Origin of the sequence: Kitasatospora fiedleri (assembly GCF_948472415.1) — a bacterium.
GTDB lineage: Bacteria > Actinomycetota > Actinomycetes > Streptomycetales > Streptomycetaceae > Kitasatospora > Kitasatospora fiedleri.
Genome location: NZ_OX419519.1, coordinates 1,992,212 through 2,105,515 on the forward strand (window position 1 = coordinate 1,992,212; position 113,304 = coordinate 2,105,515).

General features: G+C 74.1%; 95 protein-coding genes, 1 tRNA gene and 8 pseudogenes (2 of these 104 only partly in view). 36 read left to right on the forward strand and 68 right to left on the reverse strand.

Annotated elements, in window-relative coordinates; translation table 11 throughout:
* On the reverse strand, window positions 1-820 hold the 5' portion of the coding sequence (locus QMQ26_RS09405; RefSeq protein WP_282205403.1) for a transketolase family protein. 119 nt of this gene lie to the left of the window's left edge; 820 of the gene's 939 nt are visible here — the first part of the coding sequence; the start codon lies at window positions 818-820; its stop codon lies beyond the left edge, outside the window.
* A gap of 19 nt (window positions 821-839) precedes the next feature.
* Complete coding sequence (locus QMQ26_RS09410) at window positions 840-1,577, reverse strand: transketolase (RefSeq protein ID WP_404814164.1); 738 nt, start codon at window positions 1,575-1,577, stop codon at window positions 840-842.
* Between the two features lie 157 nt (window positions 1,578-1,734).
* Between QMQ26_RS09410 and soxR the strand changes: the two genes are divergently transcribed.
* From soxR to QMQ26_RS09425, 3 genes are all read left to right on the forward strand, one after another.
* Complete coding sequence (gene soxR / locus QMQ26_RS09415) at window positions 1,735-2,232, forward strand: redox-sensitive transcriptional activator SoxR (protein WP_100835707.1); 498 nt, start codon at window positions 1,735-1,737, stop codon at window positions 2,230-2,232.
* 88 nt (window positions 2,233-2,320) lie between these two features.
* Window positions 2,321-3,169: an SAM-dependent methyltransferase gene (locus QMQ26_RS09420; RefSeq protein ID WP_282205404.1), complete on the forward strand. Its 849-nt coding sequence runs from the start codon at window positions 2,321-2,323 to the stop codon at window positions 3,167-3,169.
* 71 nt (window positions 3,170-3,240) lie between these two features.
* Window positions 3,241-4,140: a sulfurtransferase gene (locus QMQ26_RS09425; protein ID WP_282205405.1), complete on the forward strand. Its 900-nt coding sequence runs from the start codon at window positions 3,241-3,243 to the stop codon at window positions 4,138-4,140.
* 49 nt (window positions 4,141-4,189) lie between these two features.
* Here the strand turns inward: QMQ26_RS09425 and QMQ26_RS09430 are convergent, their stop codons facing one another.
* Together QMQ26_RS09430 and QMQ26_RS09435 are read right to left on the reverse strand one after the other, a co-directional pair.
* Window positions 4,190-4,687: a toll/interleukin-1 receptor domain-containing protein gene (locus QMQ26_RS09430; protein WP_111553216.1), complete on the reverse strand. Its 498-nt coding sequence runs from the start codon at window positions 4,685-4,687 to the stop codon at window positions 4,190-4,192.
* Window positions 4,688-4,771: 84 nt separating this feature from the next.
* The gene (locus QMQ26_RS09435; protein WP_282205406.1) at window positions 4,772-6,130 is read right to left on the reverse strand and encodes a helix-turn-helix domain-containing protein; all 1,359 of its coding nucleotides are present in this window, start codon (window positions 6,128-6,130) and stop codon (window positions 4,772-4,774) included.
* 472 nt (window positions 6,131-6,602) lie between these two features.
* Here QMQ26_RS09435 and QMQ26_RS09440 point away from each other — a divergent pair, with 472 nt between their 5' ends.
* The gene (locus tag QMQ26_RS09440) at window positions 6,603-7,274 is read left to right on the forward strand and encodes a hypothetical protein (protein WP_282205407.1); all 672 of its coding nucleotides are present in this window, start codon (window positions 6,603-6,605) and stop codon (window positions 7,272-7,274) included.
* Window positions 7,275-7,281: 7 nt separating this feature from the next.
* Here QMQ26_RS09440 and coaE read toward each other — a convergent pair whose 3' ends face one another.
* The 5 genes from coaE to QMQ26_RS38250 form a co-directional block, all read right to left on the reverse strand.
* Window positions 7,282-7,878, reverse strand: coding sequence for a dephospho-CoA kinase (gene coaE, locus QMQ26_RS09445; RefSeq protein WP_282205408.1), 597 nt, complete (start codon window positions 7,876-7,878; stop codon window positions 7,282-7,284).
* Between the two features lie 159 nt (window positions 7,879-8,037).
* Entirely contained in the window at window positions 8,038-8,607 is a 570-nt protein-coding gene (locus QMQ26_RS09450) for an MBL fold metallo-hydrolase (protein ID WP_318552223.1), read from the reverse strand.
* A gap of 111 nt (window positions 8,608-8,718) precedes the next feature.
* Window positions 8,719-10,824: an MMPL family transporter gene (locus QMQ26_RS09455; RefSeq protein WP_282205409.1), complete on the reverse strand. Its 2,106-nt coding sequence runs from the start codon at window positions 10,822-10,824 to the stop codon at window positions 8,719-8,721.
* 262 nt (window positions 10,825-11,086) lie between these two features.
* Window positions 11,087-11,473: a hypothetical protein gene (locus QMQ26_RS09460; RefSeq protein ID WP_404814101.1), complete on the reverse strand. Its 387-nt coding sequence runs from the start codon at window positions 11,471-11,473 to the stop codon at window positions 11,087-11,089.
* On the reverse strand, window positions 11,419-11,751 hold the full coding sequence (locus QMQ26_RS38250; RefSeq protein ID WP_404814102.1) for a TetR/AcrR family transcriptional regulator: 333 nt from the start codon (window positions 11,749-11,751) through the stop codon (window positions 11,419-11,421). The genes QMQ26_RS09460 and QMQ26_RS38250 overlap by 55 nt, the downstream gene beginning before the upstream one ends.
* Before the next feature lie 53 nt (window positions 11,752-11,804).
* On the opposite strand from QMQ26_RS38250, the gene QMQ26_RS09465 reads away from it, so the two are divergent.
* The gene (locus tag QMQ26_RS09465) at window positions 11,805-12,584 is read left to right on the forward strand and encodes an MBL fold metallo-hydrolase (protein WP_282205411.1); all 780 of its coding nucleotides are present in this window, start codon (window positions 11,805-11,807) and stop codon (window positions 12,582-12,584) included.
* 188 nt (window positions 12,585-12,772) lie between these two features.
* Here QMQ26_RS09465 and rpsA read toward each other — a convergent pair whose 3' ends face one another.
* Window positions 12,773-14,266, reverse strand: a complete 1,494-nt coding sequence (gene rpsA, locus QMQ26_RS09470) for a 30S ribosomal protein S1 (protein WP_100835722.1) — start codon at window positions 14,264-14,266, stop codon at window positions 12,773-12,775.
* A 428-nt stretch (window positions 14,267-14,694) separates the two neighbouring features.
* Between rpsA and QMQ26_RS09475 the strand changes: the two genes are divergently transcribed.
* On the forward strand, window positions 14,695-15,633 hold the full coding sequence (locus QMQ26_RS09475; RefSeq protein ID WP_282205412.1) for a class I SAM-dependent methyltransferase: 939 nt from the start codon (window positions 14,695-14,697) through the stop codon (window positions 15,631-15,633).
* 5 nt (window positions 15,634-15,638) lie between these two features.
* Complete coding sequence (locus tag QMQ26_RS09480; protein ID WP_282205413.1) at window positions 15,639-18,272, forward strand: ATP-dependent RNA helicase; 2,634 nt, start codon at window positions 15,639-15,641, stop codon at window positions 18,270-18,272.
* A 295-nt stretch (window positions 18,273-18,567) separates the two neighbouring features.
* Here the strand turns inward: QMQ26_RS09480 and QMQ26_RS09485 are convergent.
* Window positions 18,568-18,957: pseudogene (locus QMQ26_RS09485) on the reverse strand (GNAT family N-acetyltransferase); the annotation flags it as partial.
* Between the two features lie 41 nt (window positions 18,958-18,998).
* Window positions 18,999-21,686 carry a DNA polymerase I gene (polA, locus tag QMQ26_RS09490; RefSeq protein WP_100838411.1) on the reverse strand — a complete coding sequence of 896 codons (2,688 nt, stop codon included), beginning with the start codon at window positions 21,684-21,686 and terminating at the stop codon, window positions 18,999-19,001.
* Between the two features lie 206 nt (window positions 21,687-21,892).
* On the opposite strand from polA, the gene QMQ26_RS09495 reads away from it, so the two are divergent.
* The 6 genes and pseudogenes from QMQ26_RS09495 (at window position 21,893) to QMQ26_RS09520 (ending at window position 29,174) form a co-directional block, all read left to right on the forward strand.
* Window positions 21,893-22,345 carry a PaaI family thioesterase gene (locus tag QMQ26_RS09495; protein WP_100835725.1) on the forward strand — a complete coding sequence of 151 codons (453 nt, stop codon included), beginning with the start codon at window positions 21,893-21,895 and terminating at the stop codon, window positions 22,343-22,345.
* Window positions 22,346-23,409: 1,064 nt separating this feature from the next.
* On the forward strand, window positions 23,410-24,645 hold the full coding sequence (locus tag QMQ26_RS09500) for a branched-chain amino acid ABC transporter substrate-binding protein (RefSeq protein ID WP_282205414.1): 1,236 nt from the start codon (window positions 23,410-23,412) through the stop codon (window positions 24,643-24,645).
* Window positions 24,646-24,729: 84 nt separating this feature from the next.
* Window positions 24,730-25,659, forward strand: a complete 930-nt coding sequence (locus QMQ26_RS09505) for a branched-chain amino acid ABC transporter permease (RefSeq protein ID WP_282205415.1) — start codon at window positions 24,730-24,732, stop codon at window positions 25,657-25,659.
* Window positions 25,660-25,664: 5 nt separating this feature from the next.
* A complete protein-coding gene (locus QMQ26_RS09510; protein ID WP_282205416.1) occupies window positions 25,665-27,614 on the forward strand; it encodes a branched-chain amino acid ABC transporter permease in 1,950 nt (649 codons plus the stop codon).
* Window positions 27,611-28,462, forward strand: a complete 852-nt coding sequence (locus QMQ26_RS09515) for an ABC transporter ATP-binding protein (protein WP_100835729.1) — start codon at window positions 27,611-27,613, stop codon at window positions 28,460-28,462. The genes QMQ26_RS09510 and QMQ26_RS09515 overlap by 4 nt, the downstream gene beginning before the upstream one ends.
* Window positions 28,459-29,174: pseudogene (locus QMQ26_RS09520) on the forward strand (ABC transporter ATP-binding protein). Before QMQ26_RS09515 ends, QMQ26_RS09520 begins: the two are co-directional and overlap by 4 nt.
* 88 nt (window positions 29,175-29,262) lie before the next feature.
* On the opposite strand, the gene QMQ26_RS09525 reads toward QMQ26_RS09520, so the two are convergent.
* Window positions 29,263-29,916: an ANTAR domain-containing response regulator gene (locus QMQ26_RS09525; protein ID WP_100835731.1), complete on the reverse strand. Its 654-nt coding sequence runs from the start codon at window positions 29,914-29,916 to the stop codon at window positions 29,263-29,265.
* Between the two features lie 98 nt (window positions 29,917-30,014).
* Here QMQ26_RS09525 and QMQ26_RS09530 point away from each other — a divergent pair.
* Window positions 30,015-30,088 (forward strand) — tRNA-Leu (locus QMQ26_RS09530).
* Window positions 30,089-30,181: 93 nt separating this feature from the next.
* Here QMQ26_RS09530 and QMQ26_RS09535 read toward each other — a convergent pair.
* Window positions 30,182-31,120 (reverse strand): hypothetical protein, encoded by a 939-nt coding sequence (locus QMQ26_RS09535; RefSeq protein WP_282205417.1) that lies wholly within the window; start codon window positions 31,118-31,120, stop codon window positions 30,182-30,184.
* A gap of 162 nt (window positions 31,121-31,282) precedes the next feature.
* Entirely contained in the window at window positions 31,283-32,710 is a 1,428-nt protein-coding gene (gene pyk, locus QMQ26_RS09540) for a pyruvate kinase (RefSeq protein ID WP_100835733.1), read from the reverse strand.
* 436 nt (window positions 32,711-33,146) lie between these two features.
* Here pyk and QMQ26_RS09545 point away from each other — a divergent pair, with 436 nt between their 5' ends.
* Entirely contained in the window at window positions 33,147-34,988 is a 1,842-nt protein-coding gene (locus QMQ26_RS09545; protein WP_282205418.1) for a bifunctional metallophosphatase/5'-nucleotidase, read from the forward strand.
* A gap of 97 nt (window positions 34,989-35,085) precedes the next feature.
* On the opposite strand, the gene QMQ26_RS09550 is transcribed toward QMQ26_RS09545, so the two are convergent.
* From QMQ26_RS09550 to QMQ26_RS09560, 3 genes are all read right to left on the reverse strand, one after another.
* A complete protein-coding gene (locus QMQ26_RS09550) occupies window positions 35,086-36,543 on the reverse strand; it encodes an aldehyde dehydrogenase family protein (protein WP_100835735.1) in 1,458 nt (485 codons plus the stop codon).
* 57 nt (window positions 36,544-36,600) lie between these two features.
* Window positions 36,601-37,470, reverse strand: coding sequence for a helix-turn-helix domain-containing protein (locus QMQ26_RS09555; protein WP_100835736.1), 870 nt, complete (start codon window positions 37,468-37,470; stop codon window positions 36,601-36,603).
* A gap of 224 nt (window positions 37,471-37,694) precedes the next feature.
* Window positions 37,695-40,352, reverse strand: coding sequence for an AAA family ATPase (locus QMQ26_RS09560; RefSeq protein WP_282205419.1), 2,658 nt, complete (start codon window positions 40,350-40,352; stop codon window positions 37,695-37,697).
* A 96-nt stretch (window positions 40,353-40,448) separates the two neighbouring features.
* Here QMQ26_RS09560 and QMQ26_RS09565 point away from each other — a divergent pair, with 96 nt between their 5' ends.
* A complete protein-coding gene (locus tag QMQ26_RS09565; RefSeq protein WP_282205420.1) occupies window positions 40,449-40,811 on the forward strand; it encodes a nuclear transport factor 2 family protein in 363 nt (120 codons plus the stop codon).
* 232 nt (window positions 40,812-41,043) lie between these two features.
* Here the strand turns inward: QMQ26_RS09565 and QMQ26_RS09570 are convergent, their stop codons facing one another.
* From QMQ26_RS09570 to QMQ26_RS09630, 15 genes and pseudogenes are all read right to left on the reverse strand, one after another.
* Window positions 41,044-42,504, reverse strand: coding sequence for a glutamate synthase subunit beta (locus QMQ26_RS09570; protein WP_100835739.1), 1,461 nt, complete (start codon window positions 42,502-42,504; stop codon window positions 41,044-41,046).
* Window positions 42,497-47,092 carry a glutamate synthase large subunit gene (gene gltB / locus QMQ26_RS09575; protein ID WP_404814103.1) on the reverse strand — a complete coding sequence of 1,532 codons (4,596 nt, stop codon included), beginning with the start codon at window positions 47,090-47,092 and terminating at the stop codon, window positions 42,497-42,499. The genes QMQ26_RS09570 and gltB overlap by 8 nt, the downstream gene beginning before the upstream one ends.
* 437 nt (window positions 47,093-47,529) lie before the next feature.
* Window positions 47,530-48,270: a VIT1/CCC1 transporter family protein gene (locus QMQ26_RS09580; RefSeq protein ID WP_100835741.1), complete on the reverse strand. Its 741-nt coding sequence runs from the start codon at window positions 48,268-48,270 to the stop codon at window positions 47,530-47,532.
* A 187-nt stretch (window positions 48,271-48,457) separates the two neighbouring features.
* The gene (gene lgt, locus QMQ26_RS09585; protein ID WP_282205421.1) at window positions 48,458-49,465 is read right to left on the reverse strand and encodes a prolipoprotein diacylglyceryl transferase; all 1,008 of its coding nucleotides are present in this window, start codon (window positions 49,463-49,465) and stop codon (window positions 48,458-48,460) included.
* Between the two features lie 122 nt (window positions 49,466-49,587).
* A complete protein-coding gene (locus QMQ26_RS09590; protein WP_100835743.1) occupies window positions 49,588-50,445 on the reverse strand; it encodes a DsbA family protein in 858 nt (285 codons plus the stop codon).
* 61 nt (window positions 50,446-50,506) lie between these two features.
* Window positions 50,507-51,019: a MauE/DoxX family redox-associated membrane protein gene (locus QMQ26_RS09595; RefSeq protein ID WP_199528051.1), complete on the reverse strand. Its 513-nt coding sequence runs from the start codon at window positions 51,017-51,019 to the stop codon at window positions 50,507-50,509.
* 147 nt (window positions 51,020-51,166) lie between these two features.
* Entirely contained in the window at window positions 51,167-51,337 is a 171-nt protein-coding gene (locus tag QMQ26_RS09600) for a hypothetical protein (protein WP_282205422.1), read from the reverse strand.
* Between the two features lie 263 nt (window positions 51,338-51,600).
* Window positions 51,601-52,410, reverse strand: a complete 810-nt coding sequence (gene trpA, locus QMQ26_RS09605) for a tryptophan synthase subunit alpha (RefSeq protein ID WP_100835744.1) — start codon at window positions 52,408-52,410, stop codon at window positions 51,601-51,603.
* A 2-nt stretch (window positions 52,411-52,412) separates the two neighbouring features.
* The gene (gene trpB, locus QMQ26_RS09610; RefSeq protein ID WP_100835745.1) at window positions 52,413-53,645 is read right to left on the reverse strand and encodes a tryptophan synthase subunit beta; all 1,233 of its coding nucleotides are present in this window, start codon (window positions 53,643-53,645) and stop codon (window positions 52,413-52,415) included.
* 91 nt (window positions 53,646-53,736) lie between these two features.
* Window positions 53,737-53,937: pseudogene (gene trpM / locus QMQ26_RS38255) on the reverse strand (tryptophan biosynthesis modulator TrpM); the annotation flags it as partial.
* The gene (gene trpC / locus QMQ26_RS09615) at window positions 53,894-54,706 is read right to left on the reverse strand and encodes an indole-3-glycerol phosphate synthase TrpC (RefSeq protein WP_100835746.1); all 813 of its coding nucleotides are present in this window, start codon (window positions 54,704-54,706) and stop codon (window positions 53,894-53,896) included. The pseudogene trpM and the gene trpC, both read right to left, overlap by 44 nt.
* Before the next feature lie 176 nt (window positions 54,707-54,882).
* On the reverse strand, window positions 54,883-55,059 hold the full coding sequence (locus tag QMQ26_RS09620; protein ID WP_282205423.1) for a hypothetical protein: 177 nt from the start codon (window positions 55,057-55,059) through the stop codon (window positions 54,883-54,885).
* A 38-nt stretch (window positions 55,060-55,097) separates the two neighbouring features.
* Window positions 55,098-55,328 (reverse strand): annotated as a pseudogene (locus QMQ26_RS38260) (DUF2752 domain-containing protein); the annotation flags it as partial.
* A gap of 95 nt (window positions 55,329-55,423) precedes the next feature.
* Window positions 55,424-55,671 (reverse strand): annotated as a pseudogene (locus QMQ26_RS09625) (HGxxPAAW family protein).
* A gap of 186 nt (window positions 55,672-55,857) precedes the next feature.
* Window positions 55,858-56,406, reverse strand: coding sequence for a TIGR02234 family membrane protein (locus QMQ26_RS09630; RefSeq protein WP_100838413.1), 549 nt, complete (start codon window positions 56,404-56,406; stop codon window positions 55,858-55,860).
* Window positions 56,407-56,578: 172 nt separating this feature from the next.
* On the opposite strand from QMQ26_RS09630, the gene QMQ26_RS09635 reads away from it, so the two are divergent.
* On the forward strand, window positions 56,579-57,607 hold the full coding sequence (locus tag QMQ26_RS09635; protein WP_282205425.1) for an SDR family oxidoreductase: 1,029 nt from the start codon (window positions 56,579-56,581) through the stop codon (window positions 57,605-57,607).
* A gap of 9 nt (window positions 57,608-57,616) precedes the next feature.
* The gene (locus QMQ26_RS09640; RefSeq protein WP_282205426.1) at window positions 57,617-58,432 is read left to right on the forward strand and encodes a helix-turn-helix domain-containing protein; all 816 of its coding nucleotides are present in this window, start codon (window positions 57,617-57,619) and stop codon (window positions 58,430-58,432) included.
* A 22-nt stretch (window positions 58,433-58,454) separates the two neighbouring features.
* Here QMQ26_RS09640 and QMQ26_RS09645 read toward each other — a convergent pair whose 3' ends face one another.
* The 4 genes from QMQ26_RS09645 to QMQ26_RS09660 form a co-directional block, all read right to left on the reverse strand.
* The gene (locus QMQ26_RS09645; RefSeq protein WP_100835750.1) at window positions 58,455-59,960 is read right to left on the reverse strand and encodes an anthranilate synthase component I; all 1,506 of its coding nucleotides are present in this window, start codon (window positions 59,958-59,960) and stop codon (window positions 58,455-58,457) included.
* A gap of 66 nt (window positions 59,961-60,026) precedes the next feature.
* Entirely contained in the window at window positions 60,027-60,401 is a 375-nt protein-coding gene (hisI, locus tag QMQ26_RS09650) for a phosphoribosyl-AMP cyclohydrolase (protein WP_100835751.1), read from the reverse strand.
* 107 nt (window positions 60,402-60,508) lie between these two features.
* A complete protein-coding gene (locus tag QMQ26_RS09655) occupies window positions 60,509-62,005 on the reverse strand; it encodes a WXG100 family type VII secretion target (protein ID WP_282205427.1) in 1,497 nt (498 codons plus the stop codon).
* A gap of 107 nt (window positions 62,006-62,112) precedes the next feature.
* Complete coding sequence (locus QMQ26_RS09660) at window positions 62,113-62,394, reverse strand: hypothetical protein (protein WP_282205428.1); 282 nt, start codon at window positions 62,392-62,394, stop codon at window positions 62,113-62,115.
* 213 nt (window positions 62,395-62,607) lie between these two features.
* On the opposite strand from QMQ26_RS09660, the gene QMQ26_RS09665 reads away from it, so the two are divergent.
* The 3 genes from QMQ26_RS09665 (at window position 62,608) to QMQ26_RS09675 (ending at window position 64,681) form a co-directional block, all read left to right on the forward strand.
* A complete protein-coding gene (locus QMQ26_RS09665) occupies window positions 62,608-63,093 on the forward strand; it encodes a septum formation family protein (RefSeq protein WP_282205429.1) in 486 nt (161 codons plus the stop codon).
* 25 nt (window positions 63,094-63,118) lie between these two features.
* Window positions 63,119-63,763, forward strand: a complete 645-nt coding sequence (locus tag QMQ26_RS09670) for a TIGR03085 family metal-binding protein (RefSeq protein ID WP_282205430.1) — start codon at window positions 63,119-63,121, stop codon at window positions 63,761-63,763.
* Between the two features lie 117 nt (window positions 63,764-63,880).
* A complete protein-coding gene (locus tag QMQ26_RS09675) occupies window positions 63,881-64,681 on the forward strand; it encodes a VOC family protein (protein WP_282205431.1) in 801 nt (266 codons plus the stop codon).
* Between the two features lie 45 nt (window positions 64,682-64,726).
* Here QMQ26_RS09675 and hisF read toward each other — a convergent pair whose 3' ends face one another.
* The 8 genes and pseudogenes from hisF to hisD all read right to left on the reverse strand — a co-directional run bounded on the left by hisF (window position 64,727) and on the right by hisD (window position 70,603).
* Window positions 64,727-65,497 (reverse strand): imidazole glycerol phosphate synthase subunit HisF, encoded by a 771-nt coding sequence (gene hisF / locus QMQ26_RS09680; RefSeq protein ID WP_100835757.1) that lies wholly within the window; start codon window positions 65,495-65,497, stop codon window positions 64,727-64,729.
* 137 nt (window positions 65,498-65,634) lie between these two features.
* Window positions 65,635-66,033 (reverse strand): annotated as a pseudogene (locus QMQ26_RS09685) (RidA family protein); the annotation flags it as partial.
* Window positions 66,030-66,758 (reverse strand): bifunctional 1-(5-phosphoribosyl)-5-((5-phosphoribosylamino)methylideneamino)imidazole-4-carboxamide isomerase/phosphoribosylanthranilate isomerase PriA, encoded by a 729-nt coding sequence (gene priA, locus QMQ26_RS09690; protein WP_100835759.1) that lies wholly within the window; start codon window positions 66,756-66,758, stop codon window positions 66,030-66,032. The pseudogene QMQ26_RS09685 and the gene priA, both read right to left, overlap by 4 nt.
* Before the next feature lie 22 nt (window positions 66,759-66,780).
* Complete coding sequence (gene hisH, locus QMQ26_RS09695; RefSeq protein ID WP_100835760.1) at window positions 66,781-67,416, reverse strand: imidazole glycerol phosphate synthase subunit HisH; 636 nt, start codon at window positions 67,414-67,416, stop codon at window positions 66,781-66,783.
* Window positions 67,417-67,428: 12 nt separating this feature from the next.
* Entirely contained in the window at window positions 67,429-67,572 is a 144-nt protein-coding gene (locus QMQ26_RS09700; protein ID WP_282205432.1) for a hypothetical protein, read from the reverse strand.
* On the reverse strand, window positions 67,572-68,165 hold the full coding sequence (gene hisB / locus QMQ26_RS09705; RefSeq protein WP_100835761.1) for an imidazoleglycerol-phosphate dehydratase HisB: 594 nt from the start codon (window positions 68,163-68,165) through the stop codon (window positions 67,572-67,574). Before hisB ends, QMQ26_RS09700 begins: the two co-directional genes overlap by 1 nt.
* A gap of 6 nt (window positions 68,166-68,171) precedes the next feature.
* Window positions 68,172-69,272 (reverse strand): histidinol-phosphate transaminase, encoded by a 1,101-nt coding sequence (locus tag QMQ26_RS09710; RefSeq protein WP_282205433.1) that lies wholly within the window; start codon window positions 69,270-69,272, stop codon window positions 68,172-68,174.
* On the reverse strand, window positions 69,269-70,603 hold the full coding sequence (gene hisD / locus QMQ26_RS09715) for a histidinol dehydrogenase (protein WP_282205434.1): 1,335 nt from the start codon (window positions 70,601-70,603) through the stop codon (window positions 69,269-69,271). Before hisD ends, QMQ26_RS09710 begins: the two co-directional genes overlap by 4 nt.
* A gap of 94 nt (window positions 70,604-70,697) precedes the next feature.
* Between hisD and QMQ26_RS09720 the strand changes: the two genes are divergently transcribed.
* From QMQ26_RS09720 to ybaK, 3 genes are all read left to right on the forward strand, one after another.
* On the forward strand, window positions 70,698-72,437 hold the full coding sequence (locus QMQ26_RS09720; RefSeq protein WP_282205435.1) for an oxidoreductase: 1,740 nt from the start codon (window positions 70,698-70,700) through the stop codon (window positions 72,435-72,437).
* 62 nt (window positions 72,438-72,499) lie between these two features.
* Window positions 72,500-73,228 carry an LON peptidase substrate-binding domain-containing protein gene (locus tag QMQ26_RS09725; protein ID WP_100835764.1) on the forward strand — a complete coding sequence of 243 codons (729 nt, stop codon included), beginning with the start codon at window positions 72,500-72,502 and terminating at the stop codon, window positions 73,226-73,228.
* 8 nt (window positions 73,229-73,236) lie between these two features.
* The gene (gene ybaK / locus QMQ26_RS09730; protein ID WP_100835765.1) at window positions 73,237-73,728 is read left to right on the forward strand and encodes a Cys-tRNA(Pro) deacylase; all 492 of its coding nucleotides are present in this window, start codon (window positions 73,237-73,239) and stop codon (window positions 73,726-73,728) included.
* Between the two features lie 33 nt (window positions 73,729-73,761).
* Here ybaK and QMQ26_RS09735 read toward each other — a convergent pair whose 3' ends face one another.
* From QMQ26_RS09735 to QMQ26_RS09755, 5 genes and pseudogenes are all read right to left on the reverse strand, one after another.
* A complete protein-coding gene (locus QMQ26_RS09735; RefSeq protein ID WP_282205436.1) occupies window positions 73,762-74,409 on the reverse strand; it encodes a DUF2567 domain-containing protein in 648 nt (215 codons plus the stop codon).
* Window positions 74,410-74,679: 270 nt separating this feature from the next.
* Window positions 74,680-75,474, reverse strand: a complete 795-nt coding sequence (locus QMQ26_RS09740; protein WP_100835766.1) for an ABC transporter permease — start codon at window positions 75,472-75,474, stop codon at window positions 74,680-74,682.
* Window positions 75,471-76,436, reverse strand: a complete 966-nt coding sequence (locus QMQ26_RS09745) for an ABC transporter ATP-binding protein (RefSeq protein WP_100835767.1) — start codon at window positions 76,434-76,436, stop codon at window positions 75,471-75,473. The genes QMQ26_RS09740 and QMQ26_RS09745 overlap by 4 nt, the downstream gene beginning before the upstream one ends.
* Window positions 76,437-76,502: 66 nt before the next feature.
* A complete protein-coding gene (locus QMQ26_RS09750; protein ID WP_282205437.1) occupies window positions 76,503-76,922 on the reverse strand; it encodes a hypothetical protein in 420 nt (139 codons plus the stop codon).
* Between the two features lie 328 nt (window positions 76,923-77,250).
* Window positions 77,251-77,685, reverse strand: a pseudogene (locus tag QMQ26_RS09755) (NYN domain-containing protein); the annotation flags it as partial.
* Window positions 77,686-77,828: 143 nt separating this feature from the next.
* Here QMQ26_RS09755 and QMQ26_RS09760 point away from each other — a divergent pair.
* Window positions 77,829-78,623, forward strand: a complete 795-nt coding sequence (locus tag QMQ26_RS09760) for a hypothetical protein (RefSeq protein ID WP_282205438.1) — start codon at window positions 77,829-77,831, stop codon at window positions 78,621-78,623.
* 101 nt (window positions 78,624-78,724) lie between these two features.
* Here the strand turns inward: QMQ26_RS09760 and QMQ26_RS09765 are convergent, their stop codons facing one another.
* Together QMQ26_RS09765 and QMQ26_RS09770 are read right to left on the reverse strand one after the other, a co-directional pair.
* Window positions 78,725-79,771, reverse strand: a complete 1,047-nt coding sequence (locus QMQ26_RS09765; protein WP_100835769.1) for an aspartate-semialdehyde dehydrogenase — start codon at window positions 79,769-79,771, stop codon at window positions 78,725-78,727.
* A 169-nt stretch (window positions 79,772-79,940) separates the two neighbouring features.
* A complete protein-coding gene (locus QMQ26_RS09770) occupies window positions 79,941-80,768 on the reverse strand; it encodes a dihydrodipicolinate synthase family protein (protein WP_282205439.1) in 828 nt (275 codons plus the stop codon).
* A 72-nt stretch (window positions 80,769-80,840) separates the two neighbouring features.
* On the opposite strand from QMQ26_RS09770, the gene QMQ26_RS09775 reads away from it, so the two are divergent.
* The 3 genes from QMQ26_RS09775 (at window position 80,841) to QMQ26_RS09785 (ending at window position 82,836) form a co-directional block, all read left to right on the forward strand.
* A complete protein-coding gene (locus tag QMQ26_RS09775; protein ID WP_282205440.1) occupies window positions 80,841-81,725 on the forward strand; it encodes a LysR family transcriptional regulator in 885 nt (294 codons plus the stop codon).
* A gap of 37 nt (window positions 81,726-81,762) precedes the next feature.
* The gene (locus tag QMQ26_RS09780) at window positions 81,763-82,212 is read left to right on the forward strand and encodes a type II toxin-antitoxin system PemK/MazF family toxin (RefSeq protein WP_282205441.1); all 450 of its coding nucleotides are present in this window, start codon (window positions 81,763-81,765) and stop codon (window positions 82,210-82,212) included.
* A gap of 90 nt (window positions 82,213-82,302) precedes the next feature.
* Complete coding sequence (locus QMQ26_RS09785; protein WP_282205442.1) at window positions 82,303-82,836, forward strand: RDD family protein; 534 nt, start codon at window positions 82,303-82,305, stop codon at window positions 82,834-82,836.
* Between the two features lie 66 nt (window positions 82,837-82,902).
* Here QMQ26_RS09785 and dnaE read toward each other — a convergent pair.
* Window positions 82,903-86,387: pseudogene (dnaE, locus tag QMQ26_RS09790) on the reverse strand (DNA polymerase III subunit alpha).
* Window positions 86,388-86,588: 201 nt separating this feature from the next.
* On the opposite strand from dnaE, the gene QMQ26_RS09795 reads away from it, so the two are divergent.
* Window positions 86,589-87,257, forward strand: a complete 669-nt coding sequence (locus QMQ26_RS09795; RefSeq protein ID WP_282205443.1) for a hypothetical protein — start codon at window positions 86,589-86,591, stop codon at window positions 87,255-87,257.
* An 18-nt stretch (window positions 87,258-87,275) separates the two neighbouring features.
* Here QMQ26_RS09795 and QMQ26_RS09800 read toward each other — a convergent pair whose 3' ends face one another.
* The 4 genes from QMQ26_RS09800 to QMQ26_RS09815 all read right to left on the reverse strand — a co-directional run bounded on the left by QMQ26_RS09800 (window position 87,276) and on the right by QMQ26_RS09815 (window position 91,212).
* Complete coding sequence (locus tag QMQ26_RS09800; protein ID WP_282205444.1) at window positions 87,276-87,863, reverse strand: dienelactone hydrolase family protein; 588 nt, start codon at window positions 87,861-87,863, stop codon at window positions 87,276-87,278.
* A 122-nt stretch (window positions 87,864-87,985) separates the two neighbouring features.
* Complete coding sequence (locus QMQ26_RS09805) at window positions 87,986-90,232, reverse strand: M9 family metallopeptidase (protein ID WP_449768977.1); 2,247 nt, start codon at window positions 90,230-90,232, stop codon at window positions 87,986-87,988.
* Window positions 90,233-90,418: 186 nt separating this feature from the next.
* Window positions 90,419-90,802 carry a DUF4180 domain-containing protein gene (locus QMQ26_RS09810; RefSeq protein WP_282205446.1) on the reverse strand — a complete coding sequence of 128 codons (384 nt, stop codon included), beginning with the start codon at window positions 90,800-90,802 and terminating at the stop codon, window positions 90,419-90,421.
* Window positions 90,799-91,212: a helix-turn-helix domain-containing protein gene (locus tag QMQ26_RS09815; RefSeq protein ID WP_100835779.1), complete on the reverse strand. Its 414-nt coding sequence runs from the start codon at window positions 91,210-91,212 to the stop codon at window positions 90,799-90,801. The genes QMQ26_RS09810 and QMQ26_RS09815 overlap by 4 nt, the downstream gene beginning before the upstream one ends.
* Window positions 91,213-91,595: 383 nt before the next feature.
* On the opposite strand from QMQ26_RS09815, the gene QMQ26_RS09820 reads away from it, so the two are divergent.
* The 4 genes from QMQ26_RS09820 (at window position 91,596) to QMQ26_RS09835 (ending at window position 95,438) form a co-directional block, all read left to right on the forward strand.
* Window positions 91,596-92,000 carry a hypothetical protein gene (locus QMQ26_RS09820; RefSeq protein ID WP_282205447.1) on the forward strand — a complete coding sequence of 135 codons (405 nt, stop codon included), beginning with the start codon at window positions 91,596-91,598 and terminating at the stop codon, window positions 91,998-92,000.
* Window positions 92,000-92,596, forward strand: coding sequence for an RIO1 family regulatory kinase/ATPase domain-containing protein (locus QMQ26_RS09825; RefSeq protein WP_282205448.1), 597 nt, complete (start codon window positions 92,000-92,002; stop codon window positions 92,594-92,596). The genes QMQ26_RS09820 and QMQ26_RS09825 overlap by 1 nt, the downstream gene beginning before the upstream one ends.
* A gap of 200 nt (window positions 92,597-92,796) precedes the next feature.
* Window positions 92,797-94,704, forward strand: a complete 1,908-nt coding sequence (locus QMQ26_RS09830; protein WP_282205449.1) for a serine/threonine-protein kinase — start codon at window positions 92,797-92,799, stop codon at window positions 94,702-94,704.
* Window positions 94,705-94,883: 179 nt separating this feature from the next.
* On the forward strand, window positions 94,884-95,438 hold the full coding sequence (locus QMQ26_RS09835) for a hypothetical protein (protein WP_282205450.1): 555 nt from the start codon (window positions 94,884-94,886) through the stop codon (window positions 95,436-95,438).
* An 88-nt stretch (window positions 95,439-95,526) separates the two neighbouring features.
* On the opposite strand, the gene QMQ26_RS09840 is transcribed toward QMQ26_RS09835, so the two are convergent.
* Window positions 95,527-96,402 carry an ABC transporter permease gene (locus QMQ26_RS09840; RefSeq protein ID WP_100835783.1) on the reverse strand — a complete coding sequence of 292 codons (876 nt, stop codon included), beginning with the start codon at window positions 96,400-96,402 and terminating at the stop codon, window positions 95,527-95,529.
* 79 nt (window positions 96,403-96,481) lie between these two features.
* A complete protein-coding gene (locus QMQ26_RS09845; RefSeq protein WP_282205451.1) occupies window positions 96,482-99,298 on the reverse strand; it encodes an alpha/beta fold hydrolase in 2,817 nt (938 codons plus the stop codon).
* 219 nt (window positions 99,299-99,517) lie between these two features.
* Here QMQ26_RS09845 and QMQ26_RS09850 point away from each other — a divergent pair, with 219 nt between their 5' ends.
* A complete protein-coding gene (locus QMQ26_RS09850) occupies window positions 99,518-100,555 on the forward strand; it encodes a mechanosensitive ion channel family protein (RefSeq protein ID WP_282205452.1) in 1,038 nt (345 codons plus the stop codon).
* Between the two features lie 35 nt (window positions 100,556-100,590).
* Here the strand turns inward: QMQ26_RS09850 and QMQ26_RS09855 are convergent, their stop codons facing one another.
* Window positions 100,591-101,052 carry a GNAT family N-acetyltransferase gene (locus QMQ26_RS09855; protein WP_100835786.1) on the reverse strand — a complete coding sequence of 154 codons (462 nt, stop codon included), beginning with the start codon at window positions 101,050-101,052 and terminating at the stop codon, window positions 100,591-100,593.
* A gap of 1 nt (window position 101,053) precedes the next feature.
* Window positions 101,054-101,992, reverse strand: coding sequence for an RluA family pseudouridine synthase (locus QMQ26_RS09860; protein ID WP_100835787.1), 939 nt, complete (start codon window positions 101,990-101,992; stop codon window positions 101,054-101,056).
* A gap of 159 nt (window positions 101,993-102,151) precedes the next feature.
* Between QMQ26_RS09860 and QMQ26_RS09865 the strand changes: the two genes are divergently transcribed.
* A complete protein-coding gene (locus QMQ26_RS09865; RefSeq protein WP_100835788.1) occupies window positions 102,152-103,666 on the forward strand; it encodes an FMN-binding glutamate synthase family protein in 1,515 nt (504 codons plus the stop codon).
* Between the two features lie 107 nt (window positions 103,667-103,773).
* Here QMQ26_RS09865 and QMQ26_RS09870 read toward each other — a convergent pair whose 3' ends face one another.
* The 3 genes from QMQ26_RS09870 to QMQ26_RS37425 all read right to left on the reverse strand — a co-directional run bounded on the left by QMQ26_RS09870 (window position 103,774) and on the right by QMQ26_RS37425 (window position 105,852).
* Complete coding sequence (locus QMQ26_RS09870) at window positions 103,774-104,643, reverse strand: DUF3592 domain-containing protein (RefSeq protein WP_282205453.1); 870 nt, start codon at window positions 104,641-104,643, stop codon at window positions 103,774-103,776.
* Window positions 104,644-104,762: 119 nt separating this feature from the next.
* Window positions 104,763-105,527 (reverse strand): signal peptidase II, encoded by a 765-nt coding sequence (gene lspA, locus QMQ26_RS09875; protein ID WP_404814104.1) that lies wholly within the window; start codon window positions 105,525-105,527, stop codon window positions 104,763-104,765.
* 67 nt (window positions 105,528-105,594) lie between these two features.
* Window positions 105,595-105,852 carry a TraR/DksA family transcriptional regulator gene (locus QMQ26_RS37425; protein WP_318552224.1) on the reverse strand — a complete coding sequence of 86 codons (258 nt, stop codon included), beginning with the start codon at window positions 105,850-105,852 and terminating at the stop codon, window positions 105,595-105,597.
* Between the two features lie 827 nt (window positions 105,853-106,679).
* Between QMQ26_RS37425 and ileS the strand changes: the two genes are divergently transcribed.
* Window positions 106,680-109,811 (forward strand): isoleucine--tRNA ligase, encoded by a 3,132-nt coding sequence (gene ileS, locus QMQ26_RS09885; RefSeq protein ID WP_282205455.1) that lies wholly within the window; start codon window positions 106,680-106,682, stop codon window positions 109,809-109,811.
* A gap of 172 nt (window positions 109,812-109,983) precedes the next feature.
* Here ileS and QMQ26_RS09890 read toward each other — a convergent pair whose 3' ends face one another.
* The 4 genes from QMQ26_RS09890 to QMQ26_RS09905 form a co-directional block, all read right to left on the reverse strand.
* Window positions 109,984-111,318: a DivIVA domain-containing protein gene (locus QMQ26_RS09890; RefSeq protein ID WP_282205456.1), complete on the reverse strand. Its 1,335-nt coding sequence runs from the start codon at window positions 111,316-111,318 to the stop codon at window positions 109,984-109,986.
* Window positions 111,319-111,364: 46 nt separating this feature from the next.
* Window positions 111,365-111,655: a YggT family protein gene (locus QMQ26_RS09895; protein ID WP_030463138.1), complete on the reverse strand. Its 291-nt coding sequence runs from the start codon at window positions 111,653-111,655 to the stop codon at window positions 111,365-111,367.
* Window positions 111,656-111,731: 76 nt separating this feature from the next.
* On the reverse strand, window positions 111,732-112,349 hold the full coding sequence (locus QMQ26_RS09900; protein ID WP_100835792.1) for a cell division protein SepF: 618 nt from the start codon (window positions 112,347-112,349) through the stop codon (window positions 111,732-111,734).
* Between the two features lie 195 nt (window positions 112,350-112,544).
* Window positions 112,545-113,304, reverse strand: partial view of a YggS family pyridoxal phosphate-dependent enzyme gene (locus tag QMQ26_RS09905; protein ID WP_282205457.1) — the 3' portion only. It continues 29 nt past the right edge of the window; the window shows 760 of its 789 coding nt (coding positions 30-789); the start codon falls outside the window, past its right edge — the gene reads right to left on this strand; the stop codon is at window positions 112,545-112,547.

Below are 113,304 nucleotides of genomic sequence, written 5' to 3' on the forward strand. Positions count from 1 at the left end.
GCACCCGGTGCGGCAGGTCGCCGAGCGCCAGGTGCGCGGCGCGCTCGGAGGTGCCCGCCAGGTAGGGCTCCACCAGGACCGCGTCGGCCCGCTCGCCGAGCGCGGCGCGCAGGCCCGCGGCGTCGAACGGGCGGACGGTGGCCGCGTACAGCACCGTCACGTCGAGCGTCTCGGTGGCTTCCAGCACGGCGTCCAGCATCGGGCCGACCGCCAGCACCGTGCCCGCGTGCCGGGAGCCCTGGCGGACGGTCAGGAAGCGTCCGGGGGCGACGGGCCGGGCCTCGGCGTTCTGGTGCGCGGAGAGCCGGACGTACTGGAGGGTGTCGCCCGCCGCGACGGCGTGCCGCAGCAGCAGGTCGGCCTCGGCGGGGTGGCCGGGGACGTGGACGTGCCAGTCGGGGAGGGTGTCGAGCAGCGCGACGTCGCCCGGGGACATGTGGGTGCGGCCGCCGGCCGGCCAGTCGTAGGAGCCGGCCGCGCTCACCAGGACCGCGCCGACGCCCTGGTGCACCAGGTCCAACTTCACCTGCTCGAAGGGCCGTTCGACCAGGAAGCTGGCGAAGGTGTGGGCGATCGGCCGCATTCCGGTCAGCGCCAGGCCGCCCGCCACGCCGATCAGCAGCTGCTCGCGGATGCCGACGTTGACCACCCGGTCGGGGTGGGCGCGGGCCGCCCCGGGGAACTGCGCGACCCCGATGTCGGCGAGCACCAGCGCGGTGCGCGGGTCCCGCTCCAGCAGTTCGGTGACGGTCGCGGCGAACTGCTCGCGCATGGTGGCCTCGTGGGTGGCCGGGAAGGTCGCCTCGTGGGTGCTCTGCATGGTCTCTTCTCCCCTGCGGTCAGCTGTGCTTGGGCTCGGTGCGGGCCACCACGACGTGCGGGCGGCCGGGGTGCGGGGCGGTGAACGCCCGGTACAGCTGCTCGTGGTCGCGGCCGTCCACGGTGGCCGTCGACCAGCCCTCGCCGGCGAACCGGGCCGCGATGCCGCCGCTCCAGCCGTGCGTGGCCGAGGAGTTGTCGATCACCAGGGTGTGCAGCCGCTCCAGCCCGTACGCCCCGGCGAAGGCCACCGCCTCGTGGTTGGAGCCCTCGTCGAACTCGGCGTCGCCGATCAGCACCCACACCGCCGGGCCGTCCAGGCCCTGCGCCCGCAGGCCCAGCGCCGTCCCGACCGCCAGCGGCAGGCCGTGCCCCAGCGAGCCGGAGCCGATCTCCGCGCCGGGCACCAGCAGCCGGTCCGGGTGGTGGCCCAGCGGCGAGTCGTAGGCCCCGAAGCTGGACAGCAGCTCGACCGGGAAGAAGCCCTTCGCGGCCAGCACCGCGTAGTACGCCATCGGGCCGTGGCCCTTGGACAGCAGGAACCGGTCGCGGTCCGGCGCGTCCGCGTTGCCCGGGTGCGCGTTCAGCACCCGGTCGTAGAGCACCCACAGCGCGTCCAGGGTGGAGGTCGCGGCCGGGGAGTGCTTCTCGTCGCCGGTCATCAGGGAGATCAGGTGCGGCAGTTCGGCGAAGCCGCCGCCGCGGGTGCGCGTCGCCGCGTCCGTCGTGTGGGCGTTCGCCGTGGGGGCGTTCGCCATGGGGGCGCCCGTCGTGGGGGCGTTCGTGGTGGGGGCGTTCGCCGTGGGGGCACCCGCCGCCGCTTCGTCCGTCGTGGAGTCGCTCGTCATGGGAGAAAGCCTCCGACTTCAAGCGCGCTTGAAGTCAAGCGGGCGCTTCCCGGTACGCTGCGGAGGCATGGCACCCACCCGGCACGACGTCCTCACCATCGGCCAGCTCGCCGAACGCAGCGGCCTGGCCGCCTCCGCGCTGCGCTACTACGAGAGCCTCGGGCTGATCCACTCCGCCCGCACCGCCGGGAACCAGCGCCGCTACCCCCGCACCGCGCTGCGCCGGATCGCCTTCGTCCGGGCCGCCCAGCAGGTCGGGCTCAGCCTGGAGGAGGCCCGCGCCGCCCTCGCCCGGCTGCCCGAGGACCGCGCCCCCAGCACCCGGGAGTGGAACGCCGTGGCCACCGCCTGGCAGCACCGGATCGACCGGCAGATCGCCGAACTCCAGCACATGCGCGCCAAGTTGACCGGCTGCATCGGCTGCGGCTGCCTCTCCCTGACCCGCTGCGGCCTCTACAACGCCGCCGACCGGGCCGGTGCCGCCGGGCCCGGTGCCCGCTACCTGTTCACCCGCGACCCGGACACCGGCCCCGAACCCGGGGCCGACCCCGCCCCGGCGGGCTGATCCGCCGGTTTCCGGACCCGCCGCCCGGCCCGCCGCCGGGCCGTCTATGCTGCCCCCGAAAGCGCGTTCCACCGACGGGGGGCCGGACATGACCGAACATCAGGAAATCGCCCTGGACTGGATGTCCGGCCAGCAGGAGCAGCCGCCCTCCGCCGAGCTGCGCCCCGAGGTGCCGCACCCGGCCCGGATGTACGACTACTACCTCGGCGGCAAGGACAACTTCCCCGCCGACCGGGCCGCCGCCGAACAGGTCCTCTCGATCAGCCCGCTGGTGCGGATCAGCGCCCAGGCCAACCGGGCCTTCCTGCAGCGGGCCGTGCGCACCCTCGCCGAGCAGGGCGTGCGCCAGTTCCTCGACATCGGCACCGGCATCCCCTCCGCCGGGAACACCCACGAGATCGCCCAGGCCGTCGCCCCGTCCGCCCGGGTGGTCTACCTCGACAACGACCCGATCGTGCTGGTGCACGGCCGGGCCCTGCTGGCCGGCGCCCAGCAGGGCAGCGTCAACGTCCTCCAGGCCGACCTGCGCAAGCCCGAGGCGATCCTCGCCGACCCGGCCGTCCGCGACCTGATCGACCTCGACCGGCCGGTCGCCCTCCAGCTGTTCGCCATCCTGCACTTCATCGACGACGCCGACGACCCGTACGCGATCGTCCGCACCCTGGTCGACGCCCTGCCCTCCGGCAGCTACCTGGCCCTCTCGCACGCCACCGGCGACTTCGCCGCCCCCGAGGACGCCGCCAAGGGGCCCGCCGTCTACAAGTCCGCCACCGCGCAGCTCAGCATGCGCACCCGCGAGCAGGTGCTGCGCTTCTTCGACGGCCTCGACCTGCTGGAGCCCGGCCTGGTCACCGCCCCGCTGTGGCGCCCCGACCAGGCCCCGCGGGACACCGACCAGCAGGTCGCCATCTGGGCGGGCGTGGCCCGCAAGCCCTGACCGCGGCCGGAGCCGCCCCGGCGGCGGTGCGATCATGGGCCCACCCGCACCCGTCCGAAGGAGCGCCCGCCGTGACCGCACCGCCGCCCGCCGGGCTCCCGTCCGCCGGAACCCCGGCCGCCGCGCCGCAGCCCGCCGTACCGGCGCTGGTCGACGCCGCCTGGCTGGCCGCCCGGCTCGGCCGCCCCGACCTGGTGGTCCTGGACGCGGGCGTCGGCGCGCACCGGCACCCGCCCGTCCGGATTCCCGGCGCCCGGGCCTTCGACCTCGACGGCGCGCTCTCCGACCACGGCTCCCCGCTGCCGCACACCCTGCCCGCCCCGGCCGACCTCCAGCGCGAGCTGCGCGCCCTGGGCGTCGACCAACGCTCGACCGTGGTGGTGTACGACGGCGCGGGCGTGTACTCCGCCCCGCGCGCCTGGTGGATGCTGCGCGCCGCCGGCCTCGACCGGGCCGCCGTCCTGGACGGCGGCCTGCCCGCCTGGCGGGCCGCCGGACACCCCGTCGACGCCGGGCCGCCCGCCTCCCCCGCCGACGGCCTCCCGGCCGGGGACGTCACCGTCCGGCCGCGCCCCGGCCCGTTCGCCGACCGGGACGCCGTGGCCGCCGCCCTCGCCGACCCCGGCACCGCCGTCCTGGACGCCCGGGCCCGCGACCGGTTCACCGGCGCCGCCCCCGAGCCCCGCCCCCACCTGCGCCGCGGCCACCTGCCCGGCTCCACCAGCCTCCCCTTCACCGAGCTGCTCACCGCCGACGGCCGCTACCTCCCGGTGCCCGAGCTGCGCGCCCGCCTCGCCGCCGCCACCGCCGGCCGCCCCCGCCTGATCGCCTCCTGCGGCTCCGGCGTCACCGCCTGCGTCCTGGCCTTCGCCGCCCACCTCACCGGCCACCCCTCCCCCGCCGTCTACGACGGCTCCTGGTCCGACTGGGGCCGCCCCGAGACCGGCCTGCCGGTCGCGACCGGCGGCTGAGCGCGGCAGGCCCCGGGCGGACGGGGCGCGCGCGGGCCCTCCCGACGGGTCAGCGGCCCTTCACCGCCGCGTCGGCCGCGGCCAGTTCCGGGACGAGGGCGGCGAGTTCGTCGGCGATCCGGGTCAGGTCGGCGTGCGAGCTGCGCAGGTCGAGGCGGCGGTGCTGGCAGTCGGCGAGGGCCGCGAGCGGTTCGGGGAGGCGTTCGGCCCGCAGTCTGGGGGTGTCGCCGACCAGGACGGGGATGACCAGGGCGCCGACGGCGAAGGCTTCGGCTATCTCGCGGCGCGGCCAGTCCTCCGGGTCCTCGACCGCGGGGCGGCCGTCGCGGCCCTGGACGTCGAACCAGCGGGGGCCGACCACGGCGAGCAGGACCGCGCAGTTGCGGACCGCGGCGATCAGCTCCTGCGGGTAGCGGCTGCCGGGGGCGATGGACTTGCTGGCCCGGAACACCTGGTCGCTGCCGAACCGGTAGGACAGTCCGTGGTCGAGCAGCGCGGCGACCGCCTCCTGGTCGCCGGTGCGGTAGTTCACGAAGATCGCGGGCATGGTGCGTCGACCTCTCTGTGCGGGGGTGTCCCGGCGGCGGTCCCGCGCGGGCGAGGGGAAACGGACGGTGGGGCCGACGGGCCGTCAGCAGCTGCCGGTGATCGCCCGGAGCAGGAGGGGCTGGAACTCGCGGACCGCCCGGTTGGCCCGGAACCGCCGCAGTTCGCGGTCGAGCCGGCGCAGGTCGGCGACGACCGTCGCGGAGGGCACGTCGGTGAGGGTGTCGAGCTGTTCGGCCGCGATGGCGCAGGCGTGCTCGGCCTCGCCGGCCCCGGCGTGGGCCAGGGCGCGGCGCAGCCCGTAGCGGACCCGGGCGCGGGCGGCGCGCAGCGGGATGCGGGCGCACTCGCGGTCGAGGACCTCGGCGGCGCGCCGGGCGTGGCCGAGGTCGAACAGGCACCAGCCGGTGGTCATCGCGGCGGGGTCGGCGATGTTGGCGCTGCCGATCACCGGGCCGTCGTCGCGGTCGGCGTCGGCGGTGTCGAGCAGCACCTCGGCCCGTTCCAGGCCGCGCAGGCAGCGGGTGCGGTCGCCGCCGAGGGCGTGGCCCTGGGCCTCGCGGAGCGCGGCGAGGCCGCGGATGCGGGGCGGCAGGCGGCGGTCCTGGGCGGCGGTGGCGAGCGCGACGGTGGTGGCGGCGTCCCCGGCGTAGAAGGTGATCAGGGCGCGGCGGACCAGCGCGTACCCGGCGAGGTGGCGGTTGCCGCCGGCCCGGGCGAGTTCGACGGCCCGCTCGGTGTGCGCGAGGGCGGCGTGCCGGTCGCCCGCCTCCTGCGCCATCCAGCCGCCGAACTCGATGAAGTGGGCGGCGATCAGCAGCAGTTCGGCGCGGGCCCGGCCGTCGCAGCGCAGCGCGATCCGGACGGCGGTCTCGCTCTGCATCTGGAGGGCGGGGACGAGCAGCACCGGGTCGAGGTGCTGGCCGAGCGCCCGGTACTGGGTGAGCTGTTCGCGCAGCAGGGCGGGGACGCCGGGGTCGAGCGCGGTGGGGCGCTGCGGGGGCAGGGCGGCCAGCGCCTCCGGGGCGGGGAGCGCGGGCACCGGCAGGCCCTCGGGCCCGCCGCGCCCGGCGCGCGGCTCGGCGTACCCGGCGCCCGCGTACCCGGCGTACCCGTAGCCGTACCCGTACCCGTACCCGTAGCTGTGGCCGGCCTCGGCCTCGGCGGCCTCGCGGGAGCGGAACCCGACGCCCGGCCCGGTGCGGTGGGCGGCGGCCCGGGCGGTGGGTTCGGGGCGGGTGGCGAGCTGCTGGAGGCGGCCCTCGGCGCCGAGCAGGGCGTCGCAGCGGCGGGCGAGTTCCTGGGACGCCTTGCGCTGGCCGCTCTCGACCTTGCTCAAGTAGCCCTTGCTGTAGCTGAGTTGCCGGGCGAGCCCGTCGAGCGAGAGGCCGTGCGCCTCGCGCAGCCGGCGCAGTTCGGCCCCGAAGCGATGAGACGAGAGCATGCCAAATCACCCCCTGGATGCGTCCCGGGCACACGCGGTGTGCGGGATGTTCGGTTCGGTCCGGGAGCGCTCCCCGGCGCTCCGAGGGAATCTTGGCATGCGACTGATCGCTTCCGGAGCGTTACGGAACGGTTTCCCGTTGCCAATTCCGCTGGCAGGCCGTGCGGCAGGGCGCGAATCGGCCCCTGCCGGGCGACCGGACCCCGATCGGCCCGGCCCCGGAGGCCACGCCCGGGGCGCCGACCGACCCCCGCCACCGACCCCCGCCACCGGCTCCCGCCGGCCGCCGAACCGGAGTCCGGGCGGCCCCGCGCGCTCCGTCCGCCGCCCTCGCGCCTCCCCCCGGGGCCCGCACCGGGCGGCGCGTGGGCCACGTTTGCACGCCCGGTCCGTACGGGGACGAATCACCTGGGACACCGCCCGCTGACCTGGGACGACCCGGGACTCCGCCGATCAGCACGAGGGGAATCCTTTGACCGCGCCGACGCCGCCCGAGGGGATGCCGCCGCACCCCGCCGCCCCACCACCGTCCCCCGCGGGGCCGGCCCCGCCCCGCCGGATCGACCTCCAGGGCTGGAGCGCCGTCATCACCGCCCTGGTCGGCGTCGCCACCCTGGGCGCCGGGTTCGCGGGCGGCTACCTGACCCAGTCGCAGTCCGTCCCCGGCCTCCGGCCGCAGCCGACGGTGACGGTGACCGCTCCCGGCCCGACCGCCCCGGCCCCGGTCGGCACCCTGCCCGCCGCCGTCCGGCCCGGCGTCCCGCCCGTGGTCAGCCCGCCCGTGCTCAGCCCGCCCGTCGACACGCTGCCCAGCGAGGCGCTCGGCAGCCCGGGGGCGAGCGGCACCCAGGTGCTGCTGGCCTCGCCGGACGCCGGGCGCGGCGGGACCAGGACGGTGCTCACCGGGCAGGGGTTCCCGCCCGGCGCGGTGGTGCGGGTCTCCTTCGTCGTCAAGAACGAGTCCGAGCTGGACCAGCGGCTGCGCGACCTGCGCGACACCGAGTCCGACGCCCGCGGCGCCTTCTCCGTCGAGGTGGTCATCCCCGCCGACCTGGGCGGCTACGCGGACATGAACGCCTACCTGCGGGCCCAGGCCGGCACCGGCGGGAAGCCCGTCGAGACGGTCTTCGACCTGCTGCCCTGACCGGCCGTCAGGCCCGGCGCTCCTCCAGCCGCCGCCACAGCTCCTCGACCCGGGCGGTCAACTCCTCCAGGCCGCCGCTGTTGTCGAGGACCAGGTCGGCGACCGCGAGGCGCTCCTCGCGGCCCGCCTGGGCGGCCATCCGGGAGCGGGCCTCGTCCTCGGCCATGCCGCGCAGCTCGACCAGTCGACGCAGCCGCTCCCCGTCCGGGACGTCGACCACCACGACCAGGTCGTACAGCGGGGCCAGGCCGTTCTCGGCGAGCAGCGGGACGTCGTGCACGACGATCGCGTCCGGCCCGGCCGCGGACTCCAGTTCGGCGGAGCGGACCCGCACCAGCGGGTGGACGATCGCGTTCAGCTCCGCCAGCCGGGCCGGCTCGGCGAAGACGATCCGGCCGAGCGCGGGGCGGTCCAGCGCGCCGTCCGGGAGCAGCACGCCGGGCCCGAACTCGGCGGCGACGGCGGCCAGTCCGGGCGTCCCGGGGGCGACCACCTCGCGGGCGATCACGTCCGAGTCGACGATCACCGCGCCGCGCGCGGCCAGTTGGCGGGAGACCTCGCTCTTGCCCGCGCCGATCCCGCCGGTCAGTCCGATCCTCAGCATGCCGCCAGGCTACCGGCCCCCGGCGCCGGCCCGCCGCGGCGGGCCGGGCCCACCGGCGCGCCCGCGGATGCGCGCGGGAGCCCGGCGGTGCCCGTTTCCTGATGCCACGTCAGTTCCGGAGCCTGACGCGCCGTCAGATGCCCTTTCGGGCAAGGGGGTTCAGTCGAGGTCGAGGGACTCCCCGGCCGCCAGCGTCCGGTACTCCACGCCGCCGGTGCCGGGGCCCTGCGGGCCGAGCAGCCGTCCGTGGACGGCCTGTCCGGCCTCGCTGAGCGTCGCCTCGTGGATCGCCACCGCCTGCCGGGGCTGGGTCTCGCGCAGGTAGTCGACCAGTTCGCCGGCCCGCAGCCAGGGCGCGCCGAGCGGCAGCAGCAGGGTGTCGACGGTGTCCGGCGGGAGGGTCAGCGCGTCGCCCGGGTGGAAGGCCCGGCCGCCGAGCAGGAAGCCGATGTTGGGGATGCGCGGGATGTCGGGGTGGATCTCGGCGTGCCACTCGCCGTGCACCGTCACCGGCAGGCCGTCCAGGTCGAACGCGTCGCCGTCGCCGACCACCGTCACCCGGGCGCCGATGCCCTCCAGCTGCCGGGCCACCGCCGAGTTGGTGTACACCCGCAGGCCCGGGTTGGCCTCGACGGCGGCCCGGACCTGCTGCTCGGTGAAGTGGTCGGCGTGCTCGTGGGTGATCAGCAGGGCGTTCACGTCCGCCACCACCTCCGTCCCGCTGAACATGCCGGGGTCGATCAGCGCCGCCCCCGCGCGCGTGCTCGATCCGGACGCAGGCGTGGCCGAACTTCGTCAGTCGCATGCGGCCAGCCTACGACCACGGCCCGGCGGGTCCGGCTACGGCGCACCCACCAGGCGGCGGCGCTCCGCCAGCCGCGGCGCGGGCAGCACCACCGGGCGCAGCGGCGGCAGCTCGACGTGCTCGTGCAGGCCGACGATCCGGTGCAGGCGGCGCAGCGGGGCGGGCGCCCACCAGTTGAGCCGGCCGAACAGCGTCATGGTGGCGGGCACCAGCAGGGTCCGCACCAGGGTGGCGTCCACCGCGACGGCCACCGCCAGCGCGATGCCCATCTGCTTGACCATGAGCATCTGTCCGGCGGCGAACCCGGCGAACACGATCACCATCAGCAGCCCGGCCGAGGTGATGATCCGACCGCTGCGCTGCAGGCCGAGCTGCACCGATCTCGCGCAGTCGTACCCCTGGTCGTGCAGTTCCTTGATCCGCGAGAGCAGGAACACCTCGTAGTCCATCGACAGCCCGAACGCGAAGGCGAACACCAGCACCGGGATCACCGTCTCCAGGCCGCCGGTCGGCGTGAACCCGAGCAGCGAGCTGAAGTACCCGTGCTGGAACACCAGGGTCAGCGCGCCCAGCGACGCCCCCAGCGAGAGCACGTTCATCAGCAGCGCCTTCACCGGCAGCACCACCGACCCGGTCATCAGGAACAGCAGCACCAGCGTCCCGGCCGCGACCAGGCCCAGCGCCCACGGCCCGCGCGAGCCGATCTCGTGCTGGAAGTCCACCAGCGACGCCGCGTCGCCCGTCACGTACGTCTCCAGGCCGCCGCGCTCGGAGCGCAGCTCGCCGACCACCCGCTTGGCCCCGGCGCCCTGCGGGTCGCCCTTGACCAGCACGTCCACGGTCTGCACGCCGTCCGAGACCGGCACCACCGAGCGGACGCCCGCCACGCCCGGCAGCTTCGCCACCACGTCGTCCGCGTACCGCTGGGCCTGCTGCGCCGTCCCCTCGACGACCACCTGCACCGGTGCCGGGACCTGCCCGGGGAAGCGCGCTTCGACCGTCTCGGCGACCTGCCGGGACGCGAAGCTCTTCGGCAGCACGTCCGCCCCCGAGTTGCGGAAGTGCGAGCCCAGGAACGGCGCCCCCGCCGCCAGCAGCAGCGCCACGCAGGCCAGCATCACCGGCACCGCCCGGCGCTGCACCCGGCGCACCGTCCGGGAGAAGAACCCCTCGTCCGGGACGGGCGCGGTCGGCGCCTTGATCCGCCGCCCCATGAAGCCCAGCAGCGCCGGCACCAGGGTCAGCGCCGCCGCCACCGCGATCACCACCACGCTCACGCCCGCCACCGCGACCGCCCGGAACACCGGGCTGGTGAAGACGAACAGGCCGCTCAGCGCGACCGCCACCGTCAGCCCCGAGAACGCCACCGTCCGGCCGGCCGTGGCCGCCGTGCGCTCCACCGCCTGCGCGGTGTCCGCGCCGTGGCCGCGCTCCTCCCGGAACCGGTTCACCATCAGCAGCGCGTAGTCGATCGACAGGCCCAGGCCCAGCACCGTCGCGATCGGCAGCACCGAGGTGTCGATGTCCATCAGCTTGCTGAACCCGAACATCGCCAGCAGCGCCCCGCCCACCGAGGCGATCGCCCCGATGCCCGGCAGCCCCGCCGCGGCCAGCCCGCCGAACACCAGCACCATCACCACCAGGGTGAGCGGCAGCGTCACGATCTCGCCGAACCTGGTGTCCTTCGCGGTCTGGTCCTTCACCTCCTGCTGGAGCACCAGGTCGCCGCCGACCACGGTGCGCGCGCCGTCCGCGTCGATCCGCTCCAGCCGGTCGGTCACCGCCGCCAGCTGCTTCGCCGTCGACCCGTCCGCCATCCGCACGCTCACCAGCGACGCCCGGCCGTCGCTCGCGGTCAGCTGCCCGCCCGTCCCGTACGTGTCCGCCACCGAGACCACGCCCGGCAGCTTCGCCACCTCCGCGCTCGCCCCCTCGACCGCGGCCCGCACCCCCGGGTCGCCCACCGCCGGCCCGTCCACCACCGCCGTCACCGTGCCCTGCACCGGGTCCGCCGCCTGCACGACCGCCGTTCCGGCGGCCGACTCCGACCCGCCGCTGCCGGTGGCCGCCACCGACCCCTCGAACACCCGCCCGCCGAACACCACCCCCACCGCGAGCACCAGCGCCCAGAACGCCAGCACCCAACGCCGGTGCCGGAAACACACTCGCCCCAGCGCGGCCAACCGACCGGAAACCTGGGAAACCTGGACCTCTGCTGCGGTGGAGCGGGAGCTGCGCATGCGGGGAGCCTTTCGGACAAGTCCCCTCAATGTATGGGTGACTACGCTTTCGTCCTATAGGCGGACGATGAGCCTCATCTCACAATCCCCTTCACATAAACGCCACTTAAGCTCCGCACCACCTCCCCGCCGCACCCCTCCCGGCTCGCCGGGCGGGGCGGGGTCAGGACGCGTCCAGGAGGGCGGCGGCGAGCAGGCCGGCCAGCCACTCCTGGTAGGCGTCGGCGGACCATCCGCGGCCCGCGGTGAGCTGGGTGAACAGCTGCGGCCCGGTCAGGGCCCAGCAGGCGTCGGCGAGGCGCGCGGTGTCGCTGCCGGGCGGCAGGACGCCGGCGCCGGCGAGGTGGCCGACGAAGGCGGTGACGCCCGTCAGCCGCTCCCGCTCGCTGAGCGCCAGCACCTCCGCGACCTCGGGCCCCGCCTGGACGAGCAGCCCGAACAGCGGGGCCAGCCGCTCGTGGACGCCCCGGACGAACCCGGCGTAGCGCCGGAGCTTCACGGCCGGGTCCCGGGCCTCCCACACCGCCCTGAGCTCGGGCCGCTCGGCCATCGCCACCGGCTCGTCGTCCCCGGCGAGCGTGGTGTCCCAGAGCGCCTTGACCAGCCCGGTCTTGCCGCCGAACGACTTGTAGACCGTCTCCGGGAGACCCCGGCCCGCTCGGCGACGGCGCGGACGGTCGCGGCCCGGTAGCCCTCCGCGAAGAGCAGCTCCCGGCACGCGGCCAGCACCGCGGCGCGGTTGCGCCGGGCGGCCTCCTGCCGGCGGCTGGCGTCGTAGGGCCTGCGCGGAGCGTCGGGCGCCACGGGACCCCTCCTCCCTGAATCCATTACAGTTAGCTGTATCGAAAGTTCGATCCGCCCCCGCGCCGCCGGAGGAACGCATGCCCCGCCCCGTCCCCCACGTCCAGCCCGGCATCGCTCCGGGCGTCGACCGCCTCGGCGACCACGTCGTCAACTTCTACCTCGTCCACCACCCGGACGGGCTGGTCCTGGTCGACGCGGGGCTGCCCGCCCACCTCGGACAGCTGCGCGAGCACCTGGCCCGACTGGGCCGGACCCCGGCCGACGTCCGCGCCGTGCTGCTCACCCACGCCCACCCCGACCACACCGGCCTGGCCCACCCGCTGCGGCGGGCCGGGGCCGACGTCCGAATCCACCAGCGGGACGCGGCCATCCTGCACGACGGCCCGCGCAGCGCCCTGCGCCACGCCGCACCCGAGCGCTCCATGCTGCCCTACCTGCTGCGCCGCCCCGCCGCGACCGGCACCGTGCTGCACCTCGCCCGCAAGGGCGCCTTCACCGCCCCCGCGGTGCCGGACGTCCGGACCTTCACCAACGACCAGCGGCTGGAGGACGTGCCCGGCGCGCCGCAGACCGTCGCGCTGCCCGGCCACACCCCGGGCAGCACCGCCTACCTGTTCCCCGACCGCGGCCTGCTGTTCACCGGCGACGCCCTGGTCACCCACGACGGTCTGACCGGACGCACCGGCCCCGGCCTGGTCTGCCGCGGCTTCACCCACGACGGCGCCGCGGCCCTGGCCGCCCTCGACCGCATCGCCGAACTGACCGCCGCCACCGTGCTCCTGCCCGGCCACGGCCGACCGACCACCGACGACGTCCGCACCGTCGCCCACCTGGCCCGACAGACCGGCCTGCACTGAACGGCCCCCTCCGCCGCACCACGGCACCTCCCCCGGTGCGCGCACGGGCGGACGGCGGACGGGCGGACGGGCGGACGGGCGGACGGGCGGACGGGCGGACGGCGGAGAAAACAGCAACCCCCGCCCAGGGAGACCCTGGACGGGGGTTGCCGTCAGTCAGCTACGCGCAGCAGCCGAAGCGGGGTGCTTCAGCTCTGGCCGCCGGCCAGCTTCTCGCGGAGCGCGGCCAGGGCCTCGTCCGAGGCGAGCGCGCCGGAGGTCTCGTCGCTGCTGGAGGAGTACGAGCCGCCACCACCGGAGACCGGGGCCTCCTCGCCCGACTCGGCCGCAGCGGCGGCGTCGGCCTCGCGGGACTTGATGACCTGGGCCTGGTGCTGCTCGAAGCGGGCCTGGGCCTCGGCGTACTGCCGCTCCCACTCCTCGCGCTGCTTCTCGAAGCCGGGCAGCCAGTCGTTCGCCTCGGGGTCGAAGCCCTCCGGGTAGATGTAGTTGCCCTGGTCGTCGTAGGACGCGGCCATGCCGTACAGGGTCGGGTCGAACTCGACCGACGCCGGGTCGGCACCGAGGGACTCGTTGGCCTGCTTCAGCGAGAGGCTGATGCGGCGGCGCTCGAGGTCGATGTCGATGACCTTGACGAAGATCTCGTCGCCGACCTGGACGACCTGCTCCGGGATCTCGACGTGGCGCTCGGCCAGCTCGGAGATGTGGACCAGGCCCTCGATGCCCTCGTCCACGCGGACGAACGCACCGAACGGAACCAGCTTGGTGACCTTACCCGGGACGACCTGCGAGATCTGGTGGGTCCGGGCGAACTGCTGCCACGGGTCCTCCTGGGTCGCCTTCAGCGACAGGGAGACGCGCTCGCGGTCCATGTCCACGTCGAGAACCTCGACGGTGACCTCCTGGCCGACCTCGACAACCTCGTTCGGGTGGTCGATGTGCTTCCAGGACAGCTCGGAGACGTGCACCAGACCGTCGACGCCGCCGAGGTCGACGAACGCACCGAAGTTGACGATCGAGGAGACGACGCCGGAGCGCACCTGGCCCTTCTGCAGGGTGGTGAGGAAGGTCTGGCGGACCTCGCTCTGGGTCTGCTCCAGCCAGGCGCGGCGGGACAGGACCACGTTGTTGCGGTTCTTGTCCAGCTCGATGATCTTCGCCTCGAGCTCCTTGCCCACGTAGGGCTGGAGGTCGCGGACGCGGCGCATCTCGACCAGCGAGGCCGGGAGGAAGCCGCGGAGGCCGATGTCGAGGATGAGACCACCCTTGACGACCTCGATGACGGTACCGGTGACGATGCCGTCCTCTTCCTTGATCTTCTCGATCGTGCCCCAGGCGCGCTCGTACTGCGCACGCTTCTTGGACAGGATCAGGCGACCCTCCTTGTCCTCCTTCTGGAGAACCAGGGCCTCGATGTTGTCGCCAACGGAGACAACCTCGTGGGGGTCGACGTCGTGCTTGATCGAGAGCTCGCGGGACGGGATGACACCCTCGGTCTTGTAACCGATGTCGAGGAGCACCTCGTCACGGTCGACCTTCACGATGACGCCCTCAACGATGTCGCCGTCGTTGAAGTACTTGATGGTCTCGTCGATCGCGGCGAGGAACGCGTCCGCGTCGCCGATGTCGTTGACCGCAACCTGCGGGGTGGTGCTGACAGAGGTGTCGGTGGGGCTCGTCATTAGGAAAAGGGCTCCGGTACGGACATGAAGTCGTAGGTAATGCCACGCGGGGGCCCTGATCGCTCCCACCGAAAGCCGTACAGGCCAGAGAACGGCCCACCGAAAGGACTCCCGCAGTAACAGGATTCCCGGCGTCCGTCTGACGACCGTGGGGTCTTCGACAGATGCGAGCGCGACCTGCTCCGTCCGAGGCGCGCAGGCCCGCAGCGCAACTTGTAGCATACGGGGACACCCCGGCACGGTCAACGCCGAAGCCGACGAGACCGGTAGAGCCCGGGACGGATCAGGCCATATCCTCCAACAGCGCTTCTCACCGCGCCTGGAACACCGGCCCTACCCCGGATGCCACCGCCCGATCCGGCCCCCGTACGGGGCCGGCTCCGCAGCAGCAGCGCTTCCGCAAGCCCACAGCCTACGTGACGGATTCCATGACCCACTCCACCGCCCCCGGCCCCGACGAGCCCCGCGACGACGAGCCCGGCGGGTACGACCCGTCCGCGTACGACGTGCCCTCCGCGCCCCGGGGGGAGGCGCGGGAGGACGGACCGGACGAGGAGGACGGCGACGAGGCGCTGCGGCGGGAGGCCGGGGAGCGCGAGTCGAGCCGGGCCAGCCGGCACTGGTGGGACCGGAACGCGGACGACTACCAGGACGAGCACGGCGAGTTCCTCGGGGACGACCGGTTCACCTGGTGCCCGGAGGGGGTGGACGAGGCCGAGGTGCGGCTGCTCGGCGAGCCCGCCGCGCTCGAGGGCGCGGACGTGCTGGAGATCGGCTCCGGCGCCGCGCAGTGCTCGCGCTGGCTGGCCGCCCGGGGGGCCCGGCCGGTCGCGCTGGACATCTCCTACCGGCAGTTGCAGCACTCCCGCCGGATCGACCTGGGCCGCGGGCTGGCGCCCGTCGCGGTGGTGCAGGCGGACGCGGCGGTGCTGCCGTTCGCGGACGGCTCGTTCGACCACGCGTGCTCGGCGTACGGCGCGGTGCCGTTCAGCGCGGACACCGCGCGGCTGATGCGCGAGGTGCACCGGGTGCTGCGGCCGGGCGGGCGGTGGGTGTTCTCGGTGACCCACCCGATCCGCTGGGCGTTCCCGGACGAGCCCGGGGTGGAGGGGCTGACCGCCACCTCCTCGTACTTCGACCGCACCCCGTACGTCGAGCAGGACGAGCAGGGCACCGCCACCTACGTCGAGCACCACCGGACGCTCGGCGACCGGGTCCGCGAGCTGGTCGCGGCCGGGTTCACCCTGCTGGACCTGGTCGAGCCGGAGTGGCCCGAGGAGTTGGCGCAGGAGTGGGGCGGCTGGAGCCCGCTGCGCGGCCGGCACATCCCCGGCACGGCGATCTTCGTCGCCCGGCGGAACGGCTGAGCGCGGTGCGCCCCGGGGGGCTCGAACTGCCGGTCCGCACCGCCCTGCCCGCCCTCGCCCGGGCCCTGGACGAGTCCGGCGCGGCCGTGCTGTCCGCGCCGCCCGGCACCGGCAAGACCACGCTGGTGCCGCTCGCCCTGGCCGGCCTGCTCGACCCGGACGGGCCGCCGCGCCGGGTGCTGGTCGCCGAACCGCGCCGGCTCGCGGTCCGGGCGGCGGCCCGGCGGATGGCCTGGCTGCTGGACGAACCGGTCGGCCGGACGGTCGGGTTCACCGTGCGCGGCGAGCGCCGGGTCGGACCCGGCACCCGGGTCGAGGTGGTCACCACCGGCGTCCTGCTGCAACGCCTCCAGCGCGACCCCGAACTGCCCGGCGTGGACGCGGTGGTGCTCGACGAGTGCCACGAACGCCACCTGGACGCCGACACCGCGCTCGCCTTCCTGCTGGACGTCCGGGCCGCGCTGCGCCCCGAACTGCGCCTGCTGCTGGCCTCCGCCACCGCCGACACCGACGCCTGGGCCGAACTGCTGGGCGGCGCCCCGGTGGTGGCCGCCGAGGGCGTCGCGCACCCGGTGGCGACGGTGTGGGCCCCGCCGCCGACCGCGGTCCGCCCGCCGCACGGGACGCGGGTCGACCCGGCGCTGCTGTTGCACGTCGCGGCGACGGTGCGCCGGGCGCTGGCCGAACGGGACGGCGACGTGCTGTGCTTCCTGCCGGGGGTCGGCGAGATCGCCCGGGTGGCCGGGCAGTTGGCCGCCGAGGACGTCGAGGTGCTGCCGCTGCACGGGCAGGCGCCGCAGGCCGTGCAGGACGCCGCGCTCGGCCCCGGCGGGCGGCGGCGGGTGGTGCTGGCCACCTCGGTCGCCGAGTCCTCGCTGACCGTGCCCGGCGTGCGGGTCGTGGTCGACTCCGGACTGACCCGGGAGCCGCGCACCGACCACGCCCGCGGCCTGTCCGGGCTGGTCACCGTCCGCACCTCGCTGGCCGCCGCCCGGCAGCGGGCCGGCCGCGCCGGCCGGGAGGCCCCGGGCACCGTGTACCGCTGCTGGGCGGAGGCCGAGGACGCCCGCGCCGCCCGCTTCCCCACCCCCGAGATCGCGCTCGCCGACCTCACCTCCTTCGCCCTCCAGGCCGCCTGCTGGGGCGACCCGGACGCCACCGGCCTCACCCTCCCCGACCCGCCGCCCGCCGGCGCGATGGCCGCCGCCCGCGACGTCCTGCGCGCCCTCGCCGCCGTCGACCCCGCCGGCCGCCCCACCGACCGCGGCCGCGCCATCGCCCGCACCGGCCTGCACCCCCGCCTCGCCCGCGCCCTGCTCGACGGCGCCCCCGCGGTCGGCCCGCGCCGCGCCGCCGAACTCGTCGCCCTCCTCTCCGAGGAACCCCCGCGCGCCCTCGGCGACGACCTCGCCGAGATCCACCGCACCGTCCGCCGCTCCACCGACCCGTACGCCCGCCGCTGGAAGGACGAGACCCGCCGCCTCGAACACGCCCTGACGGACCCGTCCGCGCAGCCCGCCGAGCGCGGGGCGGCGGGACGGCCGGGCCCGGACGGCACGACGGAACGACCGGTCGGGAAAGGCGCGACAGCCGCCGACAGCCCCGGGGTGCGCGCCGACCGGGGGGCCGCCGGCTCCGGGCTGTCGGACGGTGCCGCCGCCGGGCTGGTGGTCGGGCTGGCCTACCCGGAGCGGGTGGCGCGGGCCCGGGAGGGCGGGGAGGGGGCGTACCTGATGGCCTCCGGGACGGCCGCCCAACTACCCGCCGGGACGCGGCTGCCGGCCGGCGGCTGGCTGGCCGTCGCGGTCGCCGACCGGCCTGCCGGGTCGCCCTCCGCGCGGGTGCTGCGGGCCGTGGCGGTGGACGAGGCGACCGCCCGGCGGGCGGCCGGGCCGCTGTTGGCGGCCCGCGAGGAGGTGCGCTGGTCGGTCCGGCAGCGGGAGGTGGCGTCCCGCCGGGTGGAGTCCCTGGGCGCGATCGAGCTGGCCGCCGCACCGCTCACCGCGCCCGACCCGGCGCTGCTGCGGGCCGCGCTGCTGGACGGGCTCGAACGGGAGGGCGTCTCCGCGCTGCTGCGCTGGCCGCCCGCCGCGAGCGGGCTGCGCGAACGGCTCGCCTTCCTGCACCGGGCGATCGGCGACCCGTGGCCGGACGTCGCGGACGCCGCGCTGCTGGCCGCCGCCGAGCAGTGGCTGGAACCCGAGCTCTCCCGGGCCCGGCGCCGGGCCGACCTGGAGCGGATCGACACCGCCGCCGCGCTGTCACGCCTGCTGCCCTGGGCGGGCGGGCAGGCCGGACGGCTCGACGAGCTCGCCCCGGAGCGGATCACCGTGCCCACCGGCAGCCGGGTCCGGGTCGACTACGCGAGCGACCCCGAGCGGCCGGTGCTGGCCGTGAAGCTCCAGGAACTGTTCGGCTGGGCCGCCGCCCCGGCCCTGGCCGGCGGGCGCGTCCCGCTCACCGTCCACCTGCTCTCCCCCGCGGGCCGCCCGGCCGCCGTCACCGGCGACCTCGCCGCGTTCTGGCGCACCGGCTACCCCGCCGTCCGCGCCGACCTCCGCGGCCGCTACCCCCGCCACCCCTGGCCCGAGGACCCCACCACGGCGGAACCCACCCGCCGCGCCAACCCGCGCAAGTGACACCCCCGCGAACCCGACCCGCCCGCCCCGCCCGCCCCCGGTCCACCCTCGCGGGGCGCGCACGGGCGGACGGGTGAGCGGGTGGGTGAGCTGGCGGGGCGGGGAAACTACCCCCAGTCCTCCGCCAGGACCGCCATGTCGATGTCGTCGACCCACGCGTCGCCGTACCGCAGCACCTGCCGCCGCACCCCCTCGACCTTGAACCCGGCCTTCTCGTAGGCCCGTTGCCCCGGCCGTTGAAGGCGTAGACGGAGAGTGAGACGCGGTTGAGGCCGATCGCCCGGATCGCGTGGTCGGTGAGGAGGCGGACGGCCTCGGTGCCGAAGCCGCGGTCGCGGCCGTCGGGGCCGAGGGCGATGCGGAGGTTGCAGGCGCGGTTGGGTTCGTCCCACTCGTTGAGGACGATCTCGCCGACGCCGCGGCCGGTGGCGCGGTCGACCACGATCAGGTCGAGGCGGTCGGTCTGCTCGTTGCGGGTGGTGTACCAGTCGACGACGCGGCGCTCCCTCGCCTCGTCCCAGACCGGAGGTTCGGGCGTGTAGGAGTCGGAGGTGTAGCGGAGCACGTCCGGGTCGTTGATCACGGCGCGGAGCATGGGGAGGTCCTCCTCCGGCCGCACGGGCCGCAGGAGGACCTTCTCGCCCACCAGGGTGGGCTTGTCGGCGAAGGTGGTGGTGGCGGGCATCCGGCCAGTCTCGGCGGACCGGCCGGACGCCCGCAACGTGATTAGTGCGCGGCGGTCTCCCAGTTCGCACCGGCGCCGACCGAGACGTCGAGCGGGGCGCGCAGCGGGTACGCGCCGGCCATCTGCTCGCGGACCAGGGCCTCGACCTGCTCGCGCTCGCCGGGGGCGACCTCCAGGACGATCTCGTCGTGCACCTGGAGCAGCATCCGGGTGGCGAGGCCGGCCGCGCGCAGGGCCGCGTCGACCCGGAGCATGGCGATCTTGACGATGTCGGCGGCGGTGCCCTGGATGGGGGCGTTGAGGGCCATCCGCTCGGCCATCTCGCGGCGCTGCCGGTTGTCGCTGGTGAGGTCGGGCAGGTAGCGGCGGCGGCCGAGCAGCGTCTCGGTGTAGCCGACGGCGCGGGCCTCCTCGACCACGTCGTGCAGGTAGTCGCGGACGCCGCCGAAGCGCTCGAAGTAGGTGTCCATCAGGCCTTGGGCCTCGGCGGGCTTGATGCCGAGCTGCTGGGAGAGGCCGTACGCGGACAGGCCGTAGGCGAGGCCGTACGACATGGCCTTGATCTTGCGGCGCATCTCGGCGTCGACGCTCGCCGGGGGGACCGAGAAGACCTGGGAGGCGACGGTGGTGTGCAGGTCCTCGCCGGTGGTGAACGCCTCGATCAGGGCCTCGTCCTCGGAGAGGTGCGCCATGATGCGCAGTTCGATCTGCGAGTAGTCGGCGGTGAGCAGCGTCTCGTAGCCCTCGCCGACCACGAAGGCGCGGCGGATGGCGCGGCCCTCCTCGGTGCGGACCGGGATGTTCTGCAGGTTCGGGTCCTGCGAGGAGAGGCGGCCGGTGGCGGCGACCATCTGGTTGAAGGTGGTGTGGATGCGGCCCTGCGGGGAGACGGTCTTGAGCAGGCCCTCGACGGTGGTGCGGAGCTTGGCCTGGTCCCGGTGGCGGAGCAGGATGACCGGGAGTTCGTTGGTGGTCTGGGTGGCGAGCCAGGTGAGGGCGTCGGCGTCGGTGGTCCAGCCGGTCTTGATCTTCTTGGTCTTCGGCAGGCCGAGGTCGCCGAACAGGACCTCCTGGAGCTGCTTGGGCGAGCCGAGGTTGAACTCGCGGCCGGCGGCGGCGTGCGCCTCCTCGACGCAGCGCTGGATCTCGGCGGCGAACTGGGTCTCCAGGCCCTGGAGCCAGGCGCGGTCGGCGGCGATGCCGTGGCGTTCCATCCGGGCCAGGAGTTCGGCGATCGGCAGTTCCATGTCGTGGAACAGCTCGACCGCGCCGACCTCGGCGAGCCGGGTGTCGAACAGCTCGGCGAGGTCGTGGACGGCGCGGGCCCGGGTCATCAGGGACTGGGCGCCGGCCGTCGGGTCGGGCTCGTCGGCGTCGAAGCTGAGCTGGCCGGTCTCGGCCTGGGCGGCGGCGGGGGCGAGCGAGCGGCCCAGGTACTCCTCGGCGAGGACGTCGAGGGTGAAGGTGCGGCGGCCGGGCTTCTCCAGGTAGGCGGCGAGCGCGGTGTCGGCGGTGACGCCGGCGAACCGCCAGCCCTGCTCGGCGAAGGCCCGCATGACCTGCTTGGCGATGTGCAGGGCCTTGGGGCGCTCGGGGTCGGCGAGCCAGGCGGTGAAGGCGCGGTCGTCGTCCTCGCCGAGCGCGGCGGGGTCGAACCAGGCGGCGGCGGTGCCGGTGGCGAGGGCGATCTGCTCGACCCCGCCGGTGCCCAGCGCCCAGCTGTAGTCGGCGGCGAGGGCGGTGCGGGCGTCCGCGCCGGTGTGCTCCTCCAGCCAGGCGGCGAGCGCGCCGGGGACGGTCAGCAGGTCGCCGTCGACGGCGGGGCCGGCCGGGACCTCGACGGCGGCGGCGCTCTCGGCGCCGGCCGGGTCGATGCCGGCCACCCGGTCGCGGAAGTTGGGGTTGCGGAACTCCAGCGCCTCCATCAGCCGGGCGACCTCGTCCTTGTCGAACGGGGCGCGGGCCAGCTCGGGGACGCCGAGCGGCAGTTCGACGTCCCGCACCAGTTCGGTGAGGAAGCGGTTGCGCTTGACGGAGTCGAGGTGCTCGCGGAGCTTCTCGCCGATCTTGCCCTTGACCTCGTCGGCCCGGTTGACCAGTTCCTCGAAGGAGCCGAACTGGTTGACCCACTTTGCGGCGGTCTTCTCGCCGACGCCGGGGATGCCGGGCAGGTTGTCGGACGGGTCGCCGCGCAGGGCGGCCAGGTCCGGGTACTGGTCGGGGCGGACGCCGTACTTCTCGGCGACCTTCTCGGGGGTGTAGCGCGTCAACTCGGAGACGCCCTTGGTGGGGTACAGCACGGTGACGTGCTCGTTGACGAGCTGGAGGGAGTCCCGGTCGCCGGTGACGATCAGCACCTCGAAGCCCTCGGCCGCGGCGGCGGTGGCCAGGGTGGCGATGACGTCGTCGGCCTCGAAGCCCTCGGCGGTGACCCGGGGCACCCGCATGGCGTCGAGCAGTTCGCCGATCAGCGGGACCTGGCTGCGGAACTCGTCCGGCGTGGCCGCGCGGTTGGCCTTGTACTCGGGGAACTCGGCGGACCGGAAGGTCTGCCGGGACAGGTCGAAGGCCACCGCCAGGTGGGTGGGCCGCTCGTCGCGGACGGTGTTGGCCAGCATCGAGGCGAAGCCGTAGACGGCGTTGGTGTGCTGGCCGGTGGCGGTGGAGAAGTTCTCCACCGGCAGGGCGAAGAAGGCCCGGTAGGCCATCGAATGCCCGTCCAGCAGCATCAGCCGGGGCCGTTCGGCCGCCTTCTTGCCCGCACCCTGTGTCGCCACGTCACGTCCCGTCCTGCCGGTTGCACTGCCTCCCCGATCCTAGAGGTCGGTGCGGACATCTCCGGCGCGGCGCGGAGCACCTCCCTACCCACGGGTAGACAGTCGTACGATCCGTACGATCGACGCGCAACGAAGCGAACCCCGGAAGCAGGAGCACCATGACCGACGCGGCGCCCGTACTGAAAGTGCCCCAGGACGTGCTGGACCACTTCGCCAAGCTGGGGGTGAGCGCGGAGACCTTCTCCGGCGGGCACCTGGGCGAGAAGCTGGGCATCACCATCGTGGAGGCGTCCCCGGACCGGGTGGTCGGGACGATGCCGGTGGAGGGCAACCAGCAGCCGTACGGGCTGCTGCACGGCGGGGCGTCGGCGGCGCTGGCCGAGACGCTGGGCTCGATCGGCGCGATGCTGCACGCCGGCCCGGGCCGCTACGCGGTGGGCGTGGACCTGAACGCGACGCACCACCGGTCGGCGACCTCGGGCCTGGTGACGGGCGTGGCGACGGCGGTGTTCAAGGGCCGCACCGCCGCGACGTACGAGATCGCGGTGACGGACGACACCGGCCGCCGGATCACCTCCTGCCGGCTGACCTGCATGCTGCGCGACCTCTGACGGCACACCGCAGAGCACCGCCCCGCGCGCGCCCCCTCGGAGTTTGGCCGGTCCCCGCCAGGGGCAACCTCGGCTGGACGAGGGGGCGCCGCCATGTCCGGAGAGCGCGAACTGCCGAGCGGGCCAGGGGGGTTCCTCGGTCCGGTCGAGCCGGGCGAGGGCACCTGGACGCCGCTCGTGCTGCGCCCGGAGCCGCCGCCCGAGCGTCCGCCGCGCCTGCTGAGCAGACGTCAGAAGTGCGCGCTGGCAAGTTTGTTGCTGCTGTTGGCGCTGGGACTGACGATCCGGCACGCGGTGAACTACCCTGGGCGGGCGTCGGGTTCGCCCCCACCGGGGCAACTCCCGCCGTCCCCCTCCCAGTCGACCAGGTTCGAGTACGACGGTCCGGCCCCGGCCGGGTCGGACTCCTTCGCCCTGCGGCTGGCGGTGCGCAACACCGGGCCCGTCCCGGTGGACGTGCTGGGGGTGAGCCAGGGGTACCGGGGGCTGACCGTGCGGGTCTCGGGCTGGCTGCCGCGGACGGTACCGCCCGGGGGACGCTCTCGCTGCGGGTGGGGCTGGAGGTCGTGGACTGCTCGGGGGCGTCGGCGGACGCGAGCCTTCCTTTCCTGGATGTAACGCTGCGTAATACGCGCGCAATGGAGACCGTGCGTCAGATCCTGGGGACCCCCTACGCCGGGGACCTTTCCGCGGCGCTGCATTCCGCCTGCGACGTCACCGATTATCGGACGTCCGCGACCACCGCCCAATCTGCGGACAAACCTGTCCGATAATCGGTGAACCCAGGCGTGACCTGCGAGTTGAGGAAGGGGTCCATCCGCTACTCGGGACAGGTCCCGGAATTTCGGGCTCCACCTGGGGTTTTCGACCATGATGTGAGATCAGCCGACGCCGTGGTCATAACAAGAGAATCACAGCCTCACCCGCCCCACTGCCCGAGCAGCCAGCGGCGGTCTAGAGTCACGCCCAGTCACCGCACCGTCCGGTTACCGGGCGGCGCCGTCGCGATTCGGCACCGCCAGCCCTGTGCGCGTGTCCTCCAGATCCCGAAGGAGACCCTCCTCGTGCGAAAGAGCTCACTTCTCATCGTGACCATTGCCGTGTCCGGAGCGCTCACGCTCTCCGCGTGCGGCTCGCGCGGCGGAAAGTCCGACTCCGGCTCGGACAGCGCGAAGGGCGACACCAAGGTCGTCATCGGCGTGGACGCCCCGCTCACCGGCAAGCTGTCCGCCCTGGGCCAGGGCATCAAGAACTCCGTGGACCTGGCCGTCAACAAGGCCAACAAGGACAAGGTCGTCCCGGGCGTCACCTTCGCCATCGAGGCGCTGGACGACCAGGCCAACCCGACCTCGGGCCAGCAGAACGCCACCAAGCTGGTCGGCGAGAAGGACGTCGCCGGCGTGGTCGGCCCGCTGAACTCCAGCGTCTCGCTGACCATGCAGAAGGTCTTCAACGACGCCCACCTGGCCCAGATCTCCCCGGCCAACACCAACCCGCAGCTGAGCCTCGGCCCGGACTGGGGCAGCGGCAAGTTCGCCCGCCCGTACGCCTCGTTCTTCCGCACCGCCACCACCGACGTCGTGCAGGGCAAGTTCGCCGCCCAGTACCTGTTCAACGACGCGAAGAAGACCAAGGTCTATGTCATCGACGACAAGAAGACCTACGGCGCGGGCCTGGCCGCGATCTTCCAGGAGGAGTTCAAGAAGCTCGGCGGCACCGTGGTCGGCACCGACCACGTCAACCCCGACGACAAGGACTTCTCCGCGGTCGCCACCAAGGTCGCCGCCGCCGGCGCCGACTCGGTCTACTACGGCGGCGAGTACCCCGAGGCCGGCCCGCTCTCCGACCAGATCAAGAAGGCCGGCGCCGCCGTCCCGCTGTTCGGCGGCGACGGCATCTACGACGACGAGTACATCAAGCTGTCGAACGGCAACAGCAACGGCGACCTCGCCACCTCGGTGGGCGCCCCGGTCGAGGAGCTCGACTCCGCCAAGACCTTCATCAACGACTACAAGGCCGCCAACTACAAGGACGCGTACGCGGCCTACGGCGGCTACTCCTACGACGCCGCCTGGTCGCTGGTCGAGGCCGTGAAGGCGGTCGTCGCGGCCAACGGCGGCAAGGTGCCCTCCGACCTGCGCCAGAAGGTCATCGACGCGCTCGGCAAGGTCTCCTTCGACGGCGTCACCGGCAAGGTCTCCTTCGACGAGTACGGCGACACCACCAACAAGCAGCTGACCGTCTACACGGTCAAGGACGGCAAGTGGACCGCCGTCAAGAGCGGCACCTACAACGGCTGATCCCCCAGCACCACCCACAGCCGATCGGCGGGGGCGCCACGAGCGCCCCCCGCCTCTCCTTCCCCCCAACCACGGAGGCCTGCGGTGCACGAACTGCCGCAAAACCTGGCCAACGGCCTGATGCTCGGGCTGATGTACGGCCTGATCGCCGTCGGCTACACGATGGTCTACGGCATCGTCCAGCTCATCAACTTCGCCCACGGCGAGGTCTTCATGATCGGCGGCTTCGGCGCGCTGACCGCCTACGCGGCGCTGCCGCAGGGCACCTCGCTCTGGCTGGCCCTGCCGGTCATGATCGTCGGCGGTGTGATCGCCTCCGTGGTCACCGCCACCGCCGCCGAGCGGTTCGCCTACCGGCCGCTGCGCACCGCGCCCCGGCTGGCCCCGCTGATCACCGCGATCGGCCTGTCCATCGCGCTCCAGCAGGTGGTCTGGGCGTTCTACCCGGGCGCCAAGAAGGCCGTCTCCTTCCCGCACTTCAACGGCGCGGCGTTCGACCTCGGCCTCTTCCACATCCAGCGCAACGACCTGTTCCTGCTGATCGCCGCCCCGCTGTGCATGGTCTTCCTGGCCTCGTTCGTCCGGCTGACCCGCACCGGCCGCGCCATGCAGGCCACCGCGCAGGACCCGGACACCGCCAAGCTGATGGGCATCAACACCGACCGGATCATCGTGGTCGCCTTCGCGCTCGGCGCGGCGTTCGCGGCGATCGCCGCCGTGGCGCACGGCCTGCGCTACGGCAACATCGACTTCATGATGGGCTTCATGGCCGGCCTGAAGGCGTTCACCGCGGCCGTCCTCGGCGGCATCGGCAACATCTACGGCGCGATGCTCGGCGGCCTGGTCCTCGGCGTCGCCGAGTCGCTGGCCACCGCGTACATCGAGAACGTCCCCGGCCTGCACCAGCTCGGCGGCGCCGGCTGGGCCAACGTCTGGGCGTTCGTGCTGCTCATCGTCGTGCTGCTGGTCCGGCCCCAGGGCCTGCTCGGCGAGCGCGTCGCGGATCGGGTGTGAGGCAGATGACCACGTCCCACGAGACCACCCCCGTCCTGCCCCTGTCGACCGCCGCGGCCCGCGCCGCCGTGGTGGCGGGCGGCGTCCTGGCCGCGGCCTCCGCGCTGATGTCCTGGACCTGGACCGCCGACTTCCCCGGCGACCTGACCTACTACGGCTCCCCGGCCGGCCTGCAGTGGCTGGCCCTGGTCGGCGGCGTGCTGACCGTCCTGCTGGCGCTGGCCGCCGCGCGGGTGCCCGGGCTGCGCTGGCTGAGCCCCTCCGGCAGCAACAACGGCGTGCTGTTCGCCGCCGTCGGCACCCTCGCGGTGTGCTGGTACGCGGTCATCGCGATCGCGGCGGAGCTCGGCGGCCTGGCCAACCTCGACCCGGGCGGCTGGGTGGCCGGCGTCGGCTCGCTGCTGGCCGTGGCCGGCGCGCTGGGCCTGCCGCTGGACCGCCGCACCACCGTCCGGCGCCCCGCCGAGCGCTGGTGGGCGTACGCGGTGGCCGCCGTCGCCCTGCTGGTGTACTTCGGCCTGGACCAGGGCTGGCTGCTGCACGCGATCCCCGCCGGCGTGCAGCCGATCTTCACCGAGAACACCTGGTTCTTCCTCGCCCTGCCCGGCCTGCTGGCCGTGCTGCGGCTGTGGCTGCTGCTGGACGGCTGGACCCGGATCGGCCGGATCGAGCGCCGGCGGCCCGCCGCCCGCGCCCTGCCGTCCTGGGCGGAGATCCTGGTGATCACCGCGGTGTTCGCGGTGGGCCTGGCCGTCGCCGACTTCGGCATCTCGACCGAGTACGGCGAGCTGTTCATCGGCTTCCTGCTGCTGGTGGCCGCCGCCACCGCCGCGCTGAACGCCTCCGGCGCGGTCGGCCGGCTGGCCGAACTGACCGCCCGGCACCGCGCGGTGACCACCGGGGCGGCGTTCGCCGCGGCCGCCGCGTTCCCGTTCACCCAGGGCAGCGACACCTACGTCCTGATCGGCGTCAACATCCTGATCTTCGCCACCGTGGCGCTCGGCCTGAACGTGGTGGTCGGCCTGGCCGGTCTGCTCGACCTCGGCTACGTGGCCTTCCTCGGTGTCGGCGCGTACGCGGCGGCGCTGGTCTCCGGCTCGCCGTTCTCGGCCTTCCGCGGCGTGCACCTGCCGTTCCCGCTGGCCGCGCTGGTCGGCGCGCTGGCCGCGCTGGTGTTCGGCGTGGTGATCGGCGCCCCGACGCTGCGGCTGCGCGGCGACTACCTGGCGATCGTCACCCTCGGTTTCGGTGAGATCTTCCGGATCGCGATGAACAACCTGGACGGCAGCTCCGGCCCGAGCCTGACCAACGGCCCCAACGGCATCGCCGCGATCCCCGACGTCAACCTGTTCGGCTTCGACTTCGGCCAGCCGCACGACGTCCTCGGCCTGCACCTGGGCAAGTTCGGCAACTACCTGCTGCTGATGCTGGTGGCCACCGCGATCGTGGTGACGGTGTTCGGCCGGGTCGCCAACTCCCGGATCGGCCGGGCCTGGGTGGCGATCCGCGAGGACGAGACGGCGGCCGAGGCGATGGGCATCAACGGCTTCCGGGTGAAGCTGATCGCCTTCGCGCTGGGCGCGACGCTGGCCGGCCTGGCCGGCGCGGTGCAGGCGCACGTGGCGAGCGCCGTCTCGCCCGACCAGTACCAGTTCGCCGGGGCCGTCCCGCCCAACTCGGCGTTCCTGCTGGCCGCGGTGATCCTGGGCGGCATGGGCACCATCAGCGGCCCGCTGGTGGGCGCGGCCCTGCTGTTCCTGATCCCGGCGAAGCTGCAGTTCCTGCAGTCCTACCAGCTGCTGGCCTTCGGCGTGGCGCTGATCCTGCTGATGCGCTTCCGCCCGGAGGGCCTGATCGCCGGCCGCCGGCAGCAGCTGGAGTTCCACGAGGCGGACGCGGAACTGCCCGCGCAGGCCGCCCCGATCGACGACGTACCGACCAAGGCTGGGGCGTGAGCACCGTGACGACCACCGACACCGCTCCCGCCGCCCCGGCGCCCGAGCCGCTCGCCGAACCCGTGCTGGAGGCTTCCGGCGTGGTGATGCGCTTCGGCGGCCTCACCGCCGTGAACGACGTCGACCTGACGGTCCGCCAGGGCGAGATCGTCGGTCTGATCGGCCCGAACGGCGCCGGGAAGACCACCTTCTTCAACTGCCTGACCGGGCTGTACGTCCCGACCGAGGGCACGGTGAAGTACAAGGGCACGGTGCTGCCGCCGAAGCCGCACCTGGTGACCCAGGCGGGCATCGCCCGGACCTTCCAGAACATCCGGCTGTTCTCGAACATGACGGCGCTGGAGAACGTCCTGGTGGGCCGGCACACCCGCACCAAGGAGGGCCTGTTCTCGGCGATCCTGCGCGGCCCGGGCTACCGGCGGGCCGAGGCGGAGAGCCGCGAACGCGCCCGGGAGCTGCTGGAGTTCTGCGGCCTCGGCGCGAAGGCCGACCACCTGGCCCGCAACCTCCCCTACGGCGAGCAGCGCAAGCTGGAGATCGCCCGGGCGCTGGCGTCCGAGCCGGGCGTGCTGCTGCTGGACGAGCCGACGGCGGGCATGAACCCGCAGGAGACCCGGGCCGCCGAGGAACTGGTCTTCGCCATCCGGGACCTGGGCATCGCCGTGCTGGTGATCGAGCACGACATGAAGTTCATCTTCAACCTGTGCGACCGCACCGCCGTACTGGTGCAGGGCCGGAAGATCGTCGAGGGCGACCGGGAGACCGTCCAGAACGACGAGCGGGTCGTCACCGCGTACCTGGGCGCCCCGCTCGAAGGAACCACCGCAGCTCAGGAGGACGGCCAGTGACCGCTCTGCTGGAGGTCGAGGACCTCCGTGTCGCCTACGGCAAGATCGAGGCCGTCAAGGGCATCTCGTTCACGGTCGCGGAGGGCGAGGTCACCACCCTGATCGGCACCAACGGCGCCGGCAAGACCACCACCCTGCGCACCCTGTCCGGGCTGCTGCGGCCGACCTCGGGCAAGGTCCTGTTCCAGGGCGCGGCGATCGACACCGTGCCCGCGCACCGGATCGTCGCGCTCGGCCTGGCGCACTCCCCCGAGGGCCGGCACATCTTCCCCGGATGACCATCGAGGAGAACCTGCTGCTCGGCGCGTTCCTGCGCCGGGACGCGGCGGGCATCGCCGAGGACGTGGAGCGGGCCTGCACGCTCTTCCCGATCCTGGCCGAGCGCCGCAAGCAGGCCGCGGGCACCCTCTCCGGCGGCGAGCAGCAGATGCTGGCGATGGGGCGGGCGCTGATGTCCCGGCCCAAGCTGCTGATGCTGGACGAGCCGTCGATGGGCCTGTCGCCGCTGATGATGCAGAAGATCATGGCGACCATCGTGGAGCTGAAGGCCGCGGGCACCACCATCCTGCTGGTGGAGCAGAACGCGCAGGCCGCCCTCTCGCTCTCGGACCGGGCGTACGTGATGACCACCGGCCGGATCACCCTGTCGGGCACCGGCGCGGAGCTGCTGCACGACGAGTCGGTGCGCCGCCAGTACCTGGGCGAGGACTGACCCTCCGCACGCGCCGGTGCCCCCACCCCTCGACGGGGGCGGGGGCACCGGCGCGTGCGCGCGGGGGCGGGCTCGGCCCCCGGCGGCCTCAGCCCTCGGCGGCCTCGGTCTTCTTGCGGTCCTGGGCGGCGCCCTCCTCGATCACGGCCTCGGCGACGGCGGCCATGGTCATCCGGCGGTCCATCGAGGTCTTCTGGATCCAGCGGAACGCGGCGGGCTCGTTGAGGCCGAACTTGGTCTGCAGCACGCTCTTGGCGCGGTCGACCAGCTTGCGGGTCTCCAGCCGCTGCGAGAGGTCCGCGATCTCCTGCTCCAGGGTGCGCATCTCGGTGTAGCGGGAGACCGCCATCTCGATGGCCGGGACGAGGTCGCTCTTGCTGAACGGCTTGACGATGTACGCCATCGCGCCGGCGTCGCGGGCCCGGTCGACCAGCTCGCGCTGGGAGAACGCGGTGAGCATCAGCACCGGGGCCAGGTGCTGCTCGTGGATGCGCTCGGCGGCCGAGAGGCCGTCCAGGACGGGCATCTTCACGTCCAGGATGGCCAGGTCGGGCTTAAGCTCCTCGACCAGCCTGACCGCCGTCTCGCCGTCACCGGCCTCACCGACGACGGTGTAGCCCTCCTCCTCCAGCATCTCCTTGAGGTCGAGGCGGATCAGTGCCTCGTCCTCGGCGATGACGATTCGGGTGATCTGGGGCGAGTCGGTGTCAAGCGGCTGTGCCTGCTCGTCGGCGGTGCTCACGGGGCTCCTCGGTCCGGCGGGGTGCTGCATGCATGAGCCTACCCAGACGCGGTATGTTTGGTTCACCGCGGTGGGGGGTTGAACCTTCGATCCGCTGGGCCCCGATAGCCCAATCGGCAGAGGCAACGGTCTCAAACACCGTCCGGTGTGGGTTCGAATCCCACTCGGGGCACTTTCTCTTCGAATCCAAGGCGGCGACGGCCGCCGCTCCTCCCCGGCTCCCCGTCCCCGCGTCTCGGTACGCGAGACCGGTCCCGCCCGGCCGTCACCCGGCCGCGAGCGTGATCGACACCGGCCCGGCCGCGGCGCCCTCCGCCGAGCCGTCCGCCGCCTCCAGGGTGTAGGTGCCGGCGGTCTCCCCGTAGAAGTCGAACCAGGCCGCCAGGCTGACGGTGTCCGGCCGCCCGACGTAGGCGGTGGCGCCGATCGGCGCGCTGGGCGCGAGCCGGCGGCCGTCGGGCAGGGTCAGGTGCAGGTCCAGCCGGTCGGCGGCGGTGCCGGCCGGGGCGTCGAACAGGATCTCCGCGCTGTGCTGGCCGGGCTTCAGGGCGCGCAGCGCGCGGGGCACGAAGGGCGTGGTGCCGAGCGGCACCGCGGGGGCCGGGACGGGGCTGCCGGTGCAGTCCTCGCGCAGCCGGGCGGAGGCCAGCAGCAGCCGGTAGCGGCCGGTGCGCACCACGCCGGTGGAGGCGCGCAGCGGGGTCGGCCGGAGGTCGACCGGGTCCTGTCCGGCGCGGGCGCCGACCGGCAGCACCGCGCGGGCCGCGCCGGGGGCGGCCAGCACCAGGGCGAGGCGGTCCGGGTCCAGCGGCTGCCCGGGGGTGCCGACGTCCTGCACGGTGACGGTCAGCGAGGCGTAGCCGAACGGCGGCGGCCGGACCTCCAGCGGGCCGCTGACCGCGACGCCGTCGGACTCCAGCGCCACCCGGGGCAGGGCGGACGCGGCCGGCACCGGCGACTCGACGACGACGCCCAGGACGAGTTCGACCGCGGTGCGGCCGTCGGGCTGCCCGGTCGCGGTGACCTTGGTGAGCCGGTAGGAGCTGCCGCCCCACCACGCCGTCCGGTCGACGGCCACGCTCCGGGCCGCGGGGCCGGTGGGGCTCCCGGACGCCACCTCCCGCAGGGTGTCCGCGCCGTAGGGGGTGCAGCCGGTGGTGAGGACGGCCGCGGCGCAGAGCACGGCGGTGCGGCGGCGTATCAAGCGGTTCCTTCCCCCCGTTCCCGGCACGGCCCGGCCCCGGGACCCCCGGGGCATGCTACCGACAACGCGCCGGGGCGCGGGGGGCCGCTGACGGCCCGTCACGCGGCGGCCGGGCCCGCCCCGCGCGTCCGGTGCGCGGCGGGCGGGCCGGGCCGCGGGCCGTCAGTCGGCCGGTTGGCCGACGTGGTGCACCCGCACCAGGTTGGTGGAGCCGGCCAGGCCGGGCGGGGACCCGGCGGTGATGATCACGACGTCGCCGGGTGCGCAGCGGCCCAGGCTCAGCAGCGCGGAGTCGACCTGGGCGACCAGTTCGTCGGTGGTGGTGACGAACGGGCCGAGGAAGGTCTCCACGCCCCAGGTCAGCGCCAACTGGCTGCGCACGGCGGGCTCGTAGGTGAACGCCAGGACCGGGATCGGCGAGCGGTAGCGGGTCAGCCGGCGGGCGGTGTCGCCGCTCTGGGTGAACGCGACCAGGTACTTGGCGTCCAGGAAGTCGCCGATCTCGGCGGCGGCCCGGGCCACCGCGCCGCCCTGGGTGCGGGGCTTGCCGCTCGCGGTGAGCGGCGGCAGGCCCTCCGCCAGGACCTCCTCCTCGGCGGCCTCGACGATCCGGGCCATGGTCCGGACCGTCTCGACCGGGTACTTGCCGACCGAGGTCTCGCCGGAGAGCATCACCGCGTCGGTGCCGTCCAGCACCGCGTTGGCGACGTCGGACGCCTCGGCCCGGGTCGGCCGGGAGGCGTTGATCATCGAGTCCAGCATCTGGGTGGCGACGATCACCGGCTTGGCGTTGCGCCGGGCCAGCTTGACCGCGCGCTTCTGGACGATCGGCACCTGCTCCATGGGGAGTTCGACGCCCAGGTCGCCGCGGGCGACCATGATGCCGTCGAAGGCGTCCACGATGGATTCGAGGTTCTCCACCGCCTGCGGCTTTTCGATCTTGGCGATGACCGGGATGCGGCGGCCCTCCTCGGCCATGATCCGGTGCACCTCCTCGACGTCCTTCCCGCTGCGCACGAACGACAGCGCGACGATGTCGGCGCCGGTCCGCAGCGCCCAGCGCAGGTCTTCGACGTCCTTGTCGGAGAGCGCGGGCACCGAGACGGCGACACCGGGGAGGTTGAGGCCCTTGTGGTCGGAGACCAGTCCGCCCTCGACGACGGCGCAGCGCACCCGGGGGCCGTCGACGCGGGTGACCTCCAGGGTGACCCGGCCGTCGTCGACCAGGATGCGCTCGCCGGGCGAGACGTCCGCGGCCAGGCCCTTGTAGGTGGTGCCGCAGACCTCCCGGTCGCCGGGGACGTCGTCGACGGTGATGGTGAACTCGTCGCCGCGTTCCAGCAGGACCGGGCCGTCGGCGAAGGTGGCGAGGCGGATCTTCGGGCCCTGGAGGTCGGCCAGCACCCCGACGCTGCGGCCCGTCTCGTCCGAGGCCTTGCGGACCCGGTGGTAGCGGTCCTCGTGCTCCGCGTGGGAGCCGTGGCTGAGGTTCAGTCGGGCGATGTCCATGCCGGCGTCGACCAGGGCCTTGATCTGGTCGTACGAGTCTGCGGCAGGCCCGAGAGTACAAACGATTTTTGCTCGGCGCATACAGCAGAGCCTAGGCATTACCGGGTCGTAACAGCGCGGTTCCGGCCAGTCCCGCCATGGCAGTTGGCAGAAGATTCGGTGAACGGACCCGCACCGTGCGAACGGTGGCGCGCGGGGTGAGCGGCCGCCGCCCGGATTGACGCACGGGAGTTCGCCGGGGGACGGGCCGGCGGCCGCCGGACGGGCCCGCGACGGGCTCGCAATCGGCCCGCAGCCGGCCCGCGACGGACCCGCAGTCGGCCCGCGGCGGAGGGCCGCGTCGCCCGGGGGTCACCGGGATCTCACCCGTTGGACGGCGGAGGGGTCTGGCCCCGGAGGCCGGAAAGCGGCAGACTGCCAGTCGCGTTTTCTACGCGCGTCACCACGGGTGGCGGGGTGTCACCTGCCCCGCCCCGGACGCCGGCTGACCTCCCGTACCGCCGACTTGGAGTCCTCGATGTCCCTCAACCGCCGTGACTTCGTCACCCGCTCCGCCGCCACCGCGGCCGGCGCCGCCCTGGTCGGCGGCCTGTCCGCCGCCGCGGCCACCCCCGCCGCCGCCGCGGACCACGACCGGGACGAGTCCCACGGCAGGGGCCCCGTCCCGTTCAAGGGCGCCTTCACCGTGATGGGCACCACCGACCTGCACGGCCACGTCCTCAACTGGGAGTACTTCACCGACTCCGAGTACGACGACGCCGCGCACAACGACGTCGGCCTGGCCAAGATCTCCACCCTGGTCGAGCAGGTCCGCAAGGAGAAGGGCCGCGGCCGCACCCTGCTGATCGACGCCGGCGACACCATCCAGGGCACCCAACTCTCGTACTACTACGCCCGGATCGAGCCGATCACCGGCAAGCGCCCCCCGCGCCACCCGATGGCCGCCGCCATGAACGCCATGGGCTACGACGCCGCCGCGCTCGGCAACCACGAGTTCAACTACGGCATCCCGCTGCTGCGCGCCTACCAGCGGCAGCTGGACTTCCCGCTGCTCGGCGCCAACGCGGTCAACGTCAAGGACGAGAAGCCGGCCTTCCCGCCGTACGTCATCCGCGAGCTGCACCTCGGCCACGGCCGCCCGGTCCGGGTCGGCATCCTCGGCCTGACCAACCCCGGCATCGCCATCTGGGACAAGGCCAACGTGCAGGGCCAGCTGGCCTTCCCGGGCATCCCCGAGATCGCCGCCAAGTGGGTCCCCAAGGTCCGCGCGGCCGGCGCCGACGTGGTCGTGATCACCGCGCACACCGGCGTGGACGGCTCCTCCTCCTGGGGCGACCAGCTGCCGTACGCGGAGAACGCGGGCGCCCGGATCGCCGCGGACGTGCCCGGCGTCGACGCGATCCTGGTCGGCCACGCCCACAAGGAGGTCCCGCAGCGGATCGTGGTCAACACCGCGACCGGCAAGAACGTCGTCCTGTCCGAGCCCGCGCTCTGGGGCGAGCGGCTGACCTGCTTCGACTTCGAGGTCGAGTACGCCCGCGGCCGGTGGACCGTCACCGGCGTCAGCGCGCGGCTGCTGAACTCCAACACCGTCGCCGAGGACCCGAAGATCGTCAAGCTGGTCAAGGACCAGCACCGGAAGGTCGTCGCGTACGTCAACCAGGTCATCGGCACCTGCAAGGAGACCCTCTCCATCGCCGAGTCCCGCTTCAAGGACACCCCGATCATCGACCTGATCGGGCGGGTCCAGGCCGACACGGTGCGCGACGCGCTGGCCGGCGGCCCGTACGCGGCCCTGCCGGTGCTCGCCCAGGCCGCGCCGTTCAACCGCACCGCGGTCATCCCGGCCGGCCAGGTCAAGCTGCGCGACGCGGCCGGCCTGTACATCTACGAGAACACCCTGGAGGCCCGCGTCCTGACCGGCGCCCAGCTCAAGGACTACCTGGAGTACTCCGCCAAGTACTACGCCCAGGTCGCCCCCGGGGCCCCGATCGACCGGGACGCGCTGACCAACCAGGCCGACAACACCCCCGACTACAACTACGACTCGATCTACGGCCTGTCCTACGACATCGACATCGCGCAGCCGGTCGGCAGCCGCATCACCAACCTGTCGCACCAGGGCGCGCCGGTCGACCCGGCGGCGGAGTTCGTCCTCGCCGTCAACAACTACCGCGCCAGCGGCGGCGGCAACTTCCCGCACGTCGCGGCCGCCCGGCAGGTGTGGGCCGACTCCGACGAGATCCGCAACACGATGATCACCTGGGTGAAGGCCAGGGGCGTCATCGACCCGGCCGACTTCTCCGGCGGCGCCAACGGCGGCTGGCGCCTGGTCCGGGCCGGCGTCCCGGTCTTCTAGCCCCTGACAGCTCGCCAAGGACGCGGGGCCGCCCGGGAGTCACCCTCCCGGACGGCCCCTTCCCGTGCCGCCGCCGGAGCCGCGCGGGCGGCCCGGCTCAGAACGGGAAGCGCGAGCGCCCGTGCTGGATCGAGATCCACTTGACGGTGGTGAACGCGTCCAGGCTGCTGTCGCCGCCGAGCCGGCCGACCCCGGAGTTCTTCTCGCCGCCGAACGGCACGATCGGCTCGTCCGCGATCGTGCCGTCGTTGACGTGGATCATGCCGGTGTCGATCCGCTGGGCGAACCGCACGCCGCGCTCGACGTTCGCGGTGTGCACCGCGCCGGACAGGCCGAACGGGGTGTCGTTGGCGATCCGGACCGCCTCGTCCTCGCCGTCGAAGGGGATCAGCAGCGCGACCGGGCCGAACACCTCGCGGCGCAGGATCGGGTCGTCCGCCGGGATGTCGGTGAGGACGGTGGGCCGGACCAGGGTGCCGACGGTGGTGCCGTGCAGCAGGGGGCGGGCGCCGGCCGCCACCGCGCGCTCGACCTCGGCGGTGATCGCCTCGGCCTGGGCGGAGTTGATCAGCGGGCCGAGCTGGGTGGCGGGGTCGCCGGGGTCGCCGACCACCAGCGAGGCCACCTTGGCGGTGAACTTCGCGCTGAACTCGTCGAACACCGCGCGGTCGACCAGGATGCGGTTGGCGGCCATGCAGATCTGGCCCTGGTGGACGAAGCGGCTGGCGACGGCGGCGCCCACCGCGTAGTCGACGTCGGCGTCGTCGAGGACCACCAGCGCGCTGTTGCCGCCGAGTTCGAGGACGACCCGCTTGAGGTGGCTCGCGGCGACGGTGGCCACGTGCCGGCCGACCCCGTCGGAGCCGGTGAAGGCGATGACCTTGGGCACCGGGTGCTCGATGAACGCGTCGCCGATCTCGGCGATGTCGGTGAGGACGACGTTCAGCAGGCCGGCCGGCAGCCCGGCCTCCTCGAAGATCTTCGCGATCAGGGTGCCGCCGGCCACCGGGGCGTCCTGGTGCGGCTTGAGGACGACCGCGTTGCCGAGGGCGAGCGCCGGGGCGACGGCCTTCAGCGAGAGGAAGACCGGGGCGTTGAACGGGCTGATCACGCCGACCACGCCGACCGGGAGCCGGTAGAGCCGGTTCTCCTTGTCCGGCATCGGCGAGGGCAGGATGCGGCCCTCGGCCCGCAGCGCCAGCGCGCCGGCCTCCCGGATCATGTCCTTGACCAGGGCGAGTTCGAAGCCGGACTTCATCAGGGTGCCGCCGAGTTCGACGGTCATCACCCGGAGGATCTCCGCCTCGCGCTCCTCGACCACCCGCAGGGCGCGTTCGAAGACCAGGCGCCGCTGGTAGGGGCTGGTGGCGGCCCAGGCGGGCTGGGCGCGCTCGGCGGCGCGGTAGGCCTGGTCGATCTCCTCGGCGGTGGCGACGGTGAAGGAGGCGAGCTTCTCCCCGCTGAAGGGGTCGAGGTCCACGATGTCCCAGGAGCCGGTCCCCTCCCGCCACTGACCGTCGATGTACTGCTGGGCGAGTTCCGCGATCAAGGACATCAGATCCCTCTCGGCACTAACGACCACCTACTGACGGATCATCATCTTAAGTGCGGTTCAGGCGTCTTGGAGGATCTCCGCCAGAAGCGACCGGGTCTCCTCCTCGGACAGCGCCGCCGCCGACACCCGCTCCAGCGCGGTCGTGTACTCGGCCACCTCGACCGGCTTGTCCAGGTACAGCGCGGTGGTGAACTGCTCGACGTAGACCACGTCCGCCAAGTCCGGCTCGGGGAAGCCCAGCACCGTGAACGCCCCGCTGTCCGCCGCCAGCGCGCCCATGCCCAGCGGCAGCACCCGCAGGCTGATCGTCTCGCGCCGGGAGAGCTCGGCCAGCCTGGCCAGCTGACCGCCCATCACCTCGGGGCCGCCGCACGGGCGGCGCAGCGCCGTCTCGTCCACGATCAGCTCCAGCCGGGCGGTCGCCCCGGGGGCCAGGAAGCGCTGCTGCCGGCGCAGCCGGACCGCGGCCCGGCGGGCGATCTCCTCGTCGGGGGCGGTCGGACTGCCGGCCCGCATCACCGCGTGCACGTACTCGGGGGTCTGCAGCAGCCCGGGCACGAACTGCACCTCGTAGCTGCGCACCAGGTTCGCCGCGTCCTCCAGGTTGAGGTACGTCTGGAACCAGCCGGGGACGACGTCCCCGTAGCCGTGCCACCAGGACGGGGCGTTGGTCTCGCCGACCAGGCCGAGCAGCGAGGCCCGGGACTCCTCGTCGTCGACGCCGTAGAGCGTCAGCAGGTCCGCCACGTCGCGCTGCTTGAAGCCGACCCGGCCGAGTTCCATCCGGCTGATCTTCGACTCCGAGGCCCGGATCGAGTACCCGGCGTCCTCCCGGGTCACGCCGCGGGCCTCGCGCAGGCGCCGCAGCTGGGCGCCCAACTGGATGCGACGCGCGGTCGCACCGCTGCCCGTCTGCAGGCCCGTCATGCAAACCTCCGCCCCAGGAACGCCAAGTGGACCCCGTGGGATGCAGTCTGCCACTGGGCGGCGACACTCCGCGAGGTCCTTCCGGTATTTGGCCAATCCGTTGTACGGGCCCGGGTTTCGACTCCGCCCCGGACAGCCCGGCCGGCCCGGGCCGCACGTCACGGCCCGGGCGGCCCGCCCGGTGCGGTACGTCCGGTGCGGCCCGCCCGGTGCGGTACGTCCGGTCACGACCCGGACAGCACGTCCGCCAGGTCGGCCCGGGAGCCCACCCCGAGCTTCGGGTACGCCTTGTACAGGTGGTGCCCGACGGTGCGGGCGCTCAGGAACAGCTGGGCGGCGATGTCCCGGTTGGACAGGCCCTGCGCGGCCAGCCGGACGATCTGCGACTCCTGCGGGGTCAGCCCGGCCACCGTCCGGTCCGGGCCGGACGCGGCGGCGGGCGCACCGGTGGCGTCCAGCTCCAGCCGGGCCCGCTCCGCCCAGGGCGCGGCGCCCAGCCGCCGGAAGGCCAGCTCGGCGGAGCGCAGCGGCGCCCGGGCCTCCGCCCGGCGCCGGGCCCGGCGCAGCCACTCGCCGTACAGCAGCTCGGTGCGGGCCTGCTCCCAGGGGCGGGGCTGCTCGGCGTGCGCGGCCAGCGCCTGCCGGTAGAGGCCCTCGGCGAGCCGGTCGGGGGCCAGCAGCGCGTGACAGCGGTGCACCAGAGCGCGGGCCCACGGCCGGTCGGCGCGCTCCGCCCAGCGTTCGAACCGGGCCAGCGGGTCGGCGCACGCCCCGTCCCGGCGCAGCCGCACCGCGGCCTCGACCAGGTCGGGCACCGCGCGGACCGCGCTCACCTGGTGGCCGTGCGCGCCGCCGGTGAGCGCGGCCAGCTGCCCGTGGGCGTCCTCGGCCCGGCCGGCGCCCAGGTCGAGCAGGCCCAGCGCCCAGCGGGCCCAGGAGGTGCCCGCGGCGCCCCGGGCGAAGGCCGCGGCGGCCTCCTCCCGGCACGGGCCGCTCTCGCCGCGGGCGGCGGCCAGGTAGGCCAGGAAGCCGTGCAACTGGCCGGTCCACAGCGGCTGTCCGGTGTCCCGGGCGAGTTGCAGCGCCTCGGCGGCGTGGTCGGCGGCCAGACCGGGGCGGCCGTCGAAGAGCTCGGCCTCGGCGAGGAAGAACAGCAGGGTGGGCAGCGTCCCGAAGGAGCCCGTCTCGCGGGCCTCGCGGACCAGGCGGCGGGACAGGTCGAGCACCTCGGCGTCGTGGCCCGGCACCAGCCCGGCCCCGCACGGCAGCACCAGGTCGACCGGGACGGCCGCGCCGGCCGCCCGGGCCGCCCGCTCCGCCTCCGCCAGCGCGGGGCCGTCCGCCTCCCCCAGCGCGGCGTCCAGGTAGCGGGCCACCGGGGCGAGCGGGTCGCCGTCGGGCAGCCGCAGCGCGGTGAGCGCCGCCAGGGTCCGCCGCACCTCCGGGAGGCCGTCGTACCAGGCCACGTGCAGGGCCTGGACCAGCACCCGGGCGGCCGGGCCGGGGTGCTCGGCGGCGACCAGGGCGGCGGCCTCGGTCAGCCGCCGGTGCGCGGGGCGGTGCTCGCCGCGCCAGAACTCGGCCACCGCGCGGGCGAACAGCAGGTGCGCCCGGGTCACCGGGTCGGCGTCCGGCTGGTCGGCGGCGGCGGCCAGCCGCTCGGCCCGCTCCACCTCGCCCGCCTCCAGCGCGGCCTCCACCGCCGCCACCGTCCAGCGGCGGGCCGCCGCCGGGTCGGGGCTGAGCCGGGCGGCCCGCTCGTACGCCGCCGAGGCCCCGGTGTGCCCGCCGCGCGAGGCCGCCGCGTCGGCCGCCGCCGCCAGCTCCCCGGCCGCGTCGGCGTCCCGGCCGGTGGCGGCCAGCGCCCGGTGCCAGGCCCGCCGCAGCGGCTCCCCGGGCCCGTACGCGGCGGCCAGCGCCCGGTGCGCGGCCAGCCGGTCGGCCAGCGGGGCCCGGTCCACCAGCGCGGAGCGCAGCAGCGGGTGGCGGAAGGCCGCCCGGCCCGCCGTCAGGTCGACCCGGAGCAGGCCCTGCGCCTCGGCGGGCGCCAGGTCGGCGGCGCTCAGGCCGCTGTGCTCCGCGGCCCGCAGCAGCACCTCCAGCGCGCCGGTCTCCTCCAGTGCGGCCAGCAGCAGCCAGTGCTGCGCGGGGCCGGGCAGCCGGCTGACCTGGCCGTGGTAGGCGAGCCGGAGCCGCCCGGCGGGCGGCAGGGCGCCGGAGGCCCCGGCCGCCGGGAGTTCGCGCAGCGCCAGCGGGTTGCCCCGGGCGGCGGCCAGCACCCGGGCCGGGTCGGCGAGTTCGGGGGCCAGCTCGGCCAGCAGGGCGGCGGCGTCCGGTTCGGCCAGCGGTTCGACCCGCAGGCGGGGCAGCCCGGCCGGGTCCGGCCCGCCCTCCCGGGTCGCCAGCAGCAGGGCCAGGCGTTCGGCGCCGAGCCGGCGGGCCGCCAGCCGCAGCGCCGCCGCGGACTCCGGGTCGGCCCACTGGAGGTCGTCCACCAAGGCCAGCACCGGCCCGCGCTCCGCGAGGTCGCCGAGCAGGGTGAGCACCGCCAGGCCGACCAGCAGCCGGTCCCCGGGCGGGCCCTCGGCCAGCCCCAGGGTGCGTTCCAGCGCGGCCCGCTGCGGCCCGGGCAGGCCGCCGAGCCGGTCCAGGACGGGTGCCAGCAGCTGGCTGAGCAGCGCGTACGGCAGTCGGGCCTCGCTCTCCACCCCGGCCGCCCGCAGCACCCGCCACCCGTCGGCCCGCTCGGCCGCCGCGTCCAGCAGTGCGCTCTTGCCGATGCCCGGCTCCCCGCACAGCACCAGTGCCCCGGCCCGTCCCCCGTCGGCCGCCGCGAGCAGCCGGTCGACCGCGGCCCGTTCCGTCCCCCGTCCGTACAGCATGAGTCGACCCTACCTATGCGCGACTGATTCCCCGGGCCCGCGATCTCCGTACCTTCTTGTCCCGCAAGGAGAACCACCGCCCAGAAGGAGCCCACGATGGACCTGCAGCACCTCGCCGAGCGCTACCTCGCCGCCTGGAACGAGACCGACCCGGCCGCCCGCCGCAAGCTGGTCGAGGAGACCTGGGCGCCCGGGGGCACGTACACCGACCCGCTGGTGGAGACCCGCGGCCACGAGCAGTTCGACGCCGCCCTGGCCGCCGTCCAGGCCCAGTTCGCCGGGCTGGTCTTCCGCCTCGGCCCGGTCGACGCGCACCACGACGTCGCCCGCTTCACCTGGGAGCTGGCCGCGGACGGGACCGCGGAGGCCCTGGTGGTCGGCTTCGACGTGCTCACCGCCGCCGCGGACGGCCGGATCGCCACGGTGGTCGGCTTCCTGGACAAGGTCCCGTCGGCCTGAGCCGCCCGCCGCCCGCCGCCGGGAACGCCGCCCGGAACGCCGCCGGGAACGACAACGACGCCTGCCCTTACCTGGTCGGGGAGTGGGCAGGCGTCGCGATGACCGGGTCCCGGCGGCTCTGGCGGGTCGGTGTTTGTCGGCCGTACCCCCCTCGCGGGGGGCGTGGGCGTTCTGGGGCGGTGGTCGTCGGACCACCGACCGGCGGTCGGTCGGACCACCGGTGGGCGGTCGGTCAGACCACCAGCGGACGGTCGGTCGGCTTGATCGGGGCGGGGAGCGCGGTCTTGCCGCCCAGGTACGCGTCGACCGCCGCGGCGGCCGAGCGGCCCTCCGCGATCGCCCAGACGATCAGCGACTGACCGCGACCGGCGTCACCGCAAACGTACACCCCGTCGACGTTGGTGCCGAACTTGCCGTCCCGGGCGACGTTGCCGCGGGCGTCGAGGTCGACGCCGAGCTGCTCGACCAGGCCGTTCTTGACGTCGGTGCCGGTGAAGCCCATCGCCAGGGTGACCAGCTGGGCCGGGATGACCTTCTCGCTGCCGGGGACGGTCTCGAACTTCCCGTCCTTGAACTCGACCTCGACCAGGTGGAGTTCCTGGACGTTGCCGTCCTCGTCGCCGACGAAGTGCGAGGTGGAGACCGAGTAGACCCGCTCGCCGCCCTCCTCGTGGGCCGAGGTGACCTTGTAGGTCATCGGCATGGTCGGCCACGGCTGGTGGGCCGGCCGGGCGTCCGACGGCCGCGGCATGATCTCCAGCTGGGTGACCGAGGCCGCGCCCTGGCGGTGCGCGGTGCCGACGCAGTCCGCGCCGGTGTCGCCGCCGCCGATGACGACCACGTGCTTGCCCTTGGCCGAGATCGGGGAGTCGACGTAGTCGCCCTCCTGGACCTTGTTGGCCAGCGGCAGGTACTCCATCGCCTGGTGGACGCCGTTCAGCTCCCGGCCGGGGACGGGCAGGTCGCGGGCGGTGGTGGCGCCGGCCGCGATGACCACCGCGTCGAAGCGCGAGCGCAGGTCCTGGCCGCTGATGTCGACGCCGGCCTCGACGCCGGTGCGGAAGCGGGTGCCCTCCGCGCGCATCTGCTCGATGCGGCGGTTGATGTGGCGCTTCTCCATCTTGAACTCGGGGATGCCGTAGCGCAGCAGGCCGCCGATCCGGTCGGCGCGCTCGTACACCACCACGGTGTGGCCGGCCCGGGTGAGCTGCTGGGCGGCGGCCAGGCCGGCCGGGCCGGAGCCCACCACGGCGACGGTCTTGCCGGACAGCCGCTCCGGGACCTGCGGGGTGACCCCGCCGCGGTCCCAGGCCTTGTCGATGATGGTGACCTCGACGTTCTTGATGGTCACCGGGTCCTGGTTGATGCCCAGCACGCACGCCGACTCGCACGGAGCCGGGCACAGGCGGCCGGTGAACTCCGGGAAGTTGTTGGTGGCGTGCAGCCGCTCGATCGCGCCGGACCAGTCGTCCCGGTAGGCGAGGTCGTTCCACTCGGGGATCAGGTTCCCGAGCGGGCAGCCGCTGTGGCAGAACGGGATGCCGCAGTCCATGCAGCGGCCGGCCTGCTTGGTGATGATCGGAAGGAGGCTGCGCTCGACGTAGACCTCGTTCCAGTCGCGGAGCCGGACGTCCACCGGACGGCGCTCCGCCAACTGCTTGGGCGTGGTCAGGAAGCCCTTGGGGTCAGCCATGTGCCGCCTCCATCATCTTGCGAGTGGTCTCCACCTCGGAGAGGCCATCGCGCTCAGCGGCGTCCTTGGCGGCGAGCACGGCCTTGTAGTCGGTGGGCATGATCTTGGAGAAGCGGGAGACCCCGCTGCCCCAGTCGGCCAGGAGCGCGGCGGCGACGGTGGAGCCGGTCTCCTCGTAGTGCTGCTGGACGGTCTCGCGCAGCCATTCGCGGTCGGCCGCGCTGGGGGCCTCGATGCCCACCATGCCGCTGTTGACGTTGGCCGGGCGGAGGTCGAGCACGTAGGCGATGCCGCCGGACATGCCCGCCGCCAGGTTGCGTCCGGTCTCGCCGAGGATCAGCACCCGGCCGCCGGTCATGTACTCCAGGCCGTGGTCGCCCACGCCCTCGACCACCAGGGTGGCGCCGGAGTTGCGGACCGCGAAGCGCTCGCCGGCCTTGCCGCGCAGGTGGATGCGGCCGGAGGTGGCGCCGTAGCCGATGGTGTTGCCGGCGATGACGTGGTTCTGCGCGTCGGCGCCGATCGCGGCGGCGTCCCGGGCGGGACGGACCACGAGCACGCCGCCGGACAGGCCCTTGCCGACGTAGTCGTTGGCGTCGCCCTCCAGGCGCAGCGTGACGCCGCGGGGGACGAAGGCGCCGAAGGACTGGCCGGCCGAGCCGGTGAAGGTCACGTCGATGGTGCCCTCGGGCAGGCCCGCGCCGCGGTACCGCTTGGTCACCTCGTGGCCGAGCATGGTGCCGACGGTGCGGTTGACGTTGCGGATCGGGAGCTGGATGCGGACGGCCTCGCCGCGCTCCAGGGCGTCCTCGGCCAGCTCGATCAGCTGGTTGTCGAGCGCCTTGTCGAGCGCGTGGTCCTGCTCGGTGGTGCGGTGCAGGGCCGCGCCCTCGGGCAGCTCGGGGACGTGGAACAGCGGGGCCAGGTCGAGCCCGGCGGCCTTCCAGTGGTCGATCGCGACCTGGGCGTCGATGTGCTCGGCGTGGCCGACGGCCTCCTCGATCGAGCGGAAGCCCAGCTCGGCGAGGAGCTCGCGGACCTCCTCGGCGATGAACTCGAAGAAGTTGACCACGAACTCGGGCTTGCCGGAGAAGCGTTCGCGCAGCACCGGGTTCTGGGTGGCGACGCCGACCGGGCAGGTGTCCAGGTGGCAGACCCGCATCATGATGCAGCCGGAGACCACCAGCGGGGCGGTCGCGAAGCCGAACTCCTCGGCGCCCAGCAGGGCGGCGATCACCACGTCGCGGCCGGTCTTGAGCTGGCCGTCGGTCTGCACCACGATGCGGTCGCGCAGGCCGTTGAGCAGCAGGGTCTGCTGGGTCTCGGCGAGGCCGAGCTCCCAGGGGCCGCCCGCGTGCTTGAGCGAGGTCAGCGGGGAGGCGCCGGTGCCGCCGTCGTGGCCGGAGATCAGCACCACGTCGGCGTGCGCCTTGGAGACGCCGGCCGCCACGGTGCCCACGCCGACCTCGGAGACCAGCTTCACGTGGACGCGGGCCCGCGGGTTGGCGTTCTTGAGGTCGTGGATCAGCTGGGCCAGGTCCTCGATGGAGTAGATGTCGTGGTGCGGCGGCGGGGAGATCAGGCCGACGCCCGGGGTGGAGTGCCGGGTCTTCGCCACCCACGGGTAGACCTTGTGGCCGGGCAGCTGGCCGCCCTCGCCGGGCTTGGCGCCCTGGGCCATCTTGATCTGGATGTCGTCGGCGTTGACCAGGTACTCGGAGGTGACGCCGAACCGGCCGGAGGCGACCTGCTTGATCGCCGAGCGGCGCTCGGGGTCGTACAGGCGCTCCGGGTCCTCGCCGCCCTCGCCGGTGTTGGACTTGCCGCCGAGCCGGTTCATCGCGACGGCGAGCGTCTCGTGCGCCTCCATCGAGATGGAGCCGTAGGACATCGCGCCGGTGGAGAACCGCTTGACGATCTCGGAGACCGGCTCGACCTCGTCGATCGGGACCGGGGTCCGGCCCAGGGCGTCCAGCTGGAACAGGCCGCGCAGCGTCATCAGGCGCTCGGACTGGGCGTTCACCCGGTCGGTGTACTGCTTGAAGACGTCGTAGCGCTTGGTGCGGGTGGAGTGCTGGAGGCGGAAGACCGTCTCCGGGTCGAACAGGTGCGGCTCGCCCTCGCGGCGCCACTGGTACTCGCCGCCGATGTCCAGCGCGCGGTGCGCGGCGGAGATGCCGGAGGCCGGGTACGCCTTGGCGTGGCGGGCGGCGGTCTCCTTGGCGATCTCGTCCAGGCCGATGCCGCCGAGCTTGGTGGTGGTGCCCGCGAAGTAGGCGTCCACCAGCTCCTGGGAGAGGCCGATGGCCTCGAAGACCTGCGCGCCGCGGTAGGAGGCGACGGTGGAGATGCCCATCTTGGACATCACCTTCAGGACGCCCTTGCCGAGCGCCTTGATCAGGTTCTTGATCGCCTTCTCGGGCTCGATGCCCGAGACGAACACGCCCTGGGCGACCAGGTCCTCGACCGACTCCATGGCCAGGTACGGGTTGACCGCGCCGGCGCCGTAGCCGACCAGCAGCGCGACGTGGTGCACCTCGCGGACGTCGCCGGCCTCGACCAGCAGCGACACCTGGGTGCGCTGCTTGGTGCGGATCAGGTGGTGGTGGACGGCCGAGGTGAGCAGCAGCGACGGGATCGGCGCGTGCTCGGCGTCCGAGTGCCGGTCGGAGAGCACGACGATGCGGGCGCCGTCGGCGATCGCGGCGTCGGCCTCGGCGGCGATCTCGGCCAGCCGGGCGGCCAGGCCCCGGCCGCCGGCCGCGACCTTGTACAGGCCGGACAGGGTGACGGCCTTCAGGCCGGGCTGGTCGCCGTCCTTGTTGATGTGGACCAGCTTGGCCAGCTCGTCGTTGTCGATCACCGGGAAGGTGATGCCGACCGAGCGGCAGTGCGCCGGGCTGGCGTCCAGCAGGTTGCCCTCGGGGCCGAGGTTGCTGTGCAGCGAGGTGACCAGCTCTTCGCGGATCGCGTCCAGCGGCGGGTTGGTGACCTGGGCGAACAGCTGGGTGAAGTAGTCGAACAGCAGGCGCGGCTTCTCGCTGAGCGCGGCGATCGGCGAGTCGGTGCCCATCGAGCCGAGCGCCTCGCCGCCGGTCCTGGCCATCGGCGCGAGGATGACCCGCAGCTCCTCCTCGGTGTAGCCGAAGGTCTGCTGGCGGCGGGTGACCGAGGCGTGGGTGTGGGCGATGTGCTCGCGCTCGGGGAGCTTGGCGAGCTGGATCTGCCCGCCCGCGACCCACTCCTCGTAGGGGTGCTCGGCGGCGAGGGCGGACTTGATCTCCTCGTCCTCGACGATGCGGTGCTCGGCGGTGTCGATCAGGAACATCCGGCCGGGCTGCAGGCGGCCCTTCTTGACGACCTTCTCCTGGTCGATGTCGAGCACGCCGACCTCGGAGGAGAGCACGACCAGGCCGTCCTCGGTGATCCAGTACCGGGCCGGGCGCAGGCCGTTGCGGTCCAGGACCGCGCCGATCTGGGTGCCGTCGGTGAAGGTGACGCAGGCCGGGCCGTCCCAGGGCTCCATCAGGTTGGAGTGGTACTGGTAGAACGCGCGGCGGGCCGGGTCCATGGTGGCGTGGTTCTCCCACGCCTCCGGGATCATCATCAGCACCGAGTGCGGCAGCGAGCGGCCGCCGAGGTGGAGCAGCTCCAGGACCTCGTCGAAGGACGCCGAGTCGGAGTGGTCCGGGGTGCAGATCGGGAAGATCCGGTCCAGGTCGCCGGGGATCAGGTCGGTGGCGAGCTGGGACTCCCGGGCGGTCATCCAGTTCCGGTTGCCCTTGACCGTGTTGATCTCGCCGTTGTGCGCGACGAAGCGGTACGGGTGGGCGAGCGGCCAGCTCGGGAAGGTGTTGGTGGAGAAGCGCGAGTGCACCAGGCCGATCGCGGAGGCGTAGAGCCGGTCCGACAGGTCGGGGAAGAAGGGCTCCAGCTGGCCGGTGGTCAGCATGCCCTTGTAGACCAGGGTGCGGGCGGAGAGCGAGGGGAAGTACACCCCGGCCTCCCGCTCGGCGCGCTTGCGCAGCACGAAGGAGACCCGGTCCAGCGCGATGCCGGTGCGCTCGCCGTGGGTGACGAAGACCTGCCGGAAGCGCGGCATGACGCTGCGGGCGGTGGCGCCCAGCAGGTCGGGGGTGACCGGGACGTCGCGCCAGCCGAGGACGGTCAGGCCCTCCTCGGCGGCGATGGCCTCGATCCGGGCGGCCGCGGCGGCGGCCTGCTCGTCGCTGTCCGGGAGGAAGGCGATGCCGACCGCGTAGGAGCCGGCGGCGGGGAGCTCGAAGTCCGTGTTCGCCCGCAGGAACGCGTCCGGGATCTGGGTCAGGATGCCCGCGCCGTCACCGGAGTCCGGCTCGGCGCCGGTGGCGCCGCGGTGCTCCAGGTTGCGCAGGACGGTCAGCGCCTGCTCGACGATCTTGTGGTCGGCGATGCCGGTCAGCGTGGCCACGAAGCCGACGCCGCAGGCGTCGTGCTCGTTGCGCGGGTCGTAGAGACCCTGGGCCTGGGGACGCGCGTCCGGAACGAGGGCGTAGGGGCCGGTGGCCTTGGCGTCCTCGTGGCCGGAGTGCATGGATGCAGACAGCATCGGCTCTCCCGTCGTCGTAAACAGTTGCTTCATGCAAAGGGACGACGTTGGCCCTGATGCGATTTGTCGGTGCAGGTTACATGATGCCGCCTGTACCGGGAAGTGGATTCATGCGTCCACATCCCGGACTGATCCCCAGGTCAGGGGGCGGATGGGGGAAAGGCGCAGCGTCGCGCGTTCCCTCCAGTGTGCCCCCTGCCGGAGGCCGGGAAACAGGGGCGAAACGCCCTCGCCACACGCGCCTCAGGAGTCCCACCTGGGATTCTTCGAAGTCGACGCCGCCCCGCTTGCGATTCTCGGGGTCGACAGCCGGATGTCGAGACTAGGGCAAGGCGCAGGCGCAGGCCCATGTGCGGAACATCACGCGCCCCATGGCATAACTATACAGAGGTCTGGATTTTCGTACAAGGCCGTCCGGGTGACGGCCGGTCGGCGGGTCAGCCGACGGCCCCGCCGATCAGCCGTCCCAGCAGGTAGGTGACGCCCGCCGCGGCCCCGCCCAGCACCAGTTGCCGCAGGCCGGAGAACCACCAGCTGCGGGCCGTCACCCGGGCCACCACCGCGCCGCAGCCGAACAGGCCCAGCACCGCCAGCAGGGCGGCCGGCCGGAGCGTGGTCGCGCCCAGCAGGTAGGGCAGCACCGGCAGCAGCGCGCCGAGCGCGAAGCAGCCGAACGAGGAGAGCGCGGCGACCAGCGGCGAGGGCAGGTCCTCCGGGTCGACGCCGAGCTCCTCGCGGGCGTGCACGGCCAGCGTGGTCTCCGGGTCGGCGGACAGCTGCCGGGCCACCTCGCGGGCCAGCTCCGGGTCGACGCCCCGGGCCGCGTACAGCTGGGCCAGTTCGGCCAGCTCGCCCTGCGGGTTGCGCCGCAGCTCGATCCGCTCGACCTCCAGTTCGGCCTCCACCAGCTCGCGCTGGGAGGCCACCGAGGTGTACTCGCCGGCCGCCATGGAGAACGCGCCGGCCGCCAGCCCGGCCAGGCCGGTGAGCACCACGGTGCCCGGCGCGGCGGCGCCGCCGACCACGCCGGTCATCAGCGCGAAGTTGGACACCAGGCCGTCCATCGCGCCGAACACGGCCGGGCGCAGCCAGCCGCCGTTGACGTCCCGGTGGTGGTCGGCGTCGGGTATCCGGGGCTGCGGACTGTCGGTGTGCGGGTCTGCGGCGATGGTGCTCATGCGGACGGCTCCCCTTCCGGGCACGGCGGTTCCCCCCGGGCCGCGGATCGGCCGGGCTTGCTGGTGCCCTTCGAACGTAGCCGTTTGACCTGCGCGTTTCCAGCAAAGTAAGCCTGCCCAAAGGCAGTTGGGGCCGCCTCCGCCGGTCTCGGCGGGGGCGGCCCCAACGGGGGTCGGGAGCCTCGGCTCAGGAGGGCCGTTCGGCGTCCCCGGGCACCTTGGCGGCCTTGGTGGCCTTTGGGTCCTTGCTGTCCTCGGCATCCTCCGGGACCCGCGCGGGGGCGTCGGCCGGGATGTCCTGCGGCTCAGGCTCGTTCCCCGGCTCGGCCTCCGCGGCGGCGGCCCCGGCCTCGGCGCGCTCCCGGGTGGCCTGCGGGTCGATCGTGTCCGGGTCCTCCCGGCCGGGGCGGAACCGGGCGGAGAGCACGAAGGCGACGATCGCACCGACGAAGACCAGGATCGCGGTCCAGTCGTTCAGGCGCAGGCCGAAGAAGCGGTGCGCCTCGTCGATCCGCAGCCACTCGGTCCAGAACCGGCCGAGCGTGTAGGCGGCGACGTACAGCGCGAAGGCCCGGCCGTGGCCGAGGGTGAAGCGCCGGTCGGCCCAGATCACCAGGACCGCGACCAGCACGCACCAGATCGACTCGTACAGGAAGGTCGGGTGGTAGACGCCCTGGACCACGGTGCCGTCCGGGAGCGTCTTGTCGATCTTCAGGCCCCAGGGCAGGGTGGTGGGGCGGCCGTACAGCTCCTGGTTGAACCAGTTGCCCCAGCGGCCGCAGGCCTGGGCCAGCGCGATGCCGGGGGCGATCGCGTCGGCGTAGGCGGGCAGCGGGACGCCCCGGCGGCGGGCGCCGATCCAGGCACCGACCGCGCCGAAGGCGATGGCGCCCCAGATGCCGAGGCCGCCCTCCCAGATCTTCAGCGCGTCGATCGGGTGCTTGCCCGCGCCGAAGTACAGCTGGTTGTCGGTGATGACGTGGTAGAGCCGACCGCCGACCAGGCCGAACGGCACCGCCCAGACCGCGATGTCGCCGACCGTGTGGCGGCCGCCGCCGCGGGCGACCCACCGCTTGCTGCCGAGCCACACGGCCACGACGACACCGATGATGATGCAGAAGGCGTAGGCGCGCAGCGGGATGGGCCCCAGGTTGAGGACGCCCCGCGACGGGCTCGGAATGTATGCGAGATCCATGGCACTCTCGACGCTACCGTGTCCCACCGGCACCACCGGCACCGGAGCGGGTCACGGTAGCGTCACGCGGCCCGGTCCGGCCCGGTCCGGGCCGGTCCGGTCCGGGATCAGGGCGGGGGCGGTCAGGGCGAGGGCGGGTTGTTCGACTCGCCGGCGGTCGAGCCGGGCGCCGGGCTCTGCCCGTGCGAGCCGGGGGTGCCGAGGGTCTTGCCCTGGTTGGCCGCGTCCACCCACTTCACCAGGTTCTCCGGGCTGATCTGCTCGTCGCCCTTCTTCGGGTAGATCGCCTCGCCGTTCAGCAGCACCGTCGGGGTCGACTTGTAGCTGGACTTGTCGAAGTCCTGCTGCACCGCGGAGACCCAGCCGCCGAACGTGTTGTCGTTGACGCAGGACTGGAAGGCGGGGGTGTCCAGCCCCGGGACCTGCTTGGCCAGGTCGATCAGGGTCTGCTTGCTGCCGAAGGAGTCCGCGGTCTCGTCCGGCTGGTTGCGGTAGAGCACGTCGTGGTAGTCGCGGAAGTGCCCGGCGTCCTGCGCGCAGGCCAGCGCGTTGGCGCCGTACTTGGAGCCGTTGCCGCCCAGCGAGCGGTCGATGAACGAGACGAGGTGGTAGTCGACCCGGACCTTGCCCGCGTCCTCCAGCTGGTCGACGGTCGGCGAGAAGCTCCGCTCGAAGCTGCCGCAGGCCGGGCAGCGCGGGTCCTCGTAGACCGTCAGCGTGGACGGGGCGTCGGCGCCGCCGACCGGGATGACCAGGTTCTTGTCGCCGCTCGCGCCGGCCGGGGCGGCGGTCGGGGTCTCCGGCTTGGAGCGCTGGTTCTGCACCACCACGCCGACCACCACGGCGGCCGCGATCACCACGACCACCACGCCGCCGACCGCCAGCTTCTTGTTGCGCCGCGCCTTGGCCTCCTCGGCGGCCCGGGACTCCCGCATCATGTCCCGGGCGTTGCGCTTGCCTTCTCGGTTCTTCTCGCTCATGGGGTGCTCTTGCCAGTCCAGGGGTCGGTTTCGTCTGATCGGTGGCGGTGGACGTGCGGCGTCAGGCGGCCAGCCAGGCGTCCGCCGAGAGCTTCGTCCGGGGCCGGTAGACCAGCCACGCCGACAGCAGCAGGAACCCGGAGTCGCGCAGGATCTCCTGGAGGTACTTGGTCTGCGACTCGTCCACCGCGCCGCCGCCGCCGAAGCAGCCGCAGTCGATCGAGATGCCGCGCGCCCAGGCGGAGGAGATCCCGGCGATGAAGACCAGCAGCAGCAGGCCGGAGACGACCGCGACGATCCTCGTCCCGAGGCCGAGCACCAGCAGCAGCGCCAGCGCCAGCTCCAGGAACGGCAGCCCCCAGCCGACCGGCTTCACCAGCGACTCGGGCAGGATCTCGTACGCCCGCACGGCCTGCGCCGCCTCCGCCGGGTCGGAGACCTTCGCCAGGCCCGCCCAGCCCCACACCACCGCCAGACCCAGCCGCACCGCCAGGCCGAACCACTCGGCCGCCGCGCCGTCCACCGCCCGGCGCAGCCCGCCCACCCGGCCGTGCTCGACCTGCTGACTGGCCATCAGTTCGGTTCCCCCTCGGGCGCGTTCCGCCGTTTCCTGCCTGCGTTTCCTGCCTGATGAACCGTAGGGGATGGCGGGGGGTTCCTCCACATTGGCGAGTTACGCCGTATGAGTGACCTTAAACGGTCATACGTCCGATTTTCCGGATCATCGTCCCGGCGGTGCGCAGACCGCGTCCGCCGACCGGCACAGCACCGCCCGCTCGGCCCCCCGCCGGGCCAACTCCCGCTCCACGCCCCCGCTTCCGACCAGCGCGACGGCCAGCGCCAGCCCCGCGGCCAGCGCCCGCAGCAGCACCTGCCGGTGGACCCACGCCATCCGAACACCCTCTCGCCGACGAACCACCGGAGGGTCCAACGGCGCCGACGGACCGGGCCGTACCGGCGCCGCCCGGTTTTTCACCCTCGCGGAGTAGGCCCTCTCGTCCGGATCTCGCCGGGCGCGCGACGCCGGGCGCGCGACGCCGGGCGTCGACCCGACGAGAGCCGGACGAGAGCCGGACGAGAGGACCTGGCCGGAAACGCGGAGAACCGCCCGGGGAGCGGCGGTCGCTCCCCGGGCGGTTCCCGGTCGTGGTGCGGTTACCTGCGGCGGACGCCCCGCGCCAGCTCGCCCGCGAGGGCGCGGACCGCGGCGACGCCGTCGGCCGGCTCCGCGGCGTCCAGCAGGCGCTGGACGAACGCCGAGCCGACGATCACGCCGTCCGCGAAGGCGGCGACCTCGGCGGCCTGGTCGGCGTTGGAGACGCCCAGGCCGACGCAGACCGGCAGCGCGGTGGTGGCGCGGGTGCGGGCCACCAGGTCCTCGGCCAGGTTGCCGACCGCGGCCCGGGTGCCGGTCACGCCCATCACGGCGGCCGCGTACACGAAGCCGGAGCCGGCCGCGGTGACCTCGGCCAGCCGGTGGTCGGTGGAGGACGGGGCGACCACGAACACGGTGTCCAGACCGTGCTCGGCGGCGGCCTTGCGCCACTCCTCGGACTCCTCCACCGGCAGGTCCGGCAGGATGCAGCCCGCTCCCCCGGCCGCGGCCAGGTCGGCGGCGAACCGGGCGGTGCCGTAGCGGTCCACCGGGTTCCAGTACGTCATCACCAGCACCGGCACGGCCGGGTGGGCGGCGGCGACCTCGGCGACGGTGCGCAGCACGTCCTTGATCTTCACGCCGCCGCGCAGCGCGATGTCGTCGGCGGTCTGGATGACCGCGCCGTCCAGCACCGGGTCCGAGTGCGGCAGGCCGACCTCGACGACGTCGCAGCCGCCCTCGACCAGGGCGTCGATCGCGGCGATGCCGCCGTCCACGGTCGGGAAGCCGGCCGGCAGGTAGCCGATCAGGGCCGCGCGGCCCTCCGCCTTCGCGGCGGCCAGGGCGGTGGTGAGCTTGGTGTCGGCCATGGTCAGTTGGTCCCCTCGGCGTCGTAGAGGCCGAAGTACTCGGCGGCGGTGTGCATGTCCTTGTCGCCGCGGCCGGAGAGCGAGACCAGGATCGTCCCCTCCGGGCCGAGCTCGCGGCCGAGTTCGAGCGCGCCGGCCAGGGCGTGCGCGGACTCGATCGCCGGGATGATGCCCTCGGTGCGGGACAGCAGCCGCAGCGCCTCCATCGCGGCCCGGTCGGTCACCGGGCGGTACTCGGCCCGTCCGGTGTCCTTCAGCCAGGCGTGCTCCGGGCCGACGCCCGGGTAGTCCAGGCCGGCCGAGATCGAGTGCGACTCGATGGTCTGGCCGTCCTCGTCCTGCAGCACGTAGGTGCGCGAGCCGTGCAGCACGCCAGGGTCGCCCTTGGTCAGGGTGGCGGCGTGCTTCGGGGTCTCGGCGCCCTCGCCGGCCGCCTCGCAGCCGATCAGGCGGACGCCCGCGTCCGGGATGAACTCGTGGAAGATGCCCATCGCGTTGGAGCCGCCGCCGACGCAGGCGACCACCGCGTCCGGGAGCCTCCCGGTGCGGTCCAGCACCTGCTGCCGGGCCTCGACGCCGATCACCCGGTGGAAGTCGCGCACCATCATCGGGAACGGGTGCGGGCCGGCCACCGTGCCGAACAGGTAGTGGGTGGAGTCGACGTTGGCGACCCAGTCCCGGAACGCCTCGTTGATGGCGTCCTTCAGGGTGCGGCTGCCGGAGGTCACCGGGATCACCTCGGCGCCCAGCATCCGCATCCGGGCGACGTTCAGCGCCTGCCGCCGGGTGTCGACCTCGCCCATGTAGATGGTGCAGTCGAAGCCGAACAGCGCGCAGGCGGTGGCGGTGGCCACGCCGTGCTGGCCGGCGCCGGTCTCGGCGATGATCCGGGTCTTGCCCATCCGGCGGGTCAGCAGCGCCTGGCCCAGCACGTTGTTGATCTTGTGCGAGCCGGTGTGGTTGAGGTCCTCGCGCTTGAGCAGGACCCGCGCCCCGCCGGCCTCCGCGGAGAACCGGTGGACGTCGGTCAGCGGGCTCGGCCGACCGGTGTAGTCCTTGAGCAGGGCGTCCAGCTCGGCGGCGAACGCCGGGTCGTTCTTGGCCTTCTCGTACTCCTCGGCGACCTGCTCCACGGCGGCGACCAGCGCCTCCGGGATGAAGCGGCCGCCGTAGGCGCCGAAGTAACCGCGGGCGTCGGGCACCTGGGCGCCCGGAAGGTAGTGCTCGGACATGATCCGTCCTCGGATGAAGGATTGACGGCGTGGACGTGGGGACCGCGGCGGGTGCCGGCCCCCTGGCGAGGGGGCCGGGTCCTCTGGCGAGGAGCTAGCCGCGGGGCCCGCGCCATCGGCGTCCGGGGACCTGTCCGGGCTCGCAGCCGATCACGTACCGCACCCGCCGCCCCAGCACCCGGCGCGCGGGCGCGCGGCAGCCGCGCGGGCGGCAGCCGGGGCGAGACGGGTGGCGATCGACACGGCGGAGGTCAGCCCCGCCCGTTGTTGCGCAGCGCCGGGTGCGCCCCGGCGGCGACCAGGTCGGCGACCGCGGTCCGCGGGTCCCGGCCGGTGACCAGGGACTCGCCGACCAGCACCGCGTCGGCGCCCTGGTTGGCGTAGGTGATCAGGTCGTGCGGCCCGCGCACGCCGGACTCGGCGACCTTCACGAGGTGCGCCGGGATGGCGTCCACCACGTTGCCGAAGGTGTTCCGGTCGACCTCGAGGGTCTTCAGGTTGCGGGCGTTGACGCCGATGATCCGCGCGCCGGCGTCCACCGCGCGGGCGATCTCCTCCTCGTCGTGCACCTCGACCAGCGGGGTCAGGCCGATCGACTCGGCCCGCTCGATCAGCGAGACCAGGGCCGGCTGTTCCAGCGCGGCGACGATCAGCAGCGCCAGGTCCGCGCCGTGCGCGCGGGCCTCCCACAGCTGGTAGGCGGTGACGATGAAGTCCTTGCGCAGGACCGGGGTGTCCACGGCGGCGCGCACCGCGTCCAGGTCGGCCAGCGAGCCGCCGAAGCGGCGCTGCTCGGTGAGCACGCTGATCGCGGCGGCCCCGCCGGCCGCGTAGTCGGCCGCCAGCGCGGCCGGGTCGGCGATCGCCGCGAGCGCGCCCTTGGACGGGCTGGAGCGCTTGACCTCGCAGATCACCCGGACGCCGTCGCCGCGCAGCGCGGCCACGCCGTCCTTCGCCTCGGGCGCCTTGGCGGCGAGCTCCTTGAGCTCGTCCAGGGAGACCCGGGCCTGTCGCTCGGCGAGGTCCTGCCGGACCCCGTCGATGATCTCGTCGAGCACAGTCACGCGTGCGCCCCCATCGTGTTTCGCTGGTGCGGCCGGGGGCGTCGAGCGCGGTCCCGGCCTTTCGATTCGATGGTATCGGGCGCGGGGGGCGCACTCCGCATCCGCACGGCGCGCGTCTCGATCGGCGGACCGCCCGGCGGGCGCCCCAGCCCCTCCGTGCGCCCGGTGCGCGCTCCTCACCCGACGGGCGGCGCCAGGCCCGCGCCGACCGGCAGGTTCCGCGCCACCGAGAACAGCAGCACCACCAGGACCAGCACCCCCGCCTGCCAACCGGTGAGCCGCCACCCCCGCCACCCGGCCGTCCGCGCACCGCCCGCACCGTCCAGGTCGCCCAGAGCGCCAGCAGCCCGCACGCCAGCACCGCCACCAGCAGGTTGTCGTGCACCGCCGTCGGCACGTCCCCCCGGGCCAGCGCGTGCACGCAGCGCAGCCCGCCGCAGCCGGGGCACCACCAGCCGGTGGCCCGCAGGAACGGGCAGACCGGGTAATGGCCGGGCGTGTTCGGGTCCACCAGGGCGACGAACCCGGCCGGCAGCGCGACGGCCGCCAGCGCGGCCAGCGGACGGACCAGCCGGCGCGCCGCGGAGCCCTCGGGTCGGGACGGGGCGGCGGGAGCGTTCACGGGGACGATTGTGCCCCCGGGCGGACCGGGCCCGGCCCCGAAACGCCGGACGGCGGGCCCGAGGGCCCGCCGTCCGGTGCGCGACTCCGCCGCGATCAGCCCGCGGTGACCGCGCTGCGCTCCTCGGTGGGAACCGGCGCGAAGTTCTTGCTGGGCTGCCGGCCCATGCCCGCCATCGACATGGCCTTGCCGACCACGCCGCCGATCAGGACCACGGCGAGGCCCGCGATGACCAGCACGACGTTCGGCACGATCATCGCGACGCCCGCGACGCAGAAGCCGACGAAGGAAATGACCACGCCGGTCCACGCGGCGGGGTGTGGCCGTGCGCTGCTGCAGCCATCTTGTTGGTGCTCCTTGTTTCTCCGGGGCCCGGTCGGGCGGGCCTGGGGCGGCGCTCGACGGGTTGACGCTCTCCATTGTGCCGGGCCGAACACGGCGCCCCCAAGCCGGGTCGGGGTGGTGCCGCGCACATCCGGCCGCGGCCGGACCGGGCGGTCGGGTCAGCCGGTCGGCGCGGCCCGCGGGATCAGCCGGTCGGGTCCTCGCCGCGGTCCAACGCCTTCCACAGGTCGGCCGGGCCGGCCGCCCTCCCCGTGGCTGCCGACGTGCGGGTCGGTGCCTCGTAGCGGGAGCCCATGGCCGGCCAGCCGCTGCCGAACCGGGTGGTCAGGGCGCCCGCCGCCACCAGCAGCAGCCCGCCCGCCAGGGCCACCCAGGGCCATGCCGTCCGGGTGATCTCCTCGGCCCGGCCGCTGCTCAGGGCGAGCTGCCCCGCCGCGACGGCGTGCAGCCCCGCGGTGTCGGTGTACCCGATCACGGCGCCGACGACCGCGCCCGCCCCCGCCAGCACGGTCAGGGCGCCCACCAGCACCCGCGTCCGGCCGCGCACCGCGAAGACCGCGACCGCCGCCGCCATCGCCACCAGCGCCATGCCGGTCGGCAGGGCCGTCAGTCTGCTCCCGCTCGCGCTCACCGCGATCCGGCTGCCGCCCATCCCGGGCGCCACCCCCTGCGCCCAGGTCCGGCCCACCGACGTCAGGACCAGTACGGCGCCCAACGCGGTCAGCAACAGCATCAGCCCCAACGTGCCGCGGGACTTCGGGGAAGCAGGCGTCTCACTCACTCCCCCAGTGTCCCCGACCTCACCCCGCTCCCCGTCCCCGCCCCCGGTCCGCGCGTCCTGTCCCCGCGGGTACCAGGGTCGGCGGGGCCTGGTGGCGGCGGCGCCTGCGGGTCAGGGTGGGGGCATGGCACACGTACTCGTCACCGGCGGAACCGGCTTCCTCGGCGCGCACACCATCGCCCGGCTGCTCGCGGAGGGCCACGCGGTGACCACCACCGTCCGGTCGCTGTCCCGGCGCGGCGACGTCGCGTCCATGCTCGGGACGGCCGGGGTCGCCGACCCGGCGGCGGTGGCGTACGTCGAGGCGGACCTGACCCGGGACGCGGGCTGGGCCGAGGCCGTGGCCGGCGCCGACCACGTGCTGCACCTGGCCTCGCCGTTCCCCGCCGGCGCTCCCCGGCACGAGGACGAGCTGATCGTCCCCGCCCGGGACGGCGCGCTGCGGGTGCTGCGCGCCGCCCGGGACGCCGGGGTGCGGCGGACGGTGCTCACCTCCTCGTTCGGCGCCGTCGGCTACGGCCACCGGGCCGGCGGGCACGTCTTCACCGAGTCCGACTGGACGGACCTCGACGGGCCGGGCGTCTCCCCCTACGTGAAGTCCAAGACCGTCGCCGAGCGGGCGGCGTGGGACTTCGCCGCCACCGAGGGCGGCGGCATGGAGCTGACGGTCGTCAACCCGGTCGGGATCTTCGGGCCGGTCCTGGGACCGGACTACTCCAGCTCGGTGCGGATCGTCCACGCGATGCTCAGCGGCGGCATGCGGGTCGCGCCCCCGGTCTGGACCAACACCGTGGACGTCCGCGACGTCGCCGACCTGCACGTCCGGGCGATGACCGCCCCCGTGGCCGCGGGCCGGCGCTACCTGGCGTCGGCCGGTGAGCCCGTCTCGTTCCACCGGATCGCGGCCGTGCTGCGCGAACGGCTCGGCGACGCCGCCTCCGCCGCCCCCACCCGCACCGCGCCGGCCGGACTGCTGCGCGCGCTGGCCGTCGTCAGCCCCCGGATGCGGGAGCTGGCCCCGCAGCTGGGCGTGGTGCGCCGGGCCGACGGCACCCGGGCCCGCACCGAGCTGGGCTGGGCCCCGCGCGGCAACGAGGAGGCCGTGGTCGCCACCGCCGAGAGCCTGCTGCGGCTCGGCCTGGTGGCCCGCTAGCGTCGGGGCATGGACCCGATGCCGGACACCCTCGGCGACTTCCTGCGCTCCCGGCGCGAACAGCTCACCCCGGAGCGCGCCGGACTGCCGGCGGGAGAGCGGCGCCGGGTCGCCGGGCTGCGCCGCGAGGAGGTCGCCCAGCTCGCGGGCATCAGCCCGGAGTACTACCTGCGCCTGGAGCAGGGCCGCAACCGGCGCCCCTCCGACCGGACCCTGCGCGGCCTGGCCGCCGCGCTGCGGCTGGACGAGGCGGCGGCGGCCTACCTGCACCGCCTCGCCCACCCGGCCCCGCCCACCGGACCCCGGCCCGGTGCCGGGGCCGCCCGGCCGGACGCGGCCCTGCAACTGCTCCTGGACGCCTGGCCGACGACGCCCACCTACGCCCAGGCGGCCTCCGGGCGGGTGGTGGCCGCGAACCGCCTCGCCACGGCGCTGTGCCCGTTCTTCGGCGTCGGCCACGACCCGCTGCGCGCCGTCTTCCTCGAACCGGGGATGCGCCGCCTGTACCCCCGGTGGGACGACGTGACCGCCAAGGCCGTCTCCGGGCTGCGGGCCGCCCTCGCCCTCGACGGCACCGACCCCGGACTCCTGGCCACCATCGACGAACTCACCACCGCCAGCGAGCGCTTCCGCACCCTGTGGGCCAGGCGGGAGGTGCGCCGCCGCACCGTCGGCCGCACCCGGTTCCAGCACCCCGACGTCGGCGCCCTCGACCTGCACTACGAGAAGCTGCTGCGCCCCGAGGCCCGGCACCTGCTCGTTGTCTACCGCGCCGACCCCGGCAGCCCCAGCGCCGAACGGCTGGAGCTGCTCGGCCGCCGCTAGGGCCGGTCTTCGAACCCCGGTCTCAGCGCAGCGTGTTCGCCGTGGCGACGGCCCGGAGCACTGCCGCCGCCTTGTTGCGGCACTCGGTGTCCTCGGCGTGCGGGTCGGAGTCGGCCACCACGCCCGCGCCCGCCTGGACGTACGCGGTCTCGTCGCGGATCACCGCGGTGCGGATGGCGATCGCCGTGTCGGAGTCCCCGGCGAAGTCCAGGTAGCCGACGCAGCCGCCGTACAGGCCGCGGCGGGTGGGCTCCAGCTCCTCGATGATCTGCATGGCGCGGGGCTTGGGCGCGCCGGACAGGGTGCCGGCCGGGAAGCAGGCGGTGAGCACGTCGAAGGCGCTGCGGCCCTCGGCGACCTTGCCGGTGACGGTGGAGACGATGTGCATGACGTGGCTGTAACGCTCGACGGTCATGAACTCCACCACCTCGACCGAGCCCGGCGCGCAGACCCGGCCCAGGTCGTTGCGGCCCAGGTCGACCAGCATCAGGTGCTCGGCCCGCTCCTTGGGGTCGGCGAGCAGCTCGGCGGCCAGCTCGGCGTCCTCGTGCGGGGTGGCGCCGCGGTGCCGGGTGCCGGCGATCGGGTGCAGCATCGCCTCGCCGCCGGCCACCTTGACCAGCGCCTCGGGGCTGGAGCCGACCACGTCGAAGCCGCCCTCCGCGCCGCCGTCCGGCCCGGGGAAGCGGAACAGGTACATGTACGGGCTGGGGTTGGTGGTGCGCAGGACGCGGTAGACGTCGAGCGCGGAGGCCGGGCAGGGCGCCTCGAAGCGCTGCGAGGGGACGACCTGGAACGCCTCGCCGGCCCGGATTCGCTCCTTCACCACCTCGACCGCCTTGCGGTACGGCGCGCCGCCGAACGGCGAGTGCGCCTCGACCGCGGTCGGGGTGTAGGTGGCCAGGCCGGGGTCGACCGGGCGGCGCAGGTCGGCCTCCATCGCGTCGAGGCGGGCGACGGCGTCCGCGTGCGCCTCGTCGACGCCGGTGGCCAGGTCGTTGTGGTTGACCGCGTTGGCGATCAGCAGCACGGTGCCGTCGGCGTGGTCCAGGACGGCCAGGTCGGTGGCGAGCAGCAGGGTCAGCTCGGGCAGCCGCAGGTCGTCCGGGGTGAGGTCCGGCAGCTTCTCCAGGCGGCGCACCACGTCGTAGCCGAGGTAGCCGACCAGACCGCCGGTGAGCGGCGGCAGGCCGTCGTCCGGGTGCCGGGGGGTGTGCAGGGCGGCCAGGGTGGCGCGCAGCACCTCCAGCGGGTCGCCGCCGGTGGGGATGCCGACCGGGGGCTCGCCCAGCCAGCGGGCGCCGCCGTCCTCGCCGACGGTGAGCACCGCGCCGGAGCGCACCCCGACGAAGGAGTAGCGGGCCCAACTGCGGCCCTGCTCGGCGGACTCCAGCAGGAAGGTGCCGGGCCGCTCCGCGGCGAGGCTGCGGTAGACGCCGATCGGGGTGAGGCCGTCCGCCAGGAGCCGGCGGGTGACGGGAATGACCCGGGTGTCAGCGGCGAGCGTGCGGAAGGCCTCAAGGTCCATGGGGCACCGATCAGATGAGAGGAGCGGACGGGCGGAGGGACGGTCCGGGGACGGTCGGGGGACAGGCTACTGGGCGAGCGGCAGCACGTCGGCGTCGAAGCAGGTCCGGTCGCCGGTGTGGCAGGCCGCACCGACCTGATCGACCCGGACCAGCAGGGTGTCGCCGTCGCAGTCCAGCGCGACCTGCTTGACGTGCTGGACGTGGCCCGAGGTGTCGCCCTTCACCCAGTACTCGGCCCGGCTGCGGCTCCAGTACGTGCAGCGGCCGGTGGTCAGCGTGCGGTGCAGCGCCTCGTCGTCCATCCACCCGAGCATCAGCACCTCGCCGGTGTCGTACTGCTGGGCGACGGCGGGCAGCAGTCCGTCCGGGGTGCGCTTGAGTCGGGCGGCGATCGCCGGGTCCAGGGCGGTGCTGCCGGGGGCGGCGGGAGTGGTCGACATGCCCTCCATTCTCGCAGGCCGCCACCGGCCGCCGGCCGCCGGGCGGTGCTCCCGGCGGCCGGCGGGCGGTGCTCCCGGCGGGCGGTGCCGCGGCGGTGGCGCGGCGGTCAGCCGAACGCCGTCTGGATTCGCGAGCGGTCCACCCGGTAGGGCGTCGGCTGCTGCTCCAGGCCGAGGTCGCCCAGCAGTTCCCGCTCGACCGCGTTCTTGTTGACGTCGCTCTTCAGGCCCTCCTTGGCGACGCCCAGGGCGGACTGTCCGGCCGCCCTGAGGTTGCCCTTCAGGGTGCCGTCGCCGATCCGGACGCCCTCCCGGTCGTCCTCGTCGATGCCCAGCCCGGCCTTGATCCGGTCCTGGGCCCAGTCGCCGACCTTCTCGGTGGCCTTCTCGTCGAGCTTCCGGGCGATCCTGGCGGCCTTGCCGGCGCCCTCCTCCAGCTTCCGGACCTCGTCGAAGGCCGTCTCGACCTTCTTCATCTTCTCCATCACCTTGGCGACGTCGCTGAGCTTGCGGGTGGCCTTGACCGCCTTGCCCATCTCCTGGAGCGCCTTGAGCAGCTCCTCCAGCGCCTTCGCCAGCTTGGTGGACACCTGCGCCACCCGGGCCACGAAGGTGGCGATCTCCGCCTCGTCGATCAGCGCGCCGACCAGCGCCGCCGCGCCGAAGGTCACCACCGAGAGCACCGCCTCGGCGGCCAGCGAGGCGATCAGCGCCTCGATCGCCTCGGTGATGATCTGGATCACCATGCCCTCGGCCATCGCGCACTCCTGCGCGGCCGAGTTGATGATCTGCGCAGTCTGCAGCATCTCCTCGGCGGTCTGGTCGAGCGCGTCCGCGACGTCGCCCATGTGACCGCCGAACGCGTCGCTCGCCGCCCCCTGCCAGCTCGCCGCCACCGGCACCGCGCCCGAGCGCAGCTCCGCCGCGACCGAGTGCACCGCGGCCGCCTGGGCCCGCCACTGCACGGTGGCGTCGTTCAGCTCCGCCAGGTTGCCGGTGACCTTCTCCAGCATGTCCAGCAGGCCGGACTCCTCCAGCGCCCACTCGACCGCCTCGTCGAGCGCCCCGCTCAGGCCACCCCGCGACTCGTGCTCGGCCTCCGGCAGCTCCTGGAACGTCCGCTCGATCTGCGCCCGGGCCCACGCGTACGCGTCGGCCGGGCCGCCCGGCGCGCCCGGCAGGCCGTACCCGGGCAGCGTGCTCGCCCCGACGGCCCCGACGGCCCCGACGGCCCCGCCGATCCCGGCCCCCACGTACCCGGGCGACGGGGCGGGCAGCGTGCTGACGCCCTCGGGCCCCGCCGACTCACCCGGTTCGCCCGGCTCACCGGCCCCTTCGGGCTCCTCCCCGGAGCCGAACAGCTTCTCCCCGACGTAGTCGCCGGCCTTGCCGCCCAGGCTGCCCGCCGCGCTGGTCCCGGCCTCCTTGAGCGCCCCGCTGAACCAGGACTGCCGCGGGTCCACCGGCGCCGCGTCCTCGCCGCCGGTCTCACCGGTCCCGCCGTTCCCGCCGTTCCCGCCGTTCTCGGCGGGCGTGCGCGAACCGGTGCGGATCTGGTTCGGGTCCCCGACGTGCGGTGCCGGGCCGGTGCCGTGGCCGGGCACGGGCGCGGGTGCGGCCGGCTGCCGCGGGTGGTCGGCGCCGTGCGTCGTGCCGGAGGTTCCCGAGCCACCCGAGCCGCCCGAGGTGTGGTGCCTGGTCCCGTGCGCCATCACCGGCCCCCGCTCATGGTGCCCGCGACGTACTCCTCGTGGTCGGTGTAGTTCCGCGACACCCCGGACAGCCCCTGCGCGCTGCCGTGCAGCGCGTCACCGAGCAGCCCGACGTTCTCGCGGCCGGTACCGGCGTGCTCCTGGAACGCCGACGCCAGGTGCTGGGCGTTCGGCAGGTGCCCGAACGCGTCCGAGGAGAGAGTGATCGCCGCGGTGGCCTCCGCGATCCGCCTCAGCTGCTCCGCCTGCTCGGCCAGCAGCGACGAGTACCGGTCGAGCACACTCGGCTCGACCTGAAACCCGCTGTCCCCCATGGCAGTTGCCTTTCTCGTCCATCCCGTCCGACAGGCCGGTCATCCTACTGATCAGCATGCAAAGGATGAGCAAACCGATGTCCGGAAAGGACTGACGTGGCAGCTGTTGTGCCCTCAGAATGTCCTTAGACGGAGGGGGTCCGCATGAGCGGTCGACAGAAGGCTTTCCTGGCAGGCCTGGTGGCTGCGCTCGTCGTGGCGGCGGCGGTGGTGGCGCTGCTGTGGCCCGCCCCGAAGAAGCCCGCCGCCGCGCCGCCGCCCCCGAGCCCCTCCCCCAGCCCGAGCCCGAGTCCGAGCCCGTCGAAGACGTACCCGTACGCGTTCTTCGCGCCCGGTACCTGCCTGCTGGCGCCGTGGGTCCGGAACAGCCCGGTCGAGGCGTACACGGCCATCCCGTGCGACCAGCCGCACGACTCCGAGACGATCGCCAACGTGGTGCTGCCGGAGGGCCTGACCGACGACCACTCGGTCATCCAGGCCACGCTGGAGCTCTGCAAGCCCGGTTTCACCGACGCGCAGCAGCGGCAGGGCGGCGGCGGACCCTTCGTCAACAGCCCGCTCGTCCCGCTCTCGACGTTCTACCAGCAGGGCTACCGCGACGTCAGCTGCGCGGTGACCGTCCGGGAGGGGCAGGAGCCGCGCAAGATGACCGGACCGCTCAAGTAGGCCGCCCGCACCGTACGCTGGGCGCATGGTGAGTCTTGCGCAGGGCGAGCGGGCCCGGTTGAGTCGGTTGTTGGCGGCGGCGGGCCCGGAGGGGCCGACGTTGTGCGAGGGGTGGGTGGCGCGGGACTTGGCGGCGCACCTGGTAGTGCGGGAGGGGCGGCCGGACGCGGCGGCGGGCATCCGGGTCGGGGCGCTGGCCGGGTGGACGGAGCGGGTGCAGGGGAAGGTCGCGGGGCGGGAGTACGCGGGGGTGGTGAAGTCGTTCCGGTCGGGGCCGCCGGCCTGGTCGCCGTTCAACCTGCCGGGGGTGGACGGGGCGGCGAACCTGGTGGAGTTCTTCGTGCACGCGGAGGACGTCCGCCGGGCGGTGCCGTTCGAGCCGGAGCCGGTGGGCGCGGAGCTGGCGGAGGCGCTGTGGAAGCGGGTACCGGCGGTGGCCCGGTTCAGTGACGCGAAGGCGCCGGTCTCGCTGCGGCTGGTGCACCCGGACGGCCGGGAGGTGACGGTGCGTCGGAAGGGCACGCCGGTGGTGACGGTGAGCGGGGAGCCGGGCGAGCTGGTGCTGTTCCTGTCCGGGCGGGGCGCGAAGGCCGCGGTGGTGGCGGAGGGCGCGCCGGAGGCGGTGGAGACGCTGGCGCACGTGCTGCCGCTGCCGGAGGCCGGGGCCTGACGCGGACCGGGGCCTGACGGGGGCCGGGGCCTGACGGCGCGTCGGCCCGCTCCGTCCGGTCGGTGTGCCAGCCTGGGCTCCAGGCCCCTCCCCCGCCCCTCAGGAGCGCACACCGTGGTGAGCAGCGACGTCCGACCAGGCTCGCCGAACTGGATCGGCCTGGGCAGCCCGGACCTCGCCGAGTCCGCGTCGTTCTACGGCGCGGTGTTCGGCTGGACGCTGGACCGGTCCGGCCCGGACGGCCACGGGTTCTTCCGCCGCGCGGGCCGGACGGTGGCGGGGGTCGGCCCGCTGACCGAGGCGGAGGCGCTGCCCGCCTGGACGGTGTACTTCGCCGCGGCGGACGCGGCCGGTGTCGCGGCGGCGACGGAGCGCTCCGGCGGCACGGTCCGCGCCCCGGCCGCCGAGGTGCCGGGGCGGGGCCGGTCCGTGCGGCTGGCCGATCCGACGGGCGGCCGGTTCGCGGTGTGGCAGGACGGCGGGGCGGCCGGGCTGGAGGCGGTGGGCGGGCCGGGCGCGCTGTGCCGGGCGGAGCTGCGCACCCCGGACGTCCCGGGGTCGCTGCGGTTCTACCGGGGCCTGTTCGGCTGGCGGAGCCGGGACTCGGAGCCGTCGGGGGCGGCGTGCGCGGCGCTGGGCCCGGCGGACGGCGGGGCCGACTTCGGCGCGGTCGGCCACGTGCACCCGCGGGTGGACGCGGGCTGGCTGGTGCACTTCGCGGTGGCGGACGCGCTGCTGGCCACCGACGAGGTGCGCCGCTCGGGCGGGAGCGTCCTGCTGCCGCCGCGGCCGGTGCCGACGGTGGGGCGGGTCGCGGTGCTGGCGGACCCGTTCGGCGCGCAGTTCGCGCTCCTGGAGCCGAAGCCGGAACCGGAGCCGGAGCCAGGACCAGGGCCGGAACCTGGGCCGCGCCGGTGACGCACCGGCGCGGCCCCGGACGGGCGCCTCAGCGCACGAGGGAGGTCAGCGGACGGGGTGCCCGGTGGCCCGGAGTTCGTCCTTGACCTGGCCGATCGTCAAGTCGCCGAAGTGGAAGACGCTGGCGGCGAGGACCGCGTCGGCGCCGGCGTCGACCGCGGGGGCGAAGTCGGCGAGCTTGCCGGCGCCGCCGGAGGCGATGACCGGGACGGAGACGGCCTTGCGGGCGGCCCGGATCATCTCCAGGTCGTAGCCGTCCTTGGTGCCGTCGGCATCCATCGAGTTGAGCAGGATCTCGCCGGCGCCGAGTTCGGCGGCGCGCGCCGCCCACTCGATCGCGTCGAGGCCGGTGCCGCGCCGGCCGCCGTGGGTGGTGACCTCGAAGCCGGAGGCGGTCTCGGTGCCCTCGGGGCAGCGCCGGGCGTCGACCGACAGGACGAGCACCTGGCGGCCGAAGCGTTGCGCGATCTCGCGGACCAGCTCGGGCCGGGCGATCGCGGCGGTGTTGACGCCGACCTTGTCGGCGCCGGCCCGCAGCAGCCGGTCGACGTCCTCGACGGCGCGGACGCCGCCGCCGACGGTGAGCGGGATGAAGACCTGCTCGGCGGTGCGGCGGACCACGTCGTAGGTGGTCTCCCGGGAGCCGGACGAGGCGGTGATGTCGAGGAAGGTCAACTCGTCGGCGCCCTGGGCGTCGTAGAGCTTGGCGAGCTCGACCGGGTCGCCGGCGTCGCGCAGGTTCTGGAAGTTGACGCCCTTGACGACGCGTCCGGCGTCCACGTCCAGGCAGGGGATGACGCGTACTGCGAGTGTCACGGCTGGGTGCCTTCCGAGGTCTGGGGGCCGGCCGGGGCCGGGGCGTCGGCCGGGGCGGCGGCGGAGGTCCGGGCGTCGGCCGGGGCGTCGGCGGAGGTCCGGTCGCGGGCGTCGGCCAGGGCGCGGGCGAGGCCCGGCCGGTGGGCCTCGACCTCGACCTCGACCATCATCCGGGAGTCGGTCAGGCCCTGGACGACCACCATGGTGGTGACCGGGCGGACCTCGCCGAAGAGTTCCTTGTGCGCGCGGCCGACCTCGTCGCAGTCCCGGACGTGGGTGAGGTACATCCGGGTGCGGACCACGTCGGCGGCGGTGAGTCCGTAGGGGCCGAGCGCTTCGAGGGCGACCTCGAAGGCGGCCAGCGTCTGCTCGTACGGGTCGCCCTCGAAGACGGCGACGCCGTCGTCGTACGCGGTGCAGCCCGCGACCAGGACGGAGTCCCCGGCCGCCACCGCCCGGGAGAATCCGTACTGGTCCTCGTAGGGGGACCGTCCGGACTGGCGGGCGACGGCGGCGGCCGGGGTTTCGTCGGTCATCGGGACACAGCCTCCAGGGCCTCTTCGAGGGTGAACTTCTGCTCGTAGAGCGCCTTCCCCACGATCGAGCCCTCGACGCCCTCCGGTACCAGGGTGGCGATCGCGCGCAGGTCGTCGAGGGACGACACGCCGCCGGAGGCGACGACGGGCCGGTCGGTGGCGGCGCAGACGTCGCGCAGCAGCTGGAGGTTGGGGCCGGTCAGGGTGCCGTCGCGGTTGACGTCGGTGACCACGTAGCGGGCGCAGCCCTCGGCGTCGAGGCGGGCCAGCACGTCGTAGAGCTGGCCGCCGTCGCGGGTCCAGCCGCGGCCGCGCAGGGTGGTGCCGACCACGTCGAGGCCGACGGCGATCTTCTCGCCGTGCTCGGCGATGACCTTGGCGACCCACTCGGGGCTCTCCAGGGCGGCGGTGCCGAGGTTGACCCGGGTGCAGCCGGTGGCGAGGGCGGCGGCCAGCGACTCGTCGTCGCGGATGCCGCCGGACAGCTCGACCTTGATGTCGAGGCGGCCGGTGACCTCGCGGAGCAGTTCGCGGTTGCTGCCGGTGCCGAAGGCGGCGTCGAGGTCGACCAGGTGCAGCCACTCGGCGCCGGCGTTCTGCCAGGCGAGGGCGGCGGCGAGCGGCTCGCCGAAGGAGGTCTCGGTGCCGGAGGCGCCCTTGACCAGGCGGACCGCCTGGCCGTCGCGGACGTCGACGGCGGGCAGCAGTTCGAGGCGGTTGGTCATGTTCTGGTGGACTCTTCCGTCGTCAGAGGGTGTCGACCCAGTTGGTCAGCAGGGCGGCGCCGGCGTCGCCGGACTTCTCGGGGTGGAACTGGGTGGCCCAGAGCGGGCCGTTCTCCACGGCGGCGACGAACGGCTGCCCGTGGGTGGCCCAGGTGACCCTGGGGGCGCGGATCTTCTCGGAGTGGGTCTCCAGCACCCAGTGCCGCACGCCGTAGGAGTGCACGAAGTAGAACCGGGTGTCGGCGTCCATCCCGGCGAACATCCGGGTGTCGGCGGGCGCGTCGACGGTGTTCCAGCCCATGTGCGGGACGACCGGCGCGTCGAGCGGCTCGACGGTGCCGGGCCACTCGTCGCAGCCGGCGGTCTCCACGCCGTGCTCGACGCCCTTCTCGAACAGGATCTGCATGCCGACGCAGATGCCGAGCACCGGGCGGCCGCCGGCCAGCCGGCGGCCGATGACCTGCTCGCCGCGGACGGCCCTGAGGCCGCGCATGCACGCCTCGAAGGCGCCGACGCCGGGCACCAGCAGGCCGTCGGCGTCCAGCGCCTGCTGGAAGTTCGAGGTGACGGTGACGGTGGCGCCGGTGCGCTCGACGGCACGCTGGGCGGAGCGCAGGTTGCCGGAGCCGTAGTCCAGCACCACGACGTTCTTGGACATCTGTGGGGTCTCCTAGAGGCGCATGATGCCGGCGGCCAGGCACATGGCCGCGGCGAAGGCGAGGACGAGGACGACGCCCTTGGGCAGCTTCTGCTTCCAGAACGACCAGACGCCGCCCGCGAAGAAGAGGCCGAGGACGATCAGCACCGTCGCCATCAGAGCGCGCCCTTGGTGGAGGGCAGGATGCCGGCGGCGCGCGGGTCGCGCTCGGAGGCGTAGCGCAGCGCCCGGGCCAGTGCCTTGAACTGGCACTCGACGATGTGGTGCGCGTTGCGGCCGTACGGGACGTGCACGTGCAGGGCGACCTGGGCCTGGGCGACGAAGGACTCCAGGATGTGCCGGGTCATCGTGGTGTCGTACGAGCCGATCATCGGGGCCATCTGCTCGGGCTCGGTGTGCACCAGGTATGGGCGGCCGGAGAGGTCGACGGTGACCTGGGCCAGCGACTCGTCCAGCGGGACGGTGCAGTTGCCGAACCGGTAGATGCCGACCTTGTCGCCGAGCGCCTGCTTGAAGGCGGCGCCGAGCGCGAGCGCGGTGTCCTCGATGGTGTGGTGGGTGTCGATGTGCAGGTCGCCCTCGGTCTTGACGGTGAGGTCGAAGAGGCCGTGGCGGCCGAGCTGGTCGAGCATGTGGTCGTAGAAGCCGACGCCCGTGGAGACGTCCGTCTTGCCGGTTCCGTCGAGGTCGATCTCGACCAGGACGGAGGTCTCCTTGGTGGTGCGTTCGACGCGGCCGATGCGGGACATGCGGGGTTACAGCTCCTTGGTTGCAAGCGAGACGGCGCTCAGGAACGCGTCGTTCTCGGCGGGGGTGCCGGCGGTGACGCGCAGCCAGCCGGGGACGCCGTTGTCGCGGATCAGCACGCCCTGGTCGAGGATCGCCTGCCACACCGCGTGGGTGTCGGCGAAGCGGCCGAACTGGATGAAGTTGGCGTCGGAGTCGGTGACGTCGAGGCCCAGCCCGCGCAGCGCGAGCACCACACGGTCGCGCTCGGACTTGAGCCGGTCGACGTAGCCGAGCAGGGTGTCGGTGTGCTCCAGGCAGGCCAGCGCGGTGGCCTGGGTGACGGCCGACAGGTGGTAGGGCAGCCGGACCAGCTGCACCGCGTCCACCACGGCCGGGTCGGCGGCCAGGTAGCCCAGCCGCAGGCCGGCCGCGCCGAACGCCTTGGACATGGTGCGGCTGATCACCAGGTTCGGGCGGCCTTCGAGCAGCGGCAGCAGCGAGGCGCGGTGCGAGAACTCGACGTACGCCTCGTCGACCACCACCATGCTGGGCCCGGCGGCCTGCGCGGCCTCGTACAGGGCGAGCACGGTGTCGGCCGCGACGGCGGTACCGGTCGGGTTGTTCGGCGAGCAGACGAAGACCACGTCCGGGCGCAGCTCGGCGATGGCCGCCCGGGCCGCGTCCAGGTCGATGGTGAAGTCCTCGCCCCGCGGGCCGGAGACCCAGCCGGTGCCGGTGCCGCGGGCGATCAGGGCGTGCATCGAGTACGAGGGCTCGAAGCCGATCGCGGTGCGGCCGGGCCCGCCGAAGGTCTGCAGCAGCTGCTGGAGCACCTCGTTGGAGCCGTTGGCGGCCCACACCTGGTCCTTGCTGACCGGGAAGCCGGTGGTGTCGCTCAGGTACGCCGCCAGGCCGGTGCGCAGCTCGACCGCGTCCCGGTCCGGGTAGCGGTTGAGCTGCCGGGCGGCTTCGGCGACCCGCTCGGCGATCCGGGCCACCAGCGGCTCGGGCAGCGGGTACGGGTTCTCGTTGGTGTTCAGCTGGACGGGCACGTCCAACTGCGGTGCGCCGTACGGGGACTGGCCGCGCAGCTCGTCGCGGACGGGGAGGTCGTCGATCTTCGTCACGAGGTGGGAACCGTCCAGTCGCCGTGCCAGTGTTGTTCGTCTCCGACAAAACGCGCCTTCACGGCGTCGCCGTGGCCGGGCAGGTCCTCGGCCTCGGACAGGTTGACCACGTGCGCGGCGATCCCGGCCAGCGCCGCGCGGTCGTACTCGACCACCTGGACGCCGCGCAGGAAGGTCTGCACGGACAGGCCGGAGGAGTGGCAGGCGCAGCCGCCGGTGGGCAGCACGTGGTTGGAGCCGGCCGCGTAGTCGCCCAGCGAGACCGGGGTGAAGCGGCCCAGGAAGATCGCGCCCGCGTTGCGGACCCGCTCGGAGACGGCGTGCGGGTCGGCGGTCTGGATCTCCAGGTGCTCGGCGGCGTAGGCGTTGACCACCGCGAGGCCCTGCTCCAGGTCGTCGACCAGGATGATGCCGGACTGCGGGCCGCCGAGCGCCTCGGCCACCCGCGCGCTGTGCCGGGTGCGGGCGACCTGCGCCTTGAGCTCGGCCTCGACGGCGTCGGCCAGCAGCGGGGAGGCGGTGACCAGCACCGAGCCGGAGGTCGGGCCGTGCTCGGCCTGGCTGATCAGGTCGGCGGCGACCTCCGCGGCGTCCGCGGTGTCGTCGGCGAGCACCATGATCTCGGTCGGGCCGGCCTCCGAGTCGATGCCGATCCGGCCGGCGAACAGGCGCTTGGCGGCGGCGACGTAGATGTTGCCGGGGCCGGTGACCAGGTTGACCGGCGCGCACTCCTCGGTGCCGAGCGCGAACATCGCGACCGCCTGGGCGCCGCCGACCGCGTACACCTCGTCCACGCCGAGCAGCGCGCAGGCCGCCAGGATGGTCGGGTGGACCCGGCCGCCGAACGCCTTCTGCGGCGGCGAGGTGACGGCGATGCCGGCCACTCCGGCCTCCTGGGCGGGCACCACGTTCATCACCACGGAGGACGGGTAGACCGCCAGGCCGCCCGGCACGTACAGGCCGACCCGGTCGACCGGCACCCAGCGCTGGGTGACGGTGCCGCCGGGCACCACCTGCGTGGTGTGCCCGACCCGGCGCTGGTCGGCGTGCACGGCGCGGGCCCGGCGGATCGACTCCTCCAGCGCGGCGCGGACCTTCGGGTCCAGCTGCTCCAGCGCCCCGGCGATCTGCTCCGCGGGGACGCGGGTGGACTCCAGCCGGACGCCGTCGAAGCGCTCGGTGATCTCGATCAGCGCCGCGACCCCGCGATGGCGCACGTCCTCGGCGATCGGCCGCACCTTCTCCAGGGCGGCTTCGACGTCGAACTCGGCACGGGGGAGCACGTCGCGCGGGTCCGTGGAGGAGCCGCGGAGGTCGATTCGAGAGATCACAGGCCCAAGTGTAAGGAGTGGCGAAAACCGGCAGCCCGGCATTTCAGTCCGTGATACGAAGGGTGAGACGAGACCAAGATCATCGGGGGACGCGGTGGAGCAGGCGCCGGACGACTGGACCGACACCGAGCGGGGCCTGTGGGACGCCTTCCGGCACGGCGAGGTGTACGACCTGCGGGCCGGGAGCGGTCCGGTCGAGCTGCTGCTCCCCGCCCCCGCCGGGCGGGCCGTCCGCCCGGCGGGGGCGGACGGCACCGGCCGCGGCCCCGACGACCCGGACGAGGACGGCACCGGCCACGGCCCGGACGACCCGGACGAGGACGGCACCGGTCACGGCCACGGCCCGGACGACCCGTTCAGCGGCGCGCCGTGGGGCCCGGAGCGCACCGTCCGCGCCGAGGTGATCGCCCGGCTGCTGCTGCACGGCCCGGAGGCCGCCCCCGGCAAGGTCACCGCGCTCAAGCTCACCGGCGCCCGGATCACCGGCGAGTTCACCCTGGCCGGCGGCCGGATCGGCTGCTACGTCGAGTTCCAGCTCTGCCGCTTCGAACGCAAACTGCTGCTCTCCGAGGCCACCGCCGGCACCCTGCGGATCGTCTCCTGCGCCCTGCCCCGGCTGGAGGGCTCCCGGCTGGCCACCGAGGGCGACGTGCACCTCGCCCGCTGCGGCATACCCGGCGGCATCCGGCTCACCGACGCCCGGATCGGCACCGACCTGCTGCTCAACCAGTCCGCCGTCGGCCCCGACGCGTACGGGCGGGCGGTCTCCGCCGACGGGCTCACCGTCAACCAGGACTGCGAGGCCGAACGGATCGAGCTGCTCGGCGAGCTGAGCCTGCGCTCGGCCCGGATCGGCGGCCGGCTCTCGCTGCGCGGCAGCTCGCTGCGGGCCGTCGGCCCGGACAACCCGAACGCGCTGAACGCGGCCCGGATCACCGTCGGCCACACCCTGTACCTGTCCGGCTCGGAGGACGCCAACTGGGCCGGCTCGCGCACCGTCTACGGCTCCGGCTACGGGGAGTCCACGGGCACCGCCCAGTACCGGGACACCACCCACACCCCGTTCCGCGCCCGGGGCAAGATCCGGCTCTCCGACGGGCGCTTCGACAACGCCGTGCTGATCAGCGCCGCCGAGTTCCACCTCGGCCCGGGCGAGGAGCTCGCGCTCAGCCGGATCCAGACCCCCGAACTCCGCTTCGCCTGCGACACCCCGCCCACCGGCCCGGTCACCCTCAACCGGGCCCGGATCGGCAACCTGGTCGACTCGCCCGACGCCTGGCCCACCGCGCACCACGTCTCGCTCACCGGCTTCACCTACGAGTCGCTGCGCCCCGTCGGCCCCTTCCCGCTGGAGCGCCGGATCGCCTGGGTCGACTCCGGCCGGGAGTTCCGCCCCGAGGCGTACGAGCAGCTCGCCGCCGCCCTGCGCCGCGACGGTGCCGACGAGGACGCCCGCGCCGTCCTGTACGCCAAGCAGCGCCGCCGCCGGCGCACCCTGCCGCTGCCCGGCCGGATCTGGGGCCACCTCCAGGACGCCGCCGTCGGCTACGGCTACCGCCCCGGCCGGGCCGCCGCCTGGCTGGTGCTGGCCTGGGCGCTGGGCACCGCGTACTTCGCCGGGCACGAGCCCGCGCCGGTCAAGGCCGACGAGAAGGTGATCTGGAACCCGGCCCTGTACGCGGCCGGCAAGGTCCTCCCGCTGATCGACCTCGGCCAGAACGGCTGGAACCCGGACCGCACCGGCCAGTGGGTCGCCACCGCCCTGGTGCTGACCGGCTGGGTGCTCGCCACCACCGCCGTGGCCGGCGTCACCCGGCTGCTCCAGCGCGGCTGACACCCCCGGCCGCGGGCGAACCGCGGCGCGGCGGCGGCCCGCCGCCAACTACGCTGTCCGCCGTGACTGATCGGCTTCCGCTCTTCCCGCTCAACACGGTCCTGTACCCGGGCCTGGTGATGCCCCTGCACGTCTTCGAGGAGCGCTACCGCCACCTGGTCGCCGATCTCCTGGAACAGCCCGAGGACGCACCGCGCCGCTTCGGCGTGGTCGCCGTCAAGGACGGCCGGGGAACCACCCCGGTCCGCGAGAGCGAGGGCCCGGCGGGCCCGCTGGAGGGCCTCGGCGCCCCCGGCGGCGATCCGCTGGACGCCCTGTACGCGGTCGGCTGCGTCGCCGACGTCGCCTCCGTCCGCGAGCAGCCCGAGGGTCGGTACGAACTGCTGGTCACCGGCACCACCCGGTTCCGGCTGCGTGCCCTCGACGCCACCGGCCCCTACCTGGTCGGCGAGGTCTCGGTGCTCCCCGAGGAGCCGGGCGAGGGCTCCGGCGCGCTCGCGGCCGGCGTCGAACGCGCCTTCCGCACCTACCAGAAGCGGCTGGCCGGGGCCCGCGAGGCCACCCTCAGCGGCGAGTCCGAGCTGCCGGACGACCCGCAGGTGCTCTCCTACCTGGTCGCCGCCGCCACCTCGCTGTCCACCAAGGACAAGCAGGAACTCCTCGCCTGCCCCGACACCGCCCAGCGCCTAACCCGCGAACTCGCCCTGCTCCGGCACGAGAGCGCGGTCCTCGCCAAACTCCCCTCGCTGCCCGCCGCCGACCTCACCCGCCAGGCGTTCAGCCCCAACTGAGGACCTCCGTGGCCAAGAAGAAGTCCCCCGGCGGCACCCCCGCCACCGTCGCCCTCGACACCGCCGGCGTCCCGTTCACCGTCCACGAGTACGCCCACGACCCGGCCGCCGCCTCCTACGGCGCGGAGGCCGCCGAGGCGATGGGCGTCTCCCCCGGCCGGGTGTTCAAGACCCTGCTCGCCGAGACCGACGGCACCCTCGCCGTCGCCGTCGTCCCGGTCTCCGGCCGGCTCGACCTCAAGGCGCTGGCCGCCGCGCTCGGCGCCAAGCGCGCCGCCATGGCCGACCCGGCCGCCGCCGAGCGCTCCACCGGCTACGTGGTCGGCGGCATCTCACCGCTCGGCCAGCGCCGCAGGCTGCGCACCGTGATCGACTCCGGCGTCCTCGCCCACCCCACCGTCTTCGTCTCCGCCGGCCGCCGCGGCACCGAGGTCGAACTCGCCCCGGCCGACCTGGTCCGCCTCACCGCCGCGCTGACCGCCCCCATCGCGCGGGAGTGAACCCCGGGAGCCCGGGGACCCGGGGAGCCGGGCTCAGGCCCGGTCGGCCGGGGGCGGCACCGGCCCCGGGGTCTCCCAGTACGGGGGGCGGTCCGGCTCGCGCTTGCCGAACGTCGCGGAGAGGGCGAGCAGCAGGATCATGGCCGTCATCGGCCAGACCATCAGCGCCCCCTTCGCGGTGAGTTCCAGCGGCCCGTCGAAGGTGCCGCCGTTGCCGACGGACAGCGCGTGGGCGCGCAGGTCGGAGGTGGCACCGAGGTGGGTGCCGAGCTGCCAGGCGATCACCGAGCCGAGCAGGCCGCCGGCGGCCAAGCCGACGGCCACGGCGACGCCGCCGCCGCGGGCGCGGGTCCACAGGAAGGCGCCGAGCGAGGTGAGCAGGCCGAGGCCGAGGCCGAGCAGCGAGAAGACGCCGACCGCGCCGATCAGCTCCTCGCCCTCCGGGTCCCGGTAGAGGATGTGGTCGTCCTGGACGGCGTAGCCGACCCGGGGGGCGAGCCAGAGCCAGAGCAGGCCGAGCGCCACGCCGAGGACCGCTCCGACGAGGGTGATGATCGCTCCGATCCGCAGTTCGGGGCCGATCGGCGGCCGCTTGGCGCGGTCGGACGGCTGCGGCGGGAAGGGCGGGGCGAAGGGGTCCGGCCCGGGCGAGCTACCCGCAGGTGTGTTCGGTACGGTCACGGGCCCATCGTTTCATGTCGGCCCGGGCGGATGTCGATCTCAACGGGACAACGACCACGGCGAACGGCGCACCCACCGGCCCGAGAACGCAGCACGTCGGCCCGGGCGGATGTCGATCTCAACGGGACAACGACCACGGCGAACGGCGCACCCACCGGCCCGAGAACACAGCATGTCGGCCCGGGCGGATGTCGATCCCGACCGGACGACGACCACGGCGAACGACGCACCCACCGGCCGGGCGGCGCCCCGCCCCCCGTTCCGGCCGGGTCAGCTCGCGGCGCGCCGGTACGCCCAGGTGGCGAGGGTGAGCGAGACCAGGCCGACCGCGCCGCAGACGCCGAGGTCGAGGGTGATCCGGGCCCAGTCGGGGTGCGGGGCGAAGGTGAGCGCGAAGGCGTCGACGCCGTAGCTGGAGGGCAGCAGGTCGCGCAGCCACTGGACCGGTTCGGGGAGCCGGGAGGCGGGCAGGACGCCGAGCAGCAGGGCGGCGGACATGCCGAGCTGTCCGGCGAGGGTGGCGAGCTCCTGGCGGGGGGCGAGCAGGCCGAGGGCGGCGCCGAGGCCGGCCAGCGCGGCGCCGGCGAGCGGGATCACCGCGAGCAGGACCCACAGCCGGGCGAGGGGCAGTCCGAACATCCAGCAGCCGGCGCCGGCGGTGACGAAGACCCCGGGCACGGTGAAGGAGGCGTAGGCGGCGGCGGTGCCGAGCACCACGGAGGCGGGCGGCACCGGCAGGGTCGCGTAGTGGTCGAGGCCGCCGGTGGCGCGCAGCCTGCCGAAGTACTGGGCGAGCAGGTTGAGCGCGACGAAGGCGACCACCAGGACGGCGGAGCCGGCCACCACGGCGTGCGCGGAGGGGTTGTCGCCGGGGTCGACGACGCCGCGCATCATCACCAGGATGCCGATCGACTGGAAGGTGGCGACGAACAGCAGCGGAATCCGGGAGACCTTGGCGCGGGCCAGCTGGGCCCGGTAGACGGCGGCCAGCGCGGGCAGCAGCCGGGCGGCGGGGGCGAGCGGCGCGGGCGCGGTGGTGACGGCGGGGGCGTCGAGCAGGGTCATCGGGCGAGTCCTCCGGGCCGGCCGCCGAGCCGGAGGTAGGCGTCCTCCAGGGTGGGGGTGGCGAGGGTGAAGTCGTCAAGGGCGGCGAAGGCGGGTCCGGTGGTGACGGCGGCGACCAGTTCGCGGGCCTCGTCGGGGGTGGTGCGCAGGGTCCAGCGGCGGCCGGTGCGCTCGGCGCGCTCGGCGAGGGCGGCGACGGCGGGGACGGTCAGCGGGGCGTCGGTGCGCCAGACCAGGTCGAGCCGGACGTGGCCGTCGACCAGGGCCTTGAGGCCGCCGGGCGTGTCGCAGGCGATGACCTTGCCGGCGTCGATCACGGCGACCCGGTCGAGGACGGTCTCGGCCTCGATGACGTTGTGGGTGACCAGCAGCACGGTGGTGCCGCGTTCGGCGCGGCGGCGGTCGACGGCGCTCCAGACGGCGCGGCGGGCGAGCGGGTCCATGCCGGTGGTGGGTTCGTCCAGGACCAGCAGCGGGCGTTCGCCGATCAGGACGGCGGCGAAGCAGGCGAGCCGGCGCTGGCCGCCGGAGAGTTTGGCGAGCGGGCGGTGGGCGAGCGGTTCGAGGCCGAGTTCGGTGATCACCTCGGCGGTCTCGGCGCGGGCGGCGGCCCGGGACAGGCCGCGCAGCCGGCCGGTGGTCTCGGCGGCCAGGGCGACGGTGAGCTCGTCGAGGGCGGTGGACTCCTGGCCGAGGTAGCCGAGCAGCCGGGCGGCCCGTTCGGGGTGCCGGACGATGTCGTGGCCGAGCAGGTCGACCGTCCCGGCGTCGGGGCGGAGCAGGCCGGTGAGCTGGCGCACCAGGGTGGACTTGCCGGCGCCGTTGGGTCCGAGCAGGCCGAAGACCTCGCCGCGGCGGACGGCGAGGTCGATGCCGTCGTTGGCCCTGACCTCGGTGCCGCCCGTCCGGTAGGTCTTGACCAGGCCGCTGACCGTGCAGCAGCCCTGAGGTGCCTTGCTCACGACGGAAGACTCTACGCGCCGTAAAGGGCGTTCCGGACACGCGGGGTGGGCAAGTCGGCCCGGGCGTCAGCTGTCCTGCCGGGCCTGCGCGGTGGGCCGGGTGTCGGGGACGCGGGCGGCGAGCTCCTTCCAGAAGCCCTCCCGGATGGCGTACCTGTCCTGTTCGTCGATCTGGTCCTCCTTGTGCGCGAGCAGGCCGAACCGGGCGGCGTAGCGCAGCAGTTCGCCGTCCAGGCGGTGCGGGATGCGCGGGTGGTCGGTCCACAGCAGGGCGGGGCGCTCGGTGGCGGCGAGGCGGTCGAGCCAGCGGCGGGCGAAGACCTGGCCGACCTCCTGCGGGTCGCCGCCGACGCTGGTGATGTCCTCCTCGCGGTCGGCCCAGCGCTGGGCGGAGGTGGTGATCCGGTCCAGGGTGGGCAGCGCGTCGGCGGCGGTGGCGGTGTCGGCGCGGTCGACCCAGCCGCGCTCGGAGGACCAGCGCAGCACCGGGCCGGCGGCGGCCGGGGCGGGGTCGGGGGCGGGCCGGGGGCGGCGCGTCCGGCCAGGTCCTTGGGGTGGGGATGACCCGCAGCGGGGCGCTGCGGGCGGCCGCCGCGGCGGCGGGTGCGGGGACGGCCGCGGCGGCGGGCAGCAGCGGGACGGGGCGGGGCCGGGGCGCGGCGGGCAGCACCGCGACGGGGGCGACCGGCTCGGCGGCGGCCTCCCGGGGGCGGGCCCAGCGCTGGATCCAGGCGCGGTCCAGCACCCGGCGCTCGTCCGCCTCGCCGACCAGTTCCTCGGACTGGTTGAAGTCCCCGTCGGCGGCCTCCAGCGCCCACAGGTGGACGGCGACGCCGTGCTCCTTGGCGGAGGCGACGCCGGGCAGCAGGTCGCCGTCCCCGGTGACCAGCACCACGTCGGCGCAGGCGTGGTTGCGGGCGAGTTCGCTGAGTTCGGCGTGCATCGCGGCGTCCACGCCCTTCTGCACCCACCGGCCCTCGACCCGGGTGAGCGCGCCCAGCCGGACGGTGACCCGGGGCAGCACCCGCAGCCGGCGGTGCTCGGGGACGGGGCGGCGGTCGACGGCGGCGTCGAACCAGTAGATCCGCAGCAGCGGCAGGCCGGTCTCCGTCTCGGCGCGCTCGCGCAGCGCGGTGATCAGCACCGGGTGGTCGACGGTGATCCGGGCCCGGCCGGGCTCCCCCGCGAGCAGGCTGGCGGCCGCGCCCAGCAGGTAGCCCGCGTCGACCAGGACGACGCAGCGGTCCATCTCCGGCACCTCCTCCTCGGCCCGGGCCCCGGCGGTGGGGCGCCGCCCGGCGGCCCGGCGACCGTTGGGCACACCTTTCCCCTCCGTCCGCCCGCCGAACCGCGCCGGGCCCGCCGCGCGCCGACCCTGGATACTGGGACACCGTGCGGAAGAGTGCGGTGGTGCTGTGCGCGGTGGCGGCGATCGGGGCGGTGGCGATCGTCCTGGTCCCGGCGACCTCGCCGGAGACCTCCAGCGGGGACACCGGGCTGGTGTCGGTGGTGGTCAACCACGGCCGCACGGTCGAGCTGGGCCCGGCCGAGACCCGCACCGTCGCGGTGGAGGTGACGGCGAGCGACCGCTCGGGCATCCGCGCGGTGGACCCGATCGGCCTGTGGGGGCCCAACTACGGGACGTTGAAGGTCGGCCCGATGTCCTGCGTCCCGCTGGACGCGGCCGGGACCACGGCCCGGTGCAGCGGTGAGGCGGTGATCGCGGCCGGTTCGCGGGCGCTCTTCGACGACCAGGCCGGGACCTGGTTCGTCGACCTGCGAATCCGGGCCACCGACGGCGACCGGTACGTGTCGAAGAACGCCGCCGGGTTCTCGCTCAAGCGCACCGCCGGGTTCGACCTGGCGTCGGTGGCCCCGGCCCGGGCGGCGGTGGGCGAGGCGGTCACCGTCCGGGGGCGCCTGCGGCGCGCGGACTGGGACCGCGACGCCGAGGTGCCCCAGCAGGGCACCACCGCCTACCTGCAGTTCCGGCCGACCGGCAGCAGCACCTGGACCACCCTGGCCAGCACCGGCACGGACGCCGACGGGCTGCTGTCGCTGAACGTGCCGGTGCGCGGCCCGGGCGCGTTCCAGTGGTACGCGCCGGGCGACAAGTGGACGGGGGGCGCCCTGTCGGAGGTGCTGCCGCTGCGGGTCGACGCGCCGGAGTCGCACCCGGGCCAGTGAGCCCGGCCGCGGACGCGAGGGACCGCGGACGCGACAGGCCCGCGGACGCGACGGGCCCCCGGGTGGGTGCCCGGGGCCCGTCGGGGCGGGTGACGCCGGGGTCAGCCGCGCAGCTCGGCGGCGACCAGCTCGGCGATCTGCACGGCGTTGAGCGCCGCGCCCTTGCGCAGGTTGTCGTTGGACAGGAACAGCGACAGGCCGTGCTCCACCGTCTCGTCGGCCCGGATGCGGCCGACGTAGCTCGGGTCCTGGCCGGCGGCCTGGAGCGGGGTGGGGATGTCGGTCAGCGCGACGCCGGGGGCGCCGGCCAGCAGCTCGACGGCGCGCTCGGGGGCGAGCGGGCGGGCGAAGCGGGCGTTGACCTGGAGCGAGTGGCCGGTGAAGACCGGGACGCGCACGCAGGTGCCGGAGACCTTGAGCCCGGGGATGCCGAGGATCTTGCGGCTCTCGTGGCGGAGCTTCTGCTCCTCGTCGGTCTCGTTGCTGCCGTCGTCGACGATCGACCCGGCGAGCGGGACGACGTTGAAGGCGATCGGGCGCTGGTAGACGCCGGGCTCGGGGTACTCGACCGCGGCGCCGTCGTGGACCAGCGCGGTGGCGCCGTCGACCACCTTGCGGGCCTGCTCGTGCAGCTCGGAGACGCCGGCCAGGCCGGAGCCGGAGACCGCCTGGTAGGTGGAGACCACCAGGGCGACCAGCTCGGACTCCTCGTGCAGCGGGCGCAGCACCGGCATCGCGGCCATGGTGGTGCAGTTGGGGTTGGCGATGATGCCCTTGGGGCGCTCGGTGATCGCCTCGGGGTTGACCTCGGCGACGACCAGCGGGACCTCGGGGTCGCGGCGCCAGGCGGAGGAGTTGTCGATGACGACGGCTCCGGCGGCGGCGACCTTGGGGGCCAGCGCCTTGGAGGTGGCGCCGCCCGCCGAGAAGATCACGATGTCCAGGCCGCTGTAGTCGGCCGTGGCGGCGTCCTCGACGGTGATCTCGGTGCCCTTCCAGGGCAGGGCGCGCCCCGCCGAGCGGGCCGAGGCGAACAGCCGCAGCTGCTCGACCGGGCCCAACGCGCCGTTCAAGTCGGCCCGCTCCGCCAGGATCTCGCGGACCACGCCGCCGACCTGACCGGTGGCACCTACGATGCCGATCCTCATCCGTCTCTCCTCCTGCTACCGGTTGGGCCGGTTGTCCCGGCCCATCATGCCTTGTCAGAGCGGGTTGCGGCGGGGGCGTCCCAAAGCGTGAACGCTTCCCGTCCGAGGCGGAAATCCCTCCTGCGCAGGCCCCCGTCCGCCGGAAATCCTGCGCGCGGTCGCGCGGTTCTCAGGCGTGCGCGAGCAGCGGCAGCCGCACCGCGGGCGTCGGGATGCGTCCGGCGCGGTGCAGCAGCGCCTTGAGCCCGGTCGGGTTCGGCCCGGTGAAGGCCGACCGGGAGACCTCGGCGAGTGCGGCGCCGAGGGTGCGGGCGCGGGCCGCGTCGCCGTCCGCCCAGGCCCGGTGCAGGGCGGCGAACCGGGCGGTCTCCAGGTGCGCGGAGGCCAGGATTCCGCCGTCGGCGCCGAGGGCCAGCAGCGGGGAGAGGAACAGGTCGTCGCCGGCCAGCACGCCGCGCGGGGCGGCGGCCAGCAGCGCGATCGTCTGCTCGTCGATGCCGCCGGCCGCGTACTTGACCCCGGCCACGCCGGGCAGCGCGAGCAGGTCCAGCAGGGCGGCGGCGCCCAGCGGCTGACCGGTGCGGTACGGGATGTGGTAGACCACCAGCGGCAGCGGGCTGGTCGCGGCGAGGGCCCGGAAGTGGGCGAGGACGCCGGCCTCGCCGGGCCGGACGAAGGCGGGGACGGCGACCAGCGCGGCGTCGGCCCGGCCGTCCAGGGCGGCCAGCGCCTCGGCGGTGCGGGCGGTGCCGCCGTGGCCGGCGCCGACGGTGAGCGGCGCGCCGTGCGCGTCGCAGGCCCGGCGGCAGACCTCGATCACCGCGTCCTGCTCGGCGGTGGTCAGCGAGCCGGGTTCGCCGGTGGTGCCGAGGGCGACCAGGCCGGCGGCGCCGTCCGCGAGCAGGTCGCGGGCGAGCCGTTCCAGGGCGTCGAGGGCGACGGCGCCGTCGGCGGTGAAGGGCGTGACCAGCGGGACGTGGATGCCGTGCAGTTCCATGCGGGGAAGCCTGCCGGGCGGCGACCGTGCGGGTCCAGTTCACATTTCTGATGCTTCTCGTAAGCTGGGCCGATGCTTGAGGTCCGAAGGCTGCGGTTGCTGCGCGAACTGGCCCGGCTGGGGACGATCGCGGCGGTCGCCGAGGCGCTGGCGTTCAGTCCTTCGGCGGTGTCCCAGCAGCTGTCGGTGCTGGAGCGGGAGGCGGGGGTGCCGCTGCTGGAGCGGACCGGGCGGCGGGTGGCGCTGACCCCGGCGGGGCGGAACCTGGTGCGGCACACCGAGGCGGTGCTGGAGCTGCTGGAGCGGGCGGACGCCGAGCTGGCGCACGCCCGCAGCGGCCCGGCCGGGCCGCTGCGGATCGGCGCCTACCCGTCCGCGGTGCGCGCCCTGGTGCCGGCGGCGCTGGCCGAGCTGGCGGCCCGGCACCCGGAGCTGGAGCCGATGGTGAGCGAGGTGGACCCGGCGGCGGTGGCCGGGGCGCTGCGGGCGGGCGAGCTGGACGTGGCGCTGGTGCACGAGTACGACCTGGTGCCGGGCGAGCCGGAGGAGGGGATCGCGCTGACCGGGCCGGTGTTCGCCGAGCCGCTGTACCTGGCGGCCCGCTCCGGCGGCACCCTGGCCGAGCACCGGGACAGCCCGTGGATCACCGCCCCGGCCGGGACGCTGTGCCACGCGATGGTGCAGCGGGTCTGCCAGGCGGCCGGGTTCGCGCCGCGGGTGCGCCACCTGGTGGACGACTTCGCGGCCCAGCTGGCCCTGGTGGCGGTGGGTCAGGGGGTGGCGCTGGTACCGCAGTTGGGCGTGGACCGGTGCCCGCCGGGCGTGGCGCTGACCCGGCTGCCGCTGTACCGGCGCACCCGGACCGCGTTCCGGGCCGGCGGGGCCGCGCACCCGGCGGTGGCGGCCTTCGCGGCGGCCCTGCACGCGGCGGTCCCGGCCGGGCTGCGCTCCTCCTGACGTGCCGGGGCGCGGGGGCGGTCGATAGCCTTCCGCCATGCATCAGTTGAACGAGCAGCAGGAGCAGCCGGGCCGGTTCGGGCCGGACGCCACGGTGGAGGTCCGGGCCGAGGGCGTGGGCCCGGTCCGCACGGAGTACGCGCCGGACCACGACGGCGACCCGGACCCGGGCGAGATCGTCTGGACGTGGGTGCCGTACGAGGAGAACGACGGCCGGGGCAAGGACCGGCCGGTGCTGGTGGTGGCCCGGGAGGCGGGCGGTTCGCTGCTGACGGTGATGCTCTCCAGCAAGGGCCACGACGACGACCGGGACTGGGTGCCGCTGGGCGCCGGCCCGTGGGACCGCAGCGGGCGGGACTCCTGGGTGGCGCTGGACCGGGTGTTCCGGGTGCGCGACGGCGGGATGCGGCGCGAGGCGTGCGCCCTGGACCGGGCCCGGTTCCAGCGGGTGGTGGACTCGTTGCGGCTCCGTTACCGCTGGCACTGAGTAACGATTATCGGATCTTCCTTCCCTGGTTCACCTCGGTACCGGTACAACGTCTCCAGGATTCCCACCAGTTGAGCTGGAGTCGCCCGCATGAGCAGCAACACCCCTCCCGGCTACGAGCCCTCGAAGGACCCCTACGGCCAGTACGCGCAAGGCGGGCAGCCGGGCTGGCTCGGCCCGACCCCGCCGCCCGGCGCGCAAGCCGTCCCCGGCACCCGGGTGCTGGCCGCCCCGGTGGACCGCTTCCTGGCCCGCCTGGTCGACGTGGCGGTCCTGATCGTCCCGCTGATCATCGTGAACCTGATCTCGCCCAGCGTGTTCCTCTACTACCTGCTGGCCGCGGTGGTGGTGGTCGGCTACGAGGGCGCCATGCTGACGACCCAGCACGGCCAGACCGTCGGCAAGAAGGTCCTCAAGCTCCGGGTGGTCGACGCGGCCGGCGGCGGCCGCCCGGCCGACGGCCAGTTCTGGACCCGGGCCGCCATCTACGGCGGCCCGAACCTGGTCCCGTACATCGGCGGCCTGTTCTCGCTGGTCAACTGCCTGTCCCTGCTGTGGGACAAGCCGCTCCAGCAGTGCTTCCACGACAAGGGCGCCAGGACCGTGGTGGTCAAGGAGCACTGACCGCCCCTCGGCGGACGGGCCCCGGCGGAGTCGCACTCCGCCGGGGCCCGTCCGCGCGCACCGCCGTCAGCTGGCCAGGCAGCTCGGCCCGAGCAGCTGCTTGAGGTCGCCGAACAGCGCCGGGTCGGACTTCACCCGGTGCCGGTCCAGCCGCAGCACCACCGTCCTGGTCCGGCCGCGCAGGTGGACGTGCACCTCGGTGCTGCCCCGGTGGCTGCCCAGCACCTCGCCGAGCCGGGAGACGATCGGCGGGGTCAGCTTGTTCTCCGGCACGGTGATCACGATCGGCAGCTGCGCCCCGACGTTGCTCAGGTCGGGCACCGCCAGCTCCATGCCCATCAGCCGCGGCACGTCCTCCCGCTTGTCGAGCTTGCCGCGGACGAACACCACGGCGTCCTCGACCAGTTGCGAGGAGACCAGCTGGTAGCTGGCCGGGAAGAACATGCAGTCGATCGAGCCGGCCAGGTCCTCGACGGTGGCGATCGCCCAGGCGTTGCCCTGCTTGGTCATCTTGCGCTGGAGGCCCGAGATGATGCCGCCGATGGTGACGATCGTCCCGTCGGGGCGCTCGGCCAGGTCGGCGACCGCGCAGTCGGCCTTGTCGGCCAGCACGTGCTCGATGCCGTTCAACGGGTGCGAGGAGACGTACAGGCCGAGCATCTCGCGCTCCTGGGTGAGCAGGAAGGACTTGTCCCACTCCTCCTCGGAGAACACCACGTCCAGCCCGAAGGACGGCTCGTCCGAGACGCTGTCGCCGCCGAACAGGTCGAACTGCCCCTCGGCCTCCTTGCGCTTGATCCCGACCACGTTGTCGATCATCGGCTCGAACTGGGCGGTCAGGCCCTTGCGGGTGTGCCCGAGCGAGTCGAACGACCCGGCCTTGATCAGCGATTCGACGGTGCGCTTGTTGCACACCACCGACTCGACCTTCTCCAGGAAGTCCGGGAACGAGGCGTACTTCCCCTTGGCCTTGCGGGTGCGGATCATCGACTCCACCACCGGCCCGCCGACGTTGCGGATCGCGGTCAGGCCGAACCGGACGGTCTCGCTGCCGTGCGGGGTGAAGTCGGCGTCGGACTCGTTGACGTCCGGCGGCAGCACCTGGATGCCCATCTTGCGGCACTCGTTGAGGTAGACCGCCGACTTGTCCTTGTCGTCCTTGACCGAGGTCAGCAGCGCCGACATGTACTCGGCCGGGTAGTTGGCCTTCAGGTACGCCGTCCAGTACGAGACCAGCCCGTAGCCGGCGGTGTGCGCCTTGTTGAAGGCGTAGCCGGAGAACGGCACCAGCACGTCCCAGACCGCCTGGATCGCCGCGTCCGAGTAGCCTCGCTCCCGGCAGCCCCGCTGGAACGGGACGAACTCGGCCTCCAGGATCTCCTTCTTCTTCTTGCCCATCGCGCGGCGCAGCAGGTCGGCCTGGCCGAGCGAGTAGCCGGCCAGGATCTGCGCCGCCTTCTGCACCTGCTCCTGGTAGACGATCAGGCCGTAGGTCGGCTCCAGGATCTCCTTGAGCGGCTCCTCCAGCTCCGGGTGGATCGGGGTGATCTCCTGCTGGCCGTTCTTGCGCAGCGCGTAGTTGGTGTGCGAGTTGACGCCCATCGGGCCCGGCCGGTAGAGCGCCAGGACGGCGGAGATGTCCTCGAAGTTGTCGGGCTTCATCAGGCGCAGCAGCGAGCGCATCGGGCCGCCGTCGAGCTGGAAGACGCCGAGCGTGTCGCCGCGGGCGAGCAGTTCGTAGGCGGGCTTGTCGTCCAGCGGGAGCTGGAGCAGCTCGATCGTGACGCCCTTGTTCTTCTCGATCGCCTTGACGGCGTCGTCCATGATCGTCAGGTTGCGCAGTCCGAGGAAGTCCATCTTGAGAAGGCCGAGGCCCTCGCAGGTGGGGTAGTCGAACTGGGTGATGGTGACGCCGTCGGTGTGCCGGGTCCAGACCGGGATGTGGTCGGTCAGCGGCTCGGCGGACATGATCACGCCGGCCGCGTGCACGCCGGGCTGGCGGATCAGGCCCTCGATGCCGCGGGCGGTGTCGATCACCTTGCGGACGTCGGGGTCGTTCTCGTACAGGCTGCGGATCTCGCCCGCCTCGCCGTAGCGGGGTGCGAGGAGTCGGTGATGCCGGACAGCGGGATGCCCTTGCCCATCACGTCCGGCGGCATCGCCTTGGTGATCCGGTCGCCCATCGCGTACGGGTAGCCCAGGACCCGGGAGGAGTCCTTGATGGCGGCCTTCGCCTTGATGGTGCCGTACGTGACGATCATGGCGACCTTGTCGGCGCCCCACTTCTCCGTCACGTAGCGGATCACGTCGCCGCGCCGGCGCTCGTCGAAGTCGATGTCGACGTCGGGCATCGAGATGCGCTCGGGGTTGAGGAAGCGCTCGAAGATCAGGCCGTGCGGGATCGGGTCGAGGTCGGTGATGCCCATCGCGTAGGCCACCAGCGAGCCGGCCGCGGAGCCTCGGCCGGGGCCGACCGCGATGCCCTGGCTCTTGGCCCACATGATGAAGTCGGCGACCACGAGGAAGTACGCCGGGAACCCCATCTGGATGATGGTGTCCATCTCGTACTCGGCGAGCTTCTTGTGCTCCTCGTCGTAGCCGCCCGGGAAGCGCCAGTCCATGCCCTCCCAGACCTTGGACTTGAAGAAGTCCGCCTCGGACTCGAAGCCCTCCGGGATCGGGAAGCGCGGCATCAGGTTCTTGAACTCGAACATACCGGCGGTATCGACCCGCTGGGCGACCAGCAGCTGGCTGTTGCGGCAGCCCTCCTGCCAGGCGTCCGAGGAGTCCAGGCCGTACATCTCGGCGGCCGACTTGATGTAGTAGCCGGTGCCGTCGAACCGGAAGCGGTCCGGGTCGGAGAGGTTCTTACCGGTCTGCACGCACAGCAGCAGGTCGTGGGCGCCCGCGTCGCCCTCGGTGGTGTAGTGCGAGTCGTTGGTGACCACCGGCGGGATGTTCAGCTTCCGGCTGATCTCGACCAGGCCGTCGCGGACCCGCTTCTCGATGTCCAGGCCGTGGTCCATCAGCTCCAGGAAGTAGTTCTCCTTGCCGAAGATGTCCTGGTACTCGGCCGCCGAGCGGACCGCCTCGTCGAACTGGCCCAGCCGCAGCCGGGTCTGCACCTCGCCGGAGGGGCAGCCGGTGGTGGCCATCAGGCCCGCCGCGTGCTCGGCGATGATCTCCTTGTCCATCCGGGGCCACTTCACCAGCCAGCCCTCCGCGTAGGAGCGCGAGGTCAGCTTGAAGAGGTTGTGCAGGCCCTCCTTGTTCCGGGCCCAGATGGTCTTGTGGGTGTACGCGCCGGACGCCGAGACGTCGTCCTTCTTCTGGTGCGGCTGGCCCCACAGGACGCGCTTGGTGTTGGACCGGGAGTCCGGGGCGACGTAGGCCTCGATGCCGATCACCGGGGTGATGCCGGCCGCGGTGGCCTGCTTGTGGAACTCGGCGGCGCCGTACATGTTGCCGTGGTCGGTCATCGCGACGTGGGTCTGCCCGAGCCGTTCGACCTCCTTGAACAGCTGCTTCAGCCGGGCGGCGCCGTCCAGCATCGAGTACTCGGTGTGGACGTGCAGGTGCGCGTACGGCTGGTCGCTCAAGGCGGGGCCTCCGGGGTCCTGGGAGAGGGCTGAAACACGTAAGGCCCGAGCCACCACCAGGGCTCGGACCACGGCTTCCGGGATCGCGCCCCCGAGTCTAATCCCCTCCGCTACCCTCCGATCCACCACACGCGCATCGGGAGGGAACCCGTCATGGCCTACGCCCCACCACCCCAGGTCCCGCCCCGGCCGGGCGGGGGCGGACTGCCCGGGATCGGCGTGCTGATGCTGCTCCAGGTCCTCGTCCAGAACGCCGTGCTCGGCTCCTGCCTGGTCCGCGGCGGCCTCGCCTACCTGCCCGACGCGCTCGGCCTCTCGTACGCGCACCTGGTGCCCGGGCCGGTGGGCTTCGCCGGGGCGGACATCGCCTCCCTGCTGGCGACGGCGGTGCTGATGTGCGGCGCGTTCGCCGGCGGGCGCTGGGTGCGCGGCGCGGCCGTGCTGCTCGGCGCGGTGAACGGGTACGCGGCGCTGTCCCAGCTGGTGAACCTGTTCAGCGGCGGCCGGCTGTCGCGCGAGTTCGCCTACCGGCCGGTCGGGAACCTGCTGCTGACCTGCACCCTGGTGGTGACCGTGCTGGTCGCGGCGGCCACCGCGGTCGTCGTCGCCGCCACCCGCGCCCCCGCCGTCCCGGCCGCCCCGCCCGCACTGTTCCCGCCGCCCGGACCGCCCGGCTACCGGCCGCCCCACGGCCCGGTGCCCGCGCCCGTACCCGGCCCGTGGGGCGCCCCGCCGCCCCAGTTCCAGTCCCGGCCGCCCGCCGACGGCCACGGCGCCGCGTACGCCTACCCCCCGCCGCCGCCCGTCCCGCCGGTGTCCTGACCGGGGGCCGGGCGGCCCTCAGCCCTCGCCGTCCAGCTCGGCCAGGAAGGCCAGCGCGGCCGCCCAGGTCCGCTCGGCCGCCTCGGCGTCGTGGTCGGGCAGGTCGGCGTCGGTGTACAGGTGGCCGGCGCCCCGGTAGCGGTGCACCTCGACGTCGGCCCCGGCCCGGGTCATCAGCAGGTACCAGGTGTTCAGCCAGTCCTCGGACTCGAAGGCGTCCGGCTCGGCGACGTGCAGCTGCACCGGGAGTTGGGTGGCGGCGTCCTCCCGCAGGTCGGAGGTGCCGTGCAGGAGCAGCAGCCCGCGGGACTGCTCGTCGGCCAGCGCCAGGTTCTGCGCCAGCGACCCGCCGAGCGAGAACCCGGCGTACACCAGCCCGCCCGCCACCGGCAGCAGCGGGGCCACCGCCCCCACCGCCCGCCGCAGCAGCTCGTCGTTGCCCACCTCGTCCCGGTACGCCATACCCTCCTCCAGCTCCTCGAAGACCCGCCCCTCGTACAGGTCGGGGGTGTGCACGATGTGCCCGGCGGCGCGCAGCCGCCCGGCGGCCTCGGTGACGGCGGGGCGCAGGCCGTACGCGGAGTGGAACAGGACGATCTCGGCCACGGGTCGGGCTCCTCGGTGCTGCGGGTGGTGCGCTGGTGCGGACCCTCCATGATCGCCCATCCCGGGACGCGCGGGGGCCCGGCCCACCGGTGGGCGGGCCGGGCCGTTCGGCGCGGGGACGGTCAGTACGAGGTGCTGACGGAGACTCCGCCGAAGGACTGCTGCCCGTAGAGGCTGACGTAGTGGTAGCCGGCGTGCGGGTTGCTGACGGTGAGCGTCTCGGCGTTGCCGCCGCCGGTGGACCTGGCGGTGGAGGAGCCGGTGGTGGCCCAGTTGGCGCCGCTGTAGTAGAGGTCGGCGTTGCCGGTGCCGCCGGCGGCGGTGATGGTCAGGCTGGTGGTGCCGGCCGGGACGTACAGGTAGAAGTAGGCGTAGCTGCCGGCGGTGGCGGCGACGCCGGAGCGGCCGCAGCCCCGGTCGAGCTGCCGGGTGTCGGCGCCGGTGCACTCGGGGACGGAGGGGGTGGTGGGGGTGCCGCAGTCGCCGCCGTTGCAGGCGGTCAGCCAGGCGTTGAAGTCGGCGTCGTAGCGGGTGCCGATGGTGGTCTTGAGGATCGTCCGGGCCCCGTTCCAGTCCCCGGCGCGGTACTCGGCCAGCACGGCGTCCAGGTCGGCGCGGTGCGACTGGAGCATGTAGCGGACCGCCAGGTAGCCCCAGTTGTAGATCCGGGTCTGGTCGGCGTTGTCGTAGGTGGTGTCGAACAGGGTGGACAGCGCGTAGGTGTGCTGCCCGGCCTGGGTGAGGGCATCGGTGTACTCGACGCCGCGGTACGAGTAGGAGACGTACTCGGCGAAGCCCTCGACCCACCAGACGGTCGGGGTGACCATGCCGGCGTCGAAGTCGCCGGCCATGTCGAAGCGGCCGTCGAGGTAGTGGGTGTACTCGTGGTTGAGGTTCCAGATCTGGAAGTCCGGGCGGACCCACTCGGCCTCATAGGCGATGAACCGGGGCTGGTTGCCCGCCGCGGCCGGGTCGCCCTCCAGGTACATGCCGCCGTTGTCGGTGGAGATCCCGAAGATGGTGCCGGCGTAGGTCTGGTAGTCGCCGCTGGAGTGGAAGACCACCACGTCGATGGTGGCGTTGTGGTCGTTCGCGACCGCGCCGCCGTCCCGGACCACGCCGTGGAAGTAGGCGTCCTGGCCCTTGAGGCTGGTGCAGGCGGTGGTCAGCTGGGCGGCGGTCAGCGCCTGGGCGACGATCCTGATGCTGGGGCTGCAGGTGTAATCGACCGTCAGCACGGCGGACTTGAGCCGGTTCGCCAGGTCGCAGGTGCCGTAGTACGAGCAGTCGGCCCGGTCGTAGCTGTCGGTCATCTCGGCCAGGCCGACCCAGAGCGCGGCGGTGCGCCCGGTGATCGCGCTCTGGTCCAGCAGGCCCTTCACCAGCGGCCGGACCTTCGCCTGGAGCGCCGGGTACTGGAGGAAGCGGCCCAGCTCGCGGCCGGCGTTGGAGACCAGGTAGCCGTTGTCGCCGCCGAGCAGCGCGCCGTTGCGGGAGGCGAAGGACTGCAGGGCGTCCAGCACGCTCGGGTCGGCCTGCACGGCGGGCGGGAAGTCGCTGTTCTGGTGGCCGCGCCACAGCACCGTGTAGACGTTGTTGACGGCGTTGAGCATGGACCAGGACGCGTCGTAGGAGCTGTTGTAGCCGTTCAGCAGGCGCTTGACGACGCTCAGGTAGCGGGCGTTCTCGGCGGCGCTGTCGATCAGGGTGACCGCCTCGGAGAGCGTGGCGCCGTTGGCCTCGGTGACGTCCCGCGAGCGGGCGCCGGCGAAGAAGGCGTCCAGGCCGCCCTCGATCGCGCTCTTCAGGCCGCTGCCGTAGCTGCCGACCGCGTCCGGGCTGTACCACTGCACGTAGTAGCCGGCCCGCAGGTACAGCACGATCTGGGTGGCCGAAGTGGAGTCGTCGCCCGGGTAGGCGGCGGACAGGTCGCGCAGCGCGTTGGCCACGCTGACCATCTGCGACTCCTTGAACGCCAGCTTCGCGTCGTTGCCCTTGAGCAGGAACAGCGAGTTGACGCAGTCCACCGAGGCGGACTTGATCTGCGTCACCAGGGCGCTGCCGGTGCGGCCGGTGAAGTCCGAGGCGTTGCAGGTCGCCGCGGCGGCCGTCGCCCCGGCCGTCGCCGTGGCCCGGGCGGTGGCGGGCTCGGCCTTGAGCGTCAGCGGCGGCCGCTTGCTGGCGTCCGCCCGCACGTCGCGGTCGGAGTCCTTGCGGCGCTCGGCCGCCTGGGTGCTGCGGGGTGCCGACCGAGACGACTCCGCCGCCCGGTCGGAGTCGGTCGGCCGCGGTCCGGCCGGGGCGGCGGCCCCGGCGCTCGGCGCCAGGGCGCCGAGGAAGCCGAGGGCCAGGCTGAGGGAGAGCAGCAGACTCGTCGCCCGTCCGGTGGGCGCGGCTGTTTTCCGGAAGGTTCGCACGTGGGGGCCTCCGGGCCGGTGTGGCGCCGCGGTTGGGGGGCCGCGGCCGAGGGTCGGAGGCCGTCGAGGTGCCCCCGACGGCCAGGTGACATGTACAATTGCACATGTCACCTGTCACCGGAAGCCCCCGTCCGCAAGTCAGCTGCCCCGGACGACCCCCCGGTCCGCCAGCCGCCCGGCCAGCCCCGGCAGGTCCTCGACGAACCACAGCTGCCGGCCGCGGTTGCTCTCCCGGACGAAGTCGCGCAGCGCGTCCGACTCCGCCACCCGCGCCGCGACGTCCCCCACCACCGCCAGGCCCATCCGGTACTGCGCGAACTTCTGCACCACCGCCCCCGCGACCCCGCTGCGCAGCCGGAAGAACTCCGCCCCCAGCCGCTCCACCGGCAGCGCCACCCAGGACGCCTCCCGGTGGTACGCGTCAGCCAGCAGGTCCAGCGCCGCGCGCTCCCCCGCCACCACCTCGCCCTCGGCCGCGGCCACCAGCACCCGCGCCCCACCCAGCTCCCGAACGTCCGTCACCGCACCTCTCCCGTCAGGTCGTCGACCAGCGCCAGTACGTCCGCCACCCGCCGCGGCGGCCCCATGACCACGAAGCGCAACGCGCTCCGCTCCTCCTCCCGCACCGCCTGCACCCACAGCGGCCGCGGCCCGCCGGACCACGCGTTCGCCGCCGCCAGCACCCCCGTCACCAGCCGATCGGCGTCCCGCGCGCCCACCCCCTCCACCTGCACCACCGCCGAGACGTCCACCCGGGCCGGCTTCAGCGGCACCCCGCCCCCGGTGAACGCCTCCACCTCCGCCCGGGCGATCCGGTACTGCTTCCCGATCCGCACCGCCTTGAGCTTCCCGTCCCGCACGTACCCCCGCACGGTCTTCACGTGCAGCCCGAGCAGCTCGGCCACGTCCTCGACCGAGTAGAAATCGTTCATTCCCCATCCTTCCCTATCCATCCCCACCGTACAGCCGGATAGGGAACTTTCGCGCCCACCACGCCGAACGCCCGAGAAACCCCCTCCGCTCCCGGCCCGTCAGGAGCCCGGGGAACTGCGCGCCCGGCCACGCGCTCCGCCGCCGCCCGCCCGCCCCGCCGAAAAACCCCTTGCGTCGCGCGCAGCTCTCGCTAGGGTGGTCACCGTCCCGCCGCGCCGCCGTGCGCTCGCGGGCCCGACGAGAGGAGGTGCAGACCGATGGTTGCCGCCGTGACGCGGCGCGCCCTCGTGTGCGCGCCATCCGCCTCCCCCCGTCTTCGTCCCACCGGCTGACCGCGCGACACTCCGCGCCCCGGTGGGCCACCCCACCAGGAGCCACCGCAGTGCGCGAGCGCTTTGCCGACAGCGATTCCTTCTCCCGCATCCGCCCCAAGGGCGCTTCCCGTCGCGGCCGCCGGGCCGACCGCTTCGACGACTCCCAGCCCGAGTACGACTACTTCGCCTCCCAGCAGGCCGCCGACGGCGACGAGCACGACACCGCCGACGGGACCCACACCGACGCCGGGCAGGAGTTCTCCGCCCCCGGCACCGACGGCCCGGCCGTCGGTGACCGCTGGTCCACCTGGGACCAGTCCACCCCGACCGAGAAGGGCCCCGAGCCGCGCCCCGCCTGGGTCGTCACCGAACTCGCGGCCGTCGACACCGAGTTGGGCATCGTGAAGACCGGCAAGGAGGCCGACGTGTTCCTGCTGGAGCGCGCCGTCCCGGCACCGGCCGCCGCACCCTGATGGCCGCCAAGCGGTACCGGGACGCCCAGCACCGGATGTTCCACCGGGACTCCGGCTACCTGGAGGGCCGCCAGCACAAGGAGTCCCGGACCAGCCGGGCGATGGCCAAGCGCACCGCCTTCGGCAAGGAGGCGATCGCCGGCCAGTGGGCGGCGGCCGAGTTCAGCGCGCTGTGCCGCCTCTGGTCGGCCGGCGCCGCCGTGCCGTACCCGGTGCAGATCACCGGCACCGAGATCCTGATGGAGTTCGTCGGCGACGAGGACGGCACGGCCGCGCCCCGGCTGGCCCAACTGCGCGCCGAGGAGGCCGACATCGAGGACCTCTGGGGCCAACTGGGCCGCAGCCTCGCGCTGCTGGCCTACGATGGCTACGCCCACGGAGACCTCTCGGCCTACAACATCCTGGTGCACCGCGGCCGCCTGGTGATCATCGACGTCCCGCAGATCGTCGACGTGGTGGCCAACCCGCGCGGCCTCTCCTTCCTGGAGCGGGACGTACGGAACGTCGGCGCCTGGTTCGTCTCCCGCGGCCTCCCGCCCGCGCGCGTCGAGGCCCTGGTCGACGCCCTGGCCGCCGACGCCCGCCTGCGCCGCTGACCGCTCCCCCGCGGTCTGACCTCGCCTCATCCCGCCCCGCCCGACCGGCAGTTGCTCCGCACCACAGGTGTAGAGTCGCCGCGGTCGGGCGGGACGGGGGGCGGTACCGGCTTCCCAGCGCGCGTGCGAACGGTCAGAATCGTTACTGACAAGCCATACAACATGCTCGGGGGATGCGGGACATGTGGGGTCGGGGGACCGTGCTCGGGGGCCGTTACGCCCTCTCCGAACGGCTGGGCAGCGGCGCCATGGGCGAGGTCTGGCGGGCCGAGGACCAGGTGCTGGGCCGTCAGGTCGCGGTGAAGATCGTGCTCCCGGCGCTGATGGAGGACGAGGTCTTCGCCGCCCGGTTCCGCCGCGAGGCGACGGTGCTGGCCGCGATGAACCACCGCGGCGTGGTGCACATCCACGACTACGGCGAGGACGACGGCGAGCCCGGCGCGCGGACCGCGTACATCGTGATGGAGCTGCTCACCGGCAAGCCGCTCGACAAGGCCCGCGGCCGCGCCGCGTTCCCGCCCGACCGGGCGCTGGACGTCACCGCCCAGGTGCTGGACGCGCTGCACGCCGCGCACCGGCAGGGCATCGTGCACCGGGACATCAAGCCGTCCAACCTGATGATCGACCAGGACGGGCGGGTCACCGTCACCGACTTCGGCATCGCCCGCACCCTCGCCGACACCCGGATCACCACCGCCCACGCGGTGATCGGCACCGCCCTGTACATGGCCCCGGAACGCGCCGAGGGCAAGGACGCCTCGGCCGCCTCCGACCTGTACTCGGTCGGCGTGGTGCTGTACGAACTGCTGTCCGGCACCGTGCCGTTCACCGGCGGGACGCCGCTCGAAGTGGTGCTCAAACACGTCCGCGAGCCGCTGCCCGACCTGCCCGCGGAGGTGCCCGCGCCGGTCCGGGCGGTGGTCACCAGGGCGCTCGCCAAGCAGCCCGGGGAGCGCTACCCGGACGCGGCGGCGATGGCGCTCGCCGCCCGGCAGGCGATGTCCACCCCGACCGGGCTCGGCGCGGTGCTCGGCCCGCCCGAACCCGTCGAGGCCCCGCCGCTCGTCCCCGCACCCGCACCCGTCCTCGCCCCCGTCCCCGTCCCCGTCCCCGCCGCGGCCCTCGTGCCCACCGCCCCCGCCGCGTCCGGGGACAAGCGGGCCGCGCGCCGCCGGCTGGCCACCCTGATCCTGCCGGTGGTGCTGGTCACCGGCGGCGGCGTGACGGCCCAGCAGCTCGACCTGCTGCCCTGGCAGCAGAAGCAGGACCAGCAGCAGGTCGCGTCCGGCTCCACGCCGGGCCCCGGCGGCCCGGCCACCGGCTCCGCCGACGGCGCCGCCCCGTCCGCCGCCGCCTCCGCCTCCGGCACCGTCCAGGCCGACCCCACCCCGCCCGCCTCCGCTCCGGCCACCGACCCGGCGGGCAACCCCGTCCCGCCGAACACCGCCCCCGGCACCGACACCGGCAGCAACCCGGGCACCGCCAACGGCGGTGGCAACGGCGGCGGTTCCGGCAACGGCGGCAACTCCGGCGGTGCCGCGAACGGCACGGGCGGCGGCAGCAACCCGGGCACGGGCTCCGGCTCCGGCTCCGGCTCAGGAAGTGGCTCCGGCTCCGGCAGCACCCCGAACCAGCCCAAGCCGACCACCCCCGCCGCCACCACCCCGCCCGCCTCCTCCTCGGGCCCGGCCAAGGGCTGCGGCGGCAGCGGCTGGGGCCACCTGGTGAACGTCGGCAGCGGCCGCTCCGTCGGCCTCGGCGCCGACGCCGTCAGCGCGGGCGTCCCGGTGGTGTCCGGCGGCCACACCGCCTACGGCTGGGTCATGAGCACCAGCAACGGCGTGACGGTCTTCACCGCCTGCGCGGCCAGCAGCGGCATGAGCCTGGGCGCCCCCTACGCGGGCAGCCCCAACACCACCGAACTCGCCGGGGCCGGTTCCTACGGCGACATGGCCTACTGGACGCTCGCCGACGCCGGTTCCGGCACCTTCCAGCTGAAGTTCGGCTACGGCGTCCAGAGCTGCCTGACCGACAGCGGCAGCGGCAACGCCCTGAACGTCGGCACCTGCACGCCCGGCGCCAGGACCCAACTCTTCCGCTTCTCCTGACCCCGGCCCTGACCCCGGCCCCGGCCGCCGCCCACCCACCGGCCCACCCGCTCCACGCCCGCACCACACCCGCTTCGCGCCCGCACCGCCCGCCCGGCACACCGCCCCCCGACCGGTCCGCCGCCCAACGCCGCTACCCGGCAATGGAGTTGTCGCCTGGCCGGGGCAGAATGCGGGGCATGGCCGAACAGTACTTCTCCGCCTTCGCGGTGGACGCCGCCGTCCTGCACCGCCTCCCCGGCTCGGGCGAGCGCGTACTGCCCGGCGTGCCGCCCTCCGCCGCGCTCACCGAGCTGCTCTCCGGTCGGCTGCGCGCCGACGCGGACTCCCGCTACACCGCCCTGCTGCCCGCCCTGGCGGGTGCGTTCGGCACGCCGCTGGGCGCGGTCTCCGTCCCGGGGCGGCACTGGGACGAGCTGACGGAGGTCTTCACCGCGCTCGAACTGCCCGCCCTCGCCGCGCTCTGGTCCCGCCCGTGGCCGTTCCCGGCCGACGCCGCCTACGACTGGCCGTGGCCGTACCCGACCCTCGCGGCCCGCGCCGACACCGCCGACCTGCTCGCCGAACTCTCCCTGCTCGCCTCGGAGTCGATCCACGAGCAGGACGTCGAGGCGCTGGACGAGGACGACCTGGAGGAGGCCGCCTGGTTCCTCACCGAGCACCTGCCCGTCTGGGCCTCCCGGGCCCACGCCCTCGACCTCGACCTGCTCCTGGTCCGCGACGGCGCCCGCTGACCGGCGGCACCCGGCGCACCCCCGTCCCGCCTCAGCCCCCCTCCCCCTGCGACGGCCACGTCCAGGGCCACGGCCACGGCCGCGGCCCTCAGGACACCACGTCCTTCGCCGCGAACCCGCGGAACGCCAGCGCCAGCAGCACCACCGCGTACGACAGCGACAGCACCACGCCCTGCACCATGCCGCCCCACTCCAACTGCGGCTGCAACGCGTCCGCCCAGGCGTACTGCCAGTGCGCGGGCAGCCACTCGCGCAGCGAGCCGAGCGCGGTGACGGCGTCCAGCACGCCGGTGATGATGGAGGCGAAGACCGCGCCGCCGACCGCGCCGAGCGGGGCGTCCGTCGCCGTGGAGAGCCAGAACGCCAGTGCGCCGACCACGATCTCGGCCAGGAACACGTACAGCACGGCGATCGCCAGCCGGGGCAGCGCCTCGGCGGCGGAGAGCGTCGCCCCGGTGGGGAGCTTGAGGTCGCCCCAGCCGTACGCGGCGGTGCCGACCACCAGTCCGACGGCGGGCAGCAGCACCACCGCGGCGGCCGAGAACACCATCGCCACGGTGAACTTGCGCACCAGCAGCCGGGCCCGGGGCACCGGCGCGGCCAGCAGGTAGCGCAGCGAGGACCAGCTCGCCTCGGAGGCCACCGTGTCGCCCGCGAACAGCGCGACCGGGATGACCAGCAGGAAGCCGGTGCCCATGAACAGCAGCGTGGCGGCGAAGTTCGCCCCGGACGCGGTGGCCAGCTCGATGAACGTGGTGCGGTTCTCCCGCCCGGGCGTGCCGCCGATCTGGAACGCCGCCAGCACGACGAATGGCAGCGCGGCCAGCACCCCGCCGACCACCAGGGTCCGGCGGCGGCGCAGTTGGCGCATCGCCTCGACCCGCAGCGGCAGCGTCCGGCCGGGCCGGTAGCCGGGCGCGGCGGTGTCCCGTTCGACCCCGGGACCGAGCACGGTGCCGCTCATGCCACCCCTCCGACCACAGTCCCGCTCGCAGTCCCGCTCGTGGTCCCGCCCGTCCAACTCGCCCTGCTCGTGGTCCCGCTCATGCCGCTCCTCGGATCAGGGACAGGAAGGCGTCCTCCAGCCGTCGCTGCGGCCCGATGCCGGTCACCGGCACGCCCAGCCGCACCAGTTCGGCGGTCAGCCGGCTCGCGGGCAGGCCGTCCAGCCGGACCAGCAGCCCGCCGTCCACCGCCTCCGCGGCGGCGACGCCGGCCAGCTCGGCCAGCTTCTCGGCGACCGCGGCGGTCCCGTCGAAGCCGTCCTCGACGGAGACCAGCAGCTGTTCGCCCGCGCCGGTGATCTCGGTGGTCGGTCCGGCGACCACCAGCCGTCCGCGCTCCATCACCACCAGGTGGGTGCAGGACTGCTCGACCTCGGCGAGCAGGTGGCTGGAGACGATGACGGTGCGCCCGGCGGCGGCGTACCGGACCATCACCTCGCGCATCTCGCGGATCTGCGGCGGGTCGAGCCCGTTGGTGGGTTCGTCCAGGATCAGCAGGTCGGGCAGGCCGAGCATGGCCTGGGCGATCGCCAGGCGCTGGCGCATGCCCTGCGAGTAGGTGCGCACGGCGCGTTCCAGGGCCTCGCCGAGGCCGGCGATCTCCAGCGCCTCGGCGAAGTGCGCGTCCTCGACGGGGCGTCCGGTGGCCGCCCAGTACGACTCCAGGTTGGCCCGGCCGGAGAGGTGCGGCAGGAAGCCCGCGCCCTCGACGAACGCACCGACCCGGGAGAGCACCGGCGCGCCCGGCCGGATCGCGTGGCCGAAGACCCGGATCTCGCCCGCGTCGGGCCGGATCAGGCCCATCAGCATCCGCAGCGTGGTGGTCTTGCCCGCGCCGTTGGGGCCGAGCAGGCCGAGCACCTGCCCGGCCTCCACCCGGAAGGAGAGGTCCCGCACCGCGTACCGGTCGGTGGCGCCCTTGTACTTCTTCGTCAGGCCGGTGATCTGCAGCGGCACGTCGGCGAGTTCCGGCTCGGGCGCGGGGGTGGTGTCCCGGCGCCGCCGGGCGAAGACCAGCAGCGCGCCGATCGCCAGCGCGACCAGCGGCAGCACCCAGGTGCGGGCGGGCAGCGGCGCCGACTCGGTGCGCAGCCCGGGCACGGTCGGCACGCTCAGCGGCCCGGCCGCGGCGACGGTGTACGTGGCGGCCTGGGCGGGCGAGGCGTACGCCAGGTCGGTGGCGGCCAGCACCAGCCGCAGCCGGTGCCCGGCCGGGAACTCGTGGTCGACGGCGGGCAGCGCGACCTGGACCGTCCGCCCGCCGTCGGCGTCCGCGCCGGTCACCCGCAGCGGGGCGACGAGCTGCTGCGGCAGGCTCTGCTTGCCGTCGGGGGCGACGTCGTACAGCTTGGCGAACAGCACCGCCTCGGGGGTGTCGGCACGCACCCGCACCGACACCGACGGGGCGCCGGTCAGGTGCAGGGCGCCGGTCAGCGGGGCCGAGTCGAAGGAGGCGAACTGGCCGGGGAAGTCGATCGACAGGCCCGCGCCGACCGAGGACAGTTGGGCGAGCGCGCCGATGCCCGGCAGGGTGGAGATGTTCGGCGGCGCGCCGCCGGGCGGGTTGGCGATCCGCTGTTCCGGGCCGGTCAGTTCGACGCCGCGCCGGGCGGTGCCGTCCAGGCCGGGGTAGGCGTCGGCGTCGGCGCCGCGCAGCACCGCCTGGAAGCCGGTCGAGTCGACGCCGCCGGTGCGGGTGACCCGGAAGGCGGGGCCGGTGTCCGCGCCGTCGCCCTTGAGGTAGTGGTCGAACCAGGCGGTGACCCGGGCGTCCGCACGGGTGCTGGTCTCCTGGCCGCCGTCGTGGCCCGCGCCGAACCAGTCCACCGCGACGGGCGCGCCGTTCGCGGCCACCGCCCGGGCGATCCGGTCGCCCTGGTCGAGCGGGAAGAGCGAGTCCTGCTGGCCCTGGACCACCAGCGTCGGGACCTTGATCCGGTCCGCCACCGCGGCGGGGCTGGAGTGCTCCAGCAGCGCCACCGCGTCCGCGTCCGGCCGCCCGGCGGCGGCGACCCGGTTGTACATCGCGCACAGCTCGGGCCGGAACCGCCCGCAGCCCACCGGGCCCGAACCCGGAGCCGCCGTCCCCGCCTCAGAACCGGAGCCGGAGCCGGAACCGGAGCCCGGGCCGGAGCCGGAACCCTGGTCCGTACCGGAGCCGGACCCCAGCCCGGACCCCAGCCCGGACGACGAGCCGGTGGTGAAGAAGATCCCGGCCCAGAGCTTCTTGAACACCCCGTCGGCGGCCGAACTCCCTTGCGCGGCCTGCGGGAAGAGCGCGTCGGCCAGGTCGAACCAGGTGATCTGCGGGGCGATCGCGTCGATCCGGCTGTCGTACCCGGCGGCCAGCAGCGACACCGCCCCGCCGTACGAGGCGCCGGTCACGCCGACCTTCGGGTCGCCCGGCCCGTCGAGCTGCACCTCGGGGCGCTGGGCCAGCCAGTCCACCAGCCGGGAGACGTCGGCGACCTCGCGCTCCGGCTGGTTCAGCCCGATCTGCCCGGTCGACTTCCCGAACCCGCGCGCCGACCAGGTCAGCACCGCGTACCCGTGCCGGGCCAACTCCTCGGCGCGCCCGCGCAGTTCGTCCTTCGAGCCGCCGAAGCCGTGCGCCAGCAGCACCGCCGGCCGCCGCCCGGAGCCGCCCGCGGTGAAGAAGGAGGTGTCGATCCGGACGTTCTCGGCGCTGCCCGCGACCTCCGGCAGCTCCAGGAACCGGTCCTCCCGGTGCACCCGCTGCGGCTGCCCGGCCACCGCGACCGCCCCGCCGCCGACCAGCAGCGCGGCCGCCACTCCGCCGGCCAGCACCGCCCTGCGCCGGGTCAGCCACCTTCGCCACGCCCCACCGAAGCCCATGGCAGGTGATCCTAACCGGGCGGCAGGTAAGGAAACCATCAGCCCGCCGACGCGGCCCGACCCGGCCCGGCGCGTATCTGCCCGACCCGGACCGGCACGTCTCGACCCGCCCCGGCCCGGCTGCCGGAACCCCGCCGTCCCCCACGATAAGGTGCGAATCCCCCGCTACCGGACTCCCCGTACCGGGCTCCCCGTACCGGACGCCACCCGAGGTGCCCCGTGCTCTGGCCGCTCGCCAGCCTGCTCACCGCCGTCCTCGCCACCCTGTTCGCCGGCTGGCTGGTCGACCAGGTCCTCCAGCGCCTGGCCGCCCGCCGCCCCGACGCGCCGGTCTGGGGCCTGCTGCGCCGCTGCCGCGTCCCGCTCCAACTGGTGCTGCTCGCCGCCCTGCTGCTCGCCGCCCGGCCGGTCCACCGCGTCCTGCACAGCGACGACGCCGCGGTCCGGCACGGCGTCCTGCTGGTGCTGATCGCCTCGCTCGGCTGGCTGTCCGTCCGGGTGCTCGCCGCCGTCCTGGAGGCGTTCCTCAGCCGCTACGAGACGGTCACCGAGGACGCCTCCCGGGTCCGGCGGGTGCGCACCCAGCTCGGCCTGGTCCGCCGGGTCGGCTCCGCCGCGGTCTGGACGGTCACCGTCGGCGCGCTCCTGCTCACCTTCGACACCATGCGCACCGTCGGCACCAGCCTGCTCGCCTCGGCCGGCGTCATCGGCATCATCGCGGGCATCGCCGCCCAGTCCGCCCTGGGCAACTTCTTCGCCGGCCTACAGATCGCCTTCAGCGACACCGTCCGGATCGGCGACACCGTCGTCGTGGACGGCCAGCAGGGCACCGTCGAGGAGATCACCCTCTCCTACCTGGTGCTGCGCCTGTGGGACTACCGCCGCCTGGTCGTCCCGGTCTCCTACTTCGTCGCCCGGCCGTACGAGAACTGGACCCGCCGCGACCCCGGCCTGCTCGGCTGGGCGCTGCTGCACCTCGACCACCGCACCCCCGTCGCCGAGCTGCGCGCCGAACTGGAGCGCTACCTCGCCGGCAGCGAGCTCTGGGACGGCCGGGAGTGGTCACTCGCCGTCACCGACACCACCCCGTCCACCGTCGTCGTCCGCGCCGCCATGACCGCCCGCGACCCGGACACCACCGCCGCCCTGCGCCTGGCCGCCCGCGAACACCTGCTGGCGTACCTGCGCGACCACCACCCCGAGTCACTGCCCCGGGTCCGGACCGAGCAGGGCCGGACCGAGCAGGGCCGGGCCTAGGAGGACCGGCCCCGGGGCAGCGACCGGCGGGGCCGCTACAGCACCCGCGTCATCGTCCGGTGCGGAATCCCGGCGTCGTCGTACACCGGCCCCTCGGCCACGTAGCCCAGCCGCTCGTAGAACCCGAGCGCCTGCACCTGCGCGTGCAGTTCCACCTCGCGCGCCCCGCGCTCGCGGCCCAACTCCTCGACGGCGCGCACCAGTCGCGCACCCAGCCCGGTGCCCCGGGCGGACCCGACCACGGCCAGCCGCCCCAGCAGCACCCGGCCCTCGACCCCGCCGGTGAGCCCCAGCGCCTGCGCGCCGGAGATCATCCGGGCGGTGCCGAGCGCCGCCCCGTCCGGGCCGACGGCCAGCAGGTGCGCGGAGGTCGCGTCGTACTCGTCGTACTCCAGCTCGGCGGGCACCTGCTGCTCGACCACGAACACCTCGTGCCGGACGCGGCGCGCCAGCGCCAGGTCCGGCTCCCCGTCGACCACCCGGATCGAGACGTCCATCTCAGCTCTCCGCGGCGATGACGTCCAGCGCGTGCTGGAGGTCCTCGGGGTAGGCGGAGCCGAACTCGACCCAGCGCCCGTCCTCGGGGTGCTCGAAGCCGAGCGAGACGGCGTGCAGCCACTGCCGGGTCAGGCCCAGCCGCTTGGCCAGCGTCGGGTCCGCGCCGTAGGTGAGGTCGCCGACGCAGGGGTGGCGCAGCGCCGACATGTGCACCCGGATCTGGTGGGTGCGGCCGGTCTCCAGCTTGATGTCCAGCAGGGACGCGGCCCGGTACGCCTCGATCAGGTCGTAGTGCGTGACGGAGGGCTTGCCGTCCCGGGTGACGGCCCACTTCCAGTCGCTGCTGGGGTGCCGGCCGATCGGCGCGTCCACGGTGCCGGACAGCGGGTCGGGGTGGCCCTGGACCAGCGCGTTGTACTTCTTCTCGGTGACCCGGTCGTGGAACTGCCGCTTCAGGTCGGTGTAGGCCCGCTCGGACTTGGCGACCACCATGATCCCGGAGGTGCCGACGTCGAGGCGGTGCACGACGCCCTGCCGCTCGGCGGCGCCCGAGGTGGAGATCCGGTAGCCGGCCGCGGCCAGGCCGCCGATCACGGTCGGTCCGGTCCAGCCGGGGCTGGGGTGCGCGGCGACGCCGACCGGCTTGTCGATGACCACGACGTGGTCGTCGTCGTGGATGATCCGCATGCCCTCGACGGCCTCGGCGACGATCTGCACCGGCGCCGCGGGGGCCGGGATCTCGACCTCCAGCCAGGACCCGGCGGTGACCCGGTCCGACTTCCCCGCGACCGCGCCGTCCAGCGTCACCTTGCCCTCGGCGGCGAGTTCGGCGGCCTTGGTGCGGGAGAACCCGAACATCCGGGCCAGGGCGGCGTCCAGCCGCTCGCCCTCCAGGCCGTCGGGTACGGGGAGGCTACGGGTCTGCGCTGCGATACTCACCCACCCGAGTATGCCCGACCCGCACCTCCCCCCGACCCCACCGGGGCCCCCGCACCCCCTGGCCGCCGGCCGCTCCGGGACGCCTCCTAGCATCGCCCTGCACCACCACACGACGGCCCGGTCGACGGCGACGGGGCCGGACCCGAGGGGGGAACGCCCATGAAGGCCCGCACCATCGGCACCGCCGCCGCGGCCGCGGTGGCCGCGCTCGCGGCCCGCGACCTGATGCAGAAGCGCCACGCGCTGCTGCGCAACTTCCCGGTGGCGGGGCACGCCCGCTACCTGCTGGAGCGGATCGGCCCGGAGCTGCGGCAGTACATCGTGACCTCCAACGAGGAGGAGCGCCCGTTCAGCCGCGACCAGCGCAGCTGGATCTACGCCTCCGCCAAGGAGGAGAACAACTACTTCGGGTTCGGCACCGAGGTGGACGTCGCGCACGTCCAGGGCCACGCCTACCTGAAGCAGCGCACCTTCGCCGGCCCGCTGCCCGACGCCCACGACCCGGACGCCCCGCTGCCCTCGGCCAAGGTGCTGGGCGGCCCGCGCGGGCGCGCCGGGGCGTTCCGCCCGACCAGCGTGGTGAACGTCTCCGCGATGAGCTTCGGCTCGCTCTCCGGCGCCGCGATCACCGCCCTGAACGAGGGCGCGGCGCAGGCCGGCGCGCTGCACAACACCGGCGAGGGCGGCCTGTCCCCCTACCACCGCCGGGGCGGCGACCTGGTCCTGCAACTGGGCACCTCGTACTTCGGGTGCCGCGACGAGTACGGCCGCTTCGACCTCGGCCGGTTCAAGGAGGTGGTGGCGTCCGCCCCGGTCCGGGCGATCGAGATCAAGCTCTCCCAGGGCGCCAAGCCGGGCCTGGGCGGCATGCTGCCGGGCGCCAAGGTGACCCCGGAGATCGCCGGGATACGCGGCATACCGGTCGGGAAGGACTGCGCCTCGCCGTCCCGGCACAGCGCGTTCGGCGACGCCGACTCGATGCTGGACTTCGTCGAGCTGCTGGCCGCCGAGACCGGCCTGCCGGTCGGGATCAAGAGCGCGGTCGGCGAGCTGGGCTTCTGGCAGGAGCTGGCCTCGATGATGGCGCGCGGCGACCGCGGCGTGGACTTCGTGACCGTCGACGGCGGCGAGGGCGGCACCGGCGCGGCGCCGCGGATCTTCGCCGACTCGGTGGCACTGCCGTTCCGGATGGGCTTCTCCCGGGTCTACGGCACCTTCGCCGAGCTGGGGCTGACCGACCGGCTGACCTTCATCGGCTCCGGCAAGCTCGGCCTGCCCGAGAACGCCGCGGTGGCCTTCGCGCTGGGCGCCGACCTGGTCAACGTGGCCCGCGAGGCGATGCTGTCGATCGGCTGCATCCAGGCCCAGAAGTGCCACACCGACCGGTGCCCGACCGGCATCGCCACCCAGAACCCGTGGCTGGCCCGCGGCGTCGACCCGGTCTCCAAGGCCGCCCGGGCCGCCGCCTACCTGCGCACCCTGCGCCGGGAGCTGACCAAGGTCTCCGCGGCGCTCGGCGTCGCCCACCCCTCGCTGATCACCCCGGACGACATCGAGGTGCTGAACGGCGACTACGAGGCCCGCACGCTGGGCGCGGTCTACGGCTACAAGGAGGGCTGGGGCCGGCTCGGCCCGGAGCTCGCCGCGGAGATCACCGCCCTGCTCACCGCCTGACCGGCAACGCGCCGCCCGCGTCCCCCGGCGCGGCGGCACCGCGCCGCCCGCAGCCGCCCGCACCTCACCGCAGCAGCGGCACCGCGCCGCCCGCAGCCGCCCGCGTCTCACCGCAGCAGCAGCACCGCGCCGGCCCCGGCCGTCGCCGCCAGCAGCACGACGGCGATCACGTGCACCGCCGTGTCCCACCCCCAGGAGCGGCGGTCGGCCGCCGGGTCCAGGGTGAACTCGGCCGGGTCCGCGGGCGTGTGGTGCACCGTCACCGCGCGCCCGCGCGCCCCGGCCGGGTCCGCCAGGTGCGCGGTGCAGTGCGCGGTGACGGCGGTGCCGTCGCGGGTGGTGAAGGCCACCACCGGGGTGCGGGTGGTGAGGGTGGAGCCGTCGTCCGGGTCGATCCGGACGTCCCGGAACACCGCGACGATCCGGCCCGGCACCGCGTCCATCGCGGCCAGCCGCTCCCGCTTCCCGCGCCGGTCCCGGACCGCCCCCGGCAGGTGCCACAGGCCGGACAGCGCCCACGGCCCGGCGCCGCCGACCAGCGCCCACGGCCCCGCCCAGCGGACCGCGGCCAGCGCCACCAGGCCCGCGTAGGCCGCGAACAGCGCGGCGGCCGGCCCGGCCAGCCCCCGGACGGGCCGCTCCGGCGCGTCGGTGAACCGGAACTCCCGCGGCCGGCCCCGCGGGTGGCTGACCCCGATCTCCCGGCCCGCCCAGGCCGCGGTGACGCTCTCGCCGCGCCCCTCGTCGTCCGTCACGGTGACCGGCCGCCCGCTGTCCGGGTCCGGGTAGTCGACCACCAGCGGGATGCCGCCAATCCGGGAGGCGCCGTGCCGCGGCTCGCCGACCTCCCTGATCCGCCCGGTCAACCGGACCGTCCGCTGCGCCTTCGTCACCCCGGCCAGCGACCTGGCCGCGCCGACCAGCGCCACCGCGCCCCACCCCGCGCACCACAGCAGCAGGAACCCGTCCCACCCCATGCGTCCCTCCCCGGCCGCCGTCCCGTCCCGGAGCACTCTGCCCGATCGGACGGCCGCGGACACGGCGGTGCCCGCCGGACCGGGGGTCCGACGGGCACACGGGCTCGGTTCTCGCGGGCTCAGCCCTCGTGGTCCGGCTCGGCGGCCGGTTCCGGCTTCGCCGCCCCGGCGCGCGGGGCGCCGTGCACGCTGCCGTCCGGGTTGGAGCCGCGGAAGGAGAGCAGCACGACCAGGATGCCGCCGCAGACGATCGCCGAGTCGGCCAGGTTGAAGACCGCGAAGTGCTGGACCGAGATGAAGTCGACCACGTGCCCGCGGAACACCGCCGGGGAGCGGAACAGCCGGTCGGTGAGGTTGCCGAGCGCGCCGCCGAGCAGCAGGCCGAGGGCGATCGCCCAGGGCAGGCTGTACAGGCGGCGGGCGATCCGCCAGATCACCACGATGACGCCAGCGGCGATCGCGGTGAACAGCACCGTCATCGCCTGGCCCATGCCGAACGCGGCGCCGCCGTTGCGGATCACCTGGAAGGTCATCCAGTCGCCGATCACCTTGATCGGCTCGCTGCGGCCCTCCAGCTTGGAGACCACCAGCAGTTTGGAGCCGAGGTCGATCAGGTAGGCCAGCACCGCGACGGCCAGCAGCAGGCCGATCCGGCGGCGGCGGACCACCGCCCGGGTGCCCTCGGCGGCGGTCGCACCGGCGACCGGCGCGGCCGGTTCGGGCTCCGCGGGGGTCACCGGCTCGCCCGCCCCGGTGGGCCGGGCGAGGGGGACGGCGTCGTCCTGGGTCTGGTGGGAACCTGGCGTGCTGATGATCCGCTCCGCTGCCGTGTGGAATGCCGGGTGGAATGCCGGTCGACGTACTTGGGGACGAGGGTACGGCACCACCCGCCCCGTTGGCCGCCGCGGCCGGGATTGTCCGGTCCGCGGGCCGGTCGACCGGCAGCGGCGGTCAGCGGCGTTCCTGCTTGGCCTTGCAGCTGACGCAGAGCGTGGCGCGCGGGAAGGCCTGCAGCCGGGCCTTGCCGACCGGCTGGCCGCAGGACTCGCACAGGCCGAAGCCGGTGCCCTCCAGGCGGGCCAGGGCGCGCTCGGTCTGGGCGAGGCTGTCGCGGGCGTTGTTGGCGAGCGAGAGCTCGCTCTCCCGGTTGATGTTCTTGGTGCCGGCGTCGACCTGGTCGTCGCCCGCGCCGTCGTTGGAGTCCCGCATCAGGCCGGCGATGGCGGCCTCGGAGGCCTCGATCTCGGCGCGCAGCCGGACGATGTCGGCGGCCAGCTCGTCGTGCAGCTCGGCGACCTCCTCGGCCGTCCACGGGTCCTCCCCGGGGCGGACCGGCAGCTCGGCCGGGTCGACCGACTCGGCGCCGCCGCGGGCCCCGTGCCCGCCGGCACGTGGGTGCGGCCGGTCGCCTCGGTGTGTCCGGTGGTGCCGGTCTTTCGCCGCGCAGTAGTCACGGTCCCCTCCCCTGGGTCGCCCGCCACGGCCTCGCGCGACCCCTTGGTCACGGTTCCTGTCGCCTTCTCAGCCATGGCTTTCGACCTCATTCACGAATGATCAGAAGCGTCGGTTCCCGACGATCTTGCCGGTCCCGGAACGATAAACCCCATCGAATCAGCCCACAACGGGACATACCGAAGCGCCTCACCGATCCCACCCGCGCAGCCCCCGTCGGGTCCGCGCTGCACAGGTTGTGCCCAGATCGCCCCCGCCTAACCACCCGGCACCCCGGCTCACGGATGCGCAAAGCCGCTTGCGGGGGCCGATACACTGGGCCGTGCAAGGCGCAGATGGGACGAGTACCGACGTACGCAGCCAGGAGCGACCCGGGGGCGGTGTGAGCCCGGGGGTGTGCGCGGCGGGAAGATCACCCCGGAGCCGCCGGAAGAACGGCCCGCCACGGGCCCAGTAGAACCGGCCGCAAACCCAAAGAGAGGGCCGCAGCGCGCGCGGTCAAGGAGGGTGGTACCGCGGGGCGGCTCGCCGCCTCGTCCCTCCGTCGGAGCCAGTCCACGCATCCGCCGGAGGTAGACGCCCCCATGTCGCCCACGTACAACGACGTCCCCAAGCAGGTCGACCTGCCCGCCCTGGAGCACCGGGTCCTGTCCTTCTGGCAGGAGCAGCAGGTCTTCCAGCGCAGCCTGGAGCAGTCCGAGGGCCGCCCCGAGTGGGTGTTCTACGAGGGCCCGCCGACCGCCAACGGCATGCCGGGCGCGCACCACATCGAGGCCCGGGTCTTCAAGGACGTCTTCCCGCGCTACCGCACCATGAAGGGCTACCACGTCGCCCGCAAGGCCGGCTGGGACTGCCACGGCCTGCCGGTCGAGCTCGCGGTGGAGAAGGAGCTGGGCTTCTCCGGCAAGCCGGACATCGAGAAGTACGGCATCGCCGAGTTCAACGCCAAGTGCCGCGAGTCGGTGACCCGGCACACCGACGCGTTCGCCGAGCTGACCGAGCGGATGGGCTACTGGGTCGACCTCGACCAGGCGTACCGCACCATGGACCCGTCCTACATCGAGTCGGTCTGGTGGTCGCTCCAGCAGATCTTCGACAAGGGCCTGCTGGTCCAGGACCACCGGGTCGCCCCGTGGTGCCCGCGCTGCGGCACCGGCCTGTCCGACCACGAACTGGCCCAGGGCTACGAGACCGTGGTCGACCCGTCGGTGTTCGTCCGCTTCCCGCTCACCTCCGGCCCGCTGGCCGGCACCGCCGCCCTGCTGGTGTGGACCACCACCCCGTGGACGCTGGTCTCCAACACCGCCGCCGCCGTCCACCCCGGGGTGACCTACGTGGTCGCCACCGACGGCACCGAGCGCCTGGTGGTCGCCGAGCCGCTGCTGGCCAAGGCCCTCGGCGAGGGCTGGGAGGCCACCGGCGAGTCCTTCACCGGCGCCGAGATGGAGCGCTGGGCCTACCGGCGCCCGTTCGACCTGATCGAGGTCCCGGACGCCCACTACGTCCTGAACGCCGAGTACGTCACCACCGAGGACGGCACCGGCATCGTCCACCAGTCGCCCGCGTTCGGCGCCGACGACCTCGCCACCTGCCGCCGCTACGGCCTGCCCGTGGTCAACCCGGTGGAGACCGACGGCACCTTCGCCCCCGACGTGCCGCTGGTCGGCGGGGTGTTCTTCAAGAAGGCCGACGAGACCCTGGTCGCCGACCTCGCCGCCCGCGGCCTGCTGTTCCGCCACCTCCCGTACGAGCACAGCTACCCGCACTGCTGGCGCTGCCACACCGCGCTGCTCTACTACGCGCAGCCGTCCTGGTACATCCGGACCACCGCCGTCAAGGACGCGATGATCCGCGAGAACGAGGCCACCAACTGGTACCCGGAGACGGTCAAGCACGGCCGCTTCGGCGACTGGCTGAACAACAACATCGACTGGGCGCTGTCCCGCAACCGCTACTGGGGCACCCCGCTGCCGATCTGGCGCTGCGAGGACGACCACCTGACCTGCGTCGGCTCGCTCGCCCAGCTCTCCGAGCTGACCGGCACCGACCAGTCCGGCCTGGACCCGCACCGCCCGTACATCGACGAGGTCACCTTCCCCTGCCCGCAGTGCTCCGCCACCGCGGTCCGGGTGCCCGAGGTGATCGACGCCTGGTACGACTCGGGCTCGATGCCGTTCGCGCAGTACGGATACCCGTACCGCAACAAGGAGTTGTTCGAGAAGCGCTACCCGGCGCAGTTCATCTCCGAGGCGATCGACCAGACCCGCGGCTGGTTCTACACCCTGATGGCCGTCGGCACCCTGGTGTTCGACCGGAGCAGCTACGAGAACGTCGTCTGCCTGGGCCACATCCTGGCCGAGGACGGCCGCAAGATGTCCAAGCACCTGGGCAACATCCTGCAGCCGATCCCGCTGATGGACCAGCACGGCGCCGACGCGGTGCGCTGGTTCATGGCCGCCGGCGGCTCCCCCTGGTCGGCCCGCCGGGTCGGCCACGGCACCATCCAGGAGGTGGTCCGCAAGACGCTGCTGACCTTCTGGAGCACCGTCGCCTTCCAGGCCCAGTACGCCCGCGCCGCCGGCTGGGCCCCGTCCGCGGCCGACCCGGCCCCGGCCGAGCGGCAGCCGCTGGACCGCTGGACGCTGTCCGAACTGCACACCCTGGTGCGCGAGGTGGACGCCGCCTACGAGGCGTACGACACCCAGCGGGCCGGCAAGCTGCTGTCCGGCTTCATCGACGACCTGTCCAACTGGTACGTCCGCCGCAGCCGCCGCCGCTTCTGGCAGGGCGACGCCGCCGCGCTGGCCACCCTGCACGAGGCGCTGGAGACGGTCACCCGGCTGATGGCCCCGCTCACCCCGTTCATCACCGAGCGGGTCTGGCAGGACCTGGTCGTCCCGGTCGTCCCGGACGCCCCGGCCTCGGTCCACCTGAGCAGCTGGCCGGTCGCCGACGAGAGCCTGATCGACCCGGTGCTGGCTGCCCGGATGGTGCTGGTCCGCCGCCTGGTCGAGCTCGGCCGCGCCACCCGGGCCGGCAGCGGCGTCAAGACCCGCCAGCCGCTGCTGCGCGCGCTGATCGCCGTCCAGGGCTGGGAGGACCTCCCGGCCGAACTGCGCGTCCAGGTCGCCGAGGAGCTCAACGTCGCCGCGCTCGAATCCCTCGCCGAGGTCGGGGGCTCGCTGGTCGACACCTCCGCCAAGGCCAACTTCCGCGCGCTCGGCAAGCGCTTCGGCAAGGGCGTCCAGGAGGTCGCCAAGGCGGTCGCCGCGGCCGACGCCGCCCGGCTCTCCGCCGAGCTGCGCGCCACCGGCGCCACCACGGTCGAACTGGACGGCGAGCCGGTGACCCTCTCCCCCGAGGAGGTGATCATCACCGAGACCCCGCGCGAGGGCTGGGCCGTCGCCAACGAGTCCGGCGCCACCGTCGCCCTCGACCTGACGCTCACCCCCGAGCTCAAGCGCCTCGGCGTGGCCCGCGACGCGATCCGGCAGATCCAGGACGCCCGCAAGGTCTCCGGCCTCGACATCGTCGACCACATCCACCTGCAGCTCGCCACCACCGACCAGGACACCCTGGCCGGCCTCACCGAGCACCAGTCCCTGATCGCCGAGGAGGTCCTCGCCGACTCCCTCGGCCTGACCATCACCGACCCCGACGCCCCGCGCTTCACCGACGAGGACCTCGCCCTGGAGTTCACCCTCCGCAAGGTCTGACCTCCCGGTCCCCGCGCCCCGAGCGGGGCCGCGAGGAGGCGGCGGACCACCCGCCCTCCTCGCGGCCCCGCCGCCGTTCCCCCTCCGCCGCCCGCCCTTCCCCGCACACGGCGAAGGGCGCCCCCGGCCGCGATGGCCAAGGGCGCCCTTTCGGTCGCGCGTTCCGGAACCGCTAGTTGTCGCCGTCCTCGTCGATCAGGAAGCCCCGCATCGGAGCGGGCGCCTGCTGCATCGGCTGCGGGGGCTGCGGCCGCACGGCCGCCATCGGCTGGGTCATGCCCGCCGGCGCCATCGCCCCGTTGCTGCCCGCCGAGGAGCCGCCGAAGGACGGGGCACCGGAGGAGCTGCCGAAGGAGGAGCCGCCGAAGGACTGGTTCCCGCCGAAGGACGGGCTGGAGCCGAAGGACGGCGCCGGGGAGGACATCGCGCTGGCACCGGCGGGAGCCATCGACGACGCGGCCGGCGGCAGCGACGCGGTGGCGGGGATGCGCGGCGGGGCGAGCGAGTCGTCCGCCTGCGACTCCAGCTGGCGCAGCTGGGTCTCCAGGTAGGACTTCAGCCGCGTGCGGTACTCGCGCTCGAAGGCGCGCAGGTCCTCGACCTTGCGCTCCAGGGTGGCGCGGGCGGACTCCAGCGAGCCCATCGCGACGCGGTGCTTCTCCTGGGCGTCCCGCTCCAGGGCGTCGGCCTTGGCGCGGGCGTCCCGCTCCAGGCCCTCGGCGCGGCTGCGGGCCTCGCCGACGATCTTGTTGGCCTCGGAGCGGGCCTCGGAGATGGCCTGGTCCGCGGTCTGCTGGGCGAGCGCCAGCACCCGGGCCGCACTGTCGCCGCCGGGGTTCTGCTGCTGCTGCATCGGGTTGCCCATCGGGCCGCCCATCGGCTGCAGTTGGCCGCCCATGGGCTGGAGCTGCTGCCCGCCCATGCCCTGGCCCATCTGCTGCTGCATCGGGTTGCCCATCGGCTGCAGCATCTGGCCGCCCATCGGCTGGACCAACTGCTGCTGGCCGCCCATGGTCTGGCCCATCTGCTGCTGCATCGGGTTGCCCATCGGGCCGCCCATGCCCTGCTGCGGGCCGGCGGGCAGCTGCGGGGCGCCGGAGGGCAGGCCGAGCGGCTGGTTGCCCATACCCTGCTGGTTGCCCATGCCCTGCTGGTTCCCCATACCCTGCTGGTTCCCCATACCCTGCTGGGGGCCGCCGAGCTGCTGCGGACCGGGGCCCTGCTGGCCGGGCACCGGCGGGCCGGATATGGCGGCGGGGACGGGCGCGCCGGGGCGGCCGCCGTCCTGCGGGGCCTGCTGCTCCTTGCGCATGTTGGCCTGGTTCTGCGCGGCGGCACGCGTGGCGGCGGCCAACTTGGCGCGCAGGTCCTCGTTCTCGCGCAGCAGGCGGGTCAGCTCGGCTTCGACCTCGTCGAGGAAGGCATCGACCTCGTCCTCGTCATAGCCTTCGCGCAGCCGGACGGTCGTGAACTGCTTGTTCCGAACGTCCTCGGGGGTCAATGGCATCTCTTCACCTCAACGTGATCGTCGGACCGGCATCCTGTCGCATCGTTCAGAACGACAGGCGCTGCACGAGCGAGATCAGGACATACACAATGATCATCAGTACGAAGAAGGACAGGTCGAGCGCCACGCCCCCGAGACGCAACGGCGGAATGAAACGCCGAAGAAGCTTGAGTGGCGGATCGGTGACAGTGTACGTGGCCTCCAGCACCACGACCATGGGCTTCCCGGGACGCCATGAACGGGCGAACTGGAACACCCAGTCCATGACGAGTCGGAAGAGCAGGATCAGCAGGAACACGGTCAGCACCCAGTAGAGCACCGAACCGAAGATCCCCATCGCTTCTCCCTCTCCCTGGCCGACGTACCGTCAGTGACGCTCTGTCAACAGACCCACACGTGTGGTCGTGGTCGGGTCAGCTCTGGTTGAAGAACCCACCCTCGGCGATCCGAGCCTTGTCCTCCGCCGTTACATCGACGTTAGCAGGCGACAGCAGGAACACCTTCTGTGTCACGCGCTCGATACTGCCGTGCAGACCGAAGACGAGTCCAGCGGCGAAGTCTACGAGCCGCTTGGCGTCCGTGTCGTCCATCTCGGTCAAATTCATGATCACGGGGGTGCCGCCGCGGAACTGTTCCCCGATGGTACGGGCCTCGTTGTAGGTCCTCGGGTGCAGCGTGGTGATGCGGTACGGCTCTCGTTCGTTGACGACCTTGGGCATGATCACCGGGGCGCTCTTCTCCAGGTTGCGGTGACGCTCGGATGTGATGGACGACACGGGTGCCATCCGCGGCTGCTCCTGCCGGATCGGGACCGCGGCGGGCACCGGCTGGGGCGCGATGTGCGCCACGGGCGCCGGCTGCGGGACGGGTGCGGCGGGGGCGGGGGCGGCCCGGAGGTCCTCGGTCCGACCGGTCCGGATCGGCTCCGGGTCCGCGTCGTAGTCGTCGTCGGGGTCGTACCCCTGGCTGTCGTAGGTCTCGTCCTCGACCAGACCGAGATAGACCGCCATCTTGCGCATCGCGCCGGCCATGCTGCTGTCTCCTCCGCTCATGCGCCCACCGTGTCGCCCTGCGGATGCCGCGGTCATCTACGACCGGTCAGGGCCGACGGTCCGTCAGACCGCGGAGGTACGCTCGGAATGCGATCCACGGTTTACCAGCAGACTGATCATCTGCTAGGTTCTGTCCTATTTTGTCCTGCAGTCTGATCTACTTACTCGGTGACGTTACCCGAGCGGTGACCGCACTCCGAGCACCGCCGTACCGACGCGTACGTGTGTCGCTCCGGCGGCGATCGCCTGCTCCAAGTCCCCGCTCATCCCTGCCGAGACCATGGTTGCAGCCGGATGGGCCGCGCGTACGTCGCTTGCGATTTCCGCCAGCCGCGCGAAGGCGCGCGCCGGGTCGCCCGCCAGCGGGCCGGCCAGCGGTGCGACCGTCATCACACCGTCCAGCCGCAGGCCGGGCGTGTCGGCGATCCGGTCCGCCAGCGCGCGCACCTCGGCGGGGGCGACGCCCGCGCGGTGCTCGCCCTCCCCCGCCTCCTTCTCCAGGGCGACCTGCACCAGGCAGCCCAGCGGCGGCCGTTCGGCGGCGCGGACGGCGGCGGCCAGCGAGTCGACCAGGCGGTCGCGGTCCACCGAGTGCACGAGGTCGCTGTAGCGGACCACCGAGCGGGCCTTGTTGGTCTGGAGCTGGCCGACGAAGTGCCAGGTCAGCGGGAGCTGCACGCAGCGCTCGGCCTTGGGGGCGGCGTCCTGGTCGCGGTTCTCGGCGACGTCGGTGACGCCGAGGCCGGCCAGCAGCGCGGTGTCCTCGGCGGGGTAGGTCTTGGTCACCACGATCAGGGTGACCTCCGCGCGCCGGCGGCCGGCCGCCGCGCAGGCGTCGGCGATCCGGCGCTCGACCACGTCGAGGTTGGCGCCGAGCTGCTCGTAGCGGACGCGCTGACCCTCGGTCAGCGCGTCGGCGAACTCGGCGCGGCCC

What these genes read in the sequence shown, in the direction of transcription:
- QMQ26_RS09550 (WP_100835735.1), bottom strand. Translation starts at nt 36,543, where the DNA reads ATGTCCTTGATCGCGGAACTCGCCCAGCAGTACATCGACGGTCAGTGG.
- coaE (WP_282205408.1), bottom strand. Translation starts at nt 7,878, where the DNA reads ATGCTGAGGATCGGACTGACCGGCGGGATCGGCGCGGGCAAGAGCGAG.
- QMQ26_RS09765 (WP_100835769.1), bottom strand. Translation starts at nt 79,771, where the DNA reads ATGAGGATCGGCATCGTAGGTGCCACCGGTCAGGTCGGCGGCGTGGTC.
- QMQ26_RS09545 (WP_282205418.1), top strand. Translation starts at nt 33,147, where the DNA reads ATGTCCCTCAACCGCCGTGACTTCGTCACCCGCTCCGCCGCCACCGCG.
- QMQ26_RS09795 (WP_282205443.1), top strand. Translation starts at nt 86,589, where the DNA reads ATGGCCTACGCCCCACCACCCCAGGTCCCGCCCCGGCCGGGCGGGGGC.
- QMQ26_RS09855 (WP_100835786.1), bottom strand. Translation starts at nt 101,052, where the DNA reads ATGGACGTCTCGATCCGGGTGGTCGACGGGGAGCCGGACCTGGCGCTG.
- QMQ26_RS09590 (WP_100835743.1), bottom strand. Translation starts at nt 50,445, where the DNA reads ATGAGCGAGAAGAACCGAGAAGGCAAGCGCAACGCCCGGGACATGATG.
- QMQ26_RS09565 (WP_282205420.1), top strand. Translation starts at nt 40,449, where the DNA reads ATGGACCTGCAGCACCTCGCCGAGCGCTACCTCGCCGCCTGGAACGAG.
- QMQ26_RS09555 (WP_100835736.1), bottom strand. Translation starts at nt 37,470, where the DNA reads ATGACGGGCCTGCAGACGGGCAGCGGTGCGACCGCGCGTCGCATCCAG.
- QMQ26_RS09435 (WP_282205406.1), bottom strand. Translation starts at nt 6,130, where the DNA reads ATGCTCTCGTCTCATCGCTTCGGGGCCGAACTGCGCCGGCTGCGCGAG.
- QMQ26_RS09825 (WP_282205448.1), top strand. Translation starts at nt 92,000, where the DNA reads ATGGCCGCCAAGCGGTACCGGGACGCCCAGCACCGGATGTTCCACCGG.
- QMQ26_RS09895 (WP_030463138.1), bottom strand. Translation starts at nt 111,655, where the DNA reads ATGGGGATCTTCGGTTCGGTGCTCTACTGGGTGCTGACCGTGTTCCTG.
- QMQ26_RS09630 (WP_100838413.1), bottom strand. Translation starts at nt 56,406, where the DNA reads ATGCTGTTGCTGACCGCGTTGGGCGCCGTACTGGTCCTGACGTCGGTG.
- QMQ26_RS09450 (WP_318552223.1), bottom strand. Translation starts at nt 8,607, where the DNA reads ATGTTCAGCGGGACGGAGGTGGTGGCGGACGTGAACGCCCTGCTGATC.
- QMQ26_RS09635 (WP_282205425.1), top strand. Translation starts at nt 56,579, where the DNA reads ATGGCACACGTACTCGTCACCGGCGGAACCGGCTTCCTCGGCGCGCAC.
- QMQ26_RS09475 (WP_282205412.1), top strand. Translation starts at nt 14,695, where the DNA reads ATGACCCACTCCACCGCCCCCGGCCCCGACGAGCCCCGCGACGACGAG.
- rpsA (WP_100835722.1), bottom strand. Translation starts at nt 14,266, where the DNA reads ATGACGAGCCCCACCGACACCTCTGTCAGCACCACCCCGCAGGTTGCG.
- QMQ26_RS09870 (WP_282205453.1), bottom strand. Translation starts at nt 104,643, where the DNA reads ATGGGGTGGGACGGGTTCCTGCTGCTGTGGTGCGCGGGGTGGGGCGCG.
- QMQ26_RS38250 (WP_404814102.1), bottom strand. Translation starts at nt 11,751, where the DNA reads ATGGATTCAGGGAGGAGGGGTCCCGTGGCGCCCGACGCTCCGCGCAGG.
- QMQ26_RS09845 (WP_282205451.1), bottom strand. Translation starts at nt 99,298, where the DNA reads ATGGGCTTCGGTGGGGCGTGGCGAAGGTGGCTGACCCGGCGCAGGGCG.
- QMQ26_RS09785 (WP_282205442.1), top strand. Translation starts at nt 82,303, where the DNA reads ATGAGCAGCAACACCCCTCCCGGCTACGAGCCCTCGAAGGACCCCTAC.
- QMQ26_RS09645 (WP_100835750.1), bottom strand. Translation starts at nt 59,960, where the DNA reads ATGGACCTTGAGGCCTTCCGCACGCTCGCCGCTGACACCCGGGTCATT.
- hisH (WP_100835760.1), bottom strand. Translation starts at nt 67,416, where the DNA reads ATGTCCAAGAACGTCGTGGTGCTGGACTACGGCTCCGGCAACCTGCGC.
- lgt (WP_282205421.1), bottom strand. Translation starts at nt 49,465, where the DNA reads ATGGATCTCGCATACATTCCGAGCCCGTCGCGGGGCGTCCTCAACCTG.
- soxR (WP_100835707.1), top strand. Translation starts at nt 1,735, where the DNA reads ATGGCACCCACCCGGCACGACGTCCTCACCATCGGCCAGCTCGCCGAA.
- QMQ26_RS09640 (WP_282205426.1), top strand. Translation starts at nt 57,617, where the DNA reads ATGGACCCGATGCCGGACACCCTCGGCGACTTCCTGCGCTCCCGGCGC.
- QMQ26_RS09670 (WP_282205430.1), top strand. Translation starts at nt 63,119, where the DNA reads ATGGTGAGTCTTGCGCAGGGCGAGCGGGCCCGGTTGAGTCGGTTGTTG.
- QMQ26_RS09495 (WP_100835725.1), top strand. Translation starts at nt 21,893, where the DNA reads ATGACCGACGCGGCGCCCGTACTGAAAGTGCCCCAGGACGTGCTGGAC.
- QMQ26_RS37425 (WP_318552224.1), bottom strand. Translation starts at nt 105,852, where the DNA reads ATGCGGGACTCCAACGACGGCGCGGGCGACGACCAGGTCGACGCCGGC.
- ileS (WP_282205455.1), top strand. Translation starts at nt 106,680, where the DNA reads ATGTCGCCCACGTACAACGACGTCCCCAAGCAGGTCGACCTGCCCGCC.
- QMQ26_RS09780 (WP_282205441.1), top strand. Translation starts at nt 81,763, where the DNA reads ATGCATCAGTTGAACGAGCAGCAGGAGCAGCCGGGCCGGTTCGGGCCG.
- QMQ26_RS09595 (WP_199528051.1), bottom strand. Translation starts at nt 51,019, where the DNA reads ATGGCCAGTCAGCAGGTCGAGCACGGCCGGGTGGGCGGGCTGCGCCGG.
- polA (WP_100838411.1), bottom strand. Translation starts at nt 21,686, where the DNA reads ATGCTGCTGGACGGGCATTCGATGGCCTACCGGGCCTTCTTCGCCCTG.
- QMQ26_RS09580 (WP_100835741.1), bottom strand. Translation starts at nt 48,270, where the DNA reads ATGAGCACCATCGCCGCAGACCCGCACACCGACAGTCCGCAGCCCCGG.
- QMQ26_RS09815 (WP_100835779.1), bottom strand. Translation starts at nt 91,212, where the DNA reads ATGAACGATTTCTACTCGGTCGAGGACGTGGCCGAGCTGCTCGGGCTG.
- QMQ26_RS09460 (WP_404814101.1), bottom strand. Translation starts at nt 11,473, where the DNA reads ATGGCCGAGCGGCCCGAGCTCAGGGCGGTGTGGGAGGCCCGGGACCCG.
- QMQ26_RS09570 (WP_100835739.1), bottom strand. Translation starts at nt 42,504, where the DNA reads ATGGCTGACCCCAAGGGCTTCCTGACCACGCCCAAGCAGTTGGCGGAG.
- gltB (WP_404814103.1), bottom strand. Translation starts at nt 47,092, where the DNA reads ATGCTGTCTGCATCCATGCACTCCGGCCACGAGGACGCCAAGGCCACC.
- hisB (WP_100835761.1), bottom strand. Translation starts at nt 68,165, where the DNA reads ATGTCCCGCATCGGCCGCGTCGAACGCACCACCAAGGAGACCTCCGTC.
- QMQ26_RS09465 (WP_282205411.1), top strand. Translation starts at nt 11,805, where the DNA reads ATGCCCCGCCCCGTCCCCCACGTCCAGCCCGGCATCGCTCCGGGCGTC.
- QMQ26_RS09840 (WP_100835783.1), bottom strand. Translation starts at nt 96,402, where the DNA reads ATGAGCGGCACCGTGCTCGGTCCCGGGGTCGAACGGGACACCGCCGCG.
- pyk (WP_100835733.1), bottom strand. Translation starts at nt 32,710, where the DNA reads ATGCGCCGAGCAAAAATCGTTTGTACTCTCGGGCCTGCCGCAGACTCG.
- trpA (WP_100835744.1), bottom strand. Translation starts at nt 52,410, where the DNA reads ATGGCCGACACCAAGCTCACCACCGCCCTGGCCGCCGCGAAGGCGGAG.
- QMQ26_RS09865 (WP_100835788.1), top strand. Translation starts at nt 102,152, where the DNA reads ATGAAGGCCCGCACCATCGGCACCGCCGCCGCGGCCGCGGTGGCCGCG.
- QMQ26_RS09900 (WP_100835792.1), bottom strand. Translation starts at nt 112,349, where the DNA reads ATGGCCGGCGCGATGCGCAAGATGGCGGTCTATCTCGGTCTGGTCGAG.
- hisI (WP_100835751.1), bottom strand. Translation starts at nt 60,401, where the DNA reads ATGTCGACCACTCCCGCCGCCCCCGGCAGCACCGCCCTGGACCCGGCG.
- QMQ26_RS09740 (WP_100835766.1), bottom strand. Translation starts at nt 75,474, where the DNA reads ATGACCCTGCTCGACGCCCCCGCCGTCACCACCGCGCCCGCGCCGCTC.
- QMQ26_RS09560 (WP_282205419.1), bottom strand. Translation starts at nt 40,352, where the DNA reads ATGCTGTACGGACGGGGGACGGAACGGGCCGCGGTCGACCGGCTGCTC.
- QMQ26_RS09890 (WP_282205456.1), bottom strand. Translation starts at nt 111,318, where the DNA reads ATGCCATTGACCCCCGAGGACGTTCGGAACAAGCAGTTCACGACCGTC.
- QMQ26_RS09600 (WP_282205422.1), bottom strand. Translation starts at nt 51,337, where the DNA reads ATGGCGTGGGTCCACCGGCAGGTGCTGCTGCGGGCGCTGGCCGCGGGG.
- QMQ26_RS09510 (WP_282205416.1), top strand. Translation starts at nt 25,665, where the DNA reads ATGACCACGTCCCACGAGACCACCCCCGTCCTGCCCCTGTCGACCGCC.
- QMQ26_RS09775 (WP_282205440.1), top strand. Translation starts at nt 80,841, where the DNA reads ATGCTTGAGGTCCGAAGGCTGCGGTTGCTGCGCGAACTGGCCCGGCTG.
- priA (WP_100835759.1), bottom strand. Translation starts at nt 66,758, where the DNA reads ATGACCAACCGCCTCGAACTGCTGCCCGCCGTCGACGTCCGCGACGGC.
- QMQ26_RS09835 (WP_282205450.1), top strand. Translation starts at nt 94,884, where the DNA reads ATGGCCGAACAGTACTTCTCCGCCTTCGCGGTGGACGCCGCCGTCCTG.
- QMQ26_RS09770 (WP_282205439.1), bottom strand. Translation starts at nt 80,768, where the DNA reads ATGGAACTGCACGGCATCCACGTCCCGCTGGTCACGCCCTTCACCGCC.
- QMQ26_RS09420 (WP_282205404.1), top strand. Translation starts at nt 2,321, where the DNA reads ATGACCGAACATCAGGAAATCGCCCTGGACTGGATGTCCGGCCAGCAG.
- QMQ26_RS09430 (WP_111553216.1), bottom strand. Translation starts at nt 4,687, where the DNA reads ATGCCCGCGATCTTCGTGAACTACCGCACCGGCGACCAGGAGGCGGTC.
- QMQ26_RS09410 (WP_404814164.1), bottom strand. Translation starts at nt 1,577, where the DNA reads ATGGCGAACGCCCCCACGGCGAACGCCCACACGACGGACGCGGCGACG.
- QMQ26_RS09700 (WP_282205432.1), bottom strand. Translation starts at nt 67,572, where the DNA reads ATGGCGACGGTGCTGATCGTCCTCGGCCTCTTCTTCGCGGGCGGCGTC.